Origin of the sequence: Pseudomonas sp. TWP3-2 (assembly GCF_049897765.1) — a bacterium.
Lineage (GTDB): Bacteria > Pseudomonadota > Gammaproteobacteria > Pseudomonadales > Pseudomonadaceae > Aquipseudomonas.
The window spans coordinates 113,871-229,213 of sequence record NZ_JAFCWW010000004.1; the positions used below are offsets into that span (position 1 = coordinate 113,871).

At 57.8% G+C, this 115,343-nt stretch carries 89 protein-coding genes and 3 pseudogenes (2 of these 92 cut by a window edge); 41 read left to right on the forward strand and 51 right to left on the reverse strand.

The features are described 5' to 3' along the window. A protein-coding gene (locus ACP7EE_RS08145; protein WP_426234156.1) for a hypothetical protein crosses the window boundary here: on the forward strand, positions 1-255 show its 3' portion. It extends 84 nt beyond the left edge of the window; only the last 255 of its 339 coding nucleotides appear in the window; the start codon falls outside the window, past its left edge; it ends in the stop codon at positions 253-255. A 35-nt stretch (positions 256-290) separates the two neighbouring features. Continuing rightward, the gene (locus tag ACP7EE_RS08150) at positions 291-1,442 is read left to right on the forward strand and encodes a PQQ-dependent sugar dehydrogenase (protein WP_426234157.1); all 1,152 of its coding nucleotides are present in this window, start codon (positions 291-293) and stop codon (positions 1,440-1,442) included. Positions 1,443-1,455: 13 nt separating this feature from the next. Here ACP7EE_RS08150 and rimI read toward each other — a convergent pair whose 3' ends face one another. Beyond that, on the reverse strand, positions 1,456-2,559 hold the full coding sequence (rimI, locus tag ACP7EE_RS08155) for a ribosomal protein S18-alanine N-acetyltransferase (RefSeq protein ID WP_426234158.1): 1,104 nt from the start codon (positions 2,557-2,559) through the stop codon (positions 1,456-1,458). 92 nt (positions 2,560-2,651) lie between these two features. Here rimI and ACP7EE_RS08160 point away from each other — a divergent pair, with 92 nt between their 5' ends. Both ACP7EE_RS08160 and ACP7EE_RS08165 read left to right on the forward strand, forming a co-directional pair. Then, on the forward strand, positions 2,652-4,226 hold the full coding sequence (locus ACP7EE_RS08160; RefSeq protein WP_426234159.1) for a RimK family protein: 1,575 nt from the start codon (positions 2,652-2,654) through the stop codon (positions 4,224-4,226). A 7-nt stretch (positions 4,227-4,233) separates the two neighbouring features. Continuing rightward, the gene (locus ACP7EE_RS08165) at positions 4,234-5,157 is read left to right on the forward strand and encodes a magnesium transporter CorA family protein (protein ID WP_426234160.1); all 924 of its coding nucleotides are present in this window, start codon (positions 4,234-4,236) and stop codon (positions 5,155-5,157) included. Here ACP7EE_RS08165 and ACP7EE_RS08170 read toward each other — a convergent pair. After that, positions 5,138-5,476, reverse strand: coding sequence for a DUF2834 domain-containing protein (locus ACP7EE_RS08170; protein WP_426234161.1), 339 nt, complete (start codon positions 5,474-5,476; stop codon positions 5,138-5,140). The genes ACP7EE_RS08165 and ACP7EE_RS08170 overlap by 20 nt on opposite strands. 264 nt (positions 5,477-5,740) lie before the next feature. Between ACP7EE_RS08170 and ilvA the strand changes: the two are divergent. Continuing rightward, positions 5,741-6,730: pseudogene (gene ilvA / locus ACP7EE_RS08175) on the forward strand (threonine ammonia-lyase, biosynthetic); the annotation flags it as partial. 41 nt (positions 6,731-6,771) lie between these two features. On the opposite strand, the gene eco reads toward ilvA, so the two are convergent. Further along, entirely contained in the window at positions 6,772-7,257 is a 486-nt protein-coding gene (eco, locus tag ACP7EE_RS08180) for a serine protease inhibitor ecotin (RefSeq protein ID WP_426234162.1), read from the reverse strand. A gap of 370 nt (positions 7,258-7,627) precedes the next feature. Between eco and ACP7EE_RS08185 the strand changes: the two genes are divergently transcribed. Continuing rightward, positions 7,628-7,897: a DUF1652 domain-containing protein gene (locus ACP7EE_RS08185; RefSeq protein WP_420649819.1), complete on the forward strand. Its 270-nt coding sequence runs from the start codon at positions 7,628-7,630 to the stop codon at positions 7,895-7,897. On the opposite strand, the gene ACP7EE_RS08190 is transcribed toward ACP7EE_RS08185, so the two are convergent. The 17 genes and pseudogenes from ACP7EE_RS08190 to ACP7EE_RS08270 all read right to left on the reverse strand — a co-directional run bounded on the left by ACP7EE_RS08190 (position 7,894) and on the right by ACP7EE_RS08270 (position 27,791). Beyond that, on the reverse strand, positions 7,894-8,292 hold the full coding sequence (locus ACP7EE_RS08190; RefSeq protein WP_420649818.1) for a hypothetical protein: 399 nt from the start codon (positions 8,290-8,292) through the stop codon (positions 7,894-7,896). The genes ACP7EE_RS08185 and ACP7EE_RS08190 overlap by 4 nt on opposite strands. 90 nt (positions 8,293-8,382) lie before the next feature. Further along, entirely contained in the window at positions 8,383-8,652 is a 270-nt protein-coding gene (locus ACP7EE_RS08195) for a DUF2790 domain-containing protein (RefSeq protein WP_420649817.1), read from the reverse strand. 189 nt (positions 8,653-8,841) lie between these two features. After that, the gene (locus ACP7EE_RS08200) at positions 8,842-9,504 is read right to left on the reverse strand and encodes a YcxB family protein (RefSeq protein WP_426234163.1); all 663 of its coding nucleotides are present in this window, start codon (positions 9,502-9,504) and stop codon (positions 8,842-8,844) included. An 89-nt stretch (positions 9,505-9,593) separates the two neighbouring features. After that, on the reverse strand, positions 9,594-10,544 hold the full coding sequence (locus tag ACP7EE_RS08205) for a PoNe immunity protein domain-containing protein (RefSeq protein ID WP_426234164.1): 951 nt from the start codon (positions 10,542-10,544) through the stop codon (positions 9,594-9,596). A 63-nt stretch (positions 10,545-10,607) separates the two neighbouring features. Then, a complete protein-coding gene (locus tag ACP7EE_RS08210; RefSeq protein WP_426234165.1) occupies positions 10,608-11,549 on the reverse strand; it encodes a PoNe immunity protein domain-containing protein in 942 nt (313 codons plus the stop codon). Between the two features lie 19 nt (positions 11,550-11,568). Further along, positions 11,569-11,721 (reverse strand): annotated as a pseudogene (locus ACP7EE_RS08215) (type VI secretion system tip protein TssI/VgrG); the annotation flags it as partial. 118 nt (positions 11,722-11,839) lie between these two features. After that, complete coding sequence (locus ACP7EE_RS08220) at positions 11,840-12,793, reverse strand: PoNe immunity protein domain-containing protein (protein ID WP_426234166.1); 954 nt, start codon at positions 12,791-12,793, stop codon at positions 11,840-11,842. Then, positions 12,790-12,942 carry a hypothetical protein gene (locus tag ACP7EE_RS08225; RefSeq protein WP_426234167.1) on the reverse strand — a complete coding sequence of 51 codons (153 nt, stop codon included), beginning with the start codon at positions 12,940-12,942 and terminating at the stop codon, positions 12,790-12,792. The genes ACP7EE_RS08220 and ACP7EE_RS08225 overlap by 4 nt, the downstream gene beginning before the upstream one ends. Positions 12,943-13,091: 149 nt before the next feature. Further along, a complete protein-coding gene (locus tag ACP7EE_RS08230; RefSeq protein ID WP_426234168.1) occupies positions 13,092-14,417 on the reverse strand; it encodes a hypothetical protein in 1,326 nt (441 codons plus the stop codon). Next, positions 14,414-16,704: pseudogene (gene tssI / locus ACP7EE_RS08235) on the reverse strand (type VI secretion system tip protein TssI/VgrG). Before tssI (ACP7EE_RS08235) ends, ACP7EE_RS08230 begins: the two are co-directional and overlap by 4 nt. 115 nt (positions 16,705-16,819) lie before the next feature. Then, on the reverse strand, positions 16,820-17,761 hold the full coding sequence (locus ACP7EE_RS08240; RefSeq protein ID WP_426234321.1) for a PoNe immunity protein domain-containing protein: 942 nt from the start codon (positions 17,759-17,761) through the stop codon (positions 16,820-16,822). A 2-nt stretch (positions 17,762-17,763) separates the two neighbouring features. Then, a complete protein-coding gene (locus ACP7EE_RS08245) occupies positions 17,764-19,503 on the reverse strand; it encodes a hypothetical protein (RefSeq protein WP_426234169.1) in 1,740 nt (579 codons plus the stop codon). Further along, positions 19,500-21,791, reverse strand: coding sequence for a type VI secretion system tip protein TssI/VgrG (gene tssI, locus ACP7EE_RS08250; protein WP_426234170.1), 2,292 nt, complete (start codon positions 21,789-21,791; stop codon positions 19,500-19,502). The genes ACP7EE_RS08245 and tssI (ACP7EE_RS08250) overlap by 4 nt, the downstream gene beginning before the upstream one ends. 84 nt (positions 21,792-21,875) lie before the next feature. Then, positions 21,876-24,002 (reverse strand): lipase family protein, encoded by a 2,127-nt coding sequence (locus ACP7EE_RS08255; RefSeq protein WP_426234171.1) that lies wholly within the window; start codon positions 24,000-24,002, stop codon positions 21,876-21,878. 12 nt (positions 24,003-24,014) lie between these two features. Then, positions 24,015-24,809: a hypothetical protein gene (locus ACP7EE_RS08260; protein ID WP_420649814.1), complete on the reverse strand. Its 795-nt coding sequence runs from the start codon at positions 24,807-24,809 to the stop codon at positions 24,015-24,017. Positions 24,810-24,870: 61 nt separating this feature from the next. After that, positions 24,871-25,722, reverse strand: a complete 852-nt coding sequence (locus tag ACP7EE_RS08265; RefSeq protein ID WP_426234172.1) for a DUF4123 domain-containing protein — start codon at positions 25,720-25,722, stop codon at positions 24,871-24,873. Continuing rightward, the gene (locus tag ACP7EE_RS08270; RefSeq protein ID WP_426234173.1) at positions 25,719-27,791 is read right to left on the reverse strand and encodes a type VI secretion system tip protein VgrG; all 2,073 of its coding nucleotides are present in this window, start codon (positions 27,789-27,791) and stop codon (positions 25,719-25,721) included. Before ACP7EE_RS08270 ends, ACP7EE_RS08265 begins: the two co-directional genes overlap by 4 nt. Positions 27,792-28,162: 371 nt before the next feature. On the opposite strand from ACP7EE_RS08270, the gene ACP7EE_RS08275 reads away from it, so the two are divergent. Further along, entirely contained in the window at positions 28,163-29,464 is a 1,302-nt protein-coding gene (locus ACP7EE_RS08275) for an OprD family porin (protein ID WP_426234174.1), read from the forward strand. A gap of 135 nt (positions 29,465-29,599) precedes the next feature. Here ACP7EE_RS08275 and ACP7EE_RS08280 read toward each other — a convergent pair whose 3' ends face one another. From ACP7EE_RS08280 to ACP7EE_RS08335, 12 genes are all read right to left on the reverse strand, one after another. Then, on the reverse strand, positions 29,600-30,205 hold the full coding sequence (locus ACP7EE_RS08280; protein ID WP_420649810.1) for a hypothetical protein: 606 nt from the start codon (positions 30,203-30,205) through the stop codon (positions 29,600-29,602). Between the two features lie 62 nt (positions 30,206-30,267). Continuing rightward, positions 30,268-31,206, reverse strand: a complete 939-nt coding sequence (locus ACP7EE_RS08285; protein WP_426234175.1) for a carbohydrate kinase family protein — start codon at positions 31,204-31,206, stop codon at positions 30,268-30,270. A gap of 12 nt (positions 31,207-31,218) precedes the next feature. Then, positions 31,219-32,715, reverse strand: a complete 1,497-nt coding sequence (xylB, locus tag ACP7EE_RS08290; RefSeq protein ID WP_426234176.1) for a xylulokinase — start codon at positions 32,713-32,715, stop codon at positions 31,219-31,221. Between the two features lie 366 nt (positions 32,716-33,081). Continuing rightward, positions 33,082-34,554, reverse strand: coding sequence for a mannitol dehydrogenase family protein (locus ACP7EE_RS08295; protein ID WP_426234177.1), 1,473 nt, complete (start codon positions 34,552-34,554; stop codon positions 33,082-33,084). A gap of 15 nt (positions 34,555-34,569) precedes the next feature. Then, positions 34,570-35,673, reverse strand: coding sequence for an ABC transporter ATP-binding protein (locus ACP7EE_RS08300; protein ID WP_426234178.1), 1,104 nt, complete (start codon positions 35,671-35,673; stop codon positions 34,570-34,572). A 122-nt stretch (positions 35,674-35,795) separates the two neighbouring features. Next, on the reverse strand, positions 35,796-36,626 hold the full coding sequence (locus ACP7EE_RS08305; protein ID WP_426200826.1) for a carbohydrate ABC transporter permease: 831 nt from the start codon (positions 36,624-36,626) through the stop codon (positions 35,796-35,798). A gap of 8 nt (positions 36,627-36,634) precedes the next feature. Beyond that, on the reverse strand, positions 36,635-37,561 hold the full coding sequence (locus tag ACP7EE_RS08310; RefSeq protein WP_426200825.1) for a carbohydrate ABC transporter permease: 927 nt from the start codon (positions 37,559-37,561) through the stop codon (positions 36,635-36,637). A 143-nt stretch (positions 37,562-37,704) separates the two neighbouring features. Next, complete coding sequence (locus tag ACP7EE_RS08315) at positions 37,705-39,015, reverse strand: ABC transporter substrate-binding protein (RefSeq protein WP_426234179.1); 1,311 nt, start codon at positions 39,013-39,015, stop codon at positions 37,705-37,707. Between the two features lie 156 nt (positions 39,016-39,171). Further along, the gene (locus ACP7EE_RS08320) at positions 39,172-40,077 is read right to left on the reverse strand and encodes an AraC family transcriptional regulator (protein ID WP_426234180.1); all 906 of its coding nucleotides are present in this window, start codon (positions 40,075-40,077) and stop codon (positions 39,172-39,174) included. A 78-nt stretch (positions 40,078-40,155) separates the two neighbouring features. Further along, on the reverse strand, positions 40,156-41,022 hold the full coding sequence (locus ACP7EE_RS08325) for a phospholipase (protein WP_426234181.1): 867 nt from the start codon (positions 41,020-41,022) through the stop codon (positions 40,156-40,158). Positions 41,023-41,169: 147 nt separating this feature from the next. Beyond that, positions 41,170-42,462: a glycosyltransferase gene (locus ACP7EE_RS08330; protein ID WP_426200819.1), complete on the reverse strand. Its 1,293-nt coding sequence runs from the start codon at positions 42,460-42,462 to the stop codon at positions 41,170-41,172. Between the two features lie 125 nt (positions 42,463-42,587). Next, positions 42,588-42,953: a response regulator gene (locus ACP7EE_RS08335; RefSeq protein ID WP_420649799.1), complete on the reverse strand. Its 366-nt coding sequence runs from the start codon at positions 42,951-42,953 to the stop codon at positions 42,588-42,590. Positions 42,954-43,215: 262 nt separating this feature from the next. Here ACP7EE_RS08335 and ACP7EE_RS08340 point away from each other — a divergent pair, with 262 nt between their 5' ends. The 5 genes from ACP7EE_RS08340 to ACP7EE_RS08360 all read left to right on the forward strand — a co-directional run bounded on the left by ACP7EE_RS08340 (position 43,216) and on the right by ACP7EE_RS08360 (position 49,763). Next, positions 43,216-46,710 (forward strand): response regulator, encoded by a 3,495-nt coding sequence (locus tag ACP7EE_RS08340; protein ID WP_426234182.1) that lies wholly within the window; start codon positions 43,216-43,218, stop codon positions 46,708-46,710. Further along, entirely contained in the window at positions 46,710-47,543 is an 834-nt protein-coding gene (locus ACP7EE_RS08345) for a CheR family methyltransferase (protein ID WP_420649797.1), read from the forward strand. The genes ACP7EE_RS08340 and ACP7EE_RS08345 overlap by 1 nt, the downstream gene beginning before the upstream one ends. Beyond that, positions 47,540-48,133, forward strand: a complete 594-nt coding sequence (locus ACP7EE_RS08350; protein ID WP_426234183.1) for a chemotaxis protein CheB — start codon at positions 47,540-47,542, stop codon at positions 48,131-48,133. Before ACP7EE_RS08345 ends, ACP7EE_RS08350 begins: the two co-directional genes overlap by 4 nt. Further along, positions 48,127-49,320 carry a hybrid sensor histidine kinase/response regulator gene (locus ACP7EE_RS08355; RefSeq protein ID WP_420649795.1) on the forward strand — a complete coding sequence of 398 codons (1,194 nt, stop codon included), beginning with the start codon at positions 48,127-48,129 and terminating at the stop codon, positions 49,318-49,320. The genes ACP7EE_RS08350 and ACP7EE_RS08355 overlap by 7 nt, the downstream gene beginning before the upstream one ends. Before the next feature lie 65 nt (positions 49,321-49,385). Next, entirely contained in the window at positions 49,386-49,763 is a 378-nt protein-coding gene (locus ACP7EE_RS08360; RefSeq protein ID WP_102356158.1) for a response regulator, read from the forward strand. Between the two features lie 38 nt (positions 49,764-49,801). On the opposite strand, the gene ACP7EE_RS08365 is transcribed toward ACP7EE_RS08360, so the two are convergent. The 3 genes from ACP7EE_RS08365 to ACP7EE_RS08375 form a co-directional block, all read right to left on the reverse strand. Then, positions 49,802-51,472, reverse strand: coding sequence for an ATP-binding protein (locus ACP7EE_RS08365; RefSeq protein ID WP_426234184.1), 1,671 nt, complete (start codon positions 51,470-51,472; stop codon positions 49,802-49,804). Continuing rightward, positions 51,469-52,971: an ATPase domain-containing protein gene (locus tag ACP7EE_RS08370; protein ID WP_426234185.1), complete on the reverse strand. Its 1,503-nt coding sequence runs from the start codon at positions 52,969-52,971 to the stop codon at positions 51,469-51,471. The genes ACP7EE_RS08365 and ACP7EE_RS08370 overlap by 4 nt, the downstream gene beginning before the upstream one ends. 138 nt (positions 52,972-53,109) lie before the next feature. After that, positions 53,110-54,165, reverse strand: coding sequence for a tetratricopeptide repeat protein (locus ACP7EE_RS08375; RefSeq protein WP_426234186.1), 1,056 nt, complete (start codon positions 54,163-54,165; stop codon positions 53,110-53,112). A 356-nt stretch (positions 54,166-54,521) separates the two neighbouring features. On the opposite strand from ACP7EE_RS08375, the gene ACP7EE_RS08380 reads away from it, so the two are divergent. Further along, on the forward strand, positions 54,522-56,423 hold the full coding sequence (locus tag ACP7EE_RS08380; protein ID WP_426200808.1) for a potassium transporter Kup: 1,902 nt from the start codon (positions 54,522-54,524) through the stop codon (positions 56,421-56,423). A gap of 132 nt (positions 56,424-56,555) precedes the next feature. Here the strand turns inward: ACP7EE_RS08380 and ACP7EE_RS08385 are convergent, their stop codons facing one another. The 9 genes from ACP7EE_RS08385 to namA form a co-directional block, all read right to left on the reverse strand. Further along, complete coding sequence (locus ACP7EE_RS08385; RefSeq protein WP_426234187.1) at positions 56,556-57,977, reverse strand: efflux transporter outer membrane subunit; 1,422 nt, start codon at positions 57,975-57,977, stop codon at positions 56,556-56,558. Continuing rightward, complete coding sequence (locus tag ACP7EE_RS08390) at positions 57,974-61,165, reverse strand: efflux RND transporter permease subunit (protein ID WP_426234188.1); 3,192 nt, start codon at positions 61,163-61,165, stop codon at positions 57,974-57,976. Before ACP7EE_RS08390 ends, ACP7EE_RS08385 begins: the two co-directional genes overlap by 4 nt. 15 nt (positions 61,166-61,180) lie before the next feature. Further along, complete coding sequence (mexE, locus tag ACP7EE_RS08395; protein WP_420649788.1) at positions 61,181-62,434, reverse strand: multidrug efflux RND transporter periplasmic adaptor subunit MexE; 1,254 nt, start codon at positions 62,432-62,434, stop codon at positions 61,181-61,183. A 272-nt stretch (positions 62,435-62,706) separates the two neighbouring features. Then, on the reverse strand, positions 62,707-63,159 hold the full coding sequence (locus ACP7EE_RS08400) for a DUF805 domain-containing protein (protein WP_420649787.1): 453 nt from the start codon (positions 63,157-63,159) through the stop codon (positions 62,707-62,709). Between the two features lie 17 nt (positions 63,160-63,176). Then, positions 63,177-63,524, reverse strand: a complete 348-nt coding sequence (locus ACP7EE_RS08405) for a DUF4190 domain-containing protein (RefSeq protein WP_420649786.1) — start codon at positions 63,522-63,524, stop codon at positions 63,177-63,179. 145 nt (positions 63,525-63,669) lie between these two features. Further along, positions 63,670-64,326 carry a hypothetical protein gene (locus tag ACP7EE_RS08410; protein WP_426234189.1) on the reverse strand — a complete coding sequence of 219 codons (657 nt, stop codon included), beginning with the start codon at positions 64,324-64,326 and terminating at the stop codon, positions 63,670-63,672. A 230-nt stretch (positions 64,327-64,556) separates the two neighbouring features. Then, positions 64,557-64,931: a nuclear transport factor 2 family protein gene (locus ACP7EE_RS08415; RefSeq protein ID WP_426234322.1), complete on the reverse strand. Its 375-nt coding sequence runs from the start codon at positions 64,929-64,931 to the stop codon at positions 64,557-64,559. Positions 64,932-65,064: 133 nt separating this feature from the next. Continuing rightward, on the reverse strand, positions 65,065-65,448 hold the full coding sequence (locus ACP7EE_RS08420) for a nuclear transport factor 2 family protein (RefSeq protein WP_420649784.1): 384 nt from the start codon (positions 65,446-65,448) through the stop codon (positions 65,065-65,067). A 45-nt stretch (positions 65,449-65,493) separates the two neighbouring features. Further along, entirely contained in the window at positions 65,494-66,534 is a 1,041-nt protein-coding gene (namA, locus tag ACP7EE_RS08425; protein ID WP_426234190.1) for an NADPH dehydrogenase NamA, read from the reverse strand. A gap of 113 nt (positions 66,535-66,647) precedes the next feature. On the opposite strand from namA, the gene ACP7EE_RS08430 reads away from it, so the two are divergent. Then, entirely contained in the window at positions 66,648-67,037 is a 390-nt protein-coding gene (locus tag ACP7EE_RS08430; protein WP_426234191.1) for a winged helix-turn-helix transcriptional regulator, read from the forward strand. Positions 67,038-67,159: 122 nt separating this feature from the next. Here ACP7EE_RS08430 and ACP7EE_RS08435 read toward each other — a convergent pair whose 3' ends face one another. Continuing rightward, a complete protein-coding gene (locus ACP7EE_RS08435; protein WP_426200797.1) occupies positions 67,160-68,074 on the reverse strand; it encodes a LysR family transcriptional regulator in 915 nt (304 codons plus the stop codon). A gap of 270 nt (positions 68,075-68,344) precedes the next feature. Between ACP7EE_RS08435 and ACP7EE_RS08440 the strand changes: the two genes are divergently transcribed. The 4 genes from ACP7EE_RS08440 (at position 68,345) to pgm (ending at position 74,573) form a co-directional block, all read left to right on the forward strand. Beyond that, complete coding sequence (locus ACP7EE_RS08440) at positions 68,345-69,367, forward strand: zinc-dependent alcohol dehydrogenase family protein (protein WP_426234192.1); 1,023 nt, start codon at positions 68,345-68,347, stop codon at positions 69,365-69,367. 548 nt (positions 69,368-69,915) lie between these two features. Next, a complete protein-coding gene (locus tag ACP7EE_RS08445; RefSeq protein WP_426234193.1) occupies positions 69,916-71,370 on the forward strand; it encodes a hypothetical protein in 1,455 nt (484 codons plus the stop codon). 49 nt (positions 71,371-71,419) lie between these two features. Then, entirely contained in the window at positions 71,420-72,850 is a 1,431-nt protein-coding gene (locus ACP7EE_RS08450; protein WP_426200792.1) for a PLP-dependent aminotransferase family protein, read from the forward strand. A 76-nt stretch (positions 72,851-72,926) separates the two neighbouring features. Beyond that, positions 72,927-74,573 carry a phosphoglucomutase (alpha-D-glucose-1,6-bisphosphate-dependent) gene (pgm, locus tag ACP7EE_RS08455; RefSeq protein WP_426234194.1) on the forward strand — a complete coding sequence of 549 codons (1,647 nt, stop codon included), beginning with the start codon at positions 72,927-72,929 and terminating at the stop codon, positions 74,571-74,573. A 65-nt stretch (positions 74,574-74,638) separates the two neighbouring features. On the opposite strand, the gene ACP7EE_RS08460 is transcribed toward pgm, so the two are convergent. After that, complete coding sequence (locus tag ACP7EE_RS08460) at positions 74,639-75,334, reverse strand: pirin family protein (RefSeq protein ID WP_420650747.1); 696 nt, start codon at positions 75,332-75,334, stop codon at positions 74,639-74,641. Positions 75,335-75,615: 281 nt separating this feature from the next. Between ACP7EE_RS08460 and ACP7EE_RS08465 the strand changes: the two genes are divergently transcribed. After that, positions 75,616-78,090, forward strand: a complete 2,475-nt coding sequence (locus ACP7EE_RS08465; RefSeq protein WP_426234195.1) for a UvrD-helicase domain-containing protein — start codon at positions 75,616-75,618, stop codon at positions 78,088-78,090. 56 nt (positions 78,091-78,146) lie between these two features. On the opposite strand, the gene ACP7EE_RS08470 is transcribed toward ACP7EE_RS08465, so the two are convergent. Next, positions 78,147-78,419: a DUF1652 domain-containing protein gene (locus tag ACP7EE_RS08470; protein WP_420650757.1), complete on the reverse strand. Its 273-nt coding sequence runs from the start codon at positions 78,417-78,419 to the stop codon at positions 78,147-78,149. A gap of 264 nt (positions 78,420-78,683) precedes the next feature. Between ACP7EE_RS08470 and ACP7EE_RS08475 the strand changes: the two genes are divergently transcribed. The 14 genes from ACP7EE_RS08475 to ACP7EE_RS08540 all read left to right on the forward strand — a co-directional run bounded on the left by ACP7EE_RS08475 (position 78,684) and on the right by ACP7EE_RS08540 (position 100,411). After that, positions 78,684-79,499 (forward strand): helix-turn-helix domain-containing protein, encoded by an 816-nt coding sequence (locus ACP7EE_RS08475; RefSeq protein WP_426200785.1) that lies wholly within the window; start codon positions 78,684-78,686, stop codon positions 79,497-79,499. A 51-nt stretch (positions 79,500-79,550) separates the two neighbouring features. Beyond that, the gene (locus ACP7EE_RS08480; protein ID WP_426234196.1) at positions 79,551-80,957 is read left to right on the forward strand and encodes an NAD(P)/FAD-dependent oxidoreductase; all 1,407 of its coding nucleotides are present in this window, start codon (positions 79,551-79,553) and stop codon (positions 80,955-80,957) included. A gap of 30 nt (positions 80,958-80,987) precedes the next feature. Next, positions 80,988-81,332 carry a cupin domain-containing protein gene (locus ACP7EE_RS08485; protein WP_420650743.1) on the forward strand — a complete coding sequence of 115 codons (345 nt, stop codon included), beginning with the start codon at positions 80,988-80,990 and terminating at the stop codon, positions 81,330-81,332. Between the two features lie 55 nt (positions 81,333-81,387). Then, entirely contained in the window at positions 81,388-82,473 is a 1,086-nt protein-coding gene (locus ACP7EE_RS08490; protein WP_426234197.1) for a polyamine ABC transporter substrate-binding protein, read from the forward strand. A gap of 490 nt (positions 82,474-82,963) precedes the next feature. After that, on the forward strand, positions 82,964-84,430 hold the full coding sequence (locus tag ACP7EE_RS08495) for a serralysin family metalloprotease (protein ID WP_426234198.1): 1,467 nt from the start codon (positions 82,964-82,966) through the stop codon (positions 84,428-84,430). Between the two features lie 92 nt (positions 84,431-84,522). After that, positions 84,523-84,951 (forward strand): AprI/Inh family metalloprotease inhibitor, encoded by a 429-nt coding sequence (locus ACP7EE_RS08500; protein ID WP_426200776.1) that lies wholly within the window; start codon positions 84,523-84,525, stop codon positions 84,949-84,951. Between the two features lie 204 nt (positions 84,952-85,155). After that, entirely contained in the window at positions 85,156-86,943 is a 1,788-nt protein-coding gene (locus tag ACP7EE_RS08505; RefSeq protein ID WP_426234199.1) for a type I secretion system permease/ATPase, read from the forward strand. Further along, a complete protein-coding gene (locus ACP7EE_RS08510) occupies positions 86,940-88,289 on the forward strand; it encodes an HlyD family type I secretion periplasmic adaptor subunit (protein WP_420650738.1) in 1,350 nt (449 codons plus the stop codon). The genes ACP7EE_RS08505 and ACP7EE_RS08510 overlap by 4 nt, the downstream gene beginning before the upstream one ends. Before the next feature lie 2 nt (positions 88,290-88,291). Beyond that, entirely contained in the window at positions 88,292-89,656 is a 1,365-nt protein-coding gene (locus tag ACP7EE_RS08515) for a TolC family outer membrane protein (RefSeq protein WP_426234200.1), read from the forward strand. 311 nt (positions 89,657-89,967) lie between these two features. Continuing rightward, on the forward strand, positions 89,968-92,919 hold the full coding sequence (locus ACP7EE_RS08520) for an autotransporter domain-containing protein (RefSeq protein WP_426234201.1): 2,952 nt from the start codon (positions 89,968-89,970) through the stop codon (positions 92,917-92,919). Positions 92,920-93,123: 204 nt separating this feature from the next. Beyond that, the gene (locus tag ACP7EE_RS08525; RefSeq protein ID WP_426234202.1) at positions 93,124-96,210 is read left to right on the forward strand and encodes an autotransporter domain-containing protein; all 3,087 of its coding nucleotides are present in this window, start codon (positions 93,124-93,126) and stop codon (positions 96,208-96,210) included. A 22-nt stretch (positions 96,211-96,232) separates the two neighbouring features. Next, positions 96,233-97,921: a polyurethane esterase gene (locus tag ACP7EE_RS08530; protein WP_426234203.1), complete on the forward strand. Its 1,689-nt coding sequence runs from the start codon at positions 96,233-96,235 to the stop codon at positions 97,919-97,921. Between the two features lie 104 nt (positions 97,922-98,025). Beyond that, positions 98,026-99,879: a polyurethane esterase gene (locus ACP7EE_RS08535; RefSeq protein WP_426234204.1), complete on the forward strand. Its 1,854-nt coding sequence runs from the start codon at positions 98,026-98,028 to the stop codon at positions 99,877-99,879. Positions 99,880-100,036: 157 nt separating this feature from the next. Beyond that, the gene (locus ACP7EE_RS08540) at positions 100,037-100,411 is read left to right on the forward strand and encodes a hypothetical protein (RefSeq protein WP_426200764.1); all 375 of its coding nucleotides are present in this window, start codon (positions 100,037-100,039) and stop codon (positions 100,409-100,411) included. A gap of 45 nt (positions 100,412-100,456) precedes the next feature. Here ACP7EE_RS08540 and ACP7EE_RS08545 read toward each other — a convergent pair whose 3' ends face one another. Beyond that, positions 100,457-100,681: a YgdI/YgdR family lipoprotein gene (locus tag ACP7EE_RS08545; RefSeq protein WP_426234205.1), complete on the reverse strand. Its 225-nt coding sequence runs from the start codon at positions 100,679-100,681 to the stop codon at positions 100,457-100,459. A gap of 200 nt (positions 100,682-100,881) precedes the next feature. Here ACP7EE_RS08545 and ACP7EE_RS08550 point away from each other — a divergent pair, with 200 nt between their 5' ends. From ACP7EE_RS08550 to ACP7EE_RS08570, 5 genes are all read left to right on the forward strand, one after another. Further along, positions 100,882-102,534, forward strand: a complete 1,653-nt coding sequence (locus tag ACP7EE_RS08550; RefSeq protein WP_426234206.1) for a VRR-NUC domain-containing protein — start codon at positions 100,882-100,884, stop codon at positions 102,532-102,534. Beyond that, on the forward strand, positions 102,531-104,816 hold the full coding sequence (locus ACP7EE_RS08555) for an ATP-dependent DNA helicase (RefSeq protein WP_426234207.1): 2,286 nt from the start codon (positions 102,531-102,533) through the stop codon (positions 104,814-104,816). The genes ACP7EE_RS08550 and ACP7EE_RS08555 overlap by 4 nt, the downstream gene beginning before the upstream one ends. Before the next feature lie 186 nt (positions 104,817-105,002). Next, positions 105,003-105,911 (forward strand): zeta toxin family protein, encoded by a 909-nt coding sequence (locus ACP7EE_RS08560; RefSeq protein ID WP_426234208.1) that lies wholly within the window; start codon positions 105,003-105,005, stop codon positions 105,909-105,911. A 95-nt stretch (positions 105,912-106,006) separates the two neighbouring features. Further along, positions 106,007-107,929, forward strand: a complete 1,923-nt coding sequence (locus ACP7EE_RS08565; protein WP_426234209.1) for a PAS domain S-box protein — start codon at positions 106,007-106,009, stop codon at positions 107,927-107,929. Positions 107,930-108,003: 74 nt separating this feature from the next. Beyond that, on the forward strand, positions 108,004-108,540 hold the full coding sequence (locus ACP7EE_RS08570; RefSeq protein ID WP_420650726.1) for a hypothetical protein: 537 nt from the start codon (positions 108,004-108,006) through the stop codon (positions 108,538-108,540). Between the two features lie 54 nt (positions 108,541-108,594). On the opposite strand, the gene ACP7EE_RS08575 is transcribed toward ACP7EE_RS08570, so the two are convergent. Next, a complete protein-coding gene (locus tag ACP7EE_RS08575; RefSeq protein ID WP_420650725.1) occupies positions 108,595-108,891 on the reverse strand; it encodes a hypothetical protein in 297 nt (98 codons plus the stop codon). On the opposite strand from ACP7EE_RS08575, the gene ACP7EE_RS08580 reads away from it, so the two are divergent. Next, positions 108,890-109,090 carry a hypothetical protein gene (locus ACP7EE_RS08580; RefSeq protein ID WP_426234210.1) on the forward strand — a complete coding sequence of 67 codons (201 nt, stop codon included), beginning with the start codon at positions 108,890-108,892 and terminating at the stop codon, positions 109,088-109,090. The genes ACP7EE_RS08575 and ACP7EE_RS08580 overlap by 2 nt on opposite strands. Here the strand turns inward: ACP7EE_RS08580 and ACP7EE_RS08585 are convergent. Continuing rightward, entirely contained in the window at positions 109,065-110,420 is a 1,356-nt protein-coding gene (locus tag ACP7EE_RS08585) for a cation:proton antiporter (protein WP_426234211.1), read from the reverse strand. The genes ACP7EE_RS08580 and ACP7EE_RS08585 overlap by 26 nt on opposite strands. A 179-nt stretch (positions 110,421-110,599) precedes the next feature. Further along, positions 110,600-111,742: a MalY/PatB family protein gene (locus ACP7EE_RS08590; protein WP_426200745.1), complete on the reverse strand. Its 1,143-nt coding sequence runs from the start codon at positions 111,740-111,742 to the stop codon at positions 110,600-110,602. Between the two features lie 286 nt (positions 111,743-112,028). Here ACP7EE_RS08590 and fdnG point away from each other — a divergent pair, with 286 nt between their 5' ends. After that, positions 112,029-115,103, forward strand: a complete 3,075-nt coding sequence (fdnG, locus tag ACP7EE_RS08595) for a formate dehydrogenase-N subunit alpha (RefSeq protein ID WP_426234212.1) — start codon at positions 112,029-112,031, stop codon at positions 115,101-115,103. Between the two features lie 14 nt (positions 115,104-115,117). Then, positions 115,118-115,343 carry the start of a formate dehydrogenase subunit beta gene (fdxH, locus tag ACP7EE_RS08600; RefSeq protein WP_426234213.1) on the forward strand. 710 nt of this gene lie beyond the right edge of the window, so the window shows 226 of its 936 coding nt (coding positions 1-226); the start codon lies at positions 115,118-115,120; its stop codon lies beyond the right edge, outside the window.

The following is a 115,343-nucleotide window of genomic DNA, read 5'->3' on the forward strand; positions in this document are numbered from 1 at the left end:
ATGTTGGCGCAAAGTCCGACCGGCAACAGCAACAATCCCTACAACAGCCCGATTCGCCGGGCCAACCCCAACAGCATGCAGGGCACCCAACCCGGCACGCCACCGATCCGGGGGCCGAACACGGTTCCGGTACCAAGACGGCCGACTCTTGAAAACGGCGGCATTGGCAACGGGCAGCCCATTCGATCGGTGCCGAGTACGCCACCCAAATTCATTCCCAATCCAGCGCCGCGCAGTACCGGCAGCACCCGTTGAGCTGCCGGCCCGCCAACGAACAAAAGGAATCGTGCATGTTGCGTAAAACCCTTCTGGCCAGTTTCTGCGCCAGCGCATTGATCAGCTTTACCGCCCCGGTTTTCGCCGAGGCCCCCAAGGAACTGCAAAGCGAGCAAGGCACGCTTGAAGTGACGACCATTACTCAAGGCCTGGAACATCCATGGGCGCTGGCATTTTTGCCGGATCGTCAGGGCATGCTGGTGACCGAGCGGCCTGGAAACCTGCGGGTGGTCGGCGCGGACGGCAAGTTGTCGGCGCCGATCAGCGGCGTGCCCAAGGTCTGGGCCAAGGGGCAGGGTGGTCTGCTTGATGTAGTGCTGTCGCCGGACTTCAAGGCCGATCGTATGGTGTATCTGTCATACGCCGAGGGCGGCGGCGCCGGTGACAAGGCCGGGACAGCGGTCGGGCGCGGACGTCTGTCCGATGATCTGAAAACACTTAAAGATTTCAAAGTGATCTTCCGTCAGGAGCCGAAACTGTCGGTGGGCAATCACTTCGGCTCGCGGCTGGTATTCGACCGTGACGGCTATCTGTTCATCACGTTGGGCGAAAACAACGACCGCCCGACCGCGCAGGATCTGGACAAGCTGCAAGGCAAGGTCGCGCGTATCTATCCCGACGGCAAAGTGCCGGACGACAATCCTTTCGTTGGCCAGTCTGGCGTGCGTCCAGAGATCTGGTCCTACGGCCATCGCAACCCACAAGGCGCGGCGCTCAACCCGTGGACCGGGACCCTGTGGGAAAACGAGCACGGCCCGCGCGGCGGTGACGAGGTGAACATCGTCGAGCGCGGGAAGAACTATGGCTGGCCATTGGCGACCCATGGCATCAACTATTCCCTTCTGCCAATCCCTGAAGCCAAGGGCGAAACCGCCGAAGGCACACTCGGGCCGCATCATGTCTGGGAGAAGTCTCCGGGCGTAACAGGTATGGCGTTCTATGACGCCGACCGTTTCAAACCGTGGCAGCACAACGTGTTTATCGGCGCACTGGTGGATCAGGAGCTGATTCGCTTGCAGTTTGACGGCGACAAAATCGTGCACGAAGAACGCCTGCTCGGTGAACTCAAGCAGCGCATCCGCGACGTACGCCAGGGGCCGGATGGTTACCTTTATGTGCTGACGGATGAGTCGGATGGCGCGCTGTACAAGATCGGGCTGAAATAACTCATCCGCTGATTCACGCGGGCGCGCGGGCATACAGCACCACCGCCGCCCGCAATTTGCCCCGGCCGAAGCGGCACATCTTGTCGAACTCCCCATGGCTGACCGGCACATGCTGGCAGTCGATGGGTTGTCGGTGCTGGCTGTGATCAACATCCGGGTCGTGCAGATAAACGAATTCGTCATCGCAATCGGTGACCATCACCCAGTGCGGCGACTTGGATCGGGTCAGTCGATAGCTGCTGATCAACACCAGCGGCTGCCCTCCAGCATCGAGCAAGCGCGGCAGATCCAGCGTGGTGCCGATGCTTTGCTCAACATCGGAGTCACGTAACTGCGCGGTGAACTCTTCATGCACCAGGCGCATGACGTCTTTTTTATGCTCGTCGCGCACGCCGTCGAGGAACAGCGGCCCGTTTACGCTCAGTTGCAGTTGCACCCGAAAGCCGCGCCGCCACGCCGCCAGCGCCAAACCCTGCGGACTGCATCCGCCATGCCCGGAGGTCATGAAAACAGTGGTCGCCTCACGCCAGATTTGCAGCTCTTCGCGCCGCTCCAGCAGCCGATCGGCCTGCAAGGCGCCCATGGCCATTAACAGACAAGCCGGGCCGCAAGTGAAGTCGGTGGTTTGCTGGTAATGCGCAACGTTGATGTTGCGCGAGTCGCGGTGCTGAAGAATACGTTTTTCCAGGCGCAACGCATCGGCATGGTCTTCGTAGTAATCGTGAATCAGCGCAAAGCGCCGGTAGCCATGCTTTTCATAGAGAGCAATCGCGGCCGGGTTGTCAGTGCGAACCTCCAGCCGCAGGTACGCGCAATCGTGCTCAAGCGCACAGGCTTCAATGCGTTGCAGCAATTGCTTGCCCAACCCCAGACCGCGCGCCTCGGGGGCAATAGCGATTGAATACAGCCGCGCAAGCGATGTGCCGCGATGAAACAACACCAAGGCGTAACCCGCCAGCTGTCCATCGCGCTCGGCCACCATTAGCTGCGCATGCGCACGGGTAATCATCCATTGAAAGCTGCGCCGGGTCAGGCGGTCTGTGGTGAAACAGTGGGTTTCCAGCGCCAGTAGCGCCGGCAAGTCTTCAACTACTGCCGAACGAAAAACAGTGTGCATATGACCGCCGTAAAAGTTGCGTAACGAAACGAGACTTTCGAAAAAGTTCGTGCTTAATAGAAAAGGTCTTGTTCTCCAACGGATCAATCTCTATGTCAGCGGTACAGGGTCATTGGCGCGAAGTATCCGAGCAAAGTTTGCCGGCGGCAACTTATTTAAATCCAGTCGCGAGAGTTTCCAGTCAAGTGTTGATCATTGTCGAACGCAAGGAAGACTGGGCCTCTTACTTTCCCAGTGAAGACATCCTCACGGCCCAGGAATACCTCGAGAAAACCCGTGATGACGAGTCGGGTAAGCGGGTGCAGGTGATCAACCTGTGCCGCAGCTACAAGTACCTGGGGCACGGCTATTACTGTTCGTTGCTCGCCGAGGCGCGAGGGCACAAGGTGATTCCGTCGGTGCGCACCATCAGCGAACTGACGCGCAAATCACTCTACGGTCTGGCGCTGGACGACCTCGACAAAACTCTGGAAAAAGCGCTGAACCATCAGCTCTACAGCGACACCGAAGGTTTTACCCTGACACTGTACTTCGGTAAAACCAATATCGAGCCGTTGCAGGACTTGGCGCGACAATTGTTTGAAGTGTTCCCGTGTCCGATTCTGTTAGTTGAATTCCGTAGAAATAACGGCTGGCATATTGAAGGTATAAAGTCCGGTGCGCTGCACAAGTTGCGCGACGATCAGGAAGATCAGTTCGCCAATGCGCTGGGCAGTTTCAGTCGCAAGATCTGGCGCAGTCCACGATCACCGCAAGTGGCCCGCTACGACCTGGCGATCCTGCATGATCCGCAAGAAGCCTTGCCACCGTCCAACCCCCGGGCACTGGAGAATTTCATCCGCGTCGGCAAAGGCATGGGCATCGATGTCGAACTGATCGAGCGCAAGGACTACGCACGCCTGGCCGAGTACGACGGCTTGCTGATCCGCGAAACCACCAGCGTCGACAACCACACCTATCGCTTCGCCAAAAAAGCCGAAAGCGAAGGGCTAGTGGTGATGGATGATCCAGCCTCAATCCTGCGCTGCACCAACAAGGTCTATCTGACTGACCTGCTCAACAGCCATCAACTGGGCATGCCCGCCACCGAAATTCTCTACAAGGAGCGACCGGAAGATTTCGAGCGGGTCGGCGAGCGCTTGGGATTCCCGTTGGTGCTGAAGATCCCCGACGGATGTTTTTCCCGTGGCGTGATCAAGGTTGAAAGCCAGCAGGCATTGCTCGAAGCCACTGCCGAACTGTTTGAACACTCGGTGCTGTTGCTGGCTCAGGAGTTTTTCTACACCGAGTACGACTGGCGCATCGGCGTGCTCAATCGCAAACCGATCTTTGCCTGCCAGTACTTCATGTCCAAAGGCCATTGGCAGATTTACAACCACAAGGCCAAAGGGCAAGACGTCAATGGCGAGTGCCGCACCATGGCGATCCATGAGGCGCCGCGCGCCGTGGTGGAGCTGGCGGTGAAGACCGCAAATCTGATCGGCGACGGCCTCTACGGTGTCGACCTCAAACAGGCGGGCGACAAAGTGGTGGTCATCGAAGTCAACGATAATCCCAACCTCGATGCCGGCACCGAGGACGCTTACTTGCAGGACGATCTGTATTCGCTGGTGCTGGAAGAGTTCGTGCGGCGTCTGGAGCTTAAACGGCGCGGGCAGGCATGGTGATGCGCCGATGATCAACAGCTTTGCACTGAGCCACGGAGCCTTGCAGCGGGTAGAACGGCTGGATGCCGAAGTGATGCTGTTCAGCAATCCCGACGCCGCCGAGCGCGACTTGCTGCACAGTCACTTCAAGCTGGATGAACATGCGCTGGCCTCGGCACTGGACCCGGATGAAGTGTCACGGATTGAGTTCCATCCAGACCATTTGTTCCTGATCTGGAAACGTCCGGAAAACTATTCCGGCGGTGGTAGCCTGGCGTTTGAGGTCTCTTCCTGCGGTTTGCTGTTTTCGCCGGGCCAACTGTTGGTGATCGCCACCGACGACACGCCGCTGCATGGCGTCGGCACACGGCAATCGCTGAATACGCCACTGGATGTGTTGCTCGATCTGTTGTTCAACAACATTCATCACTATCTCGGGCATTTGAAGGTGATCAAGCTGGTTGCCCGGGAGTTGCAGCAGAAATTCAACGCCTCGATGCAGGATCAACATCTGCTGCAAATGTTTAACCTCAGCGAAAGCCTGATCTATTACATCAACGCCCTGCACAGCAACGGCGCCGTGCTGACGCGGCTGCGCAATCACGCTGAAAAGCAGCATTTCGGCAGCGAAGCGCTTGGCCTGATTGACGACCTGATCATCGAAAACAACCAGTGCTACAAACAGGCTGAGATCTACTCGACGGTGTTCTCCGGGCTGATCGATGCGCGCGGCAATCTGATGAATAACAGCACCAACGGCCTGCTGCGCAAATTGACGTTGATCAACGTGGTGTTTTTGCCGCTCAACCTGATCGCGAGCATCGGCGGCATGTCCGAGTTCAGCATGATGACCGCGGGCACCCCGTGGTGGGTGGCATATCCGCTGTTTTTGATTGCGATGATGTTGGCGGCAGGCGCGATGTTGTTCGGGCTCAGGCGCCTGACGAAGTAGCTGGCGTTTTGAGTTTGCGTTCCTTGAGCCCGCGCACCACCAGATACAACAGCGGCCCGACCGACACAAAAACTGCCGTCAGCAGTAAATACGGCAGCACCGACCAGCCGGTCTGACCACGCTTGCGCGCATCCTTGTACATCCACACGCCAGCCAACGTCGCCAGCAGATACAGATCAATCACCACCTGCGCGGTATCAGGTCTCGACATCAGACTGATGCCGAAATCGAGCAGCGACTGTTCGGCTTGCAGCATCACCGAAACGGTGTAGCCACTGAACGCGATCAAAGCAGTGAGGGGCAGGGCGACAGACATCATGCAATCCTTCCTTGGTGAGATGAGCGAGCGGCCAGACTACGAAATTCGCGATTGACTTGCCATCATTGGTCGGGCTAATTTCAGCCCATGACTTCCACCGTATTGCGCTGCCAGCCAAGCATTATTACCGCCATTCCTCATTTGGCGGGCTAGCTCACGACTGCAGCACCCAACCCGCCCTAGAGGCGGGTTTTCATTTTCTGTCTCTTCGGTTTAAACGCGGTCCCACACCGAACGTTTGAATGCGTTATCAAGGAGACGACCATGAATTGCACCGCCGATCAGCAAGCCTTGCTTGAGCAATACGTAAAAAAGATCCTCGCCGCGCCGGTTTACGATGTCGCGGTACGCACGCCCTTACAATTCGCCCCGGCGCTGTCCGAAACCCTCGGCAACCGGATTCTGCTCAAACGTGAAGACCTGCAACCAACGTTCTCTTTCAAGATCCGTGGTGCTTACAACAAACTGGTGCAATTGAGTGAAGAGCAAAAGATTCGCGGGGTGATCACGGCTTCGGCGGGCAATCACGCCCAAGGTGTGGCGTTGGCGGCCAAAGCATTGGGCATCGCCGCAACCATCGTCATGCCATCCACCACGCCGGATCTGAAAGTGCTCGGCGTAAGCAGTCGCGGTGCCGAGGCGTTGCTGCATGGCGAAAGTTTTCCGTTTGCCCTGGCCCATGCGCTGCAATTGGCCGAGCAGAGCGGCCGCACCTTTGTCTCGCCGTTCGATGACCCGGACGTGATTGCCGGGCAAGGTACGGTGGCGATGGAAATCCTGCGTGAACATCAAGGCGCGCTGGACGCCATCTTCGTCCCGGTCGGCGGTGGCGGACTGATCGCCGGCATCGCTGCCTACGTCAAATACCTGCGCCCGGAAGTACGCATTATCGGCGTCGAGTCAGAACATTCGGCCTGTCTCAAGGCTGCGATGCAGGCCGATGAACGCGTGGTGCTGCCCAGCGTTGGCACCTTCGCCGATGGCGTGGCGGTGGCGCAAATCGGCGCTTACGGCTTCGAGCTTTGCCGCTTTTGCGTGGATCAGGTGATCACCGTCAGCAACGACGAGCTCTGCGCCGCCATCAAGAACATCTACGACGATACCCGCTCGATCACCGAGCCTTCCGGCGCGCTGGCCGTGGCCGGAATCAAACAATACGTGGTGCAAACCGGCGCACGCAATCAAACGCTGATCGCCATCGACTCCGGCGCCAACATCAACTTCGACAGCTTGCGCCATGTCGCCGAACGCGCGGCGGCGTTCGGTACTCCGGCATGAGTGTGATCAGGCCCGAATTATTCCGGGATGGCTGTGCCGACTTTGTCCGAGGCGGTCCAAATGCGATAGCGCACTTCGACTTCTTTCGGCGCGTAGATCACGATCGGCAGTTTGCTGTTGTATTGAATTCTGAATCCATCACCCACGACCGGCACGAATGCGCGCTTCGTCTTACTGCCGGGCGGGCAGGCCATCATCGTGCTCATCGGGCCGATGACCTTCTCCAGGCGGTAAAACGGATAGCCCCAGCCTTCGAGATTTTTCTCCTCGAGCATGCCGCCCAGGCGCTGGCGGTTGCAGTCAACTTCGAGGGTTTTGCCGGCCAGTACTTCGACCTGGAAGTTTTCTTCCTGCGCCTGCTGCGGCAGATGGATCACCTGACGGGTGAAGCCCGCTTCAGCCTTGGGGTACGGCGCAGTGTCTTCAAGCTTCGCCGCGTGGGCGAAAGTGGAGAGGCCGGCAAGCATCAGGCCGGTGGTCGCGTAAGCAGTGAAAGAACCCATAAAGGCCTCCGTGCGGGTGTAGGGTGATGACTGGCATTCTCACTGTCACCGGCGCCGAATGCAAACCCGCCACGGGTTGCAAATTGCGCTGCCCGATCTGATCAATCTTGCAGATTGCAACAGGCCCAATGCTGGCCACCCGCGCAAGTTGTTGATTTCTATGACGGCGAGAACCACCCGATGGAAGGCACGTTTTATGCGTTCAATAGGTGCGGCGCGCCGGGTTTGGGCGCCTACAATCCAATGGGCATTTCGCAGTACAACCGCTTGTCACACTCAAGGAATCAGCGGGGACACACCCGTGCAGAGAAGTGGTAACGGTCAACGTGAATACTTGATTGGCAATCTCACAGTAAGGAGAGCGTTAGCCATGTTTCTGTCTGCCTTGGAACTCCGCAATATCATTGAGAGCAGTTTCCTGCCGAAACGCTGCCAATGCACGCTGTCCCCGGATCTGTCGATGACCGTCAAAGTGTATGGCGATCACCAGACCGATCAGGTTGATCTGCTGGTGAGCGGCATCGATGCCAGTCACCTCAACAGCTGCCGCGAGATCAACGGTCTGATCGCCGGTTTGCGCATGGATCTGGCGCAAAACGCCACCCCTCATCACTATCTGCCGCGATCGAAAGCTATTTAGCCAACCGTTTCACCCAGTTCGACCGTCACGCGCCGGGCCTGCACAAATCCAAGGCCCAGCGCGAACTCGACCAGCACCGCGAGCAAGATCGCGGGGCCGGCATGGCCGTTCAACCATTCTGCGAAACCAAGCACCGCCAAACCGAAACAGCCGACGATAAATCCGTTGCTCATGGCATTGCGCGCAATCGACACCGGCGCATTACGCACCAGATAAAACATCACCCCCAACCCCGCAAACAGCACCGCACTGCGCCGCGCAACAAACCCGGCTGCCGGCGAATATTCGATGCTCCAGATCGCCAGCAACACCTCCGGCACCAGCCCCCAAACCAGCGCCAGCAGAAAACACAACGAACAGGTGAAGGTCGACAACGTGCGAAACGACAACTGCATGGCGAATCCTTGCGGCAGTAGGGAGAGGCCCGAGCATAACCGCCCTGACCGATGCCTGCCTACCGCAGACCCGCGAATCAGACGTTTCCGTCAGTTCTGATAACTGCACGCGTCAGACAGTTTCCGATAGCTGATTTCCTCAGGCTTGCCGGTGTTGTCGATGTACTTCATGTCAGCGGTGATGACCTTGCACTCCAGGGTTTGCGGCTCGGTCAGTGACACGACTTTGGCCACGTGCAGCGGCATGCCGTACCGATAGGGCACGGCTGTGGACGTGGCGGATGTGTCATTGGCCTGAGCCAACCCGGCAAACGCAGAGCAGGCGAGGGCGGTGGTGAGCAGAAGTGAGCGAATGTTCATGGTGGACTCCCGAATGCTTTGGACTCGGCAACAGCGCCGAACCTGCCGCACTGGGCGTCAGCGAAGGGCTGAGGGCGTGCGGTTCAGTAGAGTTTTTGACCGCGGCGTTAAGGGATGGTTAACCGGGGTGAACGCCGGCTGTCGTGTGGGGGGATTGTTTCTGGGGAAGGGCTCGGCAGATTCCTGGCATCAACTGGCCGGAACCGGCACTCGGCTCAAAAACACTTCCAAGCCTTGCTGATACATGTCCGCATCCATTACATCGCTGTGTCTTGGGATGTGATACGCCTTGCCCTTGCTATCCAGTTTGGCGCAGGCAATGCAATAGAAGTCGGGCGTCATCTTGAGTCGGACTATCTGCGCCCAAGCCAGAGTGCACTGGGTGCTTTTGCCTTTCATATTGATTAGGGTGAAACCATGCTCGTCAAACTCCAGACGATAAGCACCTTCTGTAGCCTTGAGCTGGGTACGGAGCTTCAATTCGATCAGACGCTGGCTCGCGCTGCGAAAAGGCATACGCGGCTTCTTGGCACGGTTGGAAGCGATACGGTTGCGTAAACGACCCAGCAGCCGCCTGGAAAAAAGCCACCAGCACACTCCGAAAACCATTGCGAATAGCGCCATAGAGATGATTTTCTGGGGGCTGAGCTCACGCGCGGGGAAATAGATCGCCAGCGCGCCGGCACCCAAACCCAGAAAAAACATAAGCGGGGCGAGCAGGCGGTCCTGCTGGCGATTTACGCAGCCTGTCACCCGGGCATGCAGCTGATCGTCCTTGAGCATTTCTTGCTCAAGCAGTTTGCCGATGCGCATCTGTGTGTGTTCGGGGGTGATGGTGAATTGCAATTCCATGATGTTGGATCCGACGTCCATTTTGATGAGGGTAAAGTTTACATGTCTGCTCGGCCCCTAAAAATGGTCTGACCGAATGGTGGGGCGATTTAATCTTCGCCTGTCCAGTACCAAATTGTGTGGTTCGAGTTTGAATCACCGAAGTCAGGCATGATTTCACGATGTGAGAAGCGCCGTCTGGAATTGGCTTGTGCCGGGGTGAACCAATAGCCAGTCTTGCTGCATGGTTGCCCCGCATCTATGCGAGCGACCTGAGATGCATTAGATATTGGATGATTTCGGGCGTACTCGACCAGATCACTTGGATAAACCATATGATCAATTTTGCTGTCGTCTATTCCATATAAGAAGGCAATCGCACCAGCCTCGATAGCCCAATAACCAACGTAGCTGCCTTCCTCACCTTGCAGATGAGTGTCGTGCCAAGGAGCCTGTTCAAAAGCCGCGTACCATTCGCAGCAGTATTTCTCAAGAAATCGTGCGGCGTCTTCTTTGGTTTTCGCGTATATCGTTTGTACTAGAGGAGAATATACGTCGTGATACCATTGGTCGACATCACTTCTGCCTGGTAGAACTTTGCAGAGTAAATCTTCATAGATCGTGTCGTCGCCAGCATATCCTGCATCATCTATCAAGGTCACGAAGCGCTTTAGCAAGTCAGTGCGATGCAGGAGAATGCACAAACCAATGACTTGTACACATTCTTCATATTGGTACGGCCAATCATCTATTGCGAGAGGGGATATGGTTGGTGCATCTTCATAAAGTGCTAATTTGTTTTGTCGAATTTCGTATTTTTCCACTAACTCCTCGAGCAATGGAATAAGCAATTCTATCTCTTCTCCAGCGGTATAGCAGGCTAACACCTTATCAAGTAACAGACCTTGCAGGTGCCTTGCTCGAAGCGAGGCCTCCTGCTCTGGAGAGTCGGACTCAAATGTGTTTGTTTTGCAAAGTTCAAGAACTTCGTCATATTCCTTCAGGAAGATTCTGTATTGATTTTCAGTGTAGAATGTTTGTCTTTTATTAAAGTGACTCAAACCTCAATCCTCAGGGGGGCTGATGTTGTGAATTTTTCTAACATAGAGTGTACGATTGTGATCTTACTCATCACCAGACCAGTACCAAATAGTATCACCCCATTTTGAACCGCTGAAATTTGGCATAAGTTCACCTTGTTGGAAGCGACGTCGTGAGCTGGCTTCGGCTGGGGTAAACCAATAGCCGGTTTTGCTGCACGGCTGTCCCGCATCCACGCGAGCAACCTGAGATCCATCAGTCGGTCGATGATTTCGGGCATATTCGACCAAGTCTTTTGGATAGACCATATGGTCTATTTTGCTGTCGTCTATGCCGTATAAAAATGCAATGGCCCCTGCCTCGAATGCCCAATATCCTACGTAGTTACCTTCCTCTCCTTGAAGGTGAGTGTCGTGCCAAGAGGCTTGTCTAAAAGCTGAGTACCATTGATTGCAGTATATCTTAAGAAAATTTGAGGCATCTTCTTTTGTTCCTGCATATATCGCTTGAACAAGAGGAGAGTAAACTTCGTGGTACCATTGATCTATATCACTTCTGCCTGGTAAGACTTTGCAGAGCAAGTCCTCGTACAGCGTGTCATAACCTGCATAACCTGCATTATCCATGAGCCTGACAAAGCGTTTAAGGAGATCTATGCGATGCAAAAGGATGCAAAGGCCTATAACTTGTACGCATTCTTCATATTCGTGTGGCCAGTCGTCAATCGCTAGTGGCGAGATGTCTGAAGCTTGTTCAGATGCTGCTAGCGCTGCTTGACTGACTTCATATTTTTGAATTAGATCCTCCAGCAAGTGGGTAAGAGACGATATGTCTTCGCCCGCTGTATATGTCGCAGTTAGTTTTCGAAGTGCGAGGCGCTGAATAAAGCTTGAACGAAGAGTCGCTTCGCCTTTGGGGGAGTCGGATTTGAATTTGGTGGTTTTTAAAAGCTCACCTGCTTCGTCATGCTCTCTTAAGAAGTTTTTGTAATGAGCTTCGCTGAAGAATTTTTGTCTTTTGTTCACGTCTTTATGCCTCAAGTTTAAGTGAATCTAGCTTGAGGTCGGGGCGTGCGCTGACCAGTTCAATGTCGAAACGGAAGGGCTGGTTGAGGGCTTCGCGACCGGTGAAGCTGAGCACTTGCAGGTCGGCGGAAGCGCCTTCGAGCGTAAGGGTGATGTAGGTTGCGTCCTGCATGCCTTGAATTCCATTTTTCCGGTGGTGCAGCGCTAAATCGTATTTTTCACGGTTACTGCACTATCTTCGTACTTAGTACGGAGCCTTAACAACAGGGCTTAGCGACCGGCAAAGCTGCTTATTCTTCGCCTGACCAATACCAGATAGTGTCTCCCCAACCAGAATCATTGAATTTAGGCATAATCTCGCCTTGGTTGAAATGGCGACGAGAATCTGGCTCTGCTGGCGTAAACCAATAGCCAGTTTTGGTACAAGGTCGGCCGGAATCTACTCGGGAGGTCTGAGGGGAATTACTTAGTCGGTAAGTTCTCGCATATTCAACAAGGTCTTTAGGGTAGACCATGTGATTGACCTTGCTATCATTAATACCATAAAGGAATGCAATCGCGGCCGCTTCGAAAGCCCAATAACCTACATAATCTCCGTCGTCGCCTTCGATTTCGAGATGGCTGTCATGCCAGTTAGTTTGTAACTTTTTAAACGCCGGATACCATTCCTTGCAATATTGAAGAAGTAAGTCGCTCGCCTCACTTTCTTGAGATGCGTAAATAGCTCGGATTAGAGGCGTATATAAGTCGTGGTACCATTCGTCGATATCTGATCTTCCTGGAAGGTGCTTACGCAAAAGATCTTCGTATAAAGTGTCCTCGTGTGCGTATCCTGCTTGATCAATGAGGCTGACGAAGCGTACAAGTAAGTCTTTTCGATGAAGTAAGATACACAGGCTGACAACTTGGACGCACTCTTCGTACTGCTCGGGCCAGTCGTCGATTGCTAACGGAGAAATATCAGGATCCCCTTCATCCATGGCCAGAGCTTGTTGATATATTTCATAGCAGTCAATGAGCTTTTCCAGTCTAGGAATCAATGACTCTATAGTTTCTCCGGCCGTATAGGAGATTAGAAGTGCCTTGAATGCCGACTCTTTGAAATAGCCCGTCCGTAATGCTTTCTCCTGTGTCGGGTTATCCGCCTGCATTGTTTCGTTATTCCAGCGTGCTTCCGTACCATCATATAAGCCTATAGATTTATTATAATAAGACTCAAATATGAATTTTTGCCGTCTGTTCATGCTAAAGCTCCGCTCTCTTTTTTAAGTGCATCCAAGTTTCCATGTTTTTTTCTTAAGGATGCCATTCGTTTTTCAACTGCGATCTCAACTTCATCTTCCCCGTAATGAAATCCATCGTGGTTGCGGTGAGTTTCTTCGCTGGCAGTCATTAATTGCGCTTCAGCGTGAGCTTTGGGGCTATTGCTAAAGTGGTAGATGGGAGTAAAGAATAGATGTCGACTATAAGATTTCAAGATGCTCTCTCTTAGCAATATATCCTTTATTGCAAGAGGTAGTTTTGATGAAATCCAAAAGTGACTCATTTGTACAATGTATTTTTTTTCTTTTGTTTTTTCTGCTCGGTGGTTTTACCTGGTGGAGATATATTTTCTGAGTTGTCAACTTTTGTGGGCGCAGGTAACCTTTTTCCGGCTGCTTTCCCTCCAGCCTTTCCGCTTGGTTTTGGTTTGACAGGTTTGGACTGAATCGAGTCCTCTTCTATCGGCTCTAAAAGCTCGAATGCTTCAAGGACTCCTGATAGCCCCAACTTTGATGCGATTTTCGGTTTTGATCCCGGAGTTTCTTGAAGGAACTTCGGTGCATCTTCTCTCTTGCTGGCTTTGGCTTCGACGATTGCAAATTTTTTATTATTGTTATTATTAGGGGTCGCACGCCAAATTGAATCAATACCAGTGCCATTCGCTCCGTCTGTTAATTTGTAGAGGGCATGTCTTTTTTTGGGGATACCACCTTTTGACAACTTCCCTAAAGTATTCTCGTCAGGTTTTCCATCCAGCCATTGGCCTTCAGCCCCTTTATCATGGCCATCCCAGTTTTTCCCCCATCCGAAAATCTCTGCGCATATGTAGTCAGCGATATGTTCGCCGCAGACACCTAAACCTTCATTTTGAATATCTAAAGTAGCAACCCCTAACTTGGCGTTGGCTGGTTGATTGGAGTGCGCCGCACTCGGATTGTCTTTGCCATTCGTTGCTACGGTTGCATCTTTTCCTGCGGGTTTGTCCATTTTTTTAGGGTGGCTGGATCCGGAGGAGGCGGCTGAGCTGTTGCGCTGCATGCCTTTCCACTTTACTAGCCGTTTTTCAACAATGCCTACCATGGCTGGCATGTTGTCGCGGGAGCCGGCGAGGACGGTGACAACTGACGTTTTCGCCCAATTTGGAAGACTTTGGAAGGTAGAAGAGCCTTTTACACCGGTAATAATTTCGTCGAGTTCGACGGTCAACTTCCCGGCATCGAATACCTGTTTGAGCAGTTCTTCCGGACTGGTTTTAATTCCGCACTCTTGCAGGACGAAGCGCAGCAGGTCGAACAAGACTGGCGCGTAGCGTTGTGGATCTTTGTTGACGATCCGCAAGCTCTTTTTCAGGCCGTCCCCCGGCCCTGGAACCCAGCCGATGACCGCCATCAGCAGATCGAACTGCGCATCCTCTTTACCCGAGGTCGATTCCGCATTGTATAGAGTGATGGCGGATTCTATGGTGTCGTAGGCGTCGATGGCCTGACCCAGAAACGGAACTGCACCGAGTGCGATGCCCGTTGCTAGTTCAACGGCCGCCTCTTTGTACGCGGCGCTACGGTCTTCGCCGTCCTTGTCTGCGCTCTCAGTTACTGCCTCACTCATGTCAGCCTCCCTGCGGCTTTCTCTACTAGCGCTTGTAAATCAACCTGATTAGGGTCCATGCCTAGCTTGCGTAAATCTTCGTTAACCTTCTCGTCCGAGTTCTGCACGACCTTTACGTTGTCGCGACTAAAGGGGCGAGGGTCTTCGCCGTAATACACTTTTGCCGGCCCTTTAGGCACGTCCTCTAGCCGCGCGAACCCGTCATCATCCAGCACGCCTTCACGTGTCGAGCCGTCTGCAAACTCAACGCGATACGACGCTCCTGGTATTGGTTCAAGGTTGTCGTTGTGCAGATTCAGCTCAAGCCAAGTGGGATTGGCCTTGGCTTGTTCCATCAGTTTTCCGGCGATGTCGGCAGCCGCCAATCCCGGAATCAACGGCATCAAAATCCCGATCCCGCTCCCCACCCCCGGCGCACCACCAGTATTAACCTTCACCTCAGCCCCGCTGATGGTCACACCACCCGCATCAACCTTGACGAAGCTCCCTCCAGCCTTGGCCGTCAGTTCCATCCCGCCTTCGACAACGACTTTCTCGCCAGCGTGGTAGTGAATCTCTGTCCCGGCTCGACGAACTGCCCCGTACCCACTTTCACATGCTGAGTCACACCGACCGTCAGGTGATCATCCGCGCGCATTTCGCTCTTGCGATCGAGATAGGTGATGCGGTGTTCTTCGACTTTGAATTCGCTGAGAACATTGGCCTCGACCGTGTCGTGCCGCTCGTTGCCGACGCGGATTTTCTGGTCGTGCTCGATGTTTTCGTCCCAGTCGCGTTGGGCGTGGATGTAGATTTGCTCGACGCCTTTTTTGTCTTCGATGCGAAATTCGTTGTAGCCCTTGCCGCCCGGGGAGCTGAGGGTTTTGAAGGTGCTGCGGGTTTTGTTCGCCGGCAGGTCGTAGGGGACGACGTTTTCCTTGTGGTACAGGCAGCCGGTGACCAATGGCTGGTCGGGGTCGCCTTCGAGGAAGGTGACGACCACTTCCATGCCGACGCGCGGGATGGCGATGCCGCCGTAGGCGCTGCCGGCCCAGCCGCTGGCGACGCGCATCCAGCAGGTTGTCTGGTCGTTGGACTGGCCGTCGCGATCCCAGAAGAACTGGACCTTGATGCGGCCGTATTGGTCGCAGTGGATTTCTTCGCCGGGCGGGCCGGTGACGACGGCGGTCTGGCTGCCGAGGACTTTGGGTTTCGGGTGTTCGAGGGCAGGGCGGAAGTGCGCGTCCCACGGCGTGGCGAGGAAGCTGTTGCGGTAGCCCTGATGGAAATCGCTTTTGTTGTCGGTGACGTCGCTGGTGACGTTTTCGCCGAGCACTTGCGGCTGTTTGCCTTCGTGAACGATTTCCAGCAACAGCCACATATCATTCCACTCGGCGCGCGGGTGTTCGGCGAGGGTCAGGAAATGGCCGCTGGTGAGGGTCGGCTCGTCGCCTTTGCCTTCGGCAAGTTTGTAGTCGCTGCGATGACGTTCCAGGGCCCGGGTCGAGAGGAATTTGCCGCGCTCGCGGGTGGTGAAGCGACCGGGGTAGTCGTAGTCCTCAAGATCCGGGGCGAACTCGGATTTGGCTGCGCCTTCGGGCAGGATCTTTGGTTTCTCGAAATCGTAATCGCGGCGGCTGACGCGGGTGGTGCGGGTTTCCAGGCGCAGGTTGAAGCGCTTGATCACCGGTTTGTCGGCGGTCATGCCCGAGTCTTGCTGGTAGTTGACCGCTTTCAGTTTGCGGAACACCGTCTGGTCATCGCCGAACACCAGTTTGTGTCCGCTGCTGCTGTGCTGGAAGTGGAAGTGAATGCCTTCTTCTTCACACAGACGCTGGATGAAATGCAGGTCGGATTCGTCGTACTGCACGCAGTACTCACGTTGCGGGTATTCGGCGCTGAGCTGAAAGCTGTAGGCGTCGGCCAGAATCCCGCGATCTTCCAGAACCTTGGCGATGATCTTCGGCACGGTTAACTGCTGGAAAATCTGCTGATCATGGTTGTGGCGCAGGTAGGCGAGTTGCGGCACCAGACTGATGCTGTAGCGGGTCAGAGTCTTGCCGGAATCACCTTGCTCGATGCGGTACACCAGACCGTGAATCTTGCCTTCGCCAGTGGCGCCGAATGTCAGGCAGCCAGGCTTGTGCAGGAGTTCTTCGAGCTTGAGGTCGGGGCGTGCGCTGACCAGTTCAATGTCGAAACAAAAGGGCTGGTTGAGGGCTTCGCGACCGGTGAAGCTGAGCACTTGCAGGTCGGCGGCGGCGCCTTCGAGCGTGAGGGTGATGTGGGTTGCGTTGGCGTCCAGCATGCCTTGGATTCCGTTTTCGATGGTGCAGCGTTAAATCGTGTTTTTCACTGTAACTGTTCTTTCTACGTATTTTCTCGAAGCCAGAACAACAGCACTAAGCGAACGTAAGAAAAGCTTATTCCTCGCCTGACCAATACCAGATGGTATCTCCCCAGGCAGAATCACTGAATTTAGGCATGATCTCGCCTTGGTTGAAATGGCGGCGAGAGTCTGGTTCTGCTGGCGTAAACCAATAACCAGACTTTGTGCATGGTTGTCCAGCATCTACACGGTTAACGTGTGAGCCGCTGGACGGTTTATGGTTTCTTGCGTACTCAACCAGATCTTTTGGATAGACCATGTGGTCAACTTTACTGTCGTCAATTCCGTACAGGAATGCAGCGGCGCCGGCTTCAAATGCCCAATAGCCACAATAACTACCCTCATCACCCTGTTTGTGAGAATCATGCCAAGAAGATTGCTTGAATTCCGAATACCAGTTGTCGCAGTATTTTTTAAGTAAATCTGAAGCTTGGCTTGTATCTTCCTCATTAATTGCAAGCACCAGCGGAGTATATACATCGTGATACCAGCGATCCACGTCATAGCGGTCAGGTAGAAGCTTGCACAATAAATCCTCGTAAAGCGTATCGTCACCCGCGTAACCAGCAGGATCAATCAGCGCAACGAAACGTTTAAGTAGGTCTGTCCGATGGAGGAGGATACACAAGCTAAAAACTTGGACGCATTCCTCATACTGTTCCAGCCAATCGTCGATAGTTAATGGTGTTATATTTTTAATGCCTTCATAGACTGCCAGTTTGGCTTGAAGGAGTTCATAGCTATCTATAAGGTTCTCTACTAGCGGGATTAGGCTATCGATCTCATGTCCAGCGGTGTAACTGATAAGAATTTCTTTAAAAGTCAGCTTTTGAAAATAGCGAGCTCTGAGGGATTTTTCCTGATTCTCGGAATCTGCTTGAAATGTATTTTTTTTAAAAAAATCTATTGTTTTTTCCTTGTTCTTAAAGAAGTTATCGTAACGAATCTCACTCAAAAACTGTTGCCTTCTTTTCATATTCATTTCTCTTTCTTTAGCGAGTCCAGAGTGCCAAATTTTTTGGATAGTCCTGCTTTCTTTTTATTCACGGCTTCTTTGACATCATGTTCTTTGTAGTGGATCGCTTCATGTTCAAGGTGGGTCTCCGGACCGGTTTTGGCTTTGCTGGCTTTTGCATGATCGCGCGGCCCCTTAAGGACGGCATAAAGGGGTGTAAAAAACAGATGCCTACTGAATGAACTAAGTACATTCGGCGCCAGGCCTTCAACTACGGACTTCTCTATGTTTAGATGGATCCACTCGATACTCATTTGCACCAATACAACTTTCCCGGATTTTTTTGTCGGTTGAGTGTTGTCGGGTTCTTTCGCAGCTTCTGACTTTCCTTTGACCTTCGGAAAGGTTTCGCCGTCTGTTTTTTTTGAAGTGCCCCCCGTACGGCCTGGTTTTTTTGTTGGCCCATTATTGCCTTTTTTACTTGGTCGTTTTTTTTCTGGCGCTTGGGTTGTACTCTCTGATTTGGCTTCTTCTATAGGCTCAAGAATATCCTCCGGCTTAATATCCTCTGGCTTAATATCTCCCGAAACAAGTAAGCTTGAAGCAATACCTGGCTTCCGTTTCTTCGGCTGAGGGCCAGATGGCGATGATGTATTCGGCTTGTTTGCTTTTTTTTCTAAATTTTCTTGTTCATTATGCTGTTTTATAAAGAACTTCGGTGCGTCTTCGCTTTTGCTGGCCTTCGCTTCGACAATCGCAAATTTTTTATAGTCGTTGGTCGCAGGGTTCGCTCGCCAAACAGCGTCGATTCCAGTCCCGTTCGCCCCATCGCTCAACTTGTACAATGCGTGCCAAGCTTTAGGCGTCCCACCCATGGACAGTTTTCCTAACCTGGTTTCATTTGGGTTTCCGTTACGCCATTTCCCTTCGGCCCCTTTGTCGTGACCGTCCCAGTCCTTCCCCCACCCTAACGTTTCCGCGCAGTAATAGTCAGCAATATGCTCACCACTCACACCCAAGGCAGCATTGGTAATGTGATAGGCGGATGTAGCTGGGCTCTGCTGATCAATCTTGTTTGAATGGGTGCCACTTGCGCCGTCAGTGCCTTTGGTCGCGACTGATGTATCCTTTGCAGCAGGTTTTTGTGATTTCGCAGGGTGTGAGCTCGCCGCCATTGCGGAGCTATTACGTTGCATGCTTTTCCATTTCAGCAAGCGTCTTTCAACGATGCCAAGCATTTCTGGCATGTTGTCGCGAGCTGTGGCTAACACTGTAATTACTGCTGATTGCGCCCAGTTAGGCAAACTTTGGAATGTTGATGAACCTTTCACCGCGCTTATGATTTCATCAAGCTCTGCGCTCAACTTTGACGCATTAAAGACCTGCTTGAGCAGTTCCTCGGGACTGGTTTTGATACCGCACTCTTGAAGAACGAAACGCAGCAAATCAAAGAGCACCGGAGCAAACCGCTGTGGATCGCGATTAACGATGCGCATACTCTTCTTGAGTCCATCGCCTGGCCCAGGTATCCAACCGATTACAGCCATCAAGAGATCGAATTTTGCGTCGTCCTTGCCTTCCGCGGACTCAGCGTTGTACAGGGTAATTGAAGACTCAACAGTGTCGTAAGCATCTATGGCTTGACCTAGAAAGGGCACAGCACCCATGGCGATGCCTTTGGCCAGATCAACGGCAGCCTCTTTGTATGCCGCCTTACGATCCGTATCTTCGACTGCATCAGTAGTTTGTGCTACTTCGCTCATGCCTGCCTCCCTGCAGCTTGTTCAACTATCGCCTGTAAATCGACCTTGTTCGGGTCATACCCTAAATTTCGAAGATCTTCATTGATTTTTTCTTGAGTAGTTTCAATAACTTTGACTGGCTTACGATCAAAGGGGCGAGGATCTTCGCCGTAGTACACTTTCGCCGGTCCTTTCGGGACGTCCTCCAGCCGTGCGAACCCGTCATCATCAAGTACGCCCTCACGTGTCGAGCCGTCCGCAAAATCGACGCGATACGACGCTCCAGGTATTGGCTCAAGGTTGTCGTTGTGCAGATTCAGCTCAAGCCAGGTCGGATTAGCCTTGGCTTGTTCCATTAGTTTTCCGGCGATGTCGGCAGCCGCCAAACCCGGAATCAACGGCATCAAAATCCCGATCCCGCTCCCCACCCCCGGCGCACCACCAGTATTGACCTTCACCTCAGCCCCGCTGATGGTCACACCACCCGCATCAACCTTGACGAAGCTCCCACCAGCCTTGGCCGTCAGTTCCATTCCGCCTTCGATCACGACTTTCTCGCCAGCGTGGTAGTGGATCTCCGTCCCGGCTTCTATGAACTGCCCGGTGCCCACTTTCACATGCTGAGTCACGCCGACCGTCAGGTGATCATCCGCGCGCATTTCGCTCTTGCGATCGAGATAGGTGATGCGGTGTTCTTCGACTTTGAATTCGCTGAGAACATTGGCCTCGACCGTGTCGTGCCGCTCGTTGCCGACGCGGATTTTCTGGTCGTGCTCGATGTTTTCGTCCCAGTCGCGTTGGGCGTGGATGTAGATTTGCTCGACGCCTTTTTTGTCTTCGATGCGAAATTCGTTGTAGCCCTTGCCGCCCGGTGAGCTGAGGGTTTTGAAGGTGCTGCGGGTTTTGTTGGCCGGCAGGTCGTAGGGGACGACGTTTTCCTTGTGGTACAGGCAACCGGTGACCAGCGGCTGGTCGGGATCGCCTTCGAGGAAGGTTACGAGCACTTCCATGCCGACGCGTGGGATGGCGATGCCACCGTAGGCGCTGCCGGCCCAACCGCTGGCGACGCGCATCCAGCAGGTGGTCTGGTCGTTGGCCTGGCCGTCGCGATCCCAGAAGAACTGGACTTTGATGCGGCCGTACTGATCGCAGTGGATTTCTTCGCCGGGCGGGCCGGTGACGATGGCGGTCTGGCTGCCGAGGACTTTGGGTTTCGGGTGTTCGAGGGCAGGGCGGAAGTGCGCATCCCACGGCGTGGCGAGGAAGCTGTTGCGGTAGCCCTGATGGAAATCGCTTTTGTTGTCGGTGACGTCGCTGGTGACATTCTCGCCGAGCACTTGCGGCTGCTTGCCTTCGTGGACGATTTCCAGCAGCAGCCACATGTCGTTCCACTCGGCGCGCGGGTGTTCGGCGAGGGTCAGGAAGTGGCCGCTGGTGAGGGTAGGTTCGTCACCTTTGCCCTCGGCAAGCTTGTAGTCGCTGCGATGACGTTCGAGGGCGCGGGTCGAGAGGAACTTGCCACGCTCGCGGGTGGTGAAACGACCGGGGTAGTCGTAATCCTCGAGATCCGGGGCGAACTCGGATTTGGCCGCGCCTTCGGGCAGGATCTTCGGCTTCTCGAAATCGTAATCGCGGCGGCTGACGCGGGTGGTGCGGGTTTCCAGGCGCAGGTTGAAGCGCTTGATCACCGGTTTATCGGCGGTCATGCCCGAGTCTTGCTGGTAGTTGACCGCTTTCAGCTTGCGGAACACGGTCTGGTCATCGCCGAACACCAGTTTGTGCCCGCTGCTGCTGTGCTGGAAGTGGAAGTGAATGCCTTCCTCTTCACACAGACGCTGGATGAAATGCAGGTCAGATTCGTCGTACTGCACGCAGTACTCACGCTGCGGGTACTCGGCGCTGAGCTGAAAGCTGTAGGCATCGGCGAGAATCCCGCGATCTTCCAGAACCTTGGCAATGATCTTCGGCACGGTTAACTGCTGGAAAATCTGCTGATCATGGTTGTGGCGCAGGTAGGCGAGTTGCGGCACCAGACTGATGCTGTAGCGGGTCAGGGTCTTGCCGGAATCACCTTGCTCGATGCGGTACACCAGACCGTGAATCTTGCCCTCGCCGGTGGCGCCGAATGTCAGGCAGCCAGGCTTGTGCAGGAGTTCTTCGAGTTTGAGGTCGGGACGTGCGCTGACCAGTTCAATGTCGAAACGGAAGGGCTGGTTGAGGGCTTCGCGACCGGTGAAGCTGAGCACTTGCAAGTCGGCGGAAGCGCCTTCGAGCGTGAGGGTGATGTGGGTTGCGTTGGCGTCCAGCATGCCTTGAATTCCGTCCATTGAATAAGCAGAGGAGGATGCTGCAGGATGAAGCTGCAAGCACAATCTCCCCTGACTGTTCAAATGCTATGCGGTCCGAAGTTGAGCACTGCTCGCTTGGGGAATCATAGCAAGCTGTACCTCGATATTGTTCTCCTTCTTCGCCAACCACCGTTCTACGTTCAGGTCATGTTCCGGTGCTTGAGTTGCAGAGCCGTAGATGTCCTCTGGGGCAATTGTGATACGGCGCAGCCTATTGAGGCGCTGGCAGGACATGTCTACTAGGCCGATTTCTGCCGTCAGTATTCTCGTTTGTTGCGTCAGCTCTCTCCGATCAGAAAGGAGAGAATTCAATTCTGCCGTTTTGGCTTCCAAGCGTGCCCGCATTTCCGCCAGTTCGTAGGAGACCTGATCGTATTCGGTTTTCGTCACCACAGTGCCCCCTTTCGTTTGAGTTTGCTGCCAGCGGCGAAGTGTTGCCCATGCGTTCGGGATGTAGGCCGATGCCATGTAATGGTGAGGCATTTGGAACAATTGTTGGATGAAGGGCGCGCGGACTGGCATGTCACCTAGCTTTTGCAACTGTTTAGTACATGCTGCACCTTCGATGGATTCGCACCCGGGATTCCACAGAATAGAAGATTGCTCACGGCCTTTAAAATGCACTGGCATGAAATGGTGCAGTTCGCCTTGATGCTCGTAGGATGAACCTCCGATCTGCGATATACCGACACCAAAAATCATTGCACCGAAGGGGCCGGAAATGAAACTAATGATAACGCCAGGCACCCATATACTTTTCCGGGTGTTCATCCAGAGGGCCGGAACACTTGGGATTGGGTCGTTGTCGTTGACCATGCGGTGGTGGGCCAGTTCGGATGCGCCTTTGACAAAGTCAGCATTACCGGCTCTTGGCGAGCCGTAGGTGTAAAGCAGGATGTCGTATTTTTTCGAGCCTTGTCGCAGCGCTTCGGCGAGCAAAGTTGCAATGGCTCCGCCAAGGCTATGGCCGCAGATGATGACTTTTTGGTCGGTGTGGAAGTTAAAGAGATAAGTATCAATAAATTCGCTCATCGCCTCATAAGCTTGGTAAAAACCTTGGTGAGCTTTACCCACACCCCATCTCACAGGAATCTGCTCTGCATCGGTGTCGCGCACGAAATCGACGAGTTCCAGTGTCCCTCGTATAGAAATAAGGATGATTTCGTCATGGTGCGTGATGAAAGCTTGAGTATTGGTGCCATTGTCAATTTTGCTGTCATCGAAAAAGTGCCATTTTGCGGGATGCTCTTGCTTGGCACCCAGTTCCTGCTTGTTCTGATCGTACAGCGTTGGATCGAAAGGAAGGATTTCGAAGCGTTTTGAATAAGGCACGTCTTCGTAGAGCGGATAGTAGGCGGACGGTTGCTGGGCGTTAATCTTCCAAGATTCTTTGTAACAAGCCATGCCCTCGCCAAACATGTTTCCCACGCTAGGATCGAGAGGGAAACTCACGGTGTCAATTGGCTTTTCAGCTGGTGACTGACCAAAATCGCAGTAGCTCAACGCGGCGAAAAGCGATAGTTGATACAAATTCAGAGCGCTGAATTTGTTGTCTCTCGACAGCATTGGGCGAAATGCTCGCAGAGGGCGAACTTCAAGAACGGTGAGTTTGTTCGGGAGTAGAGCGACACCCCAGAGACTTGAATGCTCTGGACCGAACCCAAGATCGCCCATTACTTTTAACAGGCTTTGGTTGGGAGGGTATTTGGCTTTTGACTCCCTAGGCAGATGCGCGCTTTTTTCGACTAGGTGGCTTACTTCAACGTGAAAGAACTGATCTGCTGTGGCTTTTGCAGGATTGTTTTCAACTCGTAAACCATCCTTACGGACAAAACGTGTTTTTTCGGCCCGTACTTGCAACTCGCTAATTCTCAGCGGATAACTCTGTCTTGTCATCAACCAGTTATATTCCGCCTCCTCCCCGGTGTAAGGTTGATCGACCGTCAGGACTACTGGTCCTTCGTAATGGTTCAGTACCTCACCAAAGCCTGTCGCGTCCAGTGTGCCTTCATAGCGCTGCTCGACACTGTCAGTAACGACATACTTCAGCCCTGCGTAGGGCTTGCCATTTCCAGTCTCATCAACTAGCCGGAAACTTACTTTTGTGCCTCTGAGCGGACACGGTTCTTTGCCACCCTTGAGCAACGGTTGCTCTGCCTTTTTTGCCGTCATAAATGAATTTCCTTATTCGGTACAGGTCGGGTAGATGGTGCAATCGCGTCCGTCGGGCATTTTGAATGGTTTGAAATCGGTAGTATTGCCGCGACAGAATGCATACGCGTCCTCCAGATTCTTGCCCATGCATCTCTTCCACCCATTGGGAAATTTAACCCAGTTGTCCCCGACAGCTGGCTTTTCCTCACTAGAAAGTGAGAAGGAGACTGTCAAAGTCTTTCCTCCCAATTGCGAGCGCTGCAAAGGCCCCTTTGCAACAGAGCCATTAGCTTGCTCCGGAGTTTCCAGTGGAGTGCATTTCAATATTTTTACGATAACTCGGTCAGGTCCCATTGTACGGAAGGACCATGCGCACTCTCTTCGCAAAGTTAATGGTGTAGGAAGCCCTGCGTGATCAGCCGTGCCTTCCTGGAACGCGACTCCAGTGTAATCCCGACCTACATCATCAAATCCCGCAGCAAATTTTGCATAAACCTCATAATCAAAATTATCCAATACCAGTGGACAACCTTCTTCCACATTAGTCAGCGGAACTTCAAATGTTGCGGTCTGGGCCTTTTCACTACGTTCCTGCTTGAAGAATTTGAACCCGGGATGTTCGCGCCCTTTCTTTACCGGGACACTGCACGTCTCGCCGAGCCGTGGAACATACTGCGCCTCAACCATTATCTGAAACCCAGGCGGAAGCTCAGTAACCAAAGTAAAACTGTCCTGTTGAGCAACAGAACATGCGGTAACTCCAATCGTGCCCAACCCGATCATCAAGCTGCGAGCAAGTCCATTGAAAGCTTTGCGGTAACGCATTTGGTTGTCCTTTGTTTTGCGGGTTGTTGCTTCGAGCGAACGACGCTCAAGAAGCCCTGCTTTAACTGCGCCCGAGGTTGTCGGATAGCACCGCAAAAACTCGCTCACAGCGCCCGAAATGTTGCTCCGGTGTTTCTCCTGGCAGCGGTTGCCACGCCACATCCTCTGCGCACTTGGGATCGAGGCGCAGGGTCAGCATGAACTCGCGTTGCTCCGGTGTGTTCCATTGCCAGGTTTCGAGCAGATCAATCTGCTCTTCCAGCCATTCGAGGATGTTGCGGGTTTGCGAAAGTTCTGCGGCAGTTTCTGCGTGATTTACCAGCAACCAGCGTTTCAAGTTTGCCTGCAGGATTTCCCGCGAACGCTCCGGCGGTGTCGGGACTTGTAGCCAAGGCGCAGGATTCGGCACCGTATACATCCCCGGCTTGGTGTTGTTTACGCTTTTCCACTGATCCTCGTCCCAATACATCACGCTGCTGAGCGGCCCGAGCAATAGAGGCCAATCGGTCTCTTTCAGAATGCCCAGGCAGCGCGCGAGAACGCGGTTGTCCTGGAAGCGAAACAGCGAGCGGTCGCCGTCTTCGTCGATCACCATGCGCGCGATCCAGTGCTGGGTCAGGCTGTCGAGGTCAGCCTTGTCCATGCTGCCGATCCAGCCCCAGTTGCGTTGCGGGTCGTCCAGTAACTTGCGGAAAGCTTCGTCACCCGGGTTTTGCAGTTCGGTCAGCCAAGGGCTGATTGACGCGAACTGCGCGAATTCGGTGCGGCGATAGAGTTGCACCGAGCGCTTCATCACGCCAGCGCTGTACAGCGGGGTGACCGGGTTGGGCTCGGCGAGGCTGTCGAGGGCGAGGATCAGCACGCGATTCAGGCGCGCCTGCTCGCCCAGCCATTTGTTGAGGGCGTCGCTCATGCTGTGGCTCCCAGATCACATTTACCTTCGCGGCACGCTTCACAGATCGGGCAGCGAATGTCGCCTGCTTTACGGGCTGCTTTGGCCATGGCCATTTGCACGGCAGCCGGGACGAGCAGAGCGCCGGCCTTGTCTTTGGCGGCCGCCCACGGGATGACCGGGGCCAGAATCCCAATCCCGCTCCCCACCCCCGGAGCACCACCCGTATTAACCTTCACCTCAGCCCCGCTGATAGTCACGCCACCCGCATCAACCTTGACGAAGCTCCCTCCAGCCTTGGCCGTCAGTTCCATCCCGCCTTCGACGACGACTTTCTCGCCAGCGTGGTAGTGAATCTCCGTCCCTGCCTCGACGAACTGCCCGGTGCCCACCTTCACATGCTGAGTCACGCCGACCGTCAGGTGATCGTCCGCACGCATTTCACTCTTGCGATCGAGATAGGTGATGCGGTGTTCTTCGACCTTGAATTCGCTTAATACATTGGCTTCGACCGTGTCATGCCGTTCGTTGCCGACGCGGATTTTCTGGTCGTGCTCGATGTTTTCGTCCCAGTCGCGTTGGGCGTGGATGTAGATTTGCTCGACGCCTTTTTTGTCTTCGATGCGGAATTCGTTGTAGCCCTTGCCGCCCGGTGAGCTGAGGGTTTTGAAGGTGCTGCGGGTTTTGTTGGCCGGCAGGTCGTAGGGGACGACGTTTTCCTTGTGGTACAGGCAACCGGTGACCAGCGGCTGGTCGGGATCGCCTTCGAGGAAGGTTACGAGCACTTCCATGCCGACGCGTGGGATGGCGATGCCACCGTAGGCGCTGCCGGCCCAACCGCTGGCGATGCGCATCCAGCAGGTGGTCTGGTCGTTGGCCTGGCCGTCGCGATCCCAGAAGAACTGGACTTTGATGCGGCCGTACTGATCGCAGTGGATTTCTTCGCCGGGCGGGCCGGTGACGATGGCGGTCTGGCTGCCGAGGACTTTGGGTTTCGGGTGTTCGAGGGCAGGGCGGAAGTGTGCGTCCCACGGCGTGGCGAGGAAGCTGTTGCGGTAGCCCTGATGGAAATCGCTTTTGTTGTCGGTGACGTCGCTGGTGACGTTTTCGCCGAGCACTTGCGGCTGCTTGCCTTCGTGGACGATTTCCAGCAGCAGCCACATGTCGTTCCACTCGGCGCGCGGGTGTTCGGCGAGGGTCAGGAAGTGGCCGCTGGTGAGGGTAGGTTCGTCACCTTTGCCCTCGGCAAGCTTGTAGTCGCTGCGATGACGTTCGAGGGCGCGGGTCGAGAGGAACTTGCCACGCTCGCGGGTGGTGAAACGACCGGGGTAGTCGTAATCCTCGAGATCCGGGGCGAACTCGGATTTGGCCGCGCCTTCGGGCAGGATCTTAGGCTTCTCGAAATCGTAATCGCGGCGGCTGACGCGGGTGGTGCGGGTTTCCAGGCGCAGGTTGAAGCGCTTGATCACCGGTTTATCGGCGGTCATGCCCGAGTCTTGCTGATAGTTGACCGCTTTCAGTTTGCGGAACACCGTCTGGTCATCGCCGAACACCAGTTTGTGCCCGCTGCTGCTGTGCTGGAAGTGGAAGTGAATGCCTTCTTCTTCACATAGACGCTGGATGAAATGCAGGTCGGATTCGTCGTACTGCACGCAGTAATCACGCTGCGGGTACTCGGCGCTGAGCTGAAAGCTGTAGGCATCGGCGAGAATCCCGCGATCTTCCAGAACCTTGGCAATGATCTTCGGCACGGTTAACTGCTGGAAAATCTGCTGATCATGGTTGTGGCGCAGGTAGGCGAGTTGCGGCACCAGACTGATGCTGTAGCGGGTCAGGGTCTTGCCGGAATCACCTTGCTCGATGCGGTACACCAGACCGTGAATCTTGCCTTCGCCAGTGGCGCCGAATGTCAGGCAGCCAGGCTTGTGCAGGAGTTCTTCGAGCTTGAGGTCGGGGCGTGCGCTGACCAGTTCAATGTCGAAACGGAAGGGCTGGTTGAGGGCTTCGCGACCGGTGAAGCTGAGCACTTGCAGGTCGGCGGAGGCGCCTTCGAGCGTGAGGGTGATGTGGGTTGCGTTGGCGTCCAGCATGCCTTGAATTCCGTCCATTGAATAAGCAGGGTGTCGATGTTGCAGGAATAGCCGATCTCGTACAACCCGAAAATGCCGTAGGCAATACCCGCCGGGGCTATAGGGAAATCCCTTAGGACTGACGTTTCGCACAATGAATTCGGGCGTTCGACTACAAGCCAGCAACGCTGATGCACTGTCTCAGGCCCTTCGAATAGCGAAGAACAATCGGTCAGTTTCAGACTAAAGTCGCCTGTAGCACATCAAAGCCATCTGCCATCATCGCTTTTCACCCCCGCGTTTCACTTCCTCCCGGCGTATGTCGATCCGGATCGGAAGCTTTTTTTTAGCGATTTGCGCGTGGCGCAATCGCTGTTCTGTTGGAGTTTTTCATGCGTCCCCCATTTGCCCTCATCACCCCGCGTCCGTCATTGGGCTTCGGAGCCTTGCTGCTGTGCGCCGGTTTTACCGCGCAGGCGCAGGCCAGCGGATTTCTCGACGACACCACGGCGAAAATCGAATCGCGCACGGTGTATTTCAACCGCGATTTCCGCGACGGGCACACGTCGAATGATCAGGGCGCGTCCAAGCGTGAAGAGTCGGCTCAGGGCTTCATCTTCAACCTGCAATCGGGTTACACCGAAGGCACGGTCGGTTTCGGTATTGATGCGCTGGGCATGCTCGGTTTCAAACTCGACTCCAGCGCCGACAGCAGCAACAGCGGGCTGCTGCCGTCCAGCGGCGATAACCCGCGCGGCTCGAAGGATCAATACGCCAAGCTCGGCTTGACCGCCAAGGTGAAAGTCTCGGATACAGTGCTGAAGTACGGCGCACTGTTGCCGGATCTGCCGCTGCTCAAATACAACGACGGCCGCTTGCTTCCAACCATGTTCAATGGCGCAATGCTGACGTCCAAGGAAGTGAAGGATTTGACCTTCATGGCCGCGCGTCTGGACAAATACACCGCGCGCGATTCTACCGATTCGCAAGACCTGCGCGTGCACTGCAAGAACAAGCGCTATGCCTGTAACACCACCGCCGATCATTTCGACATGTACGGCTTCGACTACAAGATCAACGACCGCCTGACCGGCCAGTATCACTACGCCGAACTGGAAGACATCTACCGTCAGCACTTCGTTGGTCTGTTGGCCAACCAGCCACTGGGTAACGGCGTGTTGAAAGCCGATGTGCGGTTGCTCAAGAGTGCCGACAGCGGCGCGGCGCGAGCGGGTTCGATTGATAACCGCGCGTTGAGCAGCATGTTGTCCTACGCAGTCAGCGGTCATACCTTCAGCGCCGGTTGGCAGCGCATGAACGGTGACAACTCGATGCCATATCTGGATGGCAGCAATCCGTATCTGGTCAACTATGTGCAGGTGAATGACTTCGCCGCCGCGCAGGAACGTTCGTGGCAGTTGCGTTATGACTATGACTTCAAGGCGATCGGCATCAAGGGTCTGAGCTTCCTGACGCGTTATGTGAATGGCGATCACATCAAGGTGCCGGGCAGTGATCAGGAAGGTAAAGAGTGGGAACGCGACAGCGAATTGAAGTACGTGGTGCAGAGCGGCACGTTCAAGGATGTGAGCCTGCGTTTGCGTAACGCGACGTACCGGACCAACTACGAAAAGTTTGCCCGGGATGTGGATGAGACCCGGTTGATTGTGAGTTACAACTTCTCAGTCCTGTAATTTGTAGTGTCTGGGAGACCGGCATCGCGGGCAAACCCGCTCCCACAGTGACCGCGTCGTGCACACCATTTGTGAACACCACTGAACCTGTGGGAGCGGGCTTGCCCGCGATGGCGCTCGTTCAGGCGCCGCCTGCTACAACCAGTGCCAGAACCGGCTCCAGAACCCGCGATTCAGGTCGTTCTTGCACCCGGCATACTGGCGGGCATAGACGTCCGAGCGGTTTTGGACTTTGCGCGCAGTCGGCATCAACCAGGCCTTGGCGGCGTAGGTCTTTTGACGATAGCCGCCCCAGCCCTCGTGGTAGTTCAGGTATTGGTTATAGGCGTCGTACTTGTACACGCCGTTGATCGACGTGGTCTTGTCCATGTACCAGCCGACAAAGTCGATGGCGTCGTCGAAGTCTTCACGATCAGCGCCGCTGCGGCCGGTGCTTTTCTGGTAGTCGGCCCACACTTCGTCCTTGGCCTGCGCATAACCCGAGGCAGTCGAGACGCGGCCCCACGGGATCACCCACAACAGGTATTTGCGCGGCGTCTTGGCGTCGTAGCGATAGCCTGACTCTTGATACATGATCGCGAACGGCACCTGGATCGGCACACCCCAGCGCTTTTGCGTGACTTGCGCGGCGTCGTACCAATCGCCTTTTTCGCGGAAGATTTCGCAAATGTCTTCAGGCGAACGCGGCGGCGAGGTGCCGCATCCGCTCAGCACCGCCGCCAATGTTAAAAGTCCAACCATCCGCCCTGAATTCAAAAGCTGTCATCCCGTCATGCGCGTAAAAAAGGCGGCAGTTTACTCGCTCAGGTCAACTGGTGGCGATAAGGCAAATCCGGGCCGGTCTTGCTGCAGGTCAGCGCGGCGGCTTGCACGGCAAATTTGAGCATCGCGTCGATCTGTTCGCGACCCAACCCTTGCACGCCCTCGACTGAATCCAGCCCTTGCTCGGTCAGCCACGTAATCAACGCGGCCTGGAAGGTATCCCCCGCGCCGACCGTATCGGCGATCTGCACCGAACACGCCGGCACCGACCATGAGCCATGGGCACGACTGAACACTGTTGCGCCGTCGCCACCTCGGGTCAGAAATACCACTTGGCAGCGATGTTCGAGCCAACCCTGGATGACGCGTTGCGGATCCTGCTCCGGGTAGAGCAGGCTCAAGTCCTCGTCGCTGACTTTGATCAGATCCGCCAGTTGCACCAGCGTGGCAATGCGTTCGCGCCACAGATCGATGTTCGGCTCGGGATTGAGGCGCACGTTCGGGTCGAGGCTGATCAGGCGTTTGCCGCTTTCACGTTTGACCAGTGCGAGCAGGGTGTCGGCAATCGGCTGCACCACCAGCGAAAATGATCCAATGTGCAGACCGCGCACTTCAGGGCCGAGCGCCGGCAGATGCGCCTCACTCAATTGGCGATCAGCGCAGCCTTCACCACGGAAGCTGTAATGCGGCGAGCCATTGGCCCCGACTGCAACCATCGCCAGCGTGGTCGGCGCGGCAAAATCCACCAGATAGTCCGGACGCACGCCTTCTTCTTGCAACACTTGCCGCAAACGCCGGCCGAGGTAATCGGTGGACAGCCCGGCGAACAGCGCCGAATCCACGCCCAAGCGGCGCAATCCCACCGCGACGTTGAATGGCGAACCGCCGGCAATCGCCTTGAAATTGACCTTCGAGGCCAGACCGCTGGCATCGTCTTCGCTGAAAAAATCAAACAGGGCTTCGCCACACACCAGGTACATAGTTGTTCGCTCTTATAGGGTTGCGACATGCTGTTGATAGCGTTCATAGACCTGCTGAAACGCCGCGACATGCGCGGCAATCGGCAGGGTTTCACTGCTCAAATCGAGTTTCACGCAGCGCTGGCACAGGTCTGCCAACGTGTGTTCGTGACCGTTCGACCATGACGTGCACCACGCCGCCTGAATCGCCGCGCCAAGCGCTGCTGCTTCGCTTTGTTCGGTGCAGATGACCGGGGTGTTCATGATGTCGGCGACGATCTGCCGCCACACTGCGCTCTTCGAGCCGCCGCCGATTAAACAAATGCTGCGGCTTTGTAAACCATTCTGGCGCAACAGATCCAGTCCATAACGCAAGCCGAAGGTTGTGCCTTCGACCACGGCCCGGCACAGATTGGCCTGGGTCAGGTTGCTGCTGGTCAGGCCGTGCAGGCTGCCGCTGGCGTGGGGTAGGGCGGGGACGCGTTCGCCGTTGAGGAACGGCAGCATGCTCACGCCTTCGGCACCAATTTGTGCTTGTTCGACCAGCGCATTGAATTGGTCGAGATCGAGGTCGAACAGCTCGCGGATAGCGCCGGTAGCATTGGTCAGGTTCATGGTGCAGATCAGCGGCAGCCAGCCCCCGCTGGAGGAACAGAAGGTCGCGACCGACGCGTCCGGACTGACCTTGGGCACGTCGGAGTAGGCGTACACGGTGCCGGACGAACCGAGGCTCATGGTGATCGCGCCCGGCTGAATATTGCCAGTGCCGATGGCGCCCATCATGTTGTCGCCGCCGCCGCTTGAGACCAGTGCGCCGGGGTTGATCCCCAGATGCTCGGCAATCGCTGGCAGAATTGTGCCGACCGGTTGGTGAGCGTCGATCAGTTCCGGCAACGCTGATTGCAGGCGTCCGCTTGAGTCGATGTCGCGCAGCAGTTGCAAGTCCCACTGACGAGTGCGCACGTTGAAATAACCGGTGCCGGAAGCATCGCCGTACTCGCTGCAACTGCGGCCGGTGAGCCAGAAGTTCAGGTAGTCGTGGGGCAACAGAATGCGGGCGATGCGCGAGAAAACTGCCGGGTGTTGTTCTTTGGTCCAGAGCAGTTTGGACACGGTGTAGCCCGGCGCGATGACCACGCCGAGGCGTTCGAGCGAACCGGTTTCGCCGCCCAGATGTGCCAGCAAGCGCTGGTTTTCAGCGCTGGTTTCGGTGTCGCACCAGAGCTTGGCCGGGCGCAGAACCTGGCCTTGGTCGTCGAGCAATACCAGCCCGTGTTGCTGGCCGGACACGCCGATGCCGAGGATTGCCTGGCCGTCCACATTCGCGTCGAGCAGCGCTTGACGAGTGGCGAGGGCGAGCGCTTGCAGCCATTGAGCGGTGTCCTGTTCGCGCCGGCCGTTGGCGGCGCTGATCAGCGTGTGCGGCGCGGCACCCTGGCCGAGGACTTCGCCGCTGGAGGCGTCGAGGATGACGGCTTTGGTGCCCTGGGTGCCGCAGTCGATGCCGAGGAAGAGTTGTCGGGTTGTCACAGTCAGATCCTCAGGGTGTCAGATAGGTCCAGGTGAAGCCAATCGCTGGCAAGCCAGCTCCCACAGGTTCCAGGTCGTACGCGAAATTGGTGAACGACGGAAAACCCATTGGGAGCTGGCAAGCCAGCTCCCACAGTTTCCAGGTCGTGCGCGAAATTGGTGAACGACAGAAAACCCATTGGGAGCTGGCAGGCCAGCTCCCACAATTTCCAGGTCGTACGCGAAATTGGTGAACGACAGAAAACCCATTGGGAGCTGGCAGGCCAGCTCCCACAATTTCCAGGTCGTACGCGAAATTGGTGAACGACGGAAAACCCTGTGGGAGCTGGCTTGCCAGCGATGACGTCAGCGAATTCACCGCATCACTCAGGCAAGCACGCGCTCTAGAGTCTGCGTCACGCCAACCTCGCGCAAACTCTGCAGACACCACTCAAACGCCGCCAAAAACTCCGCCGACTGCGCTATCTCCGTACCAAAAATCTCATCAACCCCCAGCAACCGCTGACTGATCAAAGCATCCTCCGCCACCAGCGCCTGGCAAAACGCTGCCCGTGGATCAGGAATCGAATAGACCTCACCATTCTCATCCACCCCCTTCAAATACAGCGCCCAAGCCGCCACCACCAACGCCGCCCGCTTGGTTTCCCGCCCATCATCAATCAACCGATTAATCGTCGGAACAGTGAACTTGGGAAACTTCGACGAACCATCCGAACAAACCCGCTCCAACTGATCAGCAATCGCCTGATTGGAAAAGCGCGCCACCAGTGTGTCCTTGTAATCGGACAAATCGATCCCCGGCACCGGCGCCAGTTGCGGAGTCACGTCCAGATCCATATAGGCGCGCATGTAACGCACGAACAGCGGGTCATTCATGGTCTCGTGAACGAAGCGGTAGCCCTTCAAAAAGCCCAGATAAGTCAGGGCGAGATGACTGCCGTTGAGCAGCTTGATCTTCATCTCTTCATACGGCGAAACATCGTCGGTGAACTGCACGCCGACCTTTTCCCACGCCGGCCGACCGTTGACGAATTTGTCTTCCAGCACCCACTGCACGAAGGGCTCGCAGACCACCGGCCAGGCGTCGTCCACCGCGTGTTTATCGGCCAGTTGCAGGCGATGCGCGGTGCTGGTCATTGGTGTGATGCGATCGACCATCGCGTTAGGGAAACTCACGTTGGTCTCGATCCAGTCACGCAGTTCGCTATCGCGCAACGCAGCAAACGCCAGCAGCGCTTTACGCGTGACGGCGCCATTGTGCGGCAGGTTATCGCAGGACATCAGGGTGAACGCCGGAGTGCCGGCAGCGCAGCGTTTGGCCAAGGCTGCGCAGAGGAAGCCGAACACGGTTTTCGGTTGATCCGGATGGGCCAGGTCATGCTGAATCTGCGGCAGATGCGCCATGAATTCGCCGTTGCTGTCGTCGATGCAGTAACCGCCCTCGGTGATGGTCAGCGAGACAATACGAATCTGCGGATCGGCGAGTTTGTCGATCAATGCCTGAGCGCCATCCTCAGCCAAGAGCATGTCGCGGATCGCGCCGATGACGCGGACTTCGGTGTCATCGCTGTCGCCGAGTTCGAACAGGGTGAACAGGTAATCCTGCTCTTTCAAATCGTCACGGGCGCGGCGGTCTTCCGCGCGCAGGCCGACGCCGCAGATCGCCCAGTCCAGCGCTTCGCCGGTGTTCATCAGCGCGTCGGTGTAATACGCCTGATGCGCGCGGTGAAAGCCGCCGACGCCGATGTGCGCGATGCCTTGGCGGGTGTCGCTAAGGCTGTACGCCGGCAGTTGCACTTCGGCGGCGAGGCGATTGAGGTTGGAGATGTTGAGTTTCATCAGTCAGTCCCGAAATCAGGCGGCTGCGCGCAGCGGGCGGGTCAGCGCCACGCCGTCGGCATCAAATAAATGGCAGTGGCTGGCGTCGAGATGCAGGCTCAATTGCTCGCCATAACGGCTCGCCAAGTCTCCGCGCACACGCATGGTCAGGGCTTCGCCGGCATTGGTGTTGACGTGGCAGAAGGTGTCGCTGCCCAGACGTTCGCTGACGTCGGCAGTGACTTGCAAGGTGCAGTCGCCGGTTTGCGCGAGCTCAAGATGCTCCGGGCGAATGCCTAGGGTCACGGCACCGCCGACGCTCAGGTTCGCCGAGCTGAAGGGCAGGCTGATGCGCGTGCCGGCGTCCAGGGCGACTTCGCAACTCTGGCTGTCGACCCGCGCGACTTTGCCTTTGAGGAAACCCATTTTCGGCGTGCCGAGAAAACCGGCTACGAACAGGTTGGCCGGGTTGTGATACAGATCCAGCGGCGAGCCGACCTGCTCGATCTTGCCGCCATTCAGTACTACGACCTTGTCGGCCATGGTCATAGCTTCCACTTGATCGTGGGTCACGTAAATCATCGTCGCTTGCAGGTCTTTGTGCAGACGCAGCAGTTCCAGACGCATTTGCACACGTAGCGCGGCGTCGAGGTTGGACAGCGGTTCGTCGAACAGGAAGATTTTCGGGTTGCGCACAATCGCCCGGCCGATCGCTACACGCTGGCGCTGGCCACCGGACAGTTGTTTTGGCTTGCGTTCGAGCATCGGCCCGAGTTCGAGAATGCGTGCTGCTTCGCCGACTTTCTTCTCGACTTCAGCTTTTGGTACGCCGGCCAGATCGAGGGCGAACGACATGTTCTTTTTCACGGTCATGTGCGGGTACAAGGCGTAGGTCTGGAACACCATCGCCAGGTCGCGTTTGGCCGGGCTGACTTCGGTGATGTCGCGGCCGTCGAGTTCGATGGTGCCGCCGCTGACTTCTTCAAGGCCGGCGATCAAACGCAGCAGGGTGGATTTGCCGCAGCCGGACGGGCCGACGAATACCACGAATTCCTTGTCGTTCACCTCAAGGTCAATGCCCTTGATGATGGAAAAGCCTTCGAAGCCTTTTTGCAGATTCTTGATTTTCAGGTTGGCCATGATGGTGGGCCTCCGCGTTGTTGTTTTTTTAGATCAAAAGATCGCAGCGTGCCGCAGCTCCTACAGGGGGACGGCGTGCTCTGTGTAGGAGCTGCCGAAGGCTGCGATCTTTTGCTTTTGATTCATTTCACGGCGCCGAACGACAGGCCGCGCACCAGTTGTTTCTGACTGAACCAGCCAAAGATCAGGATCGGCGCACAGGCCAGGGTCGAGACCGCCGATAACTTGGCCCAGAACAACCCTTCGGGACTTGAGTAGGACGCGATCAACGCAGTCAGCGGTGCGGCTTTGGATGAGGTCAGGTTCAGCGACCAGAACGCCTCGTTCCAACACAGAATCAGCGACAGCAGCACCGTGGAGGCCAATCCGCCCTTGGCAATCGGCAGCAGCACGCGAACCATTTCCTGCCACAGCGTGGCGCCGTCGAGGCGGGCGGCTTCGAGGATGTCTCTGGGGATGTCTTTGAAGTAGGTGTAAATCATCCAGACCACAATCGGCAGGTTGATCAGCGTGTAGATCACGATCAGCGCGATGCGCGTATCCAGCAGGCCGAAACTCTTGGCCAGCAGGTAGATCGGCATCAGCACACCCACCGGTGGCAGCATTTTGGTCGAGAGCATCCACAGCAGCGTGCCTTTGGTGCGTTGGGTTTCGTAGAACGCCATCGAGTAGGCTGCCGGCACCGCAATCAGCAGGCACAACGCGGTGGCACTGAAGGAAATCACCACCGAGTTCCAAGCGAAGCTGAAGTAATCGCTGCGCTCGTTGATGTGCAGGTAGTTCTCCAGTGTCGGTGTGAAGATGAACTGCGGCGGCGTTGCGAAGGCGTCGATTTCGGTCTTGAAACTGGTCAGCACCATCCAGAAGATCGGGAAGAAAATGATGATCGCGATGGCCCAGGCCAACGTGCCGAGCAGCAGGCTTTGCAGACGACGGGATTGTTGAAGAGTCATGGCAGGCCTCAGGCTTTGTCGGTCAGGTTTTTGCCGATCATCCGCACCAGAATGATCGCGGCGATGTTGGCGATGACCACGGCGATCAAGCCGCCAGCAGACGCCATGCCGACGTCGAACTGCACCAGCGCCTGGTTGTAGATCAGGTAGGCGAGGTTGGTCGAGGCATAGCCGGGGCCACCGTTGGTGGTGGTGAAAATCTCGGCAAACACCGACAGCAGGAAGATCGTTTCGATCATCACCACCACGGCAATCGGCCGCGCCAGATGCGGCAGGGTGAGGTGCCAGAAAATCGCAATCGGACCTGCGCCATCCAGGCGTGCAGCTTCTTTCTGTTCCTGATCCAGGGACTGCATCGCCGTCATCAGAATCAGGATTGCGAACGGCAGCCATTGCCACGACACAATGATGATGATCGACAGCAGCGGGTAGTGCGCCAGCCAGTCCACCGGTTGCGCGCCGAACAGCTTCCAGAGGTAGGCGAGGATCCCCGACACCGGATGGAAAATCAGGTTCTTCCAGATCAGCGCGCCGACCGTGGGCATGATGAAGAACGGCGAAATCAGCATCACCCGCACGATGCCGCGACCGAGGAATTCACTGGCCTCCAACAATGCACTGATCAGCACGCCCAACACCACGCTGATCAGCAACACACTGCCTACCAGCAGCAACGTGTTGGACGCTCCCGGCAGAAACCCGGAATCAGTCAGGAAGTAGCTGAAGTTATCCAGCCCGACGAATTCGTTTTCACCGGGGTAGAGCAGGTTGTAGCGGATCATCGAAAAGTAGATGGTCATGCCCAGTGGCACGATCATCCACAGCAGCAACAGGGCCACCGAAGGGCTGACCAGAAACCAGCCGGGATTGGCCACGCGGCTTTTGCGCTGCGGCTGGGCGAGGTCGATGTGGGCTTTGGCAGTTGAAGTATTCATGGCGATCACAACCAATGATGAACAGGCAGACGAAGTTCACTGTGGGAGCTGGCTTGCCAGCGATAGCGGTCTGTCAGCCGACAGCAATGTTGAGTGTGCTGACGCCATCGCGGGCAAGCCCGCTCCCACAGGTTTAGTGGTGGTTACTTGGGGTAACCGGCGCGCTTCATCTCGCGTTCTGTGGTTTGCTGCGCCGCGGCCAGCGCCTGATCAACCGTGGTCTGACCGATCAGAGCCGCCGAGAACAGCTTGCCAACCTGCGTGCCTACCGCCTGAAATTCAGGAATGGTCACCAATTGAATGCCGATGTAGGGCACAGGTTTCAGAGTCGGCTTGCCCGGATCTGCCACCTTTAGCGATTCCAGCGTGACCTTGGCAAACGGCGCGGCGCTCATGTACGCCTCGCTGTAAGTCGAAGCGCGAGTGCCCGGCGGCACGTTGGCGATGCCGTCCTTCTCGGCGACCAGTGCGCCGTACTCCTTGGAGGTAGCCCAGGCACTGAATTGTTTCGCCGCGTCTTTGGCTTTGGAACTGGTCGGAATCGCCAGCGCCCACGAGTACAACCACGCCGAACCTTTCTCGGTGACCTGATGCGGGGCGAAGGTGAAGCCGACATGATCGGCAACCTTGCTCTGAGTCTTGTCAGTCACGAATGAGCCGGCAACGCTGGCATCCACCCAGATCGCGCACTTGCCACTGTTGAACAGTGCGAGGTTTTCGTTGAAGCCGTTGCTGGAAGCACCCGGCGGGCCGGATTTCTTCATGGTTTCGACGTAGAAGTTCAGCGCGTTTTTCCACTCCGGGCCGGTGAATTCAGGTTTCCACTGCTCATCGAACCAGCGCGCGCCGTAGGCATTGGCGACGGTGGTGACCAGCGCCATGTTCTCGCCCCAACCGGCCTTGCCGCGCAGGCAGATGCCGTACTGCTCTTTGTCTTTATTGGTGAGTTTTTCGGCGAAACCGGCAATCTGCTCCCAGGTTGGACGCTCGGGCATGGTCAGGCCGGCATCCTTGAACAGGTCAGTGCGGTAATAAGTGATCGAGCTTTCGGCGTAGAACGGCAGGGCGTACAGCGAACCCTTGACCGACAGGCCTTCGCGCACCGACGGGAACACATCGTCGAGGGCGTAACTGGCCGGCAGATCCTTCATCGGCTCCAGCCAACCCTTGGCGCCCCAGAGTGCGGCTTCGTACATGCCGATGGTCAACACATCGAACTGCCCGCCTTGGGTGGCAATGTCGGTGGTCAGGCGTTGGCGCAGGACGTTTTCTTCCAGCACCACCCAATTGAGCTTGATCTCCGGGTGCTCGGTCTCGAAAGTTTTCGAGAGCTTTTGCATGCGGATCATGTCGCTATTGTTGACGGTGGCGATGGTCAGGGGCTGGGCGCCAAGGCTGACGCTGCTGAGGGTCATGCAGGTGAGGGCCAGCAGAGCTTTTGCAGTGGGTTGCATCGTGCACTCCTTTTCTGAGTCCAGCAGGAATCAGAAGGACAGTTATTGTTTTTGTGTCTTCCGGGGCAGGAAGAATGTGCACTGATTACAGCCTTCAATCGCCGGCGTTACAAATCATCCCTAGCACTGGAACCGATACTTTTTTGCACTGGATTTTTAACCGCGATTCTGCTCGGTCAAGCGTTGCACGACGAGGCGCCGATAATGCGAAGGCGTCATGCCCTTGAGCTGCTGGAAGCGCCGATTGAAATTCGAGATGTTGTTGAAGCCCGACTCGAAACACACCTCGGTCACCGGTTTGTCGCCGTCGGCCAGCAGTTCGCAGGACTTGCTGATGCGCAGGCGATTGACGAACTCGATGAAATTGCGCCCCGTCGCCTGTTTGAACACGCGACTGAAGTAAGTCGGTTTCATGCCCAAATGCTCGGCGACTTCCTCCAGCGGCAGTTCCCGCGCGTAGTGCGCGAAGATGTAATCCACCGCGCGGTTGGTGCGGTCGATGTTGTGCTCGTCGGCCAGTTGCGGCGTAGTCGCGCCGGACAGCAGCTGGTAATCCTCGCTGCCGGCCAGCAGCTCCATCAGGATCAGAAAATGGCCGAGGCGGGTGATGCCGCGCGAATCGGCGATGCGTTGCATCAGCGTCATGGCTTGGCGGATGGTCTGCGGCGAGCGGAACTCGATGCCGTATTGCGCACGCTCCAGCAGCGGCGCCAGAGTTTTCAATTCGGCAAATACCTGATGGCCACTCTCGAACAGCTCGTCAGTGAAGTTGACCAGCATGTCGCGCTTCTCTACCACCTCGTCTTCAGCAACCTGGCTGATCCAGTTGTGCGGCAGATTTGGCCCGGTCAAAAACAAGGTCTGGGGATAGAAATTGCCGATGTAGTCACCGATGAACACCTTGCCCGAACTGGCGACAATCAGGTGCAGTTCGTATTCCTTGTGGAAATGCCAGCGCACCAGCGGGCAGGGGAAGCCATGCTGGCGGTAGATGATGGACAAGCCGTTATGGTCATCCATCAACTCGTAGGAGGGGTCGGTCACGCGGGCAGTTCGGGTCATGGCTGGGTGCTTTTTTTGTTATCGCCAGAGGATCATGCCTCTTTGCGTATCCGTCGCGCTAGCGTGTAGAGCGTTTGATCAAGGGGTGCGCTGGCGAGCTTTGGCCAGGTTCACCGCTCGGCAAAACTCAACCACTCTGGACTCCTCAATGAAATCCACGTTGATAATGTTGCACCTCGCCGCCCAGTCACTGTGAGTCGGATCAAACCACTGATTCAGCTCGTCGTGAATATCCACCGGGCCGCCCAGCGCGGAGTAACAGGTGGCGGAAAGCGACCAAGGTGCCCAGCTGCCAGGTGGTGTCTGCAGAACTTTGTCTATAAAGAATTTCAATTCATCGGCGCTGACCAATGCTTTGCCAATCCATTTATGGTTGATGTAATCGAGAAATACATTGCTATCAAGTTCCCAATGCGATCTTGCGGCAACAAACACTCGCTGCTCAGCGCTGACTTGTTTGAGCTGATGCAGACTGAGATGCATGTTTCTGCTTGGGATAAGCCGGCGCCCGAGCAAGTGAGTAATCATTTTGTTGAAGTAATCGTAATCAAAGTCCGCGCCGTCAAGGCTGTGAAAGTCCAGAAGGATAAATTCATCGGGATTTTTCTGAAGGAAATTATTTACGTCGTCAATGATGTGGCCCAATGTCCTGGAGTTTGGATATTTATCGTGACAGGCTCGAAACCGAGCCAATCCTTCAGCCTTCGGTTCATACACTAACCGGAGGTCCAGAGCCCGTGCGCCGTGCTGCAGCTGGGCGTAAAACGAGTCATGCTGGCACGCCAGCCAATGGCGCGGAGGAGCCCAAATCGGATACGACGCCCGCCAGTCACTGCCCGCGTTGTGAGTGCCCGGCAGCGTCAACTCACAGATTGACAGTGAGTCGATGGCGGGCGTGGCAGCCATCCAGTTAGTCTTGGAATAGTTGTTATCTAGTTCGTTCATGATTGCATCTTGCGTGAATGAATAATGCGCCACCCATCAAGTAGTGAGGGTGGCGGTTGCAAGATGGTTATAAGGCGTAAGTTGCTTGATTGCGATGCAATAATTAATGCAGATTATTGGCTAGTGTGTTCACAAGTTTCGGTAACCCTATGAGTTGCGGTTTTTCGCTTCAATCCATTGCGCCATGTATTGCGTACTTTTGTGTGCGTGGTGGCGCAACATGCTTCCGGTAAAGTTATTGTTTCTTAGTTGGGCAAGATTGTTACGGCATTCGAGCAGTTTGTTGACTAGGGCCAGGCCGTGCTCTGCACGCTGGTAACGCTCCTCCAGCAGTGCATGTCCCCGCGCCTGGGCTGTTTGCCAGCGTGTTTGATCAACGTAGAGTTGCACTGCCGCATTGGCGAAATCTTGCGCGGTCAAGGTCACAGCCCCCGGCCATGCGTGGTGACCGTGCATGGCTTCCGCTCCGATCGGTGTGGTGATGCTCGGGGTGCCGCAAAGCATTGCATCGACCAATTTACCTTTGATTCCGGCACCAAAGCGCAGGGGCGCCAGACAGATCCGCGCATCCGACATGACCTGCAGCGCATCCTCAGCCCAGTTCATCACATGAAAACCCTGAGCCGCGTTGTGCAGCGCGGTCGCCTTGGGCGGCGTGTAAGCACCATATATATGCAGTTGCGCCTTCGGCAGTTGTTCGCGGATCAGCGGCCAGATCGTGGTTTTCATCCACAACACCGCATCCCAGTTGGGCGCGTGGCGAAAGTTACCGATACTCAGAAAGTGCGCGCGCTGTTCGAACGGTTTCGCCGGCTCAACGGGCGGGTCGACCATCAGCGGACACCAGTGCAACAGTTCGCGCGGCAGTTTGAACTGCTCTACCAGCAACTCGATTTCCACTTGCGAGATCATCAAGTTCAGATCACAGCGATAAAGTGCGGCGATCTCGCGTTTGGCCAGATCGGTGTCCGCCATCAACTGAAACTCTTCAGCCAGTGCCGGGGCGAACAACTCATTGAAGTCGTTGGCGTCATCGCTGGCCTTGAGCCGATCTTTCAAGCGCTGGTGCCGAGCGTGCCGCAGACTTTGCAAATCGGAGGTTTCCAAAACGCGCAGGGCGTCGGGGCAGTGCTTCTCCACGCGCCAGCCGAACTGTTCTTCGATCATGAACTGGTCGAACAGGACAATATCCGGCGCCAGCTCACTGATGAACACATCAAAACTGCTGTTGTTCAATTCGATCGGGACTTGGCGAATGCCCAACTCAGTGAGGTCAGCCGGATGTTCGCCGGCACCGGCAGGGCTGGCAAACGTAATGTCCCAGCCCTGACGCAAGAAGGTATCGAGGATTTGCATGACATGCCCACTTGCGGCAGAAGAGCGCGGTTCTGGCCAGACATAACCAATCACCAGCACTCTGATATTGCGGGGGGTGTTCATGGACAACAGGGCCTCGACACGACAACGAATTGGGCTAACACGAAAAGGTCGCGATTAAACCACAGCTGTAGCGCGGGATCACTGGGACGGTCAGTCGGCGATTGACCAACAGGACAATTACGTATTCAAGCTTGCAGGAGTATGCCCTTGACCTTGTCACGCAACTGATCAATCGAAAACGGCTTGCCAATTACATGCATATCTTTCGGTGCATCGATAGTTTCGGCATAACCACTGGCAAACAGGATTGGCAGAGCAGGGCGCAGCTTGCGTGCTTCTTGCGCTAATTCCCGCCCATCCATCCCCGGCAGGCCGACATCAGTCATCATCAAGTCGATATGCACATCATCATTGGCGAGCTGCTCCAGCGCCTGCTCGCCACCATCTGCCTCAAGCACCTTGAACTCCAGTTCCTCCAGCACATCGACAATCAACATACGCACGATGTCGTCGTCTTCTACTACAAGGATGGTGGATGCTGGGGTGGACATATTGGCTGCTCTCGAGGGTGGATTTCAGGGGCGCCGGTCGATCGAAAATACCGGGCTCTTGCATGAGTAAGTGGCGCGTAGCCACAAGTTCCCGCGTGGATACAAAAAAGCATAGGCGCAAACGGCCGGCAAGGATAACTGTTGGCCGTGATCCATAGCAGGCAAATGTAGGATTTAGCCGCATAAGCTGTGAGAAATATGGATCCAGCCCGTAGTTTTCGGGCAAACTCCGTGTTTTTCAACAGTTCGACAAGGCTAATCCATGTCCTCTCCGTCTTCGGTTGATGAGCAACGGTTTCGTAAACTCCTGAGTCGCAACATCAGCCTGCCGCTGGGCGTTGGCGTACTCAGCGCCGTGTTCTTCGTGTCGCTGATTACCTATTTGCTGTCGGTTATCCAGTGGGTTGAACACACCGACCGGGTGATCAATAACGCCAATGAAGCGGTGAAGCTCACCGTCGATCTGGAAACCGGCATGCGCGGTTTCCTGCTCAGCGGCGACGAGCATTTTCTCGATCCGTACGAAACGGCCAAGCCGCGGATCAATGTCGCGCTCAATACCTTGCTCGAACTGACGGCCGACAACCCGGTGCAGACCGATCGCCTGCGCCGCCTGCAAGCCTTGCAGACCGAATGGGCGACCTATGCGCAATCGATGATCGACCTGCAACGCGCCAGCGGCGACTACCGTGCGGCAGTCAAGGCCGGGCGCGGCAAGCGCCTGACCGACGAGATCCGCCGGCAGTTCGAAGACGTGATCGAGATGGAGCAGCAGTTGCGCACCACGCGTAACGAAGACGTACGCCGCACCACTATCTTGAGCATTACCCTCTATTTGCTGTTTGTTGCCGGCATCAGCGCTTTGCTGGCCTACATCGGCCGTCGCGACCTGGTCAATTTGTCTGAAAGCTACGGTGCAACCCTGGCTGCGCAAAATGCCAGCGCCCGGCGTCTGGAGCAACAAGCCTGGCTGCGCAATGGCCAGACCGAACTGGCCGAGCAGGTCCTGGGGCAACTGACGCTCAATCTGCTGGGGCGCAACATCCTGCAATTCTGCGCGCAATACCTCGGTACAGCCGTGGCGGCCATGTATGTGCGCGAAGAACATGGCGGATTGAAGCGCGTTGCCAGCTATGGTTTCTCCCGCGAGCAGGAAGAACAGGCGCAGGCCATCTATAGCGGGGAAGGCATTGTCGGCCAGGTCGCGCAACAAGCGCGCCTGATCCGTCTGGACTCGGTGCCGTCCGATTACTTCAAAGTCAGCTCCGGTCTTGGCCAAGGCTTGCCGCACAGCGTGCTGGTGGTGCCGACCAGCGATGACGAACGCGTCAACGGCGTGATCGAACTGGGTTTCCTGCGTCCGCTCACTGACCGCGACATCGAACTGCTGGAGTTGATTGCCGGCAACATCGGCACCTCTATTGAAGCGGCGCGTTATCGCCAGCGTCTGCAAGAAGTGCTGGCCGAAACCCAACAACTCAACGAAGAGTTGCAGGTGCAGCAGGAAGAGCTGAAAACCGCCAACGAAGAACTCGAAGAGCAATCGCGGATTCTCAAGGAATCCCAGGCGCATCTGGAAACCCAGCAAGTCGAGCTGGAACAGACCAACGAGCAACTGGCCGAACAGGCACAGATCCTCGCCGACCAGCGCGACGCCATGGATCTGAAAAACACCGAGCTGAATCAGGCCCAAGTGCAACTCGAGGAGCGCGCCGAAGAGTTGCAGCGCTCGAGCAAGTACAAATCCGAATTCCTCGCCAACATGTCGCACGAACTGCGCACGCCGCTGAACAGTTCGCTGATCCTCGCCAAGTTGCTCGCGGAAAACCCGCACGACAACCTCAGCGCCGAACAGGTCAAGTTTGCCGAGTCGATCTACTCCGCCGGCAACGATCTGCTGAATCTGATCAACGATATTCTGGATATTTCCAAAGTCGAGGCCGGCAAGCTTGAAGTGCTGCCGGAAAACACCAGTGTGGCGCGCTTGGCTGAGGGCTTGCGCGGCATGTTCGAACCTTTGGCGGCCGACAAGAAACTCGCGTTCAGCGTCGAGTTGCAACCGGGCGCACCGGGCATGATGTTCACCGACCGCCAGCGCCTGGAGCAGGTGATCAAGAACCTGCTGTCGAACGCGGTGAAATTCACCGAGAAAGGCGCGGTCAGCCTGACCATTGCCGCTCAACCGAACGAGCGCATTGCATTTATCGTGCAGGATTCCGGGATCGGCATCGCGAAGGATCAGCAGGAAAGTATTTTCGAAGCGTTCCGTCAGGCCGATGGCACCACCAATCGCAAGTACGGCGGCACCGGTCTGGGGCTGTCGATCTCGCGGGATCTGGCGAACTTGCTCGGCGGCTCGATCAGCATCAGCAGCACGCCGGGGCAGGGCAGTGTCTTCACCCTGGTATTGCCGCTGCAATACCGCGAACCGGGTGAAACCCCGTTTGCGCCGCTGACGTTCACCCCTTCGATAACCACCGTGCCGGTTGCCGTGCCGGTCGCGCCAATTTCGCCATTGGCGCCGGTGCACATCCCGCGCTTCAACGACGACCGCGGCAACGCGCCGTTCGCCACGCGCTGCATTCTGGTGGTCGAAGACGAACCGAACTTCGCGCACATTCTGTACGACCTCGCGCATGAACTCGGCTACCAGTGTCTGGTCGCGCATGGCGCCGACGAAGGTTACGACCTGGCGCGGGAGTTCGTGCCGGACGCGATCCTGCTCGACATGCGCCTGCCGGATCACTCCGGTCTGACAGTGCTGCAACGCCTGAAAGAACGCGCCGAAACCCGGCACATCCCGGTGCACGTGATTTCGGTCGAGGATCGGGTCGAAGCAGCCATGCACATGGGCGCCATCGGTTACGCAGTCAAACCGACCACCCGCGAAGAGCTCAAAGACGTGTTCGCGCGTCTTGAAGCCAAGCTGACGCAGAAGGTCAAACGCGTGTTGCTGGTCGAAGACGATGACTTGCAGCGCGAAAGCATTGCTCGCCTGATCGGCGATGAAGACATCGAAATCACCGCTGTCGGCCTCGCCCAGGAAGCGCTGGAGCTGCTGCGCACGACGATTTTCGATTGCATGGTCATCGACCTGAAGCTGCCGGACATGCTCGGCAACGAACTGCTCAAGCGCATGGCCACCGAGGATATTTGCTCGTTCCCGCCAGTGATCGTTTACACCGGGCGCAACCTGACTCGTGATGAAGAGGCCGATCTGCGCAAGTACTCGCGCTCGATCATCATCAAAGGCGCACGCTCGCCAGAGCGCCTGCTGGATGAGGTCACACTCTTTCTGCACAAAGTCGAATCGCAGTTGTCCCATGAACGGCAGAAGATGCTCAAGACCGCGCGCAGCCGCGACAAGGTGTTCGAGGGGCGCAAAGTGCTGCTGGTGGACGACGATGTGCGCAACATTTTCGCCCTGACCAGCGCACTCGAAACCAAAGGTGCGGTCGTAGTCATCGGTCGAAATGGCCGGGAAGCGATCGAAAGACTCAATGAGGTCGAGGACATCGATCTGGTGTTGATGGACGTGATGATGCCGGAGATGGACGGTTTTGAAGCCACCATCGAAATCCGTAAGGATCCGCGCTGGCGCAAGCTACCAATCATCGCGGTAACGGCCAAGGCTATGAAGGACGATCAGGAGCGCTGCCTGCAAGCGGGCGCCAATGATTACCTGGCCAAGCCTATCGACCTCGATCGCCTGTTCTCGTTGATTCGCGTGTGGTTGCCAAAAATGGAACGTATTTAGTGGAAAGCAGTAATCCGGCAGAGCGAAATAGCGAAATCGAGTTACGCCTGCTGATCGAGGCGATCTACCTCAAATACAGCTACGATTTTCGCGATTACTCCGGCGCTTCGATCAAGCGCCGGGTCAACCACGCCTTGAGCCAGTTCGAGTGCGCGACCATTTCGGCGTTGCAGGAAAAAGTCCTGCATGACCCGACCGCGTTCATGCAGTTGCTGCAATTACTGACGATTCCGGTCAGTGAGATGTTTCGTGATCCGTCGCACTTTCTGGCAATTCGCCGCGAAGTGGTGCCGCTGCTCAAGACGTATCCATCGATCAAAATCTGGATCGCCGGCTGCAGCACGGGCGAGGAGGTCTATTCGATGGCGATTCTGCTGCGCGAAGAAGGTCTGCTCGACCGCACGATCATTTACGCCACCGACATCAACCCGCGCTCGCTGGACAAGGCCAAGCAGGGGATTTTCTCGATGGAGAACGTGCGCGCCTACACCGCCAATTATCAGCAGGCTGGCGGTCAGCGTTCGTTCGCCGACTACTACACTGCCGCGTATGGATACGCGATTTTCGACAAGACCTTGTGCGAGAACGTGACGTTCGCCGATCACAGCCTGGCGACCGATAGCGTGTTCTCTGAAACTCAGCTGATTTCCTGTCGCAACGTGTTGATTTACTTCAATAAAAAACTACAGGATCGAGCCTTCGGATTGTTCCATGAGTCGCTGTGTCATCGCGGCTTTCTGGTGCTGGGCAGCAAAGAGACTCTGGATTTTTCCAATTACGCCAAACAGTTCGAACCCTTGGTCAAACAAGAACGGATCTACCGCAAATCATGAATATCGCAGCGGATTTGCCTCGGGTCGAGGCCATCGTGATCGGCGCTTCGGCCGGTGGCGTTGAAGCGTTACTGACGTTGTTCGGTTCGCTGCGTGCAGGATTTGTATTGCCGATTATCGTCGTCCTGCATTTGCCGGATGATCGCCGTAGCCATTTGGCCGAAGTGTTTTCCCGGCGCGTGGCGTTACCGGTCATGGAAGCGAGCGATAAACAGGAGATCAAGGCTGGCACTTTGTACTTCGCTACGCCGGGGTATCACCTGTCGGTGGAAGAAGATCGCAGCTTGTCGCTGAGTCTCGAAGAGCGTCTGCACCATTCGCGACCGTCGATTGATTTTCTGTTCGAATCCGCCGCCGATGTCTACGGGCCGACACTGGCCGCTGTGCTGCTGACCGGCGCCAACCATGACGGCGCGCGCGGCCTGGCCAAGGTCAAACGCTATGGTGGGCTGACCATCGTGCAGGATCCGGACGACGCGCAGGTCGACACCATGCCTAAAGCTGCACTGAAGATTCATCAACCGGACCATATTCTTCCCATCCACGGCATCGGCCGTCTGCTTGTCGAGCTGGAACGAATCGCATGCTGAGTAATATTCAAGCAAAACTGCTGATCGTCGACGATCTGCCCGAGAACCTGCTGGCCCTCGAAGCGCTGATCAAACGCGAAGACCGCACCGTCTATAAAGCGCTGTCGGCCGACGAAGCGTTGTCGCTGCTGCTGCAACACGAATTTGCCATGGCCATTCTCGACGTGCAGATGCCCGGCATGAACGGCTTCGAACTGGCCGAGCTGATGCGCGGCACCGAGAAAACCAAGAACATCCCGATCATCTTCGTCAGCGCCGCCGGCCGTGAGCTGAATTACGCGTTCAAGGGCTATGAAAGCGGCGCTGTGGATTTCCTGCACAAGCCGCTGGATATCCACGCGGTGAAGAGCAAGGTCAATGTGTTCGTTGACCTGTATCGCCAAAGCAAGGCGATGAAGGAGCAGGTTGAAGCGCTGGAACAGAGTCGCCGCGAGCAGGAAGTGCTGTTGCAGAAATTGCAGAGCACCCAAGGCGAGCTGGAGCAGGCGGTGCGCATGCGCGATGACTTCATGTCGATCGTCGCCCACGAAGTGCGCACGCCGCTGAACGGCCTTATCCTCGAAACCCAGCTGCGCAAGATGCACCTGGCGCGGGACAACGCTGCGGCGTTCACCCTCGACAAGATGCACGCCATGGTCGATCGCGATGAGCGCCAGATCAAAAGCCTGATCCGCCTGATCGAGGACATGCTCGACGTGTCGCGTATCCGCACCGGCAAGCTGTCGATCCGCCCGAGTCGTTTCGATCTGGCGCAACTGGTGGGCAATCTGCTGGAAAACTTTGCGGCGCAGATTGAAGCGGCCGAGACCGAAGTCAGTTTCTCTGCGCCGGAACCGGTGGAGGGGCATTGGGACGAGTTCCGCATCGAGCAAGTAGTGACCAATCTGCTGACCAACGCCTTGCGCTACGGCGGCCGGAGTCCGGTTCAGGTGCGTGTCTATGCTGTAGATGGCGAGGCGCGGGTCGAGGTTCAGGATCGCGGCATCGGTATCAGCGAAGAGAACCAGAAGCGCATTTTCCAACAGTTCGAACGGGTGTCCGCCAAGACGGTGGTGGCCGGGCTCGGGCTGGGTCTGTTCATTTCCGAGCAGATCATCGCCGCCCATGGCGGCTCAATCGTCGTCGAGAGCAAGATCAACGAGGGCGCCCTGTTTCGCGTTTGTCTGCCGCTCCAGGAAATCGGCTAAACAAACGCAACCTCTGAGTGACCACACGGTCGTATCAGCAGCTATTGACCGAACATAGGCTTCCCATGAGCGTAGATGCACAAGATGTAGTACTCGTCGTCGAGGACGAACCGGTTATCTTGATGGTGCTGACCGATTATCTGTCGGGCCAGGGATATCGCGTGTTGCAGGCCGAAAACGGCGAGCAGGCGTTCGAGATTCTGGCGAGCAAGCCACATCTGGACATGTTGATTACTGATTTCCGTCTGCCCGGTGGCATCTCCGGCGTGCAGATCGCCGAGCCGGCCGTCAAGTTGCGCCCGGATCTCAAGGTGATCTTCATCAGCGGTTACCCGCAGGAAATCCGCGAAACCGGCAGCCCGATCACGCTCAAGGCACCGATCCTGGAAAAGCCGTTCGATCTGGATGTGTTGCAGGAAAAGATTCAGGAATTGTTGGCATAAAAAAGGCCTGCTGATGCAGGCCTTTTTTTGTCTGTCGTTCAGCTTTTGATCATCTCGCGCACTTTGGCGGTCAGCAGATCAAAGGTGAAAGGCTTGGTGATCATCTGCATCCCCGAGTCGAGGAAACCGCCGCGTACCGCCGCGTGTTCGGCATACCCGGTGATGAACAGCACCTTCAGATCCGGCCTGAACTGGCGCGCAATTTCGGCCAGTTGCCGACCATTCATGCCCGGCAGGCCAACGTCGCTGATCAGTAGATCAATACGCTGCGTGGAATCCAGAATCGGCACCGCGCTGTCCGCGTCACTCGCTTCAACAAACGCATAACCCAATTCACTGAGCACCGCGCTGACCAGTACGCGAACGGCCGGATCGTCCTCGACGATCATCACGGTTTCGCCTTCGACTGCATCGGGGGCTTGCTCTGGGTTGGGAGAGGATTGCGGGACAGGCTCGCCACGGAAACGCGGCAGGTAGAGCCTTACGGTCGTGCCCTGACCGATCTCGCTGTCGATCGACACGTGACCGCCGGACTGTTTGCTGAAGCCGTAAATCATCGACAAGCCCAATCCTGTGCCTTGGCCGATGGGCTTGGTGGTGAAAAACGGATCGAAAGCGCGACTGCTGACGCTCGGAGGCATGCCGCAACCGGTGTCAGATACGCTCAAGACCACGTATTCGCCGGCTTTCAAATTGCTATAGGCTGCAGTGAAGCTTTCATCGAGGATCTGGTTGCTGGTCTGCACCACCAGTCTGCCGCCGTCCGGCATCGCGTCGCGGGCATTGATCACCAGATTGAGCAGGGCGCTTTCCAGTTGATTGGGGTCGGCTTCGGCTACCCACAATTGCTCATCCAGATGCAGCTCCATCCGAATGCTCTCGTTGACGCTGCGTTGCAGCAACTCGCTCATCGATTGCACGAGGCTGTTCATATCGACTGGTTTGGGATCAAGCGACTGCCGACGGGAGAAAGCCAACAGCCGATGAGTCAGGCCGGCCGCACGGTTGGCGGAGGTCACGCCCAGATCGATCAGGCTGTCGAGATCATCCAGTCGACCGCGCGCCAGGCGCCGACGCAATAGCTCCAGACTGCCAATGATTCCGGTCAGCATGTTGTTGAAATCGTGCGCGATACCACCGGTAAGCTGACCGACCGCTTCCATTTTCTGCGACTGGCGCAAGGCTTCTTCGTTGTGCCGCAATTGCGCGGTGCGTTCTTCGACCTGTTGTTCAAGTGATTCCAGCGTCGATTGCAGTCGCTGCTCGCTTTCGCTGAGGTCGATCAGGCGGTCCCGCGCATCGTATTGTCGGCGGCGACCGCGCAGGGCGGCTGAAACCAGACTGACCAGGGTCACCGGGTGAAACGGACGCTCAAGGAATGTCACGTTGCCGAGTAACCCGCGCAGTCTTGAGGAGAACCCTTGCTCCTGGCCGCCATGATGGGTCAGCAGAATGATCGGCAGGTCAGACCAGGTAGGCTGGTGCTCCAGATACGCCAGTAACGTTTCGATCTCCAGACCGCTGAGCGCTTCCGCAGCAATCAGCAGCAGCCCCGCACCGGACTCAAGCTCGGCGCACAGCTGGCCCAGATCAGGCGTGATCACACCGCCGTAACCTGCCTCGTTGAGGATCATCAGCGCAACCTGGCTGTCGCGGCCCTGGGGCGCGAGAATCAGCGCGCGTTCGGACGGTGTCACGTTGACCGTCACAATTTGTCTTCCTTGAGCAGCGGTTTGCTGGCGCCCATGTAGGTTGGCACTCCACGCAATACACCCTGAAATGCATCCAGCGGTTCACCGATGGTCATGCCCTGGGTCGAAATCTTGTACTCGCGAATCGTCGATTCGTGGCTGCCGGTGCGCTTTTTGATCACCGATATAGCCCGACGAACCTGGCCGATGGCCTCAAAGTAGCGCAAGAGAATCACGGTATCTGCCAGGTATGTAATATCGACCGGCGCTTGCATGTCGCCAACCAGCCCATGCTGTGCGACCGTCATGAAGGTCGCGGCACCGCGCCGGTTGAGGTACAGGAGCAGTTCGTGCATGTGCAGCACGAGCGAATTCTCTTCCGGCATTGCCGCCTGGTAGCCGTTGATACTGTCGATGACAACGGTCTTGATGTTGTCCTTGTCGACGCAGCGACGGACCCTGTGGGCAAATTCGCCGGGCGATAGTTCGGCGGCGTCAACTTGTTCGATCATCAGGTTGCCGGTATCGCGCAGGGCCTTGAGATCAATGCCGATATTTTTCATGCGTTCGAAGAGCAATCCCAGCTCTTCGTCGAATATGAACAGTGCTGCCTTCTCGCCGCGGGCCACTGCCGCAGCGGCAAAGATCATCGTGATCAACGATTTGCCGGTACCGGCCGGGCCGAGAATCAACGTGCTGGAACTGGTTTCGATGCCACCGCCCAGCAACTTGTCCATTTCAGGTATGCCACTGCTCAGTTGTGAGCGAACAGAATCACTGCGATATTCGGCCGCGACCAGCCGTGGGAACACATGGATGCCATCCTCCATGATGCTGAAATCGTGAAAGCCGCCGCGATACTTCTGGCCGCGATACTTCACGATGCGAACGCGACGGCGCTCGGCACCGTAGGCGGGTGTCAGTTCTTCCAGGCGAATCACGCCATGCGCGACGCTGTGCACGGTCTTGTCGAGGGATTCGGTAGTCAAATCGTCGAGCAACAGGACGGTGGCGTCATAGCGCACGAAATAGTGCTTGATTGCCAGAATCTGCCGGCGATAGCGCAGCGAGCTCTGCGCCAGCAGACGGATCTCCGACAGGCTGTCGAGTACCACACGCGTCGGTTTGAAGCGTTCGACCACTTCAAAAATCTGCTTGGTCGCTTCGCCCAACTCCAGGTCAGAGGAGTAAAGCAAGCTTTGCTGGTGTTCGGCGTTGAGCAAGCTTTCCGGCGGCGTCAGTTCGAAAATCTCAATGTTTTCGTCCAGTTCCCAGCCGTGCGAGAGCGCGCCTTGACGCAGCTCCCGCTCGGTTTCCGAAAGCGTGATGTACAACGAGCGTTCGCCGGCCCGCGAGCCCGCCAACAGATACTGCAAGGCGACCGTGGTTTTGCCGGTACCGGGCTCACCTTCCAGCAAAAACACATGACCGCGTGAAAGGCCACCGGCAAGAATGTCGTCCAGACCTTCGATGCCGGTAGCGGCTTTTGCACTGATCAACTCGTAAGATTTAGACAAAAAATGTCCTCTAGTGACTAAGGAGAGCGAAGCGGATGGCGCATTTTGCCAATCCTGCCTGCCTGAACACTTGACCCCTGGCCTAGATGACGGTTCCGAAGTTTCTTTGTCCAGATGAAGAAATGCTGTCGAAAATGTTCAAAGCCCTTGTTGCAAGGAAGGATCATCCGGATTCATTTGTTCAAGCTGAGCCAGCAAAATTTGCACGTTCTGCAATTGGCCGCTTTCTTTCCAGTAATTGATCAGCAGGACCCGCGCCTTCCGGTCGGCGGGATGGCGCTGGACGATTTCCTGCAACTGGTTCTGCGCCGCTTCCAGTTCATCGGCGTCATGCAAGGTGGTCGCGAGGTCGTAGCGGTAGTCTTTATTGTCGGGTTCCAGCTCGACAGCCTTGGACAGACCGAGCAGGGCATATTCACGCTGGTCGTGGTGCAGCAACCACAGGCCAAGTGCGTGTTGCAGATAGGCGGAATTCGGTTGGTTTTTCAGTTGTCTGGCGAGCAATTGCCGAGCGGCATCGCTTTGACCCTGACGGTCGAGTACATCGATCTGCATGACCAGCGCCGGCAGGTTGCCAGGCTCCAGACGCAGCGTTTGCTCAAGCGCCTCCTGCGCCGCTTTGAGTTCGGCGTTGTGCAGGTGCAGTCGCGCCAGTTGCGCGGAATTGGCGGCACTTTCCGGTTGGGCTTTAAGCACTTGTTCCCAGCTGTCGATGGCCTGTTGCAGCGGGCCGAAATACAAACCGAGGTCATCCGGCGATAAACCGAGCAGGGCGTTGATTGCAGCGAAACGCACGCTTTGCTCCTGGTCGTCGAGCATCGGCCCCAGCAGCAAGCTACGCGGCCCGCCCGGAACCAGCCCGACCACGCTCTTTATGGCTGCGAGCCGCACTTCGACGGCTTCATTCTGCAGATCGGCATCTGCCAGCTTCAAAGCTTGCGGACTCGGGTAATTCGGCAGTTCAGCGTGCAACCAGACGCGGCGTTTTACTGAAATATCCGGTCGCGCCAATTGCTGATACAGCACGCGCGCCGCGCCCGGTTGACCGGTGCGGGCAGCGGCCAACGCTTCGCTATAGCCGTGTTTGATCGACGCGGGCATCACCGGTGCGGTGCTGCGCAAGGACAACCAGGCAACAATGATGACAAGCACAAGGCCAAGGCTGATGAACAGGTAGCGGCGAGACTGGGGCATGCAGTTATCCGAAACATTGATACTGAACCAGAGGGCAAGCTTCGGTCAGCTAGAGCTGTGAGTCAAACACCTGAAACTGTCATTTTGGTTGAAGCGTCCTGCAATCTGCGTCGAAAGGTCTGACGGTACGTGATATGCCGCGCTCGCGCGCCTTGGCTACCGCGCAGACCTGATGGTCTCAAGTTTGCAGCTCGCGCCCGCCGATTTTTACGCTTTCTTTACGGTAGATGTCTCGATCGGTAACGATACTAGCCGCGCTTTTTGGCCGCGCGCCTCGCTGTTGCGAAGGCGCCGGAATTCGTGAATGCGCAAGGATGGCGTGCCCCAACCCTCAGAAAAGTTGAGAGAAGCGTCCCTTGAATGTCACAACGACCGCGGTAAATGAGGACTCCCCATCCAGAACGTCAGCAGCAGGCTTGCTCGTCGCTGCTGTCGGGGTGGTTTACGGGGATATCGGCACCAGCCCCCTTTACACCCTCAAAGAAGTGTTTTCCGGCCACTACGGCGTTCAGGTGAATCACGATGGCGTGCTGGGCATTCTGTCGTTGATATTCTGGTCACTGATCTGGGTCGTCTCGATCAAGTACGTACTGTTCATCCTGCGTGCCGACAATCAGGGTGAAGGCGGCATCATGGCGTTGACCGCATTGGCACGCCGCGCAGCAGCCCCTTATCCGCACATGAGCAAAGTCCTGGTTCTGCTGGGACTGTTCGGGGCGGCGCTGTTCTACGGGGACAGCATGATTACCCCGGCCATTTCCGTGCTTTCGGCGGTGGAGGGATTACAGCTGGCGTTTGACGGAATAGAGCACTGGGTCGTGCCTATTTCAGTGATCGTGCTGGTGGCGCTGTTCCTGATCCAGAAACACGGTACGGCGCGAATCGGAATTCTCTTCGGCCCGATCATGGTGGTGTGGTTTGTGGTGCTGGGCGCACTCGGTATCCACGGCATTTTGCAGCGCCCGGAAGTATTGCAGGCGCTTAATCCCGCTTGGGCAGTGCAGTTTTTCATCGCTCACCCAGGAATGGGCGTGGCAATCCTGGGTGCTGTCGTGCTGGCCTTGACTGGCGCCGAAGCGTTGTATGCCGACATGGGCCACTTCGGCCGCAAACCGATTTCCCGTGCCTGGTTCATCCTGGTGTTGCCGGGGCTGGCGCTGAACTATTTCGGCCAGGGCGCCTTGATTCTGGAAAACCCGGAGGCGGTGCGCAATCCGTTTTACCTGCTCGCACCGAGCTGGGCACTGCTGCCGATGGTTGCACTGTCTACCATGGCGACCATCATCGCTTCTCAAGCAGTCATCTCCGGTGCGTTCTCCCTGACACGCCAGGCCATTCAACTGGGCTACGTGCCGCGCATGTTTATCCAGCACACCTCAAGCCAGGAGCAGGGGCAGATCTACATCGGCACCGTCAACTGGGCGTTGATGGTGGGTGTCGTTCTGCTGGTGATCGGTTTCGAGTCGTCCAGTGCATTGGCGGCCGCTTATGGTGTTGCGGTGACAGGCACCATGTTGATTACCACGCTGTTGTCTTCGGCGGTTGTCCTGCTTCTGTGGAAGACGCCGCGCTGGCTTGCGGTTCCGTTGCTGCTTGGCTTTTTGCTGGTAGACACGCTGTACTTCGCCGCCAATGCGCCGAAGATTTTTCAGGGCGGTGCGTTCCCGGTTATCGCGGGTATTGGCTTGTTTATCTTGATGACCACCTGGAAACGCGGGCGAAAAATCATGGTCGAGCGGCTGGACGAGACCGCACTGCCTCTGCCGCTGTTCATCAGCAGCATCCGCTCACAGCCGCCGCATCGTGTACAGGGTACGGCGGTGTTCCTGACGGCCAGGGCTGACGCTGTGCCGCATGCGCTGTTGCACAACTTGTTGCACAACCAGGTATTGCACGAGCAAGTGGTGCTGCTCACCGTCGTATCCGAAGATCGCCCGCGGGTGACTGCTGATCGGCGGTTTGAGGTTGAAGCTTATGGCGAAGGATTTTTCCGCGTCAGTCTGCACTTTGGCTTTATGGAGGAACCCGACGTACCGATGGCGTTGAGTCTGTGTCATTTGCATGAGCTGGACTTCAGCCCGATGCGCACGACCTATTTCCTCAGTCGCGAGACCGTTATTCCCACCAAGCGCATCGGGATGGCACGCTGGCGAGAAAGCCTGTTCGCGTTCCTCCTGAAGAATGCCAACAGCAACCTGAAGTACTTCAAATTACCGCTTAACAGGGTGATTGAACTGGGTACGCAGGTTGAAATGTAACGCAGGCCAGGCATTCGCCAAGTGTGACAGGAAGATCACGAAAAACAGGCACAAAAAAGCCCCGCGACCGAATGATACGCGGGGCAAAAAATTGGTTGGTTGCGGCCAACCAAAGGAGCTCTTGAAAATCGGTTACTTGGTCGCGACGGTCTCCGGTTGCCAGCCGCCACCCAGTGCCTTGTAGATCGCGACGATGCCGCGATACTGGTCGACTTCGGCTTGCGCCTGGCTGTCTTCGGCGGCCAGACGTTCACGTTGCGCGTCGAGCAGCACGAGGAAGTCGGCGGTGCCTTCGCGGTAGCGGATCTCGGCGAGGTCGGCAGCCTTGCGGCTCGATTCGCTCTGACGGATCAACGAGATCAGGCGTTGCTGACGCTTGCCGTAATCGCTGAAAGCGTTTTCCGATTCTTCCAGGGCAAGCAGCACTTGTTGCTCGTAATTGGCCAACGCGCCTTCGGCATCCGCATCGGCGCCGCGCATCCGGGCGCGCACGCTGCCAAGGTCAAACGCTGCCCAGGTGATGCTCGGGCCAAGTGCCCAGGCGCTGGCGGCCGACGAGCCAATCTGCGAGCCAGGCCCGGCCGTCCAGCCGAGGAAGCCGCTGAGGCTGACCCGAGGAAACAGATCCGCTTTGGCCACGCCGATACGCGCAGTGGCGGAAGCCAATTGACGCTCGGCGCTGAGGATATCCGGACGACGTTGCAGCAGTTCGCCCGGATCACCGATTGGCAGTGCCTTGGCAATTGCCGGCAAGTCTTTCGGGCTCAGATCGACAGTCAGTTTGTCCGGGCGCTCGCCCAATAGCGTGGCGATGCGGTTTTTCTGTCGAACCTGCTCCGCTTGCAGTTGCGGCACGCTGGCTTCGACCGAGGCCAGACGCGCATCGGCACGTTCCACGTCGAGTTGATCGCCGACGCCGGCGTCACGCAGGCTGATGGTGATCTTGCGCGACTCCTGCTGATTGTTCAGGTTGGCCAGCGCGATCTTCTCGCGCAGTTGCGCACCGCGCAGTTGACCGTAAGCGTCGACCAGTTCGGCAATCATGCTGACTTGCAGTTGGTACAGATCGGCTTCGGCGGCCTGCTGATCGGCATCGCTGGCTTCCAGATTGCGCTGGATGCGCCCGAACAAATCCAGCTCCCAAGCCATGTCCAGACCCAGGTCATAGCGTTCGCTATTCACCCGGTTGGTGGTCTGGCCGGGAATCTGACCTTTGGCCAGGTCGCTGCTGGCGCGGCTGGTGATGGTCGGCATTACATCGTTGCTGGCATCGTCGCGGATTGCCCTGGCGGCTTTCCAGCGCGCGAATGCCACGCGCAGTTCACGGTTGCCTTGCAGCGATTGCGTCACCAACTGGTTGAGGGTCGGATCATCGAACTGCTGCCACCAGATGCCTTCGAACTTCGAACGGTCGTAGTTCTTCTGACCTGCGGCGCCGTCGGTGGCGGACGTGATGTGCGCCGCCTCCGTGGCTGGGGTCTTGTAGTCGGGGCCGACGGCGCAGGCGCTGAGGGCCAGCACCAGCAGACTCGGCAGGAAGACTTTCAGACTCATTGTTGCGCCTCCAGTGGCTTTTGAAGATTGTGCGCCTTGGCCGCTTTGCGACGCTCGCCGCGTTCGACAAAGTTACGAATCAGTACGTAGAACACTGGCGTCAGCAGCAGACCGAAGAAGGTCACCCCGAGCATCCCGGAGAACACCGCCACACCCATGGCGTGACGCATCTCGGCACCGGCACCGCTGGAGAACACCAGTGGCACCACACCCATGATGAACGCGAAAGAAGTCATCAGGATCGGCCGCAGACGCAGACGGCAAGCTTCGAGCACCGCAGCCAGCGGGTTCATGCCTTCTTCCTGTTTGTCCTTGGCAAACTCGACGATCAGAATCGCGTTCTTACACGCAAGTCCCACCAGTACGATCAAGCCGATCTGGGTGAAGATGTTGTTGTCGCCTCCCGAGATGATCACGCCGGTGATGGCCGACAGCAGGGTCATCGGTACGATCAGGATCACCGCCAGTGGCAGGCTCCAGCTTTCGTATTGAGCTGCAAGAACCAGGAACGCCAGCAGTACGCAGAGCGGGAACACGAACAGCGCGGTGTTGCCGGACAGAATCTGCTGGTAGGTCAGGTCGGTCCATTCGTAGGTCATGCCGTTCGGAAGTTCTTCCTTGAGCAGTTTCTCGATGGCCTTTTCGGCCTGGCCCGAGCTGTAGCCGGGGGCTGCAGCACCGTTGATTTCAGCGGTGATGAAGCCGTTGTAGTGCATCACGCGATCTGGCCCTGAGGTGTCGCTGACCTTGATGAAGGTCGCCAGCGGGATCATTTCGCCTTTGTTGTTGCGCACTTTGAGCTGACCGATCTGATCCGATTCGAGGCGGAACTGTTGCTCAGCCTGAACGTTGACCTGATAAGTACGACCGAAGCGGTTGAAGTCGTTGGCATACAGCGAACCCAGGTAGATCTGCAGGGTATCGAAGATGTCGCTGACGGCCACGCCGTGGGTCTTGGCTTTTTCCCGGTCGATGGCGGCATCGACTTGCGGCACGTTCACGGTGTAGCTGGTGAACAGTCCGGCCAATTCAGGCACGTTGTGGCTTTTGTTGATGATGTTCATGGTTTCTTTGTACAGCTCGTCGTAGCCCAGGTTACCCCGGTCTTCGATTTGCAGACGGAAACCACCGATGGTGCCCAGACCTTGTACCGGCGGCGGCGGGAAGATCGCCATGTAGGCTTCTTGAATCCCGGCGAACTGGCCGTTCAGGGCCCCGGCGATTGCACCGGCGGACATGCTTGGATCTTTACGCTCGTCGAACGGTTTCAGGGTCACGAACACGATGCCGGCGTTCGGACTGTTGGTGAAGCCGTTGATCGACAGACCGGGGAACGCTACGGCGCTTTCCACGCCTGGCTGTTTCAGTGCCAGGTCGGACATGCGCTTGATCACGTCTTCGGTGCGATCCAGGCTCGAAGCGTCCGGCAGTTGCGCGAAGGCCACCAGATATTGCTTGTCCTGGCCGGGTACGAAACCGGTCGGGGTGTGCGCGAAGCCGAAGAAGGTCAGCACCATCAGGCCTGCGTACAACAGCAACGCGATGCCGCTGCTACGGATGACCCGCGCCACGGTGCCCACGTAACCATGACTGGCACGTTCGAAGAAACGGTTGAACGGACGGAACAACCAGCCACCGAAGATCTTGTCCAGCACCTTGGAGAAACGGTCTTTCGGCGCATCGTGACTGCGCAGCAGAACCGCGGCCAATGCTGGCGACAGGGTCAGCGAGTTGAACGCCGAGATCACTGTGGAGATCGCAATGGTCAACGCGAACTGTTTATAGAACTGTCCAGTCAGGCCGGAGATGAAGGCCGCCGGGATAAACACCGCACACAGCACCAGTGCCGTGGCAACGATCGGACCGGTCACTTCACGCATGGCGCGCTTGGTGGCCTCGACCGGTGTCAGTCCGAGTTCGATGTTGCGCTCGACGTTCTCCACCACCACGATGGCGTCGTCGACCACGATACCGATGGCCAATACCAGACCGAACAGCGACAAAGCGTTGAGCGAAAAGCCGAACAGATGCATCACTGCAAACGTACCGATCAACGATACCGGCACCGCCACCAACGGAATGATCGAGGCGCGCCAGGTTTGCAGGAACAGAATCACTACCAGAACCACGAGGATCAGCGCTTCGAACAGGGTATGAACTACCGCTTCGATCGAGCCGCGCACGAAGATCGTCGGGTCATAGACGATGCTGTAATCCATGCCCTGCGGGAAGCCTTTCTTCAGTTCGTCCATCTTTGCCCGAACGTCGTTCGAGATGTCGATGGCGTTGGAACCTGGGCGCTGGAAGATCGGAATGGCCACCGCCGGTTGGTTGTCGAGCAACGAACGCAGGGCATATTGGCTGGAGCCTAGCTCGACGCGAGCAATGTCTTTGAGGCGAGTGATTTCACCGTTGTCGCCTGCGCGAATCACGATGTTCTCGAACTCTTCCTCAGTCACCAGACGGCCCTGAGTGTTGACCGACAGCTGGAAGCTTTGGGTATTCGGGGCAGGGGGCGCACCGAGTTGGCCGGCAGCCACCTGACGGTTCTGCTCACGAATTGCCGTGACCACATCAGTGGCAGTCAGATTGCGCGAAGCGGTCTTGTTCGGATCAAGCCAGACCCGCAGCGAGTAATCGCCCATGCCGAACAACTGCACATCACCCACACCACCCAGACGAGCCAGCTCATCCTTGATGTTGAGGATCGCGTAGTTGGACAGGTAGAGCATGTCGTAGCGCTTGTCCGGCGAGGTCAAGTGCACAACCATGGTCAGGTCGGGCGAAGCCTTGTCGACGGTAATACCGATGCGCGTCACTTCCTCGGGAAGTTTCGGCTCGGTCCGCGTCACGCGGTTTTGCACCTGTACCTGCGCGTTGTCCAGGTCAGTGCCCAGCGCGAAGGTGATGGTCAGGGTGATCTTGCCGTCAGCGGTGGACTGCGAGGACATGTACAGCATGTTCTCGACGCCGGTGATGGCTTGCTCCAGCGGAGCGGCCACGGTTTCACCGATGACTTTAGGGTTGGCGCCCGGGAAGTTGGCACGTACCACCACGGTTGGCGGCACGACTTCCGGGTATTCGCTGATCGGTAGCTGGAACAGCGAAATCGCACCGGCGATCAGGATCAGCAGCGACAGCACCGCTGCGAAGATCGGCCGCGAAATGAAGAATTGGGAAAAATTCATCGGAGTTGTTGTCCCTTAACCGCGTGGAGTCGCAGCAGCCAGTTTCACAACCGAACCCGGCGCGCCTTTGGCTGGCGCGACTTTAGGCAGGTTGCTGGCTTCCAGCGCTTGTCGTTGTTGAGCGAGTGCCGCGAGGGTCTGTTCGCTGGCCATCGGGATCACTTCAGGGGTGACCGGCGAGCCAGGACGTACCCGTTGCAGACCCTTGACGATGATCGTGTCGCCTTTGTTCAGTCCGCTACGCACAATGCGCAAACCTTCGATCTTCGGCCCGAGTTCGACCGGACGGTAGGCGGTGTTGTTGTCGCCATCCATCACCAGCACGAACTTCTTGCCGAGGTCCGTTCCGACGGCTTCGTCGTTGATCAGCATGGCGTTGTAAGTACCGCTGCCGACCAGTTTCAGACGTGCATACAGGCCCGGGGTGTAAGTGCCGTCGCTGTTGTCGAACACGGCGCGACCACGGATGGTGCCGGTTTTCGGGTTGACCTGGTTGTCGACGAAGTTCATCTGGCCCTGATGCGGGTTGCCGTCTTCATTCGACAGGCCCATGTACACCGGGGTCGTAGCGCCGCGCTGGCCCTGACGAGCGAGCTGGGTATATTTGAGGAACACACGTTCATCGGCGTCGAAGTAGGCGTAGACCTTGTCGGTGGAAACCACGCTGGTCAGCGCGGTGGTATCGGCGGTGACCAGGTTGCCGGCGGTGATTTCGGCACGGCTGACGCGGCCGCTGATTGGCGACGTTACGCGGGTGAAACTCAGGTTCAGTTTCGCCAGATCGAGTTGCGCTTGCAGCGCGCCTACCGCTGCACGGGATTCTTGTGCGGCGCTGGTGCGCGAGTCGGCGAGTTCGGCGGAGATGGCGTTGCTGGTGCGCAGACGTTCGCCGCGAACGGCTTCGTTTTCGCTGCGATTGGCATTGGCGCGGGCTTGAGCAACCAGGGCTTCGAGGCGGCGAACTTCGGCCTGGAACGGACGCGGATCAATCTGGAACAGCAAGTCGCCTTTCTTGACCAACGCACCTTCGGTGAAGGCGACATCATCGATCTGGCCGGAGACGCGAGGACGGATTTCGACGGTTTCCGGAGCTTCGAGGCGACCGGTGAATTCGTCCCACTCGTTGACCGGTTGTTCCAGCACCTTCGCTACGCTGACTTTGGCAGCGGGCGGGGCGGCGGCGGATTCCGGATTCTTGCCGCAGGCGCTCATCACCACGACGGCCAACAAGGCCAACGGGAAGCGCAAATGTTTGAGTGACTGTTCCATGGAATGCATCCGCCAAGTATTGAAGATGGGCGGATGATGATCGGCGGGCTGGAAGCAAACGAATCGAATGACACGAAGGTAACTATCATTCGGAATGATATAAGCGCCGGGAAAGCCCTCTAGCATGCGCCTTTCGTTAGGGGGCTATCAATCTGATTGATGACAATTCACTGTTGCTCGACAAGTAACGTTCAGATCGGCGCGAAACCAGGTAGCCGCAAACAAAGAGACGGCCATGAAGGCCGTCTCGGTCAGCTAGCTGTCAACGTGTATCAGTTGATGCCTTTACGGTTTGGACCAAAACGGTTCGGCCCCGGCTGGCTGTCTTGCGCCAGGAACACCAGGTTGACGATTGGCAGCAACAACCACCAGCCGCTGCGATCGGTGTCATGCATGCGGCGTGCGCCGACTGCAATGCTCGGCAGGAACATGGCCAGACTGTAAAGGTTGGAGATGATGCCTTTGGTGCTCAGCAGTGCATCGATGACGCCGATGACTATTGCGATCCCGAGGTTGATCAGAATGAACATCCAGTATTCGCGGCGAGTGGCACGGCCCTGGAACACAGCGTAATTTTTCAACGCTTCCATGTATGGGTTACCCGTTGTAATCGCGGGGCCCTGTGCGTAGGACTGTTGGATTACCTGAGTCGCACCGCACTGTGGGCAAGCTGCCGCTGTGCTGTGAATCTCTTTGGCGCAACCACGACAAAAAACCATGCTCATATTTTTTTCCCTAAAAATTAATCGATCGACAGCCCGATGAACACAAGCGCAGCAATGCCCGACAAGACAACGCCGGCGATTGCAAGATTGTGTCCAGGGAGTCTTTTATTGATGCTGAGAATGCCGCAGACGAGACCTGCGACAGCGAAAACGCTCAAACCAGCGAGCGTGTCACTGTCCCATTCGGAATCATCAAACAGGCTGAGTACGCAGAGAATGCCTAAAACCAACGAAACGATGGCCAGCCATGGCGACCCGGCTTGTTGGTGCGGCACGTTGGCCTGCTGGCCAGCCCCGCACTGGGGGCAGGTGGGCGCCGTTTCGTGAAGCTCCTTGGCACATGCACGACAATAGACCATTGCCATCGTTTTCCTTAACTTGAATGCGAATTGCCCGACCTTCCATAGGCCGAGGCGGCGGTAACTTAATCTTTATTACAAGATTTGTCATCAGGCACTTGGCCATTAGCGGTGTCTGGCGCTGAAATTAACGCTGCTGGCGCTGTCGGGGCTAAGGTTTGCGGGAGGTCTCGTCCTCTTCAACCTTCAGGCGCAACGTCAATCCTTGAAGCTGGCGGTTTTTCAGCATGCCCAATCGACGGCTCTCGCGCTCCTTGCCGTTGGCGTCCAGTCCATGACACTGAAGTTCGCGCTTGGCGGGACTGCCGGGCTTTAGAGCCTCCCAATGACAACGCACTTGAAGTAGCTGCTCGTCAATCCGGGTGGACAGCTCTTCGTCCTCCTTGAGGTAAGTCTCTACGTCTAGCTCAACCGTGGAAATGTCGAAGTAGTTATCGTTGGCTTTGTCCGTCCCTTCGATCATGAACTCAATGCCGCTGAGTGCCATAAAGCAGTCTTCGAGCGTATAACCGACCGGCACTTCGAACTCTGAAGTGAAAGGCGTCGCATGGAACGCGCTGCTGAATCTTTTCTTGTCAGGCTCCGGATCGCCCTTGTAGTCGTCAGGTAAAAAACACACGCCTGCGAACAATTCGCTGTACTGCGCGGTAACGGAGACCGTGTAGTTTGCGGGCAACTCGGTTTTCAATGTGAATTTGTTCGACATGATCGCGCAGCCGCTGCCAAGCAAGATAAAACTTGCCAGCAGCAGGGTCTGAAAGGAGCGGATCACGGATTTTGCAGATGGCAGTTGTAGCAAAGGGAACATCAGTACGTCCTTGTAACTTCAGGTAGGGCACCAGCAAAAAGACAAAGCCCCTGAATCGGGGCTTTGCTGTGGCATTCAACGAATCAATTCAAAGGCTATCCGGAACCCGAAAACACTTTGACCTGGCTCTAAAGCGGTAAGTGTGTGAGAGGCGTTCAGAGTACGTCAAAAATGTGATCAGGTGGAGGGGCTCCTTCCAGGGTGAACGCGATCAGCCCTGATGCGAACTTTCAATGTGCCTGGAAAATCTTGCTAACCACAGTCCACTTGCCTTCGACTTTCAGTAGATGGAAGAAGTCAGTGAAAGACATGCCTGACATGCCGTTAGCGTCGATGCGAGCGCTAGCCGCAGTGCCTACGATCTCGATGCGGACAATAGCGGCCTGGGCGTCAGGGGAGGGCCGGAAATCCTTATCGATTCCCTCGAACAGGGTTTGAATCGCGCCGCCTGTCAGCTTGCCATCGGCGCCGACGCTGTACATCGTCGCATGTTCGTTGAAAGCGGGCTTCATGATGCTGCTCTTGGCCTGCTTGCAACCCTCGATGTACTTGTTAAGCACCTCAGTGATCGCCTGATATTCTTCTACATACGTAGGTTTTCTCACTACTGCACTGGTGACTTGTTGCTCACTTGGCAGGTTATCTGCTTGAGCAATCGCGCCAAAACCAGAAATCAGGGCGACAAAAAACAAGCTCTTGATGGAGGCAATTTTCATGCGTTCACTCATAATTTGAGATTCAAGGTGCGACGTGGGTGTGGAAGATCTTGCTGACCACCGTCCACTTGCCATGCACTTTCAGAAGATGGAAAAAGTCGGTGAAGGAGATACCGGACATGTCATTCGCGTCGATGCGAGCGCTAGCCGCAGTGCCGACGATCTCGATACGGACAATAGCTGCCGGTGCGTCCGGAGATGGGCGAAAGCCCTTGTCGATCCCCTCGAACAGAATCGGAATCGCGCCACCCTCCAGCTTGCCGTCGCCATTGACGCTATACATGGTCGCTTGTTCACTGAAAGCGGGCTGCATGATGCTGCTCTTGGCCTGCTTGCAGCCCTCAATGTATTTGTTCAGCACTTCAGTAATAGCTTGGTATTCCTGGACGTAAGTAGGCTTGGTCATGTTGTTGCTCCAGTGAGCATTGATTTGATTAATGCGAAACGCACTTCACGCTTTGGTATCAAGCCAGACGGATCCATAGCGTGTGTAGGCAGCAGGTATCTCAATGACTTCTTTCAGGTCATCTGCAGCGGTGCGAACCCAGAATGGATCTCGCAGCATTTGCCGACCCACGAACACCAGATCAGCTCGGCCGTTTTGCAGGATTTCTTCGGCCTGACGCCCACTCTGAATCACACCCACAGCACCTGTAGCGATATGCAATTCCTTACGCAGTAATTCAGCGGCCGGGACCTGGTACCCCGGGTAGGTCTGCACCTTGACCATCTTGATTCCGCCGGAGCTGCAGTCGATCAGGTCAACACCTTGCTCTTTCATCCAGCGACCATATTCGAGGAACGACTCAGGCGTGTTTCCGCCTTCGGCGTAATCGGAACTGGATATGCGAACGAACAGAGGGCGATCGCCCCAATGGGTTTTGACCTCCTCCAGCACTTCCCGCAGGAAACGATAGCGACGTTTGGCATCTCCGCCATATTCGTCGTCGCGGATATTCGCCAGCGGCGAAAGAAACTCACTCAGCAAGTAACCGTGCGCGGCATGGATCTCAAGTACGTCGAATCCGGCATCGCTGGCCCGCCGTGCGGCATCGCCGTAAAGCTTGACCAAACCAGGAATTTCATCCGTAGCGAGTTCGCGAGGCACCGGGCTGGTTTCCGTGAACGGAATCGCCGATGGCGCGATGTGGATCAGACCGGGCAGATCAGCATTGCGCCCCGCGTGGCCGATCTGGGCGCCGGCTTTTGCACCAAAGCCGTGAAGCAGTTCAGTCAGCGCTTTCAAGCCGACAACGTGTTCATCGCTCCAGATACCGAGGTCACCGGCGCCGATACGACCGTCAGCCTGGATAGCCAGCGTTTCGGGGAAAATCAGCGCCGCCTGACCCAGAGCGCGAGCACCGTAATGAACGCGGTGCCAGTCAGTGACGAAGCCATCATCCGCTGCCATGTGCATACACATAGGCGACATGACGACGCGGTTTTTCAGTTTAAGGCCTTTGATTTCATGGGGGGACAGCAGCAAGCTCATCTGGCGGATTCCATAGTGGCAGGTATGGAATTCATGCTAGCGTGCACAGCACTTTCGTGTAAGTACGCACAATTTTGTGCTGTAGGCACACTTTTTATACCAAGGTGATTAAAGTGAAAAAATGCAATCCTCAGGATGAGATGGAGGCCTTCGCTTGCCCCGTCGCGTTTACCGTCGATGTCATTGGGGGGAAATGGAAATCGCTCATACTGTTTCATCTCATGTCAGGGACGAAGCGCTTCAACGAGCTGCGTCGCCTGATACCAGACATCACGCAGAGGATGCTGACCCTCCAGCTGAGGGAGCTGGAGACTGATGGGATTATTCATCGCGAAATCTATCGCGAGGTCCCGCCCAAAGTAGAGTATTCGCTCACACCACTGGGTAACTCTCTCGCGCCTGTGGTGAGTGCCATGCGAGAGTGGGGAGCTGTGCACGAGCGCACGATCCTCGGACTGCGACGATCTGCAGTCGATGAGGGTAAGTTCGAATCGCTAGCTTGAGTTTGTAGCGCAGCGCGACGCTGCAGGTCGATAGAGTGTGGCGATCTAGTGGTCTGGAATAGACGATCCCCACGGCCTGTGAAAGGCAGGCATGATCAAGATGAACAGCCTGCCGACGACGGTTAGAGGCTATCCGGATCCCCAAAAAACATCTGAATCCGCGACCTTAACCAACGCTCACCCGGATCATTATCCTGCGACCCACGCCAAGCCATGTGCAGCTCAAACGTGCGTGTAGGCAACGGCGGATCTTCTGCACGTACACCGCCAGCCGACGTCAGCGCATCGGCCGCGTAGTCCGGCACGGTCGCCACAATGTCAGTGCCGGCGAGCAATGTACTCAAGCCGTTGAACTGCGGCACAGCCAGCACCACGTGGCGTTTGCGGCCAAGTTTTTCCAGCTCTTCATCGATGAAACCACTGAGGTCGCCAGCGAACGACACCAGCGCATGCGGGCGCGCGCAGTAATCATCAAGGCTCAACGGCCCCGGCACGGTATCGGCGCGTAGCAGCTTCGGTGCGCTGCGGCGCAACACCTTGCGTTTGGCATTGGCCGGCAGGTCAGTGGTGTAGCTGACGCCAATCGAGATTTCCCCGGAGGCCAGCAGGCCCGGCATCAGGATGTAGTTGACGCGGCGTACCACCAGAACAATTCCGGGGGATTCGGCGCGCAGGCGTTTGAGCAGCATCGGCAGCAGGGCGAATTCGACATCATCCGACAAACCAATGCGGAACACCGAAGTGCTGGTCGCAGGGTCGAACTCTGCGGCGCGGCTGACGGCCGTGGAAATCGAGTCGAGGGCCGGGGAGAGCAGGGCGAAGATTTCTACCGCGCGGGCAGAAGGCTCCATGCTGCGCCCGGTGCGCACGAACAGCGGATCATCGAACAGACCACGCAGGCGTGAAAGCGCTGCGCTGATCGCCGGCTGGCCGAGGAACAATTTCTCCGCAGCACGGGTCACACTGCGCTCATGCATCAGTGTTTCAAAAACGATCAACAGGTTCAGGTCGACACGACGCAGGTCATTACGATTCATCTGGAGTCCTGGCAGAGTCATCAAGCTTGACGAGAGCGGCCATATGAGAACAATGGCCGGCATGAATCTTACGGGTAAAGGCTGGTACTCTGCACCGGAAAATTCAGCTTTACTGAAAGGGCGGCAGCAGTTTGTTCATCATTTTTGCCAGTGCCGTCCTTGCTGCGGAATCAATGACAGGCATGTCGACTATTAATAGCCACTGATGGTCTTGGCTGAAAAGCCCATATAGAGTTCAGGGCATTAGAGGTTACTTTGACGAGGTTTGCGATGTCCCGCACGATCCGTTTTCACAAGTTTGGTCCGGCCGAGGTGCTCAAATGCGAAGAGCATGCGGCCGCTCAGCCAGGTCCTGGCGAAGTGCAGGTGCGTGTCGAAGCGATCGGCATCAGCTGGTACGACACGCTTTGGCGTCAGAATCTCGCCTCGTCCCAGGCTCGCCTGCCTTCTGGCCTTGGTCATGAAATGGCCGGTGTGGTCACGGCTATCGGTGACGGCGTTGAAGATCTGGCAATTGGCGACAAGGTTGCCAGTTTCCCGGCCGAAAGCCCGAACGACTATCCGGTTTACGGCGAGATGATCGTTCTGCCACGTACCGCGCTGACCCGTTATCCGGACGTGCTCAGCCCGATCGAAGCGAGTGTGCATTACACGCCGCTGTTGATCGCCTATTTCGGTTATGTCGATCTGGCACGGGTCAAACCGGGGCAGTTTGCCTTGGTGACCGACGCCAGTCATTGCGCCGGCCCATCCTTCGTACAGCTGGGCAAAGCGCTCGGCGTGCGGGTGATTGCCGCAACTAAAACCGCTGAAGAGCGTGAATACCTGCTTTCGCTGGGTGCCGAGAAAGTCATCGTCACCGAAGAGGAAGATCTGCTCCTGCGGATCAACAAGATCACCGACAACCGTGGTGTCGACGTCGTGTTTGACGGCCTCGGTGGCCCACAGATGTCGTTGCTCGGCGATGTGCTGGCACCGCGTGGCAGCCTTGTCCTGTATGGCTTGCAGGGTGGTAACCAGACACCTTTCCCGGCCTGCGCAGCGTTCCAGAAGAATATTCAGTTCTTCGTGCACTGCATCGGCAATTTCACCGGCAAACCGGAGTTGGGCATTACTCAGGATCACGTCGCCTTGCAGCGTGCCTTGCGCGATATCAATCAGTTGACGGCCGATCGTGTGCTGCTGCCGCTGAAAACTCGTGTATTTCCCTTCAACGAGTTTGTTGAAGCCCACCGCTACATGGACGAATGCCCATGCCGCGAGCGGGTAGCCTTGCAGGTCGAGCCGGCCTGATCCTCCCGACCAGAGTCCGTGGCCCCACGGACTCTCCTGTGCCATAACCCCTGTCACCCACGAGAATCCCGGGCCCGGCGCTTGGGACAGTTCAGCAACTGAACTGGTTTTTGCTCTCGATCTGTATCTTCTAATCCCCCTCCAGACACTGATAATTGAACGACTACTTTCATCTCAAGGAATGAGCGATGGCTGTGCACTTCAATTGCTCTGCGCGATATCAATCTGCTATTTTTCAGCAGCACCCAAACTTCTGTTTAAAAGTTGTAGGACCGCCATGTAAGCCCTTCTTTTTTTCTTGTGCTCGTTATGCGCGAGACATTGTAAGAAGTTTCCTAGGCTGTTTGTTCGGTTCTGGAACCCCTTTGAAACCAAGGGGTTGCGCGGTATTGACGTTAAACCAGAAAAAACTCGCACTGAACTGTTTCAAATAACTACAAAAACTTAAGTGTTAGCATTTAGCGTCTATTACTTACTGATGAATGATTGCGCGCTCTGCGTCCTGCGGGCGGCGCGACATCAAACTTTTTATACCGGGTGAAGTACCGATGAGCACGATCCATGATCAGGCAATGAACTATGTCTACCAGCAAGTATTGCAACGTTTGCTGAGTTTCTTTTCCCGCGCAGAACGCACGGCATTGCAGCTGTTGATTCAGCGACTGGCCGTTGCCGCTGGCGGCATGGAGCGCATCGGTGAATTCAAGGTACTGGCTATTCAATCCGGCACTCGTGACAGCGCTTACAGCCTGGCCCTGCTGCGTGCTGCACAGCTGAGCATCGCCGGACGCGCACCGGCGACCTTCCAGTTGCGAGTCGCTGCGCTGCGCTGGAGCGGCATGCCGACGTCGGCGTTGCACAACATCCACCGCAGTTTCAGCGCGCTGTTTCTGTACGACGATCCGCGAGTCGAATTGCTCATGGCGGATCACCGCGAAATTCTGCCGTTCGATCTCCAGGTGCCGATGAGCGAGGAGGGGCGCGACGCCGGTCGCATCAATTTACTGATGGTGGGCCATCGCAGGGACTGGAGCGAAACACTGCAATTATGGGATGAGCAGTATCTGGCGACCGCCGAATTCTACGGCCAGGTTGCTCGCTGGAATAACGGTGTAGACGCATTGGTCACCAGCGATACGCTGGCCAATCAGGAGCGTTTTCTCGACGGTCTGGATCGGGCGGCGCAGAAAGCCGGGATTGGTGGTCTGCAACGCCATGCTGTCGGGTTTGATGAGCTTTTCAGTCTGCTGGACAACCTGGGGGGCGATTGCTATCGGGAGTTTTATCTGGAATCCGAGCGTACGCCATGGCGCCCGTTTGGGCATTTCGAAGCGTGCCGGCGCACCAGTTACGTGGGCATTCATGACATGGTGGTGGGCAAGATGGATGAGCGCTGGCCACTGCTCAGTGAATTTCTCGGGTATCAGGCCGATGAGCTGATGCTCGAGCCGAGCGTCGGTGAATGTCCCGATCCAATGATCGCGGCCTATCTGAACGGCCTGCAGACGAGTCATGTCAACGGACGCACCTACGCCGCCGGCGCTTCTGAATATCTGCATGGCTGTCTGGCCACGATGCGTCAAAAGCAAGTGCCGGAGCAGATGTGCGAACGTTTTCTGGCGACATTCGGCACCCTGACCGACTTCACCGAACAAAGATCGCAGGCGGTATCTGCCTTGCAAAAAAACTTTGGCCTCAGCGAGTCGCAAATGGTCTGCGTGTTATTTGCGCCGTTTATTGACGGCGGTGCAGGCCTCGAGCGCTTCCTGCGCACCTGCCATCCCGGCATGCTCGTTGCGATGCCGGAACTGCATCGCGCCATGCAAGGTCTGCACGCTCCGGAACAAGTGCAACAATGGATGACCGACGTCAGTGGCTTGCCGGTGCGGTTGATTGCTCGACTGTATGCCATGGGGCCCATCCGCATGGATCAGCAAACGACAACTCCGCTTGCAGCGCCGGATACACAGGCGGGCCGGGCTGACCGTTCGGCGGAAGGTTGAGCGTGAGCGGCTTGCCCGGCCTCGCGGCCATGCCTGTGCAGGCGGGCATATGAAAGCGTCGCGAGCACACGACTTCGCCTATCAGGCGGTGTATCGCTACCTCACTCAATTGATCAGCGAGCCATCCGCAAACGGTGATCTGCGCCTGCCGTCACTCAGGCAACTGGCAGAGCGCTTGAACGTGTCGGTCTCGACCATTCAGTACGCGTACGCACTTCTGGAAAAGGAGGGGCGGGTCTACTCAGTGGCGAAGTCCGGCTATTTCGCGCAAGCGGTAACAACGGTCATGCCGCCGGGTCGAGGCGGCGATTTGCTGGAAACGGTCTACGTCAACACCAGGTGCCCGGGTATGCGCGTGTTGAGCGCAGACGATCCCGCTTCGATTCAGCCGCTGGACAATCCATTACTGATGCTCGAGCGGGAGTTGATTCGACAATATCCGCGCCAGCCACAGATCCTCGCGCAACCGTGCGGCGAGCTGGAACTGCGCACACTGCTCGCCGCCCGCTACACCACATCACCCACTCGATGCTGGCACGCCGAGGATGTCTATATCGGGGCCGATCTGCGTGGAGTGCTGGAAATACTGATCGCCGTGCTTGAGCTGCGCAGGACTACCGTTGTAGTCGAATCACCGTGTGACTGGGTGATCTTGCGCTTGCTCAAGTCGGCCGAGGTACGCGTCGTCGAACTGCCGCTGCAAGCGAGCGGGGCGCTCGACCCACAGCGGCTGGAGCGATTGCTGGCCACCGAACCGGTGCGCTTGATCCTGCTGTCATCGGGATTGAACATGCCGCATGGCAGTCGGGTACCTGAAGATAACCGCCAGGCCATTGCGCAATTACTCGAGCGTCATGGCACCTGGGTGCTTGAAAATGATTGCTACGGCGAGCTGGTGGACGACGCAAGCGCTCAACCGCTGCGTGATCTTCTGGATCCCGATCGGCTGCTGGTGTTTTCCACCTTCGAAAAATTCATCGGCGTAGAAGCGCCGTACGGATTTGTCCTGTCGCGCCAGTGGCGCACTGATTTACAGCGGCACTTTCTGTTGCGCGCGTTTCGCCTGTCGCCGATCCGCCAGAAGGCCATCGCGCGGTTGTACGCCAGCGGGCGCGTCGACCAGCATTTGCCGGTGCTCAAGCGGCTGCTCAAAGAGCGCCGCACGCTGTTGATCGAGTTACTGCGTGAGCGTCTGGGTGATGCGTTACACATCGTCGAGCCTCAGGGCGGCGCGACTATCTGGCTGCGATCTGCGCGCCCGGTCGCAATGGGCGCGGTGTTCCAGCGACTTTTGCAGCAACATGTCTTGATCGCGCCTGGGGAGCTGTTCAGTACTCAAGGGCTGTATGCGCAGCATATGCGCCTGAGCGCGATTGGCAGTTGCGAGCACGAGTTGTTAATACTTGTCGGGCTGCTCGCTGACGCGCTCAGGCTGGCCCCGCTGCTCGACCCGCAAAAACACCCGGCATGCGTCGGATAGATCCCATCGCACTGCGGTCAAACTGCCAGTAAACTGCTGCGTAATTTCCTGAATCACTCTATTTCAGAGGTTTTGCATGACTCTCAGTCCTTTTGCGGGCAAACCGGCACCGGCAGAATTGTTGGTCGACATCCCGCGACTGGTTACGGCGTACTACACCGGCCAACCCGATGCCTCGATTTCCACCCAGCGCGTGGCATTCGGCACCTCCGGCCACCGCGGCAGCTCCTTTGAGCTGAGTTTCAATGAATGGCACGTGCTCGCCATCAGCCAGGCGATCTGCCTGTACCGCGAAGCCCAAGGCATCACCGGTCCGCTGTTTGTCGGAATTGATACCCACGCGCTGTCGACTCCGGCCGGAGCCAGTGCCCTGGAAGTACTCGCGGCCAACGGCGTGACCGTAATGATTGCCGAAGGTGACGAATACACGCCGACGCCGGCAATTTCCCACGCCATTCTCTGCTACAACCGTGGCCGTACGACCGGTCTGGCTGACGGCGTGCTGATTACCCCGTCGCACAACCCGCCACAAAGCGGCGGCTACAAATACAACCCTACCAACGGTGGCCCGGCCGATACTCATATCACCAAGTGGATCGAAGCCAAGGCCAACGAGTTGCTGAGCAACAAGCTGGCGGGTGTAAAACGCATCAGCTACGAGCAGGCGCTCAAGGCCAGCACCACACACCGACATGACTACCTCAATACCTATGTCGCCGACCTGATCAATGTCATCGACTTCGATGCCATTCGTGACGCGAAACTGCGTATGGGCGTTGATCCCTTGGGCGGAGCAGGGGTGCGTTACTGGTCGGCAATCGCCGAGCACTACCGCCTCGATCTCGACGTGGTGAACAAGCAGGTCGACCCGACGTTCCGCTTCATGACCGTCGATTGGGACGGACAGATCCGCATGGACCCGTCGTCCAGCCACGCGATGCAAGGCTTGATCGGCCTCAAAGAACGCTTCGACGTTGCTTTCGCCTGCGATCCCGATCACGACCGCCACGGCATCGTCACCCCGTCCGGTGGCCTGCTGGCGCCGAACAACTACCTCGCTGTATCCATCGACTACCTGTTCCAGAATCGCCCGCAATGGCGCGCTGATGCGGGCATCGGTAAAACCGTGGTCAGCAGCGGTCTGATCGATCGGGTGGCCAAGCGTCTGGGCCGTCGCCTGTACGAAGTGCCGGTCGGTTTCAAATGGTTTGCCGATGGCCTGTTTGACGGCTCGCTGGGTTTTGGCGGCGAAGAAAGCGCCGGCGCGTCGTTCCTGCGCAAGGACGGCGGCGTCTGGAGCACCGACAAGGATGGCCTGATTCCAGCCCTGTTGGCTGCCGAGATGACTGCACGCACCGGTCGAGATCCAAGTCAGGCGTACAACGCGCTGACCGCTGAACTGGGCGAACCGTTCTCGGTGCGTGTCGACGCCAAGGCCAACCCTGAGCAGAAAGCCTTGCTAAGCAAGCTGGCGCCAGAGCAGGTGACTTCGACCGAACTGGCGGGCGAGAAGATTCAAAGCATCCTCAGCCACGCACCGGGCAACGATCAAGCCATCGGCGGTCTGAAAGTCATGACCGAAAACGGCTGGTTCGCCGCACGTCCGTCGGGCACTGAAGACATCTACAAGATTTACGCCGAAAGCTTCATCAGCGACGACCACCTCAAGCAACTGGTGGCCGAAGCGCAAACCCTGGTGGACGGCGCGATCAGCGCGAAGTAAATCCGCGCTGAATAGAAAAGGGCGACCATGACGGTCGCCCTTTTTTGTGGCTTGGATTCAGCGGATCAGGCCAGATCCACCAGCACGATTTCGCTGTCTTCAATGGCCGTAACCGTCAGCACTTGCTCATCAGCCACCGCAACGCCGTCTCGAGCTTGTGCGCGCAAGCCATTGACTTCAATCACTCCGGTAGCCGGCACCAGATACGCACGACGCCCGGCATCGAGACGATACTCGGCAGTTTCCCCAGCCTTGATGTTGGCCGCCACCAGTCGCGCATCGGCACGAATGCGCAGGCTTTGATCATCACCGTCCTTGCCGCTGGCCAGCGTGACGAAACCTTCGCGCTCACCTTTGGGAAACGGCTTGGCGCCCCAGGATGGCGGCGCACCGGTTTCGGTCGGCAGGATCCAGATCTGGAAGATCCGCGTTTCGCTGGATTCCAGGTTGTATTCGCTATGCGCAATCCCGGTGCCAGCGCTCATGACCTGCACGTCGCCGGCTTCAGTGCGGCCCTTGTTGCCTAAATTATCCTGGTGAGTGATCGCACCTTCACGCACGTAGGTGATGATTTCCATGTCGCGGTGCGGGTGAGTCGGGAAGCCCGTACCGGCGGCGATGATGTCGTCATTCCATACGCGCAGGTTGCCCCAGCTCATGCGCTGCGGATCGTAGTATTCGGCGAACGAAAAATGGTGATGGGCATCCAACCAGCCGTGATGGGCGCCGCCCAAGGTGTTGAAAGGTCTGAGTTCAAGCATGATCGTCTCCTCAAAAGGTCCGTCATGGGGCGTAGATGCCTGATGCCACGAAGCGAAACCGGTGATTGATGGCGAGCATCTTCCATCAGTCATAGATCGACAAAAAGCGTAAAAAGTGCGGCATTCTGATCGAATTGGTTGATATGAATGCAACCCAAAACGCTCTCAGCCGACATTCAGTTCATCGCCTAAACCAATGACCTGTAAGCATTTCGCTAGAACTCAAAAGCAAATGCAGACACCATAGCCGTCAACAGCCTCAACCCCCGGAGTCCGTCAGCGTGGCGCAGCACACCCCCGATCTTCCTTCCGAACTTCGTCCTTTATCCGAAATGCCCTGGTTCAAGCGCATGGCCGCGCGGTTCTTTGGACATGGCTTGACCCGCTTGCGCGCCCAGCACCGTGCTTCGTGGCTGCATGGCCAGGCGGACGGCTTTCGCAGCGGACACACTGCCGGGGTCGATTACGGCTATAAGGAAGGCAAGCTCGATGGATTGGAGGAGGGACGCCAGGTTCTGTTGATTCGCGATAGCCGCAACACTGAGCATCGGCCGCCGGGCATCGACAACCATTTGTTCGATGACTGGCGCCTGCCGCTTAACGCCGAACTGAAAAAACGCATGAAAGTCGACGTCGCCCGGTTGCTGCCGGCCCACGCTCAGCCCAGCGCTGCGCAGTGGAAGATGATCTTCAGCGACACGCCGTCAACCTCGGTGATCGCCGGGGCGGGCGCCGGCAAATCCACCACGCTGGTGCTGCGCATCCTGCTGCTGACCCACTATCTGGGCTTTGAACTCGATTCGATGACCGTGGTGACCTTCACCCGCGAGTCGCGCAAGGACTTCATCAACAAGCTGATCGAACTGTTCGCGTTGTGGGGGCGCACGCTCGGCCAAAAACAGGCGCGCGAACTGGTACGCACTTTTCACTCGCGCATTCTGCCAATGGTGCGCAGTCTGCCGGGCTTCGAGCGTTTGCAGGCTTTCGAAAACCTCAGCCTGCGAGCGCCTGGCGCTGACGAAGATGTCGACAGCAATCCCTTCGACCTGCGGATCAATGACGCGCAGCGCCAGCAACTGAATGCCTGCTATCACCGCTTGCACAGTGAAGATGAACGTTTTCGCCAGTTGATCCAGCCGCTGTCCCGGCATGCCTTGCAGCTCAAAGAACTGGAGCGCGATCATCCGGACGTGCAAAAACGCATGGCGGTGACCGAACTGGCGGCCAAACGCGACGAAGAACTGTGCGATGTGATCGAGGACCTGTGGCTGCGTGCCGGTGCCTGGCCAGTCAAAGGCATCGAAGCCAAACGCCAGACGTTCGACATCAACGGCGCGAAATTCCACAGCCACGGCTACATCCCGAGTCTCGATGCGTGGGTAGTGCTCGGTTTCGATCCGCGAGAGAACGCGCAGATTTGCCGCCCGAACGCCAAGCTGACGGTTCGCGCAGAATGGGCCGTCAAGCGCACACTGTTTCAAGCTTTCTGCCGTAAGCCACTGATTTGGCTGGATAGTTATGAGTCGTCCAAGCGTGTTCTGGCCTCTCTGGCCGGCGACGCCAGCGCCGGTCCGGGCTTCGATTACAAGGTCAAAGGTGAGCTGGCCTCCGCGCCGCTGCTCGACTGTTTTGTCGCCGCCGCCGGCTTCATCGAAAACCTTGGGCTGGACGTACCGGACGCCGTTGGCCGCATGACCTTCGCCAAAGACGACCCGGACCGGTTTTTCTTCGAAGCTTTGAGCCTGTTCTGGCGCGCGCTGGAAGATCATCTGCTCGACCAGAAACCACCGGTCATGACCTACAACCGCATGTTCGCGTTGTTCAGCGAGCACTCGCCGGAAAACCTCAAACTGCTCAGCGACGAACTGCTACGACCGATGTCGCACTTGATGATCGACGAGTTTCAGGACGTATCGCCGCAGATCGTCTCGTGGATTCGCGCCAGCCTCGCGGAAATCCGCAGCCGTGGCCCGGCCATGCATGTCGGGCGCGGTGCGCAACGCTCGTCGTTGCTGTGCGTCGGCGATGACTGGCAGTCGATTTATGGCTGGCGCGGCAGTTCGCCCAGCTATTTCATGGAGTTCAACAAGGAATTTTCCTCACCCAGCACCACGCGAGTGATGCTCAGCGACAACTATCGCAGCCATCAGCACATCATCGACGCGGCAGAACACGTGGTGCGCGCGGCTCCGGCGATTCCCGGCAAGAAGGCCAAGGCCAGTGGGGAGGACAAGCCGCTGCATCCCGTCAGCGTGCTGGAGCGTGATGACCAGGCGCTCGGCCAGCGCCTGGCCGAACACTACAATCGCGGCGATTCAATCTTGATGCTTTATCGAAAAAGCAGCGATAAATTGTTGATAGAACAGCATATTCAGTCGGTAGTTAATGTGGATTCGAGCTTGCCGTACGACGCCCGACGCCTTAAACAACTGACTTATCACAGTGCCAAGGGCTTGCAAGCCGACGCAGTATTCCTGCTCGGCGATTGCCAGCACCTGACCAGTTCACCGTACAAGAACCAGGTCTATCGCATGGCCGGGTTGGGCAAGGCCGGCGACAGCGAACCGTACGACAGTGCGCAGAAGGACGAAATCCTGCGCCTGGCCTACGTCGGCATTACCCGCGCAGTCAGCCATTGCTACTGGTATGTCGAACCGCAAGACACCCAAGCGGTGAACATGCCGCGCGCCTCTGACCGGGTGGCGGGAGGCAAGGCATTCTTCGCCGACCATCGGCCCGAGAAGAAAACTGCCTGAACCTGCGCCCACAAAAAAGCCCGCATCAAGCGGGCTTTTATTTATAAATCAAGAACTTATGCGTAACTCCTGAGACTTGCTGGAGGAATAAACGTCTCCAGCTCGTCCTCAACGGCTTCAATTATCCGTTCGACATCCGCCGCATTCATCACCGTGGCGCATGGGATGCCGGCGATGGCGATCATGGTCTCGCCGCTGGCACGGTCGAACAGACGGGCAACCATACTGCCCGGCGCGTCCATTGTGGCTTCGAATCCCACGGGATGAAAATGCCAGCGCATCAGCTGGCAAGCGTTGGGAAACGTGACTTTGCTTGAGCCTTTATTCATGTGTTGCCCGCCTTCTTCATCGAGCGCTTCCATTTGCTCATGGTAGGTGGGAAGAGCCTTCATTGGCTCAACCGGTGATTGCCATTAAAAATAGCATCCGGATGTGAATTTCCTGTGAGATTTTTCAGTCGATTTGGCGATTGAGCGGATTTTTTTGATGTACATCACGTACAGCGTATTCCCAACCAAATAGCCACTATCGATTGACCGTTGCTGCGCGCGCCGAAGTTGGGCAAGCTCGGATTTTTTTCACCGAGCCATGTTATGCACGCCGATGATGACGGCCCGCAACAAACCCGGGCCACGGGCGAAACGGTGATGCGCTATCACCTGTGCTGGAAACACCGCGATCTGGACGGCGTCATGGCGCTGTATCACCCGGACATCCAGTACAACGATTTCTTCCAGAACCGCGTGCTCGGCCTCGCTGAGTTACGCGAATACGTGCGCGTGAGCATGCCGCGCGAGTCGGACGAAGCGCTGGAGCATTGCGACCGCATTCGCCTCGATGGCAATACCGCGTTCATACAATACGAGGTGACGCTGCGTGGCGGTAACGGCCTGGTGTCGTTTCGTTCCAGTGAGGCGATCACGGTCAAGGACGGCTTGATTTGGCGCGTTAACGAGTACGCTTCACTGGTGCGAGCGCCATCCGCCAGCCCGACGGCGCCAAGTCAGCGCCCGGCAGTCAGTCGGCTGGGCCTGTCGCCACGTCAATTGAGCTTCATGGCTGAGGATCTGCAGCAATACTTCGAGCGACAGCAACCGTATCTCGACCCGGAGCTTGATCTGCAGCGAGTGGCGAAGGAGTGCGGGTACAGCCGCAATCAGATTTCCTACCTGCTGAATCAAGTGCTGGGCCAGAGCTTCTACCGCTACGTCAATCAGGCGCGCCTGCAGCATTTGCTGCACTCGCTCGACAGCGCCACGCCGCCGCTGCGCATCGATGAATTGGCTTTCGCTGCCGGCTTCAACTCGCTGTCGGCGTTCTATAGCTGTTTCCGCCAGCACACCGGCCAGTCCCCCAAGGCCTACGCCAAACAAATTTCTTTGCGGACACGCGCGCAAGACAGCCCTTGATCTGACGCACTAGGATCGACGCCAACGTAGAATGGATTGGCGGGGTCTGGCATGTCGGCGTGGCGCACTATCAGTTTATGGATGGATCAACTCGACGAGCCGCTGACCGCGCGCCCGACGCTGGAGCGCGATCTGGACGTCGATGTGGCGATCATCGGCGCCGGCTACACCGGCCTGTGGACCGCGTACTACCTGAAAAAACTCGCGCCCGGCCTGGATATCGCCATCATCGAAGCGCAAACCGCAGGTTTCGGCGCTTCCGGGCGCAACGGCGGTTGGTTGATGGGCAATCTGCTCGGCGAGGATCGTCTACTCGCCGGATTGTCACCAGAACAACGCCGCGCCTCTTTCGATTTGCTGCACAGCATCCCCGACGAAGTAGAGATCGTCCTCGAACGCGAAGGCATCCACTGCGATTACCGCAAGGGCGGCGTCCTCTATTGCGCTGCACGCTATCCGGAGCAGGAAACCGCGCTGCGCGAATACCTCGACAAGCTGCACGCCCAAGGCCTGACCGACGACGATTACCGCTGGCTCAGTCCCGAGCAACTGGCGCAGCAAATCCGCATCGCCAAGCCTTACGGCGGCATTTACGCGCCGCACGTCGCGACTATTCACCCAGCGAAACTGGTGCGGGGTCTGGCTCGCACCGTTCAAGCCATGGGCGTAAAGATCTACGAAAACAGCCCGGTAACGCACTGGCAGGCCGGCAGCCTGCGCACCGACAAAGCCAGCGTGCGCAGCCGCTGGATCGTCCCGGCAGTCGAAGGCTATTCGGTAACCACGCCGCCGCTGGGGCGCTATCAACTGCCGGTGCAAAGCCTGATCGTCGCCACTGAACCGCTGTCACCGGCGACCTGGGATGAAATCGGCCTCAATCGCGGCCAGGCTTTCAGCGAGTTCAGCCGCCAGGTCACTTACGGCCAGCGCAGTGCCGACAATCGCCTGATATTCGGCGCGCGCGGCGGCTATCAGTTCGCTGGCAAGCTGCGGCACAACTTCGACCTGACCGAGGACGAAGTGCAACTACGCCGCTATCTGTTCGGCGAACTGTTCCCGCAACTGAAGAACGTACAGATCACCCACGCCTGGGGCGGCAACCTCGGCATGTCGCGGCACTTCAAGCCGCACATGCTTTGCGATCGCGCCAATGGCATTGCGCTGTCTGGCGGTTATGGCGGGGAGGGCGTTGGCGCGAGCAATCTCGGCGGCCGCACCCTGGCCGACCTGATCCTCGAGCGCGATACCGAGCTGGTGCAGCAACCGTGGGTGCTGGCGGACGGCGGGATTCATGCATTAAGAGCGTGGGAGCCGGAGCCATGCCGCTGGCTCGGCTACAACGCAATCATCAAAAGCTTCGTCCACGAAGATCAGACTTTGGCCAATCCGGCGACCGCGCCGTGGCGGCGCAAACTCGCCAGTCGCGTGGCCGGATTCATGGAAGGTTTCATGCACTGAACCTTGTTTTCCCCAACCACAGGTAACGCCATGAGCATCACCCAATTCAAGAACACCGCCAGCCTGCAACTGGAAGAATCCAATCCGGTGGCCGTGCCGCTTGGCACGCCGGTAGCGATTGCCTCGACCACCAGCGTCGAGCGCGACGACGGCGTTGAAACCGGCGTCTGGGAATGCACGCCGGGCCGCTGGCGCCGGCAGATCACCGCGCAAGAGTTCTGCCACTTCATTTCCGGGCGTTGCACGTTCACCCCGGACGGCGGCGGCGAAACCCTGCACATACAAGGTGGCGACGCACTGATGTTGCCGGCCAATACGCTTGGTATCTGGGATATCCAGGAGACCGTGCGCAAGAGCTACGTCCTGATTTTCTGATTGTTTCGATCTTTGATTGCCTGCCAAACAACAATAACCCCTACAGGAATCGCCCATGATCCAGAAAACCCTCGCGTTGGCGCCGCTGCTGCTGGTCGCCTCACTCAGTCACGCGGCCGAGACGGTCAAGGTGTACAACTGGTCCGACTACATTGCGCCGGACACCACGAAAAACTTCGAGAAGGACACCGGTTTCGGCGTCACCTACGACGTCTACGACAGCAATGAAACCCTCGACGGCAAGCTGATGACCGGAAAATCCGGCTACGACGTGGTGTTCCCGTCCAACCACTTCATGGCGCGGCAAATTCAGGGCGGAGCTTTGAAAAAGCTCGACAAGAGCCAGCTACCGAACTGGAAAAATCTCAATCCCGTGTTGCTCAAGGCCTTGCAGACCAATGATCCGGGCAACGAACACGGCTTCCCGTACCTGTGGGGCAGCACCGGTATCGGCTATAACGTCGCCAAGATCAAAGAAGTACTAGGCGACAACGCGCCACTGGATTCCTGGGACCTGATCTTCAAGCCCGAATACATGGAGAAACTGCAGAAGTGCGGCGTGGCAATCCTCGACAATGGCCCGGAATTGTTGCCCGCAGCCCTCAATTACCTCGGCTTGCCGCACCACAGCCAAAATCCGGAAGACTACAAAAAGGCCCAGGCCTTGCTGATGAAGGTGCGGCCGTACGTCAGCTATTTCCACTCATCGAAGTACACCAGCGACCTGGCCAACGGCGACATCTGCGTTGCGGTTGGTTTCTCCGGCGACATCCTGCAAGCGGAAAACCGCGCCAAGGAAGCGAAGAACGGCATAGAAATTGGTTATTCGATCCCCAAGGAAGGCGCGGCGATCTGGTTCGACATGGTCGCCATGCCCGCCGATGCACCGGACGAGAAGGCCGGTTACGCGTTCATGAACTACCTGCTGCGCCCGGATGTAATGGCCGGCATCAGCAACCATGTGCACTACGCCAATGGCAATGAACAGGCTGACAGCCTGATCGACCCGGCGATCAAGAACGACACCAAGGTTTACCCGAGCCCGGAAATGATGAGCAAACTGTTCGCGCTCGAAGCCATGCCGCTGAATATCGACCGGATTCGTACGCGGGTGTGGAACAAGATCCGCACCGGCAGCTAAGCCTGCCGAAACCGGCTAAAACGCCGATCCACGCATTTCCTCCTGTAGGAGCTGTCAAGCGCAACGAGGCTGCGATCTTTTGACTTTGATTGTTAAAAACAAGATCAAAAGATCGCAGCCTCGTTGCACTCGTCAGCTCCTACAGGGGTGGGGATATTGTTCTGAAGTAGGTGATATCAATGCACTGGCACTTGCATAAAGTGAGACATGACCGACAAAAAACAACTTACCCATATTTAATATTTAAATAGAAAATCGTCAGACAATTAGGCAAAGGTACCAAACTTACGACAATCTTTCGGCGCTATACCCTTTGTTTACGGGACTTTTCCGGGACAGTTCAATTTGATATCGAAAAATCACTAGACGGTAGATTTCAAATTGTGTCAGGTTTCTTACGCCTTCATTGGGCGAGTGATAGGACAATCTCGCCAGGGGTTGTTGCTATCTGACAAAAACTGTTCCATTTGCTAAACAAGGAAGTGTGTTTATGTCGAAAATAAAAACGAACGCTATTGATACCGCCGAACAGGCTTTTCAGCTGGGCGCGGCGCCGCAACCACTGGCTGCATCCAGTACGGCGTATAACCAGATCAATAGCTTCAGCCATCAGTATGATCGCGGCGGCAACCTCACGGTCAATGGCAAACCCTCCTTTTCCGTCGACCAGGCCGCAACCCAGTTGCTGCGCGACGGCGCTGCCTACCAGGACAAGGATGGCAGCGGCAAGATCGAACTCACCTACACGTTCCTGACTTCTGCTTCATCGAGCACGATGAACAAGCACGGGATCTCCGGGTTCAGTCAGTTCAGTACTCAACAGCAAACCCAGGCCAAGCTCGCCATGCAATCCTGGGCCGATGTGGCCAACCTCACCTTCACCGAGAAAGCTACCGGCGGTGACGGCCACATGACCTTCGGCAACTACAGTGGCGGCCAGGATGGCGCGGCAGCGTTCGCCTATCTACCAGGGTCCGGCGCTGGTTATGACGGCACCTCGTGGTACCTGATCAACAGCAGCTACACGCAGAACAAAAACCCGGAGCTGAACAACTACGGCCGTCAGACGCTGACCCACGAGATCGGCCACTCGCTGGGCCTTGCGCATCCGGGCGACTACAACGCCGGCAATGGCAACCCGACCTACAACGACGCTTCCTACGGGCAAGACACCCGCGGTTACAGCGTCATGAGCTACTGGAGCGAAAACAACACCAGTCAGAACTTCAGCAAGGGCGGCGTGGAAGCTTATTCCTCCGGCCCGCTGATGGATGACATCGCAGCGATCCAGAAACTCTACGGGGCCAACCTGACCACCCGTACCGGTGATACCACCTACGGCTTCAACTCCAACGCCGGCCGCGATTTCCTCAGCGCCTCGTCGTCGTCCGACAAAGTGGTGTTCTCGGTCTGGGATGCAGGCGGCAAGGATACTCTGGACTTCTCGGGGTTCACCCAGAACCAGAAGATCAACCTCAATGAAGCCTCGTTCTCCGACGTTGGCGGCATGGTGGGCAACGTGTCCATCGCCAAGGGCGCCACCATCGAGAACGCGATTGGCGGTTCGGGCAACGATCTGCTGATTGGCAACAGCGTAGCCAACGAACTGAAGGGTGGTGCAGGCAATGACATCCTTTGGGGCGCCGGCGGTGCCGACAAGCTGTGGGGCGGCGCGGGTTCGGACACCTTTGTGTTCGCTGCCAGCTCCGATTCCAAGCCTGGTGCGATCGATCAGATCCTCGACTTTGTCAGCGGTCTGGACAAAATCGACCTGACCGGGATCACCAAAGGTGCGGGTCTGCACTTCGTCAGCGCTTTCACCGGCGCGGCGGGTGATGCGGTGCTGAGCAACTCTGGCGGCAACAGCCTGCTGTCGGTGGACTTCTCCGGGCATGGCTCGGCAGATTTCCAGGTCAGCACCGTTGGCCAGGCAGCACTGAGCGACATCGTGGCCTGATGTGAAGGCAGAAAGCGGCGCACACGCGCCGCTTTCTTTACTTGCATCGCCCTGCGCTGTACGCAAGGCTACGCACCGGAGCGAAATTTCCCATGACCCTACGCGCTTTTACGCACAAGGCAGCGCTATGGCTATTGCCGACGCTGATGACGATTTCTGGAGCAACAACCATGGCAAGCAGCCTCAGACTTGAAGACCCATCGATGTTTGCCGGCCAGTGGCAAGCGACCCTGACCGCCCGCGATGAAGCGCCCGAGGCCCAGGCGCAACAAGACAAACCGTCGAATACCTGCCTGATTGAACTTGAATCCAACCAGACGCTGGGCAAAGGCGCCGAGTGCCTGGGCGCCTGGCTTGAACAAACGCCAATCGGCTGGTTTCCCGATCCCGATGGTTTGTCCATTACCGGCAAGGAAGGCTCAAGAATCCAGTTCTTCAGCCGACAACGTGATGGGCTTTATCTGAGCACTTTGAAGTCGGGTCTGGTTATTACGTTGCAACGTGCTGCGCAACAGCCCTGAACAGCAAAATCGCTGCAGATTTTTATATAAGTAGCCTCGCTGCAGTTATAAGCCTGACTGCGATAACGCTGACGCCGGAGTTGATCCGCGAAGTTGTTATCAAAGTGTAAGCGGACCATTGCAAAGTACATCCGCGCCCGGTGCGCGGACTATTAATCGAAGACGCGCCAGAGAGTGGCGAAGAATATTTTTCAGGAATGAACAATGAAGATGGCTAAGGCCCCAGCCACTGCTCCCTTATTCAAGGCATTGGGTGACTATAAAAGCATCCTGATCAGCGTCGGCTGCTTTACCGCACTGATCAACGTGCTGATGCTGGTGCCCTCTATCTATATGTTGCAGGTCTACGACCGCGTGCTGTCTTCGCAGAACGAAACCACGCTGGTGATGCTGTCGCTGATGGTCGTCGGTTTCTTCGCATTTATCGGCCTGCTGGAAGTGGTGCGCAGCTTCATCGTGATCCGCATCGGCAGTCAGCTGGAGCGGCGTTTCAACCTGCGGGTCTACCAGGCCGCGTTCGAGCGCAACCTGTTCAAGGGCGAGGGCAACGCCGGCCAGTCGCTGGGCGACCTGACGCACATCCGCCAATTTGTCACCGGGCCTGCGCTGTTCGCGTTTTTCGACGCGCCGTGGTTCCCGGTGTATCTGTTTGTGATTTACCTGTTCAACGTCTGGCTCGGCGTACTCGCCACGGCCGGCGCGCTGCTGCTGATCGCGCTGGCGTGCCTCAACGAATACATGACCAAGAAACCACTGGGCGAAGCCGCCGGTTTTTCGCAGAAATCCAGCCAACTGGCCACCAGTCACCTGCACAACGCCGAAACCATTCAGGCGATGGGCATGCTCGGTGCGCTGCGCAAGCGCTGGTTCCAGGTGCATTCGCGCTTCCTCGGTCTGCAAAACCAGGCCAGCGACACTGGCGCGGTGATCAGTTCCCTGAGTAAAACCCTGCGTCTGTGCCTGCAATCGCTGGTGCTGGGCCTCGGCGCGTTGCTGGTGATCAAGGGTGACATGACTGCCGGGATGATGATTGCCGGTTCGATCCTGATGGGCCGCGTGCTCAGCCCGATCGACCAGTTGATTGCCGTGTGGAAACAGTGGAGCGGGGCGAAGCTCGCTTACCGTCGTCTCGATTCGTTGTTGCAAGCGTATCCGCCGAGCGATGAGGCCATGGCACTGCCGGCGCCGAAAGGCCAGATCACCTTCGAACAAGTCAGCGCCGGCCCTCCGGGACAGCGCGCGGCGACTCTGCAGATGGTCAATTTCAATCTGGCGGCGGGTGAAGTGCTTGGCGTACTCGGTGCTTCCGGCTCCGGCAAATCGACTTTGGCGCGAGTACTGGTCGGCGTCTGGCCAACCCTCGGCGGCACAGTGCGGCTGGACGGCGCGGACATCCATCGCTGGAACCGCGACCAACTCGGCCCGTACATCGGCTACCTGCCACAAGACATCGAACTGTTCAGCGGCAGCATCGCCGAGAACATTGCGCGTTTCAGCGACGCTGATCCGCAAAAAGTCGTGGCCGCTGCGCAACAGGCCGGCGTGCACGAGATGATCCTGCGCATGCCGCAAGGCTATGACACACAACTGGGCGAGGACGGCAGCGGCTTGTCCGGCGGCCAGAAACAACGTGTGGCCTTGGCCCGTGCGATCTATGGCACGCCGAGCCTGGTGGTGCTGGATGAACCGAACTCCAATCTCGATACCGTTGGCGAGGCGGCGCTGTCCAGCGCCATCGTGCAACTCAAGGCTCAGGGCACGACAGTGGTGCTGGTGACGCACCGTTCCTCGGTACTGGCCCAGGCCGACAAATTGCTGGTGCTCAACGACGGTCGTCTGCAAGCCTTCGGCCCGAGTCAGGACGTGCTTAAAGCGCTGTCCGGCAATCAGGAACAACAACGGGAGCAATCACGGGAAAAACCTGCGCAAGCACCGGGCGGGCTCAGCATGAGCCGGCAGTACCAGCCCACGACAAGGAATTCGGGTGTATGACCAGCGCACGCATGAACACTGAAAACGAAGCAACCATGGAACACGCTTACATCACCGAGCGCCCGGAGCGCGATGCGAAATTTTTCGCACGCATGGGCTGGATACTGGCGGTGGTCGGCGCGGGCAGCTTCTTCACCTGGGCGGCTTTGGCGCCGCTGGATCAGGGGATTCCGGTGCAAGGCACTGTCGTAGTCTCCGGCAAGCGTAAAGCCGTGCAGTCGATGAGCAGCGGCGTGGTCAGCCGGATTCTGGTGCGCGAAGGCGAAATCGTTAAACAGGGCCAGCCGCTGTTCCGCCTCGACCAGACTCAGGTCGCCGCCGACGTGCAATCGCTGCAAGCGCAGTACCGCATGGCGTGGGCCAGCCAGGCGCGCTGGGAAGCCGAGCGCGACAACCTCAAGCAAGTGACTTTCCCGGCCGAATTGAGCAATGACCCGGATCCGCGTCTGGCGTTGGTGCTAGAAGGCCAACGCCAACTGTTCAGCAGCCGCCGCGAAGCGTTTTACCGTGAGCAGGCCGGACTCCGCGCGAGTATCGAGGGCGCCACCGCGCAATTGGCCGGCATGCGTCGCGCGCGCACCGACCTGACCGCTCAGGCCAGTTCGCTGCAACAGCAGTTGAGCAATTTGCAACCGCTGGCGGACAACGGCTACATCCCGCGCAACCGCTTGATGGATTACCAGCGTCAGCTGTCGCAAGTGCAGCAGCAACTGGCGGAGAACACCGGTGAAAGTGGTCGGGTCGAGCAGGGCATCCTCGAGTCGCGCCTGAAACTGCAACAGCACAGCGAGGAATATCAGAAGGAAGTGCGCACGCAACTGGCCGAAGCGCAGTTGAAAAGCGTGACCCTGTCCGAGCAACTGACCTCCGCCGGTTTCGACCTGCAACACAGCGAGATTGTCGCCACCTCCGACGGCGTGGCGGTCAATCTCGGTGTGCACACCGAAGGCGCCGTGGTGCGGCAGGGGGAAACCCTGCTGGAAATCGTCCCGCAAGGCACGCGTCTGGAAGTCGAAGGCCACCTGCCGATCAACCTGATCGACAAGGTCGGTCCGCACTTGCCGGTGGACATTCTGTTTACCGCGTTCAACCAGAGCAAAACCCCGCGCGTGCCGGGTGAGGTCAGCCTGATTTCCGCCGACCAGATGATCGACGAGAAAACCGGCGCGCCGTATTACGTGTTGCGCAGCAGCGTCAGCGATCAGGCCATGGAAAAACTCAACGGTCTGGTGATCAAGCCGGGTATGCCGGCAGAAATGTTCGTGCGCACGGGCGAACGGTCACTGCTCAACTACCTGTTCAAACCGCTGCTCGATCGGGCCGGCTCCGCGTTGACCGAAGAATAAGGATGTTCGGCTGTATGAATAAGTTTTCGATGCTGACGGCAGCGTTCGCGCTGCTGGCGGGCAACAGTGCACTGGCGGCCATGGGGCCGTTCGAGATTTACGAACAGGCGTTGCGCAATGACCCGGTGTTCCTCGGTGCGATCAAGGAGCGTGATGCCGGTCTGGAAAACCGCGCCATCGGCCGCGCCGGGCTGTTGCCCAAACTCGGTTACAACTACAACAAGGGCCGCAACTCATCAAAAGCCACCTCGCTCGATGAGCGCGCACGCAACAACGACACCGACAAACGCAACTACAACAGTTACGGATCGAGCCTGACCCTGCAACAACCGTTGCTCGACTACGAGGCGTATGCCGCGTATCGCAAGGGCGTGGCGCAGTCGCTGTTCGCCGATGAGAACTTTCGCGGCAAGAGTCAGGAATTGCTGGTACGGGTGCTGGATAACTACACCAAGGCCTTGTTCGCGCAGGATCAGATCGACATCGCTCAGGCCAAGAAAAAGGCCTATGAGCAGCAGTTCCAGCAGAACGAGCACATGTTCAAGCAAGGCGAGGGCACCCGCACCGACATCCTCGAAGCCGAGTCGCGCTATGAACTGGCGACCGCCGAGGAGATCGAGGCGCGTGACGAGCAAGACGCCTCGCTGCGTGAACTTGGAGCACTGATCGGCGTGCCTGCGGTCGACATCAACGACCTCGCGCCGCTGGATCAGAATTTCCAGACGTTCGCGTTGCTGCCGGCCAATTACGACACCTGGCACGAACTGGCGATCACCAATAACCCGAACCTGGCGTCGCAACGCCAAGCGGTGGAAGTTGCGCGTTATGAAGTGGAACGCAACCGCGCCGGGCATCTGCCGAAGGTCAGCGCCTATGCGTCGTTGCGCCAGAACGAATCGGAAAGCGGCAACACCTATAACCAGCGCTATGAAACCAACACCATCGGTTTTGAAGTCAACGTGCCGCTGTATGCCGGCGGCGGCGTGTCGGCCTCGACGCGCCAGGCCAGCCGCACCATGGAACAGGCTGAATATGAGCTGGACGGCAAGACGCGCGAGACGCTGATCGAGCTGCGGCGGCAGTTCAGCGCGTGTCTGTCGGGGGTGAACAAGTTGCGCGCTTATCAGAAAGCGCTGAGTTCGGCCGAGGCGCTGGTGGTGTCGACCAAGCAGAGCATTCTTGGCGGTGAGCGGGTCAATCTGGATGCTCTGAATGCCGAGCAGCAGCTGTTTACCACGCGCCGCGATCTGGCGCAGGCGCGCTACGACTATCTGATGGCGTGGACCAAGTTGCATTACTACGCCGGGACCTTGAGCGAGCAGGATCTGGCGCGGGTGGATGAAGCGTTTGGTGTGGCTCGACGTTGATGTGCATGGCTTGAGAGTGGCCCTCACCCTAACCCTCTCCCAAGGGGAGAGGGGACTGGTCCGGGGATGCTCTAGAACTACATCGACCTGGACCTGCTGTACCGAATCCACAATCGACCCGATCTTTCAGGTCGACGTAAAACCCGAGACACCTCGGTCGACCCCCTCTCCCTCGGGGCGGTCCGACGTTTCGGGAGGGCTGGGGTGAGGGCAGCGATTTTGAGCCGTACGCCATTCGAAGCAACACCGCAAAACCACCCCAACGATCGGGGTTTAAAACTCTAAAAACGCCAAAAAAGCGAGTAGTGAACATGGAAGTACGCATCAAGCCGATCACGGTCGGCAGCCTGTTGCTTGTGATTTCTGCAACCCAGGCCCAGGCGCAATACCTTGAAACCGGCAAACCCGGCGACGCCGCCAGTTGGCGCAGTGCGGAATTCCTGCGCGACTGGGGACTGTCCCGTATGCAAGCCGACCAGGCCTACGCCGCCGGCATCACGGGCAAAGGGGTGAAAATCGGCGCCCTCGATTCCGGCTTCGATGCTGCCCACCCAGAGTTCGCCAGCGATCGCTATCACCCGGTCAATGCCAGTGGCAGCTTTGTCGACGGTTCGCTGTTCAGCGTCAACGGCACCCTCAACCCGAACAACGATTCCCACGGCACCCACGTGGTCGGCACCATGGGCGCATCGCGCGATGGCGCTGGCATGCACGGTGTGGCGTACAACGCGCAGATCTACGTCGGCAACACCAACAAGAACGACAGTTTCCTGTTCGGCCCCAATCCCGATCCGCGTTATTTCAAAGCGGTTTACGACGCTATGGCCGACGCCGGCGTGCGCGCGATCAACAACAGCTGGGGCAGTCAGCCACCGGATGTCAGTTACCGGACGCTGGCCGATCTGCACGCTGCTTATGCTCAACACTGGAACAAAGGCACCTGGCTGGATGCGGCAGCGGACGTTTCGCGGCGCGGCGTGATCAACGTGTTCAGCGCCGGTAACAGCGGCTATCCGAACGCCAGCGTGCGCTCGGCGCTGCCGTATTTTCAGCCGGATCTGGAAGGTCACTGGCTGGCGGTGTCGGGCCTCGATCAAGGCAATCAGCAGAAGTACAACCAGTGCGGCATCGCCAAATACTGGTGCATCACCACCCCCGGCGCGAAGATCGACAGCACCATTCCCGGCGGCGGTTATGCGATCAAGTCCGGCACTTCAATGTCGGCGCCACATGCCACCGGCGCCTTGGCGTTGGTGATGGAACGCTATCCATATATGAACAATCAGCAGGCGCTTGAAGTGCTGCTGACCACCGCCACCCAGCTCGACGGTTCCGTGACGGACGCACCGACCGAACGCGTCGGCTGGGGCGTCGCCAACCTGAATCGGGCCATGCGCGGGCCGGGGCAATTGCTCGGCGCGTTCGATGCCAATCTGGCGGGCGGCCAGGCTGACGTGTGGAGCAACAACATCTCTGACAAGGCGCTGATCCAGCGTCAAAGCGAAGACCTCGCCGAGCACAGCGCCTGGCAGCAAACCCTGCAAAACAAGGGCTGGCAGAACGGCGTTGCGACCAACGCCAGTCAGCAGGATCAGACCGACTACGCGGTAGGCATGGCGCGCGATGCGGCGGCCAGCAACCGGGTTTATCAGGGCAGCCTGGTCAAGTCCGGGGCAGGGTGGCTGACGCTGACGGGCGACAACACTTATCGTGGCCCGACCACGGTCAATGGCGGTCTGCTTACGGTCAACGGCTCGCTGACTTCGGCGGTCACCGTGAATGACAGCGCCACCCTCGGCGGTTCTGGACGCATCGGCGCGTTGACGGCCAACAGCGGCGCTCGTGTTGCGCCGGGCAATTCCATAGGGACCTTGAATGTGGCCGGTGACGTGACCTTCGCGCTGGGTTCGACTTACGCCGTGGAGCTGTCGCCAACCATCAGCGATCGCATCGTTGCCGGCGGCACAGCGACTGTCAGTGGCGCCACCGTCAGTCTGTCGCTGGAAAACAGTCCGACCCTGCTCAGCGCACCCGAGGCACGCAGCTTGCTCGGCCGGCAGTACGACATCCTGCAAGCGGCGGGCGGCATTCAAGGCCGGTTCGGCGCTGTGCTGCCGGATTACCTGTTCATCGGCGGCAATCTCGCTTACACCGGCAACGGCATTCAATTGAACGTCGAACGCAACGCGACGACTTTCGCCAGCGTCGGCCAAACGCCGAATCAACGCTCTGTAGCGACTGCGGCAGAAAGTCTCGGCGCCGGCAATTCGGTGTACGAAAGCCTGCTGTTGTCGGCATCCGCCAGCGATGCACAACAAGCCTTCCAGCAACTCAGCGGGGAAATCTACCCGGCCCTTGGCTCAATGTTGATCAACGACAGCCGCCAGTTGCGCGATGCCGTCGGCGAACGCCTGCACGATGCATCCGGCGCGCAAAGCAACGGCTGGATCAAAACCCTTGGCGCCTGGGGCACGACTGATTCCAGCCATGAGACTGCCGGTTACAGCACTTCGATCGGCGGACTGCTGGCCGGTGTCGACGGCGCGCTCGACGAGCAAACGCGCATCGGTCTGGTCACCGGTTACAGCGACAGCTCGCTGAGCATGGGGTCGGGCACGCATTCCTCGGCCAAGGTCGACAGCTATCACCTCGGTGCGTACGCCGGGCACGAAATCGGTGCCTGGCGCCTGAGCACGGGTGCCGCCTACAGCTGGCATCGCGCCGATGTGAAACGCGACTTGCAGTACGGCGACGTCAGCGCCAAACAGAAAGCCAAAGTCGATGCGGCCACCACCCAGGTGTTCGGTGAGGCGGCTTACCGGCTCGACCTGCAACCACTGGCGCTGGAACCCTTCGCCAACCTCGCTTATGTGCACCTGAACACCGATGGCTTCACCGAGAAGGGCGATGCTGCCGCGCTGAAAAGCGGCGACGACCAGCGCGATGCGGTGCTCAGTACCCTCGGCGTGCGGGCGCTCAAGACAATCAATCTGTCCGCCGGCCAAGCGCTGGACCTGAGCGGGCATCTTGGCTGGCAGCACAGCCTGAGCGACATCGAATCCGAACAACATCTGCGCTTCGCCAGCGGTGGCAGCGCGTTTGCGGTGGAGAGTTCGCCGCTGGTACGTGACGCGGCGCTGGTCGGTGTCAAAGCCAGCCTGGCGCTGACCCGCGATGTGCGCGTGAACCTTGATTACACCGGCCAACTGGCCAGCCGCGAGAAGAATCACGGGGTGGGACTGAGCCTGAACTGGCAGTTTTGACACTGACTGAACGCGACCCTGTGGCGAGGGGATTTATCCCCGTTGGGTCGCGCATCGGCCCCCTGCGTTCTGTCGGCCAGACCGAGGTGAATGGTCTTGCGACTGCTGCGCAGCCGAACGGGGATAAATCCCCTCGCCACAGGGGTCCCGAGCATATCGGGGAATACACGGAATTTTCGCAACACAACTAAGGAAGGTCGCTGGATGAATAACAACAAAACACCCGCGCTATCGGGTGGATGCTTTCGCTTGAAAACCCTTAACGCTGCGGTGCTCTGCGCCTTGGCCACAGCAGGCAGCGCTCACGCGGTGCCTTATGTGGAAAATGGCCGGACCGGGGATGCCGGCAGTTGGCGCAGCACTGAGTTCCAGGCCGATTGGGGCCTCGGCGCGATTGGCGCCGATCACGCTTACGCCGCTGGCTACACCGGCAAAGGCGTGAAACTGGGGATCTTCGACCAGCCGGTGTACGCCGCACACCCGGAGTTCTCCGGCACCAATAAAGTCGTCACGCTGGTCACCAGCGGCATTCGCGAATACACCGACCCGTACATCCCGGTCAAAGCCGGCGATGCGTTCCGCTATGACGGCTCGCCCTCGGTCGGCTTCGACGGCAAACTCGGCGCCCACGGCACCCACGTTGGTGGTATTGCAGCGGGTAGCCGCGACGGTGGCGTGATGCACGGCGTAGCCTTCGGTGCGCAGATCATCAGCGCCGATAACGGCGACCCCGGCCCGGAAGACGGCATCGTCCGTGGCAACGACGGCGCGGTATACAAGGCCGGTTGGGATGCACTGATTGCCAGCGGCGCGCGAATCATCAATAACAGCTGGGGCATCGGCATCACCGACCGTTTCGATCTCGGTGGCAAAGACCCGGCGTACCCGCACTTCACGGTCAACGACGCGCAACTGCAGTTCAACGAAATCAGCACGTTGCTCGGCACCAAACCGGGCGGCGCCTATGACGGCGCAATCGCCGCCGCACGCAGCGGGATCGTGACGATCTTCGCCGCCGGCAACGATTACAACCTGAACAACCCGGACGCCATCGCCGGCCTCGGCTACTTCGTGCCGGAGATCGCACCGAACTGGATCACCGTCGCCGCGTTGCAAAAGAACCCGGATCTGGCCAGCGCCAATCCGTACATCATGAGCACGTTCTCGTCGCGTTGCGGCTACACCGCGAGCTTCTGCGTCTCGGCGCCGGGCACGAAAATCTTCAGCGCGATCATCGAAGGCACCAACGCCGACAACCTGACCACCGGCTACAAAAATTACAACGGCACTTCGATGGCCGCGCCGCATGTGGCCGGTTCCATGGCGGTGCTGATGGAACGCTTCCCGTACATGACCGGCGCACAAGTCGCCAGCGTGTTGCGTACCACCGCCACCGACCTCGGCGCACCGGGCGTCGACGCCTTGTACGGCTGGGGCATGATCAACCTGCGCAAGGGTATCGACGGCCCGGCGATGTTCGTCACCGAGCAGGACATTCCGCAGGAATTCCGTATTGAAGGCGCATACGGATCGAGCCAGTTCGTGGCCGATCTGCCGGGCATCGGCGCGATCATCGATCAGGGCAAACCGACCGAACGGCTGTGCAACGACATCACGTGCGGCCTCGACACCTGGCGCAACGACATTTCCGGGCACGGCGGTCTGACCAAGCAGGGCATCGGCACACTGGTAATGACCGGCGCCAACACTTACAGCGGCCCGACCCTGGTCAATCAGGGGCGACTGGCGATCAATGGCTCGCTGCAATCGGCGGTCACGGTCAACGACAGCGGCATCCTCGGCGGTAACGGGCGCATTGCGGCATTGACTGCGAAAAGCGGCGGCACCGTGGCGCCGGGCAACTCCATCGGCACCTTGAATGTCGCCGGTGACGTAGTGTTTGAACCGGGTTCGACCTACGCCGTAGAAGTCTCGCCCACCAGCAGCGACCGCATCGTCGCTGGCGGTACAGCCGTGATCGAAGGCGCAACCGTCGCCCTGTCTCTGGAAAACAGCCCGAACCTGTTGACCACTGGCGAGGTGCAATCCCTGCTCGGCAGCCAGTTCAACATCCTGCAAGCGGCCGGCGGCATTCAAGGCCAGTTTGGTCAGGTATTGCCGGATTACGCGTTTCTTGGCGGAACTCTCGCTTACTCGGCGAGCGGCGTTCAGCTTGAGGTTGGGCGCAATGGCGCGTCGTTCGCCAGTGTCGGCCTGACGCCAAACCAACGGGCAGTCGGCGCGGCTGCTGAACGTCTGGGCGCAGGCAATGCGTTGTTCGAAACCCTGCTGTTGTCGGCCAATGCTGCCGTCGCACAAAACGCGTTCCAGCAACTGTCCGGCGAGATTCACCCGGCCATCGGCACCATGCTGCTCAACGACAGCCGCTACCTGCGCGATGCCGTCGGTGAACGTCTGCGCGAACGCGACATGTTCGATGCTGGCGCACCGACCGATGATCGCAGCAACGTCTGGATGAAAGTGCTGGGTGCCTGGGGCAAAAGCGATGGCGGGCATGAGAATGCCGATTCCACCAGCTCCATCGGTGGCCTGCTGGCGGGTGTCGACGGCTTGGTTGCTGAAGATACGCGTCTGGGTTTCGTTACCGGTTATAGCGACAGCTCACTGAGCATGGGCGATGGCACGCACTCGTCGGCGTCGGTCGACAGCTATCACTTGGGTGCGTATCTGGGGCATCAAATCGATGCGCTGCGTCTGAGCGTCGGTGGCTCGTACACTTGGCACCGGATCGACGTCAAACGTGATCTGCAATTCGCTGACGTCAGCGGCAAACAGAAAACCAAACGCGATGCGGCCACCACTCAGGTGTTCACCGAAGCGGCGTATGACTTGGGTCTGCAACCGATGAATCTGGAGCCGTTCGCCAATCTGGCTTACGTGCACCTGAACAGCGATAGCTTCACCGAGAAGGGTGATGCCGCCGCGCTCAAAGGTGGTGAAGACAACCGCGAAGCCGTGCTCTCGACCCTCGGCGTACGCGCCAAGCGCACCTTTGCCCTGAGCGACAAGCATCAACTGGAACTCGGTGCGACCCTCGGCTGGCAGCACAACCTGAGCAGCACTGGCGCCGAGCAACATCTGGCGTTCGCCAACGGTAACAGCGGCTTCAACGTGCAAAGCGTGTCGATGGATCGCAACGCCGCCGTAGTCGGTGTGCGCGCGGGTCTGGCACTCAATAAAGATGCGCGTCTGAATCTGGATTACAACGGCCTGATCGGTTCGAATGACAAGAACCACGGTGTCGGCCTGACCCTCGACTGGGCGTTCTGATTACAGGAAGAGAGAGCACAACATGGGACTGTTCGATTATAAAAATGCCGATGGCAAAGCGTTGTACAGCGACGCCATCGCCCTCACGCTGTACGCCTACACACCGACCGGCCAGCCATTGCCGGCCACTGCCTGGGCGCCGATTGGCGCCACGGCGCTGGGCTATCAGGGCAAGGTCGGCGCGCAGGGTACGTTCTTCGGCGAGAAGGACGGCTTCACCAGCGCCGAGGCCGAAGTGCTCGGAAAATACGATGCGGCGGGCAAGCTGATCGGCATCGGCGTGGCCTTTCGTGGCACCGGCGGGCTGGATTACAGCGACACCTTCGGCGACATGAAAAACAACCTGCTGGCAGCGGTCGGCCCGGTGGATTACGCGAGCAATTACGCGAAAAACGCCTTCGACAATTTGCTCAAGGCTGTGGCTGCGTTTGCCACCAGCCATGGCATTGCGGCCAAGGACGTTTTGATCAGCGGCCACAGCCTCGGCGGCCTCGGGGTCAACAGCGTGGCGGAGTTGAGCACCAGTAACTGGGGCGGTTTCTACAAGGACGCGAATTACATCGCGTTCGCTTCGCCGACCCAGAGCAGCACTGGCACTAACGTGTTGAACATCGGCTACGAAAATGACCCGGTGTTCCGCGCGCTGGACGGCACCACCTTCAGCAGCGGCTCGCTGGGCAAGCATGACTCACCGCATGCCTCGACCACCGACAACATCGTCAACTTCAACGACAACTACGCGTCCACCGCGCAGAACCTCGTGCCGTTCAGCATCGTCAATCCGCTGAGCTGGTCGGCCCACGGTTCGCTCGGTTATGCCGACGGCTTGAACCGGGTGATCGACTCGAAGTTCTACAACCTCACCAGCCAGGACTCGACCATCATCGTGTCCAATCTGGAGCAGGCGTCGCGCGGCAAGACCTGGGTTGAAGACTTGGGCCGCAGCGGTGAACCGCACACCGGCAGCACCTTCATCATCGGCACCGACAGCAACGACTGGCTCAAGGGCGGGGCGGGCAACGACTTCCTTGAAGGTCGCGCCGGTGACGATCGATTCCGCGATGACGGCGGCTTCAACATTCTCCTCGGTGGTCAGGGCCACAACACCTTCGAACTGCAAAAACCGTTGCAGAACTTCAGCTTCGCCAATGACGGCGACGGCACCTTGTATGTGCGCGACGCCTACGGCGGCATCAGCATGACCCGCGACATCGGCGCGCTGGTGAGCAAGGAGTCGGGTTCGTGGTGGAGCAGCAAGGAAATCACCTGGAACGTCACCGCCAAAGGCCTGGCCAATGGCAGTGAACTGACGCAGTACAACCATTCGCTCAACGGCGGCGCACTCGGCGACACACTGAAAGCCACGGCTGACGGCGATTGGCTGTTCGGTCTGGGCGGCAACGATCACCTGCAGAGCGATAAAGCCAACGTGACCTTCGTTGGCGGCGCCGGCAACGACCTGATGAACGCGGTGGGTGGCAATAACACCTTTCTGTTCAGCGGTGCGTTCGGTTTCGATGCGATCAATGGCTATCAGGGCAGCGACAAACTGCTGTTCATGGGCGTCGAAGGCGCAGGGCAGGGCTACGACGTGCGACAGCATGCGTCGCAGGCTGGTGCCGATACCGTGCTGAAGATTGGCGAGTTTGCCGTGACGCTGGTGGGCGTGGGACTGGCTAATCTGTCGGATTCCAGTTTCGTGTTTGCCTGACAAGGAGGCTGTAACAAGGCACTGAATGCTCCGGGGCGTCCCGCGAGGGGCGTCCTGGTTGTGAGCTATCTCTGACAAATCCAACAACAAGAGAGGCAACAGCAATGGGTGTGTATGACTACAAGAACTTCGGCACAGCAGATTCCAAGGCGCTGTTCAGCGACGCAATGGCGATCACGCTGTATTCCTATCACAACCTCGATAACGGCTTTGCCGCCGGTTATCAGCACAACGGTTTCGGCCTCGGCCTGCCGGCGACATTGGTCACCGCGCTGATCGGTGGCACTGATTCCCAAGGCGTGATCCCCGGCGTGCCGTGGAATCCCGACTCGGAAAAACTCGCACTGGATGCGGTGAAAAAGGCCGGATGGACACCCATCACTGCCTCGCAACTGGGGTATGAAGGCAAGACCGACGCGCGCGGGACTTTCTTCGGCGAAAAGGCCGGCTACACCAGTGCCCAAGTGGAAATCCTCGGCAAGTACGACGCTCAAGGTCACCTCACTGAAATCGGCGTGGCATTTCGCGGCACCAGCGGCCCTCGGGAAATCCTGATTGGCGACTCCATCGGCGACGTGATCAACGACCTGCTCGCGGCGTTCGGCCCCAAGGATTACGCGAAGAACTACGCCGGCGAAGCGTTCGGCAATCTGCTCAATGACGTGATGGCGTTCGCCAAAGCCAACGGCCTCAGCGGCAAGGACGTACTGGTCAGCGGCCACAGCCTCGGTGGTCTGGCGGTCAACAGTATGGCGGATTTGAGCAACGGCAAATGGGGTGGCTTCTTCAAGGATTCGAACTACATCGCCTACGCCTCGCCAACCCAGAGCAGCACCGACAAAGTACTCAACGTCGGCTACGAAAACGACCCGGTGTTCCGCGCCCTCGACGGCTCGACGTTCACCGGCGCTTCAGTCGGCGTGCACGATGCACCGAAGGAGTCAGCGACCGATAACATCGTCAGCTTCAACGATCACTACGCCTCGAACGTGTGGAATGTCTTGCCGTATTCGATCCTGAATATTCCAACGTGGATTTCCCACTTGCCGACCGCGTATGGCGACGGCATGAACCGGGTGATCGAGTCGAAGTTCTACGAACTGACCAGCAAGGATTCGACGATCATCGTCGCCAACCTGTCCGATCCGGCCCGTGCCAACACCTGGGTGCAGGACCTCAATCGCAACGCCGAAACCCACAAGGGCAGCACCTTCATCATTGGCAGCGACGCCAACGATCTGATCCAGGGCGGCAGCGGCAACGACTATCTGGAAGGGCGCGCCGGCAACGACAGCTTCCGCGATGGCGGCGGTTACAACGTGATTCTCGGCGGTGCGGGCAATAACACGCTGGACTTGCAGAAGTCGGTCAACACGTTCGACTTCGCTAACGACGGCGCCGGCAATCTGTATATCCACGACGTCAACGGCGGGATCAGCATCACCCGCGACATTGGCAGCATTGTCACCAAGGAGCCGGGCTTCCTCTGGGGCCTGTTCAAGGATGATGTGACCCACAGCGTGACGGCCAGCGGCTTGAAGGTCGGCAACAACGTCACTCAATATGAATCGAGCGTGAAGGGCACCAGCGCCGCTGACACGCTCAAGGCGCATGCCGGCGGCGATTGGTTATTCGGGCTGGAAGGCAACGATAATCTGATCGGCGGGGCGGGCAACGATGTGTTTGTTGGCGGCGCCGGGAATGATCTGATGGAGTCGGGCGGCGGGGCGGATACGTTCCTGTTCAACGGTGCTTTTGGTCAGGACCGGGTGCTGGGTTTTACTGCCAACGACAAACTGGTGTTCCTCGGCGTGCAGGGTGTGTTGCCCAACGATGACGTGCGCGCGCATGCCTCGACGGTCGGGCAGGACACGCTGCTGAAATTTGGCGGAGATTCTGTGACCTTGGTCGGGGTTTCGCTGGCGAGTTTGAGTGGCGATGCGTTTGTGATTGCCTGATCGTAATTGTGGAGAGGGGAAACCCTCTCCACATGCAAAGTGACTCATTGGCCACTACCTGACTCAAATACCCTGCACCAACAGGAACGCGGCACTAAATCCTCCACATGACCAGACGTCATGTAGAAGCCGCTAATTGAGCACAGGAGATTCACGCGTGAAGGTTTACACAGGCTACATCGGGGTTCTGGGACTGGCGCTGTTTGCGACCAACACTTGGGCCGATCTGCCTCACAGCTCGATTCTGAGCCGCTACGGAGTCACCACAGATCAATTGCCTGCACCGGCCAAGACCGACAAGGTCAAACCCGTCGAAGAGAAAAGCCGCTTTCAGATTCAGCCCGAACAACCGTTCGTTACGATCCGGTTGGGTGACGGCAAACAGCCGCAAACCACCGGCAACCTGAGCATCGACCGCATGGCCCAGCAGGATCTGGAACGTTGCAAGCGCATGCAAGGCGAAGTGGCCCGGCGCGGCGGGCGCTACGTGACGTGCGACAACAGCATTCCGGGCATGACCCAACCGCAATAACCGCAATATTCTCGGAGCTGCCGGTCAGGCAGCTCCACAAAACGATCAGTCTTCCTTGCGCACCGTCGCCACTTCATCGGCGCGGACTTTTACCTTGGCTCCGGAAATATCCTCGAACTCGTAGAAGCCGTCAGTGTTTTTGGTTTTCGGCATGTCTTCGGTCAAATACTGAGTACCGTTCTGCAGGGTGACCACCGTCGGGGTGGAGCAGCCTGCCAGGCTCAGCAGCGCTGCAACAGCCAAAGGCACACCCAAAGTCTTGAAATTCATAGCAACCTCTTATTCCATGTCTTGTGACCGAAGTCGGTCTTATACCGCGGTTGGTGCCGTCAGATCGGTAAAAGTTCATACACCGGTGAAAAAATCCCCCACGATCAGTGCCGCTGATCCTTTTCCGTTTGCACCCGTCGGGCCGTAGCTGTTATCTGTACGCATAACCAGTACCCGCTCGCCATGGCTCCGAAATCACCGTGATTGCAAATCCGCTCGACGACCCGTTCTATTACCTCAACAACTTCCGGCAAGTGCTTGATTGGCTTGAGCTTCGCTATGCCGATCTGATGAGTGAGGACGAACTCGCGTTCATCCAGACCTTCAACATATTGCCGCGCGCCTCGCAGGGTTTGCTGGTGCGCATGGTGATGCGCAAGGGTGTGCACTTTCGCGCCGGCAAACTCAACTATGCAGAAATCGGCGACATTCCTGGCGCGGCGCAACCTCTGCTCGATCTCGGCTGGCTCGACGACGCGGCGCCAGTGTCGATGCACGAGCTGTTTGAAGTGTTGCTCAAGGCGGAAATCCTGCAAGCGTTCGGCCCGGCCATCGTTGAACCCAAGGGCAAGAAAGTCGATTGGCTGCCGTTGCTGCACGATCTGCATCCGGAACCGCGCCCGTTGGTTGATTGGTGCCCGTCATTGCAAGACCGATTGCTGAGCCTGACGCTGATGGATCTGTGCGACCGCTTCCGCCTGATGTTCTTCGGCAATCTGTATCAGGACTGGTCGGAGTTCGTGCTGGCCGATCTCGGCATCTTTACCTACGAAAAAGTCGAATTCTGTGCCGACTCCCGCGGCCTGCGCAGCCGTGCCGACGTCGATGCCTGCCTGTTTCTGCACGCATGTCAGCAGCGCTTCGAGGCCGGCGAGCCGTTGGAGGAGATTGTCGAGCAAGTCCACGCGCTGCATTTCGACAATCCATGGCTGCAACGCCGCCGGGCCAAGCTGTTGTTTCAGATCGGTCAGTATTGCGAACGCATCGGCGAGTTCGCTCTGGCGCTTGGTGTTTACCGCGATTGCACTTATCCCGGTGCACGCTTGCGCATGATCCGCGTGCTTGAGCGCAGTGGCGAATATGCGTTGGCGCTGGAGCTGGCCGAGATTGCTCAACAGGCGCCGCACAGTGCTACCGAGCAGCAAGGCCTGCAGCGGGTGATGCCACGCCTGCGGCGCAAACTCGGTGGGCCGCCGCTCAAACGTGCTGCGGCGAAACCTGTGGAACGACTCGATCTGCACCTGCCGCGCACTGATCTGACGCGTTCGGTGGAATTCCACGTACAGGCGCATCTGCATGACGATGCCGGACCGGTGCATTACGTGGAAAACAGCCTGATCAACTCCTTGTTTGGCCTGCTGTGCTGGCCAGCGATTTTCGCGCCGTTGCCAGGGGCATTCTTTCACCCGTTCCAGCGTGGGCCGGTGGATCTGCTCAATGAAGACTTCCAGCAGCGCCGGGGCGAACTGTTCCAGGCTTGTCTGGCCGAACTCGACGACGGGCGTTATGCCGACACCATCCGCACGCGCTTCGTGACCAAGTGGGGCGTGCAGTCGCCGTTCGTGTTCTGGGGCGCACTCAACGAAAATCTGCTGGAGCAGGCACTGGCCTGTTTGCCCGCCGAACACCTGAAACACTGGTTCAACCGCTTGCTGCTGGACATCAAGGCCAATCGTACCGGCATGCCCGACCTGATCCAGTTCTGGCCGCAGGAAAAAACTTACCGGATGATCGAAGTCAAAGGCCCCGGCGACCGTTTGCAGGACAACCAGTTACGCTGGATCGAGTTCTGCCACGCGCATCAGATGCCGGTTGCCGTGTGTTACGTGCAATGGGCGGAGCAGGGCGCTTGAGCTACAGCATTGCCGTACGCGCGCTGTGCGAGTTCACCGCCAAGACCGGCGACCTCGACTTACGCTTCACGCCGTCACCCACCGCGCTGGAAGGCATCGCCGGCCACCGCACCGTGGCCTCGCGCCGCAGTGAGGGTTATCAAAGCGAAGTCTCGCTGGAAGGCTCATTCGGCGAGTTGAAGATCAAAGGTCGGGCGGATGGATACGATCCCGCGCAGAACTGCCTGGAAGAAGTCAAAACCTACCGTGGTGACCTGAGCAAGCAACCGCTCAATCACCGCCATTTGCACTGGGCGCAGGCGAAAATCTACGGCTGGCTGATGTGTCAGAAGCTGCAGCTTGAACAAATCAATCTGGCGCTGGTGTATTTCGACATCGTCAGCGAGAAGGAAACCTGTCTGGTCGAAGCCTTCAGTGCCGAGGTGTTGCAACAGTTTTTCGAGCAGCAGTGCCGGTTGTTCCTGCAATGGGCCGAGCAGGAAATGGCCCATCGCGAGGCGCGCAATAGTGCTGCTACGGATCTGAAGTTTCCCCATGCCGATTTTCGTCCCGGCCAACGCCATCTCGCAGAGTCAGTCTTCAAAGCCGCGAGCACCGGCCGCTGCCTGATGGCCCAGGCACCGACCGGCATCGGCAAAACCCTGGGCACTTTGTTTCCGCTGCTCAAGGCCATGGCGCCGCAGCAACTCGACAAAGTGTATTTCCTCACCGCCAAGACGCCGGGGCGCAAACTGGCGCTGGATGCGGCGCAAGTGTTGTTCGATCACAGCGAAATCCTGCCGTTGCGGGTGCTGGAAATGGTCGCCCGAGACAAGGCTTGCGAGCATCCCGACAAGGCCTGTCACGGCGAATCCTGTCCGTTGGCGCAAGGCTTCTACGATCGCTTGCCCGCTGCGCGCAAGGCTGCCAGTCAGTTGAACCGGCTCAATCAAGCGGCCATCCGCGAAGTCGCCGCGCAACACACGGTGTGCCCGTATTACCTGAGCCAGGAAATGGCCCGCTGGGCCGACGTGGTGGTGGCCGACTACAACTATTACTTCGATTTCAGCGCGCTGTTGTTCGGCCTTGCGCAGCTCAACCAATGGAAAGTTGCGGTGCTGGTAGACGAGGCGCACAACCTGGTGGAACGCGGGCGGCAGATGTACAGCGCGACCCTCGATCAGGCGACGCTGAACAATGTGCGCAAAACCGCGCCCGAGCCGTTGAAGAAGGCATTGCAGCGGGTCAACCGCGAATGGAACGCGCTGCACAACGGCCAGCTCGCCACTTATCAAGCCTACGACAAGGCTCCGGAGAAGCTGCTTCAGGCAATTTCCCTGTGCAGCGGCAGCATCGGCGATTACTTCAACGATCACCCGCAAGGCCTCGACAGCGGCTTGCAGAACTTCTACTTTGAGATGCTGCAGTTTGGCCGGGTGGCGGAGCTGTTTGATGCGCACTATCTGTTCGACATCAGCAAACGTGACCTCGACCGCAAGCGACCGCTGTCGCAACTGTGCCTGCGCAACGTAGTCCCCGCCGCGTTCATCGGCCCGCGCCTGACCGCCGCGCGCAGCAGCGTGCTGTTTTCCGCGACCCTCAGCCCACGGCACTATTACGCCGACTTGCTCGGCACCCCGGCCGACACCGTGTGGATCGACGTCGAATCACCGTTCAGCGCCGAGCAGTTGCAAGTGCAGATCATCAGCCGGATTTCCACGCGCTTTGCCCACCGCCAGGCATCGCTGGAGCCGATTGTCGAGTTGATCGCCCGGCAGTTCAGCGAGCGGCCGGGCAACTATCTGGCGTTCTTCAGCAGCTTCGATTACCTGCAACAGGTCGCGCAGTTACTCGCCGAGCGCCATCCGCACATCACCTTGTGGCTGCAATCGCGGGGCATGGCCGAGGGCCAACGGCAGGATTTTCTCGATCAGTTCACCGCTGACAGCCAGGGCGTAGGCTTCGCGGTACTCGGTGGCGCGTTCGGTGAAGGCATCGACTTGCCCGGCGCGCGGCTGATCGGCGCATTCATCGCGACCCTCGGGCTGGCACAACTGAACCCGGTCAACGAGCAATTGAAGCGGCGCATGGCGGCGATCTTCGGCGCCGGTTACGACTACACCTACTTGTTCCCCGGCGTGCAGAAAGTGGTGCAGGCCGCCGGGCGGGTAATCCGCACGCAGCAGGATCGCGGGGTAGTGATGTTGATCGATGACCGCTTTGGCGAGAGCCGGGTCAAGCAACTGCTGCCGCGTTGGTGGTCGGTGGACTGTCAGGAAAATGACCGGGAAATCGCAGGCTAATTCTATTTTTTCGTGCGTTTGCCGAGTCCATTCCGAGTGAGAATTCACTTTAAGTTGTAGGAATATTTCGCTTTAAATCCAATGACATATCTTGTCAAACACCGTCCTTTGAAAAAGCCCGCCAACGGGTCTTTAGTCATAGGGCCGGCCCTCGGCACATACCGACATTTGATAAGGAAATCGCCCATGTCCACCCCCGCAACCTACAGCTACACGCCGCAACAGCTAAGCGTCGCATTCGATACGATCAGCGCTACGCTGTTTGCCGACATCACGGCCGACACCACGCCGAAAATGTTAGTGACTGCTGGCGTACAAAGCTCCGGCAAAACCTACCTCCTGGAAAAACAACTGCTGCCGTCTGGTCGCTACAAGAATTACGTGCGGTTGTACCTGCCGGAATACCGCAAACAGCACCCGCAATACGCAGAGATGATCAAGCAAGGGGTTCTGCATGCCTATGAACACACCGATGCCTTCATTCGCGACCTGTGCGGGCAAATCTTCAAGCAAGCCTTCGCGCAAAAACTCAACATCATTATCGAGTGCGCTTACGACAGTATCGATTTCGCGGCATCACCTGATTACGCAGCGAATGCTGGCTACCAAATGGAAGTCCATGTCGTCGCCTGCAACCTGCCGTTTGCGTTTATTTCAGGCGTGCAGCGTGGCTTCAAAAGTCTGGAGAAAGGCGAGCTGGAACGTTTTCTCCGGCCCGCGACGCTGAAATCCAGTTTCGACACCGCCCATGCAGTGCTGTACGCGCTGGAGGCAGCGAGCAAAAAAGTCAGCGGCTCCCAGGTGTTTCTGTACGAACGCGGATTCGGAGCCATGCAAGATCGAGCACTACGGGCACACAGCGCCTATGCCCTCGATGCAGAAAACCAACTGACGATCACCTCAACCTCCACTCCCTACAGCTATAGCGTCTATGAGCGCATCGTCGGCAAGTCGGTCAGCAGCGAAGCCGAACGCAACGAGCTGATCAAGGAAAGCCATCTGGCACTGCACAAAGCCACGCAATACGCAGCGCAGGTGCCAGATTATCTGTTCAACGCCCTGTATTCGCGCATCGTCAAATACGTTCAGCGTTGAACATCCGCCCATCGCGTAAACCAGTGTGCTTTTGCGCCTCCCCAATCCGTCGGATTGACGCATACTTCTGCCAATGACTACGTGCGGTGAGCCCAATGAGCGAGAACAACAAGAAAAATACCGCGATTGAGGAAATGCGCTTCCGTCTGTTGATCGATGCCGTGGTCGATTATGCGATCTACATGATTGACCCCACCGGCGTCATCACCAGCTGGAACTCCGGCGCCAAACGCTTCAAGGGTTATGAAGAAGCCGAGATTCTCGGCGAGCACTTTTCACGTTTCTATACCGATGAAGACCGCGCCGCCGGTTTGCCGCAGCGTGCGCTCGACACGGCCATCCATGAAGGGCGGTTCGAAGGCGAAGGCTGGCGGGTACGCAAGGACGGCACGCACTTCTGGTGCCACGTGGTGATCGACCCGATATTCAGCCCGAGCGGAGAGTTGCTGGGGTTTGCCAAGATTACCCGCGACCTGACCGACCGCAAGATGGCCGAAGAAACCCTCAAGCGCAGTGAACAGCAGTTCCGTTTGCTGGTGCAGGGCGTCACCGACTATGCGATCTACATGCTCAGCCCGGAAGGTTTGGTAACCAACTGGAACCCCGGCGCACAGCGGATCAAGGGTTACGCCCCGCAGGAAGTCATCGGCGAGCATTTTTCGATGTTCTACACCCCCGAAGACCGCGAACTGGGCGAGCCGCAACGTGCGCTGGAAACCGCGGTGCGCGAAGGGCGCTTCGAGAACAAGACCTGGCGCATGCGCAAAGATGGCACCCGGTTCATGGCGCACGTAGTGGTGGATGCAATTCGCGGCGACACCGGCACCTTGCTCGGTTTCGCCAAGATCACCCGCGACGTCACCGAAGCCCACCAGACCCAGCTTGATCTGGAGCGCACCCGTGAAGCGTTGTTCCAGGCGCAGAAGATGCAAGCCATCGGTCAACTCAGTGGCGGCATCGCTCACGACTTCAATAATTTGCTGACGGTGATCCTCGGCAATCTGGAGATCGTGCGTAAACGCGTTGGCGAAGACCCGAAAATCAATCGCTTGCTGGAAAACGCCACTCAAGGTGCGCTGCGCGGCGTGTCGCTGACCCAACGCATGCTGGCATTTGCCCGTCGTCAGGAACTCAAGACCGAAGCGGTCGACATCCCCAAACTGGTGCAAGGCATCAGTGGCCTGCTGCAAAGTTCATTGGGGCCGGGGATCAAGATCGACAGCCATTTTCCCGCCGATCTCGAACCGGTGCTGGCCGACACCAACCAGCTGGAACTGGCCGTGCTCAATCTGGCGACCAACGCCCGGGATGCGATGCCCGACGGCGGCAGCGTGGTGATCCGTGCACAACCCGAAGTCGTGCTGGAAAACATTCATTCGACAATGGCAGCTGGGCGTTACGTCTGTCTGAGCGTGAGCGATAACGGCGAAGGCATGGACGAAACGACCCTGGCGTCAGCCACCGATCCGTTTTTCACCACCAAAGGCCTCGGCAAAGGCACCGGGCTTGGCTTGTCGATGGTGCACGGGTTTATCGAGCAACTCGGTGGACGTTTCATCCTCAAAAGCGCCACGGGGCAGGGCACCACGGCCGAACTATGGCTGCCGGTCGCCGGCCATGACGTAACCGTCAAGCTGTTGAGGCAGAATGTCGCGACGGCTGTGGTGCCGCGCTTGAGCGTATTGGTGGTGGACGACGACAGTCTGGTGCTGACCAGTACCAGCCTGTTGCTGGAGGATCTGGGCCATCGCGTGCTGAATGCCGAATCTGGTGCCGAGGCGCTGGCATTGATTGGTCGAGGCGAACCCATCGACCTGATCATCACCGACATGGCCATGCCGCAGATGACCGGAGCGCAACTGGCGCATGCCGTGCGTCTGCTCAAACCAGATCTGCCGATCATCCTCGCTACCGGTTACGCCGAACGCCTGGAAGGCTTCGCGGCGGGCTTGCCACGTTTGCCGAAACCGTTCAATCAACTCAATCTGGTGCAAATCATCGCCCAATCGATGAAATGACCCCAGCCCGATCCGGCTGAACTTGTGCGCGACCGCAGACATCGAAACGCTTTGTCCCTTTGAGCGTGTCTCCCGTGCCTCGCATCCTGACCGAACCCACCGCTGAAGAAACCCTGACCGAACACGACGCCAAGATGTTCGGCTCGCCCAAGGAACGCCTGGATTTCTACCGCCGGGAAATTCAGTACGAAACCACCATTCTGGCCAACCGCACCGACGCCTATCTGGCCGCGCAATCGTTTCTGGTGATTGCCTTCGCGTCATGCATGGCCAATCTCAATCCGGAATGGGGCAAGTTGTTCACCATTGTCGTGCCGCCATTTCTCGCGTTGCTCGGCCTGCTCAGTTCACTCAACGCCTGGCCGGGCATTCGTGCGGCGTACGACATCATTGATCACTGGCATTACAAACAAAGCGAATTGCTGCGCGCCGAACCGTTGATGGGGCTGGCGTACGACGAATCGCCACTGTTCGCCGAAATGGAGTCGAGCCACAAGGGCTACCGCAAGTCGCTGCTGTTCTCGGTGCGTACGCCGTGGATCTTCGCCACGTTCTGGGTGCTGCTCGGGACTTACTCTTTCTATATTCAGGTGACCAATCCCGGCAGCTGAAAGACGCGCAATAAAAAGCCCGGCCATTTTGGGCCGGGCTTTTTATTGAACGGATCAAACGTGCGATTCAAGCTCGCGGCGCAAGCCTTGCGAGTTCTGGGTCGACATCGGCACAGGCGGGAAGTCTGCGTTAAGTACGCACAAATGCTCGATGGCATCCTCAAACTTCATGTCAGCCTTACGGCGCAACGCCTGATAGTGATCAAACTTCCTGAAATCCAGATCATGTCCTTCCAGCAGCTCGTGGGCCTGTCGATTCAGCGTCTGCGCTTCTTCGAACAATTGCTGGTTGCGCTCGAGGGCGAGGGTTCTGCAAGCCTTGATCTGTGCGGGAGTCGAGCATTCTTTCATGACCGTGACCTTCTTCTTCGGGATTCCTTGGATCAGGCTGGATGCCGCAGGGGAACCGAACCTGCCGGACTTCGCCGAACATGTTTGGCGAGGAGTTATAGCTGTGACCGGAGACAAACGCGGCGGGATCCATTTTTTTGCAGAAGAAAATTCGATGGTTAAGTGCCGAGGATTCAGCGCAAAGAATCGGCTTTTCTGATTTTACGCTGCTCGTAGCGGGCAAGTATCGGCTGGGTGCTGATGCCATGCAGCAAAATGCTCAGTGCCACCACTGACAAGGTCAGATCGGTGCATAGCGTGGCCAGCGAGTCGCTCAGCCCATGATTCAAGGCATAGAACAGATAGAACAGACTGCCGATCCCGCGAATACCGAACCAGCCAATCAACAAGCGTTGCCGTCCCGCCAGCAACGTTCCCCACGGCATCACCGCGACACATAACGGACGAATCACGCAGAACAGCACGCCGCCGACCAGCAGCGCTCGCCAGTCCCAATGGGCCAGCAATACCACGCCGAGTAACGTCACCAGAAACACTTCCATTGCGCGCTCGACCAGACTGCCGAACGCGAGCATGTCGCTCATCATGATGCCCGCAGCGACCTGGCTGTCTTCCAGTTGCTCGGTATTGCCATGCACCGCGTGCTGCGGCTCGACGTTCTGATGACCGACCACCGGCTGCACCAGATGCTCGGCGGGCAGTTGGCCGACACCCGTGGATTTGACTTCCTCCTGGCGCAGACCCAATCCCGCAGCAAACACCGACAGAAAGCCGTAACCGCCAATGGCCTCGGCGACCACGTAAGCCAGAGCGATCAATGCCAGCGCCAGATAGTCATTCGGGCTGAGCGTGCTGTCGTCGTTGTGAATTCGCAGCGACAGAGTCAGGCGTCCAATACCGCGGCCCATCCAGTAACCGGTGAGCAGTCCGGCCGGCACTGCCCACAGCACACTGCGCAAAACCCAGTCGGTCCACTCGCCGGCCATGCCATCGCTGTGCAACAGCAGCAGACCAAGAATTACAAACGGGAAGGCGATGCCGTCATTCAGACCCGCTTCGCCGGACAGACCGAAGCGAACGCTGTCCTCGTCTCGCGCATCGTTGACCGATACCAGCGCCGCCAGCACCGGATCGGTCGGGGCCAGCATCGCGCCGATCAACACCGACGGCCCCCAATCCAGACGCAAGCCGAAATGCAGCAACAGGCATACGCCGATGATGGTCAACACCATCACCGGCCCGGCCAGCCCGAACGCAATTCGCCAGCGCTTGTCGCGCAGTGGCAAACGCAGCTTCAATCCGCAGACAAACAGCGAAAACAGCACCGCGACTTCGGTCAGGTGTTCCATCCACAGAGAGGCGTCGTCCAGCGACAGTTTCAGCAGATCCAGACCACTGGGACCGATAGCCACGCCCAACAGCAAACACACCGCCGAAGTGGTGACCGGCATCCAGCGCAGATACGAGGAGGTCAGCGCCAGGGTCAACAGCACTGCGCCGAGCACAGCTACCCAAATGATGAAACTCATGGCACAGCCTCACGACAGGTATGGGCGGTTGACCCGCTACGTTTGCCGTGAGTTCGATTGGATGTGCGACACATTCAATGTGGGAGCGGGCTTGCCCGCGATAGCGTCAGGTCAGCCAACATCTATATCGACTGGAATTACGTCATCGCGGGCAAGCCCGCTCCCACAGGGTGAGTGGTTTATTTGAGGCTGCGCTCCATCCGCGCAATGCCTTCTTCGAGCAGCGCACGCGGGCAGCCGAAGTTCAGGCGCACGAATTGCTGGCCGTGATCGCCGAAATCCAGACCCGGGCTGAGGCCGACTCGCGCCTGTTCAAGGAAAAACTTCTGCGGATCGTCCAGCCCCAGCGCCGAGCAGTCGAGCCACGCCAGATAAGTGCCCTGCGGCACATTAACGGTCACGCCCGGCAGGCGACTGCGCACCGCGTCGACCAGATAATCACGGTTGGCTTGCAGATACTGCTTGAGCGCTTGCAGCCACGGGCCACCTTCGCTGTAGGCCACGCGGGTAGCTTCCATGCCCAACGGATTGACACTGTCGACCATGCCGCAACGCGCGTGGTTGACCCGCTCACGTACGGCAGCGTCCTGAATAATCATGAACGAGGTCTTGAGGCCCGCAATGTTGTAAGCCTTGCTCGCCGACATCAGCGTAATCGTGCGCCGGGCGATCTCAGGACTCAGTGCCGCGGTCGGAACATGCACGCGACCGTCGTAACACAGCTCGGCGTGGATTTCGTCGGAGATGATCCACGCGTCCTGCGCCATGCAGATGTCCGCCACGGCTTGCAGCTCGGCACGATCAAACACCTTGCCGATCGGGTTGTGCGGATTGCTCAGCAACAGCGCGCCGCCGCCAGTCAGTGATTCACGCAATGCATTCAGCGGCGTGGCGTAGGTGCCGTCAGCCTGCGCGTCAAATTCCAGCTCAACCTTGTTCATCCCCCAGTTCCCCGGCGCGTGGCGCAGTGGCGGGTAGTTCGGGGTCTGCACCACGACGTTCTGTTGCGGTTGCACCAAGGCTTTAAGCGCCATGTTGAAACCCGCTTCGACGCCGGGCAGGAACACTAATTCCTGCGGCTGCACGCGCCAGGCAAACTTGGCCCACAGATCGGCGACGATGGCTTCGCGCAGGTTCTGCTGCGGCACGCTGTAACCCACCAACGGATGCAGCAGGCGCTTTTGCAGCGCCTCGATGACGACGGGCGGCGCGGCGAAATCCATGTCAGCGACCCACATTGGCAGCACGTCAGCCGAATAGCGGCTCCACTTGGTGCTGCCGGTGTCGTGGCGGTCGAATACCTGATCAAAATCGAAAGTCATGCGCGGTCTCGGAGAGGCAAGTCATTAGTGGCCGCCATGATAAGCCCGGAACCCCTGTAGGAGCTGCCGAAGGCTGCGATCTTTTGACTTTGGCTTCGAAAAACCAGATCAAAAGATCGCAGCCTCGTTTTACTCGACAGCTCCTACAGGGGATTTGTGTTGGATTGTGACTTTGTGGTGGCCGACGGTCGGTATTCATACAGACCAACGGGGCGTTGGCTAAGGTTAAGAAGTGTTCAAAACAAACCCGGCCAAGTACCGGGTTCCACCTGATCAGGAGTGCACGATGGATCTCAGCCGTCGTCAGTTCTTCAAGGTCGCCGGTATCGGCCTTGCAGGCTCGAGCCTGGGCGCGTTGGGCATGGCCCCGACGCTGGCCTTCGCCGAGCAGGTGCGCCACTTCAAGCTTGCCCATACCCATGAAACCCGCAACACCTGCCCGTATTGCTCGGTCGGTTGCGGCTTGATCATGTACAGCCAGGGCGATGCCGCGAAGAACGTTGCGCAAAACATCATTCATATCGAAGGCGATTCCGATCACCCGGTCAATCGCGGCACCCTGTGCCCGAAAGGCGCGGGCCTGCTCGACTTCATTCACAGCCCCGGCCGCTTGCAGTACCCGCAAGTGCGCAAGCCCGGCAGCACTGAGTGGACGCGAATCGGCTGGGATGAAGCGCTGGATCGCGTCGCCGACCTGATGAAGGCCGACCGCGACGCCAATTTCATCGAGCAGAACGAAAAAGGCCAAACGGTCAATCGCTGGATCACCACCGGGTTCCTCGCGGCCTCGGCGGCGTCCAACGAGGCGGGTTACATAACCCACAAAGTGGTGCGCAGCCTCGGCATGCTGGCGTTCGATAACCAGGCGCGCGTCTGACACGGCCCGACGGTGGCAAGTCTTGCCCCGACGTACGGCCGTGGTGCCATGACCAATACCTGGACCGATATCGCCAACGCGAATCTGATCCTGGTAATGGGCGGCAACGCAGCAGAAGCGCATCCGTGCGGCTTCAAATGGGTGACCGAGGCCAAGGCGCACAACGCCGCGCGGCTGATCGTGGTCGACCCCAGATTCACCCGCACCGCATCCGTGGCCGACTACTACGCGCCGATCCGCACCGGCAGCGACATCGCGTTCATGGGCGGGCTGATCAATTACCTGCTGACCGAGGACAAGATCCAGCACGAATACGTGCGCAACTACACCGACGTTTCGTTTTTGGTCAGACCCGGATTCGGTTTCGAGGACGGACTGTTCACCGGTTACGACGCGGCCAAACGGACCTACGTCGACAAATCCACCTGGGGCTATGAACTGGGCGAGGACGGCTTCGTCACAGTCGACCCGACGCTGCAAGACCCGCGGTGCGTCTATCAATTGATGAAGCAGCATTACAGCCGCTACAACATCGAGCTGGCGAGCCAGATCTGCGGCATGCCGGTCGACGCGATGCAGAAAATCTGGGAGGAAATCGCCACTTGCTCGACACCGGGCAAGACCATGACCATTCTCTATGCGCTGGGCTGGACTCAGCATTCGATCGGTTCGCAGATCATCCGCAGTGCGGCGATGGTGCAACTTCTGCTGGGTAATGTCGGCATGCCCGGCGGCGGTGTCAATGCGTTGCGCGGGCACTCGAACATTCAGGGCCTGACCGACCTCGGCCTGCTGTCCAACGCGCTTCCGGGTTATCTGACCTTGCCGCAGGATAGCGAGCAGGACTTCGCCGCGTTCATCAATAAACGCACGCAAATGCCGCTGCGGCCGGGACAGTTGTCCTATTGGCAGAACTACAGCAAGTTCCACGTCAGCCTGATGAAAGCCTGGTACGGCGCCAACGCCACGGCGGAAAACCAGTGGGGCTACAACTACTTACCGAAACTCGACATTCCCAACTACGACATCCTCAAAGTCTTCGACTTGATGGGGCAGGGCAAGGTCAACGGCTACATCTGCCAGGGCTTCAACCCGATTGCCGCGTTGCCGGACAAAAACCGCGTGATGGCGGCGCTGGCCAAGCTCAAGTGGCTGGTGGTGATGGATCCGCTAGCGACCGAAACCTCGCAGTTCTGGGAAAACGTCGGACCGTACAACGACGTCAAAACCGCCGATATTCAGACCGAAGTGATTCGCCTGCCGACTACCTGTTTCGCCGAAGAGGACGGCTCGCTGGTCAACAGCAGTCGCTGGCTGCAATGGCACTGGAAAGGCGCCGACGGCCCCGGCGAGGCGCGCACCGACGTGCGCATCATGACCGAACTGTTCCTGCGCCTGCGCGAGCGTTATCAGGCCAAGGGCGGCGCTTATCCCGAGCCGATTCTGAAACTCGCGTGGCCGTACAAGCTTCAGGACGAACCGTCGCCGGAAGAAATCGCCAAGGAGATCAACGGCTACGCCACCACCGATTTCACCGATGCCACCGATGCCACCGGTGCGGCGATCAAGGGCAATGCACAACTCGCGGCGTTCTCGCAGCTCAAGGATGACGGCAGCACCGCGTCCGGTTGCTGGATCTTCTGCGGCAGCTGGACCGAGGCCGGTAATCAGATGGCCCGACGTGACAATAACGACCCGTACGGCATGCATCAGCATCAAGGCTGGGCGTGGGCGTGGCCGGCCAATCGGCGGATTCTCTACAACCGCGCTTCGGCGGACGTCGCCGGCAAACCGTGGGACCCGAAAAAACGTCTGGTGTGGTGGAACGGCAAAGCCTGGGGCGGCACCGATGTGCCGGACTACAAGGCCGACGTACCGCCGGAAGCCGGGATGAACCCGTTCATCATGAACCCCGAAGGCGTAGCGCGATTCTTCGCCGTCGACAAGATGAACGAAGGGCCATTCCCCGAGCATTACGAGCCGTTCGAAACGCCGATCGGCATCAATCCGCTGCACCCGAACAACAAGAACGCTACCAGCAACCCGGCGGCACGCATCTTCGATTCGGTGTGGGACAGCCTCGGCGTGGCCAAGGATTACCCATACGCGGCCACCAGTTATCGCCTGACCGAGCATTTCCACTTCTGGAGCAAGCACTGCGAGTTGAACGCGATTGCCCAGCCCGAGCAATTCGTCGAGATCGGCGAAGTGCTGGCCAGGGAGAAAGGCATCGTTGCCGGCGACCGGGTAAGGGTCAGCAGCAAGCGCGGCTTCATCGAAGCGGTGGCCGTGGTAACCAAAAGGATTCGGCCGCTGCAGGTCAACAACCAGGTGGTGCACCAGATCGGCATCCCGCTGCACTGGGGTTTCACCGGCCTGACGCGCCACGGTTATCTGACCAACACCCTGGTGCCGTTCCTCGGCGATGGCAACTCGCAGACCCCGGAATCCAAGTCATTCCTGGTTAACGTGGAGAAGCTCTAATGGAGAATCTTTAGATGGCCAGCCAAGACATCATTGCCCGCTCGGCCACCACCACACCGGCGCCTTCGGTGCGCAATCTGGAGGAAGTTGCCAAGCTGATCGACACCACCAAATGCATCGGCTGCAAGGCCTGTCAGGTCGCGTGCTCGGAATGGAACGAGCTGCGCGACGAGGTCGGCCACAACCACGGCACCTACGACAACCCGCAGGATTTGAGCGCCGAAACCTGGACCTTGATGC

Bases quoted from the DNA above. Each gene is read 5' to 3' on its own strand.
- ACP7EE_RS08150 (WP_426234157.1), top strand. From the start codon at position 291: ATGTTGCGTAAAACCCTTCTGGCCAGTTTCTGCGCCAGCGCATTGATC.
- rimI (WP_426234158.1), bottom strand. From the start codon at position 2,559: ATGCACACTGTTTTTCGTTCGGCAGTAGTTGAAGACTTGCCGGCGCTA.
- ACP7EE_RS08160 (WP_426234159.1), top strand. From the start codon at position 2,652: ATGTCAGCGGTACAGGGTCATTGGCGCGAAGTATCCGAGCAAAGTTTG.
- ACP7EE_RS08165 (WP_426234160.1), top strand. From the start codon at position 4,234: ATGATCAACAGCTTTGCACTGAGCCACGGAGCCTTGCAGCGGGTAGAA.
- ACP7EE_RS08170 (WP_426234161.1), bottom strand. From the start codon at position 5,476: ATGATGTCTGTCGCCCTGCCCCTCACTGCTTTGATCGCGTTCAGTGGC.
- eco (WP_426234162.1), bottom strand. From the start codon at position 7,257: ATGGGTTCTTTCACTGCTTACGCGACCACCGGCCTGATGCTTGCCGGC.
- ACP7EE_RS08185 (WP_420649819.1), top strand. From the start codon at position 7,628: ATGTTTCTGTCTGCCTTGGAACTCCGCAATATCATTGAGAGCAGTTTC.
- ACP7EE_RS08190 (WP_420649818.1), bottom strand. From the start codon at position 8,292: ATGCAGTTGTCGTTTCGCACGTTGTCGACCTTCACCTGTTCGTTGTGT.
- ACP7EE_RS08195 (WP_420649817.1), bottom strand. From the start codon at position 8,652: ATGAACATTCGCTCACTTCTGCTCACCACCGCCCTCGCCTGCTCTGCG.
- ACP7EE_RS08200 (WP_426234163.1), bottom strand. From the start codon at position 9,504: ATGGAATTGCAATTCACCATCACCCCCGAACACACACAGATGCGCATC.
- ACP7EE_RS08220 (WP_426234166.1), bottom strand. From the start codon at position 12,793: ATGAACAGACGGCAAAAATTCATATTTGAGTCTTATTATAATAAATCT.
- ACP7EE_RS08225 (WP_426234167.1), bottom strand. From the start codon at position 12,942: ATGACTGCCAGCGAAGAAACTCACCGCAACCACGATGGATTTCATTAC.
- ACP7EE_RS08230 (WP_426234168.1), bottom strand. From the start codon at position 14,417: ATGAGTGAGGCAGTAACTGAGAGCGCAGACAAGGACGGCGAAGACCGT.
- ACP7EE_RS08240 (WP_426234321.1), bottom strand. From the start codon at position 17,761: ATGAAAAGAAGGCAACAGTTTTTGAGTGAGATTCGTTACGATAACTTC.
- ACP7EE_RS08245 (WP_426234169.1), bottom strand. From the start codon at position 19,503: ATGAGCGAAGTAGCACAAACTACTGATGCAGTCGAAGATACGGATCGT.
- tssI (WP_426234170.1), bottom strand. From the start codon at position 21,791: ATGCTGGACGCCAACGCAACCCACATCACCCTCACGCTCGAAGGCGCT.
- ACP7EE_RS08255 (WP_426234171.1), bottom strand. From the start codon at position 24,002: ATGACGGCAAAAAAGGCAGAGCAACCGTTGCTCAAGGGTGGCAAAGAA.
- ACP7EE_RS08260 (WP_420649814.1), bottom strand. From the start codon at position 24,809: ATGCGTTACCGCAAAGCTTTCAATGGACTTGCTCGCAGCTTGATGATC.
- ACP7EE_RS08265 (WP_426234172.1), bottom strand. From the start codon at position 25,722: ATGAGCGACGCCCTCAACAAATGGCTGGGCGAGCAGGCGCGCCTGAAT.
- ACP7EE_RS08270 (WP_426234173.1), bottom strand. From the start codon at position 27,791: ATGCTGGACGCCAACGCAACCCACATCACCCTCACGCTCGAAGGCGCC.
- ACP7EE_RS08275 (WP_426234174.1), top strand. From the start codon at position 28,163: ATGCGTCCCCCATTTGCCCTCATCACCCCGCGTCCGTCATTGGGCTTC.
- ACP7EE_RS08280 (WP_420649810.1), bottom strand. From the start codon at position 30,205: ATGGTTGGACTTTTAACATTGGCGGCGGTGCTGAGCGGATGCGGCACC.
- ACP7EE_RS08285 (WP_426234175.1), bottom strand. From the start codon at position 31,206: ATGTACCTGGTGTGTGGCGAAGCCCTGTTTGATTTTTTCAGCGAAGAC.
- ACP7EE_RS08295 (WP_426234177.1), bottom strand. From the start codon at position 34,554: ATGAAACTCAACATCTCCAACCTCAATCGCCTCGCCGCCGAAGTGCAA.
- ACP7EE_RS08300 (WP_426234178.1), bottom strand. From the start codon at position 35,673: ATGGCCAACCTGAAAATCAAGAATCTGCAAAAAGGCTTCGAAGGCTTT.
- ACP7EE_RS08305 (WP_426200826.1), bottom strand. From the start codon at position 36,626: ATGACTCTTCAACAATCCCGTCGTCTGCAAAGCCTGCTGCTCGGCACG.
- ACP7EE_RS08310 (WP_426200825.1), bottom strand. From the start codon at position 37,561: ATGAATACTTCAACTGCCAAAGCCCACATCGACCTCGCCCAGCCGCAG.
- ACP7EE_RS08315 (WP_426234179.1), bottom strand. From the start codon at position 39,015: ATGCAACCCACTGCAAAAGCTCTGCTGGCCCTCACCTGCATGACCCTC.
- ACP7EE_RS08320 (WP_426234180.1), bottom strand. From the start codon at position 40,077: ATGACCCGAACTGCCCGCGTGACCGACCCCTCCTACGAGTTGATGGAT.
- ACP7EE_RS08325 (WP_426234181.1), bottom strand. From the start codon at position 41,022: ATGAACGAACTAGATAACAACTATTCCAAGACTAACTGGATGGCTGCC.
- ACP7EE_RS08330 (WP_426200819.1), bottom strand. From the start codon at position 42,462: ATGAACACCCCCCGCAATATCAGAGTGCTGGTGATTGGTTATGTCTGG.
- ACP7EE_RS08335 (WP_420649799.1), bottom strand. From the start codon at position 42,953: ATGTCCACCCCAGCATCCACCATCCTTGTAGTAGAAGACGACGACATC.
- ACP7EE_RS08340 (WP_426234182.1), top strand. From the start codon at position 43,216: ATGTCCTCTCCGTCTTCGGTTGATGAGCAACGGTTTCGTAAACTCCTG.
- ACP7EE_RS08350 (WP_426234183.1), top strand. From the start codon at position 47,540: ATGAATATCGCAGCGGATTTGCCTCGGGTCGAGGCCATCGTGATCGGC.
- ACP7EE_RS08355 (WP_420649795.1), top strand. From the start codon at position 48,127: ATGCTGAGTAATATTCAAGCAAAACTGCTGATCGTCGACGATCTGCCC.
- ACP7EE_RS08360 (WP_102356158.1), top strand. From the start codon at position 49,386: ATGAGCGTAGATGCACAAGATGTAGTACTCGTCGTCGAGGACGAACCG.
- ACP7EE_RS08375 (WP_426234186.1), bottom strand. From the start codon at position 54,165: ATGCCCCAGTCTCGCCGCTACCTGTTCATCAGCCTTGGCCTTGTGCTT.
- ACP7EE_RS08385 (WP_426234187.1), bottom strand. From the start codon at position 57,977: ATGAGTCTGAAAGTCTTCCTGCCGAGTCTGCTGGTGCTGGCCCTCAGC.
- ACP7EE_RS08390 (WP_426234188.1), bottom strand. From the start codon at position 61,165: ATGAATTTTTCCCAATTCTTCATTTCGCGGCCGATCTTCGCAGCGGTG.
- mexE (WP_420649788.1), bottom strand. From the start codon at position 62,434: ATGGAACAGTCACTCAAACATTTGCGCTTCCCGTTGGCCTTGTTGGCC.
- ACP7EE_RS08400 (WP_420649787.1), bottom strand. From the start codon at position 63,159: ATGAGCATGGTTTTTTGTCGTGGTTGCGCCAAAGAGATTCACAGCACA.
- ACP7EE_RS08405 (WP_420649786.1), bottom strand. From the start codon at position 63,524: ATGGCAATGGTCTATTGTCGTGCATGTGCCAAGGAGCTTCACGAAACG.
- ACP7EE_RS08410 (WP_426234189.1), bottom strand. From the start codon at position 64,326: ATGTTCCCTTTGCTACAACTGCCATCTGCAAAATCCGTGATCCGCTCC.
- ACP7EE_RS08420 (WP_420649784.1), bottom strand. From the start codon at position 65,448: ATGACCAAGCCTACTTACGTCCAGGAATACCAAGCTATTACTGAAGTG.
- namA (WP_426234190.1), bottom strand. From the start codon at position 66,534: ATGAGCTTGCTGCTGTCCCCCCATGAAATCAAAGGCCTTAAACTGAAA.
- ACP7EE_RS08435 (WP_426200797.1), bottom strand. From the start codon at position 68,074: ATGAATCGTAATGACCTGCGTCGTGTCGACCTGAACCTGTTGATCGTT.
- ACP7EE_RS08440 (WP_426234192.1), top strand. From the start codon at position 68,345: ATGTCCCGCACGATCCGTTTTCACAAGTTTGGTCCGGCCGAGGTGCTC.
- ACP7EE_RS08445 (WP_426234193.1), top strand. From the start codon at position 69,916: ATGAGCACGATCCATGATCAGGCAATGAACTATGTCTACCAGCAAGTA.
- ACP7EE_RS08450 (WP_426200792.1), top strand. From the start codon at position 71,420: ATGAAAGCGTCGCGAGCACACGACTTCGCCTATCAGGCGGTGTATCGC.
- pgm (WP_426234194.1), top strand. From the start codon at position 72,927: ATGACTCTCAGTCCTTTTGCGGGCAAACCGGCACCGGCAGAATTGTTG.
- ACP7EE_RS08460 (WP_420650747.1), bottom strand. From the start codon at position 75,334: ATGCTTGAACTCAGACCTTTCAACACCTTGGGCGGCGCCCATCACGGC.
- ACP7EE_RS08470 (WP_420650757.1), bottom strand. From the start codon at position 78,419: ATGAATAAAGGCTCAAGCAAAGTCACGTTTCCCAACGCTTGCCAGCTG.
- ACP7EE_RS08475 (WP_426200785.1), top strand. From the start codon at position 78,684: ATGCACGCCGATGATGACGGCCCGCAACAAACCCGGGCCACGGGCGAA.
- ACP7EE_RS08480 (WP_426234196.1), top strand. From the start codon at position 79,551: ATGTCGGCGTGGCGCACTATCAGTTTATGGATGGATCAACTCGACGAG.
- ACP7EE_RS08485 (WP_420650743.1), top strand. From the start codon at position 80,988: ATGAGCATCACCCAATTCAAGAACACCGCCAGCCTGCAACTGGAAGAA.
- ACP7EE_RS08490 (WP_426234197.1), top strand. From the start codon at position 81,388: ATGATCCAGAAAACCCTCGCGTTGGCGCCGCTGCTGCTGGTCGCCTCA.
- ACP7EE_RS08495 (WP_426234198.1), top strand. From the start codon at position 82,964: ATGTCGAAAATAAAAACGAACGCTATTGATACCGCCGAACAGGCTTTT.
- ACP7EE_RS08500 (WP_426200776.1), top strand. From the start codon at position 84,523: ATGACCCTACGCGCTTTTACGCACAAGGCAGCGCTATGGCTATTGCCG.
- ACP7EE_RS08505 (WP_426234199.1), top strand. From the start codon at position 85,156: ATGAAGATGGCTAAGGCCCCAGCCACTGCTCCCTTATTCAAGGCATTG.
- ACP7EE_RS08510 (WP_420650738.1), top strand. From the start codon at position 86,940: ATGACCAGCGCACGCATGAACACTGAAAACGAAGCAACCATGGAACAC.
- ACP7EE_RS08515 (WP_426234200.1), top strand. From the start codon at position 88,292: ATGTTCGGCTGTATGAATAAGTTTTCGATGCTGACGGCAGCGTTCGCG.
- ACP7EE_RS08520 (WP_426234201.1), top strand. From the start codon at position 89,968: ATGGAAGTACGCATCAAGCCGATCACGGTCGGCAGCCTGTTGCTTGTG.
- ACP7EE_RS08525 (WP_426234202.1), top strand. From the start codon at position 93,124: ATGAATAACAACAAAACACCCGCGCTATCGGGTGGATGCTTTCGCTTG.
- ACP7EE_RS08530 (WP_426234203.1), top strand. From the start codon at position 96,233: ATGGGACTGTTCGATTATAAAAATGCCGATGGCAAAGCGTTGTACAGC.
- ACP7EE_RS08535 (WP_426234204.1), top strand. From the start codon at position 98,026: ATGGGTGTGTATGACTACAAGAACTTCGGCACAGCAGATTCCAAGGCG.
- ACP7EE_RS08545 (WP_426234205.1), bottom strand. From the start codon at position 100,681: ATGAATTTCAAGACTTTGGGTGTGCCTTTGGCTGTTGCAGCGCTGCTG.
- ACP7EE_RS08560 (WP_426234208.1), top strand. From the start codon at position 105,003: ATGTCCACCCCCGCAACCTACAGCTACACGCCGCAACAGCTAAGCGTC.
- ACP7EE_RS08565 (WP_426234209.1), top strand. From the start codon at position 106,007: ATGAGCGAGAACAACAAGAAAAATACCGCGATTGAGGAAATGCGCTTC.
- ACP7EE_RS08580 (WP_426234210.1), top strand. From the start codon at position 108,890: ATGACCGTGACCTTCTTCTTCGGGATTCCTTGGATCAGGCTGGATGCC.
- ACP7EE_RS08575 (WP_420650725.1), bottom strand. From the start codon at position 108,891: ATGAAAGAATGCTCGACTCCCGCACAGATCAAGGCTTGCAGAACCCTC.
- ACP7EE_RS08585 (WP_426234211.1), bottom strand. From the start codon at position 110,420: ATGAGTTTCATCATTTGGGTAGCTGTGCTCGGCGCAGTGCTGTTGACC.
- ACP7EE_RS08590 (WP_426200745.1), bottom strand. From the start codon at position 111,742: ATGACTTTCGATTTTGATCAGGTATTCGACCGCCACGACACCGGCAGC.